The 113,034-nt window shown below is 71.3% G+C and carries 102 protein-coding genes and 2 pseudogenes (2 of these 104 running past the window's edge); 49 read left to right on the top strand and 55 right to left on the bottom strand.

The annotated features are described in order from the left end of the window. On the bottom strand, positions 1–494 hold the beginning of the coding sequence (gene mgrA / locus OG331_RS45025; protein ID WP_406208359.1) for an L-glyceraldehyde 3-phosphate reductase. Its footprint begins 502 nt before the window's first position; 494 of the gene's 996 nt are visible here — the first part of the coding sequence; the start codon lies at positions 492–494; its stop codon lies off the left edge, out of view. A gap of 137 nt (positions 495–631) precedes the next feature. On the opposite strand from mgrA, the gene OG331_RS45020 reads away from it, so the two are divergent. After that, entirely contained in the window at positions 632–1,519 is an 888-nt protein-coding gene (locus OG331_RS45020) for a LysR substrate-binding domain-containing protein (protein ID WP_406208356.1), read from the top strand. A gap of 25 nt (positions 1,520–1,544) precedes the next feature. Further along, the gene (locus OG331_RS45015) at positions 1,545–2,048 is read left to right on the top strand and encodes a DUF664 domain-containing protein (protein ID WP_406208353.1); all 504 of its coding nucleotides are present in this window, start codon (positions 1,545–1,547) and stop codon (positions 2,046–2,048) included. A 7-nt stretch (positions 2,049–2,055) separates the two neighbouring features. Here OG331_RS45015 and OG331_RS45010 read toward each other — a convergent pair whose 3' ends face one another. Next, positions 2,056–3,126, bottom strand: a complete 1,071-nt coding sequence (locus OG331_RS45010; RefSeq protein WP_406208351.1) for an adenosine deaminase — start codon at positions 3,124–3,126, stop codon at positions 2,056–2,058. Between the two features lie 82 nt (positions 3,127–3,208). Next, positions 3,209–3,595 carry a VOC family protein gene (locus OG331_RS45005; RefSeq protein WP_406208348.1) on the bottom strand — a complete coding sequence of 129 codons (387 nt, stop codon included), beginning with the start codon at positions 3,593–3,595 and terminating at the stop codon, positions 3,209–3,211. 134 nt (positions 3,596–3,729) lie between these two features. Between OG331_RS45005 and OG331_RS45000 the strand changes: the two genes are divergently transcribed. Beyond that, positions 3,730–4,188, top strand: coding sequence for a pyridoxamine 5'-phosphate oxidase family protein (locus OG331_RS45000; protein WP_406208345.1), 459 nt, complete (start codon positions 3,730–3,732; stop codon positions 4,186–4,188). A gap of 119 nt (positions 4,189–4,307) precedes the next feature. Further along, positions 4,308–5,294: a sphingomyelin phosphodiesterase gene (gene sph, locus OG331_RS44995; RefSeq protein ID WP_406208343.1), complete on the top strand. Its 987-nt coding sequence runs from the start codon at positions 4,308–4,310 to the stop codon at positions 5,292–5,294. A gap of 22 nt (positions 5,295–5,316) precedes the next feature. Here sph and OG331_RS44990 read toward each other — a convergent pair whose 3' ends face one another. Together OG331_RS44990 and OG331_RS44985 are read right to left on the bottom strand one after the other, a co-directional pair. Continuing rightward, positions 5,317–6,222 (bottom strand): aldo/keto reductase, encoded by a 906-nt coding sequence (locus OG331_RS44990; protein ID WP_406208340.1) that lies wholly within the window; start codon positions 6,220–6,222, stop codon positions 5,317–5,319. Between the two features lie 36 nt (positions 6,223–6,258). Next, positions 6,259–6,969, bottom strand: a complete 711-nt coding sequence (locus OG331_RS44985; protein WP_406208337.1) for a chitinase — start codon at positions 6,967–6,969, stop codon at positions 6,259–6,261. A 269-nt stretch (positions 6,970–7,238) separates the two neighbouring features. On the opposite strand from OG331_RS44985, the gene OG331_RS44980 reads away from it, so the two are divergent. Then, the gene (locus OG331_RS44980; protein WP_406208334.1) at positions 7,239–8,660 is read left to right on the top strand and encodes a cytochrome P450; all 1,422 of its coding nucleotides are present in this window, start codon (positions 7,239–7,241) and stop codon (positions 8,658–8,660) included. Between the two features lie 115 nt (positions 8,661–8,775). On the opposite strand, the gene OG331_RS44975 is transcribed toward OG331_RS44980, so the two are convergent. The 8 genes from OG331_RS44975 to OG331_RS44940 form a co-directional block, all read right to left on the bottom strand. Further along, positions 8,776–11,547: a fumarate reductase/succinate dehydrogenase flavoprotein subunit gene (locus OG331_RS44975; protein ID WP_406208331.1), complete on the bottom strand. Its 2,772-nt coding sequence runs from the start codon at positions 11,545–11,547 to the stop codon at positions 8,776–8,778. 294 nt (positions 11,548–11,841) lie between these two features. Then, positions 11,842–12,696, bottom strand: a complete 855-nt coding sequence (locus OG331_RS44970) for an ABC transporter ATP-binding protein (protein ID WP_406208328.1) — start codon at positions 12,694–12,696, stop codon at positions 11,842–11,844. Beyond that, a complete protein-coding gene (locus OG331_RS44965) occupies positions 12,693–13,553 on the bottom strand; it encodes an ABC transporter permease (protein ID WP_406208325.1) in 861 nt (286 codons plus the stop codon). The genes OG331_RS44970 and OG331_RS44965 overlap by 4 nt, the downstream gene beginning before the upstream one ends. Further along, positions 13,550–14,905, bottom strand: coding sequence for an ABC transporter substrate-binding protein (locus tag OG331_RS44960; RefSeq protein WP_406208322.1), 1,356 nt, complete (start codon positions 14,903–14,905; stop codon positions 13,550–13,552). Before OG331_RS44960 ends, OG331_RS44965 begins: the two co-directional genes overlap by 4 nt. A gap of 14 nt (positions 14,906–14,919) precedes the next feature. Further along, positions 14,920–15,147 carry a ferredoxin family protein gene (locus OG331_RS44955; RefSeq protein ID WP_031480193.1) on the bottom strand — a complete coding sequence of 76 codons (228 nt, stop codon included), beginning with the start codon at positions 15,145–15,147 and terminating at the stop codon, positions 14,920–14,922. Between the two features lie 58 nt (positions 15,148–15,205). After that, complete coding sequence (locus tag OG331_RS44950; protein ID WP_406208319.1) at positions 15,206–15,976, bottom strand: GntR family transcriptional regulator; 771 nt, start codon at positions 15,974–15,976, stop codon at positions 15,206–15,208. Positions 15,977–16,113: 137 nt separating this feature from the next. Beyond that, complete coding sequence (locus OG331_RS44945; RefSeq protein WP_406208316.1) at positions 16,114–17,307, bottom strand: RNA polymerase sigma factor; 1,194 nt, start codon at positions 17,305–17,307, stop codon at positions 16,114–16,116. Then, positions 17,307–17,660, bottom strand: coding sequence for a YciI family protein (locus OG331_RS44940; RefSeq protein WP_363043034.1), 354 nt, complete (start codon positions 17,658–17,660; stop codon positions 17,307–17,309). The genes OG331_RS44945 and OG331_RS44940 overlap by 1 nt, the downstream gene beginning before the upstream one ends. Positions 17,661–17,906: 246 nt before the next feature. On the opposite strand from OG331_RS44940, the gene OG331_RS44935 reads away from it, so the two are divergent. Continuing rightward, on the top strand, positions 17,907–18,347 hold the full coding sequence (locus OG331_RS44935; protein ID WP_406208313.1) for an SPW repeat protein: 441 nt from the start codon (positions 17,907–17,909) through the stop codon (positions 18,345–18,347). Between the two features lie 80 nt (positions 18,348–18,427). Here the strand turns inward: OG331_RS44935 and OG331_RS44930 are convergent, their stop codons facing one another. Beyond that, on the bottom strand, positions 18,428–19,195 hold the full coding sequence (locus OG331_RS44930) for an ArsR/SmtB family transcription factor (RefSeq protein WP_406210725.1): 768 nt from the start codon (positions 19,193–19,195) through the stop codon (positions 18,428–18,430). A gap of 199 nt (positions 19,196–19,394) precedes the next feature. Between OG331_RS44930 and OG331_RS44925 the strand changes: the two genes are divergently transcribed. The 3 genes from OG331_RS44925 (at position 19,395) to OG331_RS44915 (ending at position 20,940) form a co-directional block, all read left to right on the top strand. After that, a complete protein-coding gene (locus OG331_RS44925; RefSeq protein ID WP_406208311.1) occupies positions 19,395–19,988 on the top strand; it encodes a hypothetical protein in 594 nt (197 codons plus the stop codon). 55 nt (positions 19,989–20,043) lie between these two features. Beyond that, positions 20,044–20,607, top strand: coding sequence for a hypothetical protein (locus OG331_RS44920; RefSeq protein ID WP_406208309.1), 564 nt, complete (start codon positions 20,044–20,046; stop codon positions 20,605–20,607). Positions 20,608–20,676: 69 nt separating this feature from the next. Further along, positions 20,677–20,940, top strand: coding sequence for a GlsB/YeaQ/YmgE family stress response membrane protein (locus tag OG331_RS44915; protein ID WP_406208306.1), 264 nt, complete (start codon positions 20,677–20,679; stop codon positions 20,938–20,940). Between the two features lie 94 nt (positions 20,941–21,034). On the opposite strand, the gene OG331_RS44910 is transcribed toward OG331_RS44915, so the two are convergent. Then, entirely contained in the window at positions 21,035–21,811 is a 777-nt protein-coding gene (locus tag OG331_RS44910; RefSeq protein ID WP_406208304.1) for a GNAT family N-acetyltransferase, read from the bottom strand. Positions 21,812–21,940: 129 nt separating this feature from the next. Here OG331_RS44910 and OG331_RS44905 point away from each other — a divergent pair, with 129 nt between their 5' ends. Next, entirely contained in the window at positions 21,941–22,426 is a 486-nt protein-coding gene (locus tag OG331_RS44905; protein ID WP_406208301.1) for a nucleoside deaminase, read from the top strand. Between the two features lie 371 nt (positions 22,427–22,797). On the opposite strand, the gene OG331_RS44900 is transcribed toward OG331_RS44905, so the two are convergent. Next, on the bottom strand, positions 22,798–23,652 hold the full coding sequence (locus OG331_RS44900) for a GNAT family N-acetyltransferase (protein ID WP_406208298.1): 855 nt from the start codon (positions 23,650–23,652) through the stop codon (positions 22,798–22,800). Positions 23,653–23,856: 204 nt separating this feature from the next. Continuing rightward, the gene (locus tag OG331_RS44895; protein WP_406208296.1) at positions 23,857–24,513 is read right to left on the bottom strand and encodes a chaplin; all 657 of its coding nucleotides are present in this window, start codon (positions 24,511–24,513) and stop codon (positions 23,857–23,859) included. A 271-nt stretch (positions 24,514–24,784) separates the two neighbouring features. Between OG331_RS44895 and OG331_RS44890 the strand changes: the two genes are divergently transcribed. Both OG331_RS44890 and OG331_RS44885 read left to right on the top strand, forming a co-directional pair. After that, complete coding sequence (locus OG331_RS44890) at positions 24,785–26,407, top strand: alpha/beta hydrolase (RefSeq protein ID WP_406208294.1); 1,623 nt, start codon at positions 24,785–24,787, stop codon at positions 26,405–26,407. A 65-nt stretch (positions 26,408–26,472) separates the two neighbouring features. Continuing rightward, positions 26,473–27,570, top strand: a complete 1,098-nt coding sequence (locus OG331_RS44885) for a chemotaxis protein (protein ID WP_406208291.1) — start codon at positions 26,473–26,475, stop codon at positions 27,568–27,570. A 71-nt stretch (positions 27,571–27,641) separates the two neighbouring features. Here the strand turns inward: OG331_RS44885 and OG331_RS44880 are convergent, their stop codons facing one another. Then, complete coding sequence (locus tag OG331_RS44880; RefSeq protein WP_406208288.1) at positions 27,642–28,055, bottom strand: SsgA family sporulation/cell division regulator; 414 nt, start codon at positions 28,053–28,055, stop codon at positions 27,642–27,644. Positions 28,056–28,488: 433 nt separating this feature from the next. Here OG331_RS44880 and OG331_RS44875 point away from each other — a divergent pair, with 433 nt between their 5' ends. Further along, positions 28,489–29,919, top strand: a complete 1,431-nt coding sequence (locus tag OG331_RS44875; protein WP_406208285.1) for a PP2C family protein-serine/threonine phosphatase — start codon at positions 28,489–28,491, stop codon at positions 29,917–29,919. A 12-nt stretch (positions 29,920–29,931) separates the two neighbouring features. Here OG331_RS44875 and OG331_RS44870 read toward each other — a convergent pair whose 3' ends face one another. After that, positions 29,932–31,428, bottom strand: coding sequence for a hypothetical protein (locus tag OG331_RS44870; RefSeq protein WP_406208282.1), 1,497 nt, complete (start codon positions 31,426–31,428; stop codon positions 29,932–29,934). Between the two features lie 246 nt (positions 31,429–31,674). Between OG331_RS44870 and OG331_RS44865 the strand changes: the two genes are divergently transcribed. Both OG331_RS44865 and OG331_RS44860 read left to right on the top strand, forming a co-directional pair. Continuing rightward, a complete protein-coding gene (locus tag OG331_RS44865) occupies positions 31,675–32,820 on the top strand; it encodes an aminoglycoside phosphotransferase family protein (protein WP_406208280.1) in 1,146 nt (381 codons plus the stop codon). Between the two features lie 169 nt (positions 32,821–32,989). Continuing rightward, positions 32,990–35,005, top strand: coding sequence for an N-acetylmuramoyl-L-alanine amidase (locus tag OG331_RS44860; protein ID WP_406208277.1), 2,016 nt, complete (start codon positions 32,990–32,992; stop codon positions 35,003–35,005). 11 nt (positions 35,006–35,016) lie between these two features. Here OG331_RS44860 and OG331_RS44855 read toward each other — a convergent pair whose 3' ends face one another. After that, on the bottom strand, positions 35,017–35,514 hold the full coding sequence (locus OG331_RS44855) for a hypothetical protein (RefSeq protein ID WP_328883748.1): 498 nt from the start codon (positions 35,512–35,514) through the stop codon (positions 35,017–35,019). Positions 35,515–35,602: 88 nt separating this feature from the next. Here OG331_RS44855 and OG331_RS44850 point away from each other — a divergent pair, with 88 nt between their 5' ends. After that, positions 35,603–35,845 (top strand): hypothetical protein, encoded by a 243-nt coding sequence (locus OG331_RS44850; RefSeq protein WP_406208274.1) that lies wholly within the window; start codon positions 35,603–35,605, stop codon positions 35,843–35,845. A 13-nt stretch (positions 35,846–35,858) separates the two neighbouring features. Here the strand turns inward: OG331_RS44850 and OG331_RS44845 are convergent, their stop codons facing one another. From OG331_RS44845 to OG331_RS44820, 6 genes are all read right to left on the bottom strand, one after another. Continuing rightward, positions 35,859–36,764 (bottom strand): universal stress protein, encoded by a 906-nt coding sequence (locus OG331_RS44845; RefSeq protein ID WP_406208271.1) that lies wholly within the window; start codon positions 36,762–36,764, stop codon positions 35,859–35,861. A 181-nt stretch (positions 36,765–36,945) separates the two neighbouring features. After that, positions 36,946–37,188, bottom strand: coding sequence for a DUF397 domain-containing protein (locus OG331_RS44840; protein WP_363043009.1), 243 nt, complete (start codon positions 37,186–37,188; stop codon positions 36,946–36,948). An 83-nt stretch (positions 37,189–37,271) separates the two neighbouring features. Then, positions 37,272–38,438, bottom strand: a complete 1,167-nt coding sequence (locus OG331_RS44835; RefSeq protein WP_363043007.1) for a thiolase domain-containing protein — start codon at positions 38,436–38,438, stop codon at positions 37,272–37,274. Then, positions 38,435–39,484: a thiolase domain-containing protein gene (locus tag OG331_RS44830; protein ID WP_406208267.1), complete on the bottom strand. Its 1,050-nt coding sequence runs from the start codon at positions 39,482–39,484 to the stop codon at positions 38,435–38,437. Before OG331_RS44830 ends, OG331_RS44835 begins: the two co-directional genes overlap by 4 nt. Then, positions 39,481–40,452 (bottom strand): Zn-ribbon domain-containing OB-fold protein, encoded by a 972-nt coding sequence (locus OG331_RS44825; protein ID WP_406208264.1) that lies wholly within the window; start codon positions 40,450–40,452, stop codon positions 39,481–39,483. The genes OG331_RS44830 and OG331_RS44825 overlap by 4 nt, the downstream gene beginning before the upstream one ends. 176 nt (positions 40,453–40,628) lie before the next feature. Beyond that, entirely contained in the window at positions 40,629–41,429 is an 801-nt protein-coding gene (locus OG331_RS44820; protein WP_406208261.1) for a crotonase/enoyl-CoA hydratase family protein, read from the bottom strand. Between the two features lie 178 nt (positions 41,430–41,607). Between OG331_RS44820 and OG331_RS44815 the strand changes: the two genes are divergently transcribed. Both OG331_RS44815 and OG331_RS44810 read left to right on the top strand, forming a co-directional pair. Further along, positions 41,608–43,233, top strand: a complete 1,626-nt coding sequence (locus OG331_RS44815; protein WP_406208258.1) for an acyl-CoA synthetase — start codon at positions 41,608–41,610, stop codon at positions 43,231–43,233. A gap of 119 nt (positions 43,234–43,352) precedes the next feature. Next, positions 43,353–45,110 (top strand): sulfatase, encoded by a 1,758-nt coding sequence (locus OG331_RS44810; RefSeq protein WP_406208255.1) that lies wholly within the window; start codon positions 43,353–43,355, stop codon positions 45,108–45,110. Positions 45,111–45,132: 22 nt separating this feature from the next. Here the strand turns inward: OG331_RS44810 and OG331_RS44805 are convergent, their stop codons facing one another. Further along, positions 45,133–46,095, bottom strand: coding sequence for an ion transporter (locus tag OG331_RS44805; protein WP_406208253.1), 963 nt, complete (start codon positions 46,093–46,095; stop codon positions 45,133–45,135). Positions 46,096–46,186: 91 nt separating this feature from the next. Beyond that, positions 46,187–47,050 carry an alpha/beta fold hydrolase gene (locus OG331_RS44800; protein ID WP_406208250.1) on the bottom strand — a complete coding sequence of 288 codons (864 nt, stop codon included), beginning with the start codon at positions 47,048–47,050 and terminating at the stop codon, positions 46,187–46,189. A 166-nt stretch (positions 47,051–47,216) separates the two neighbouring features. Between OG331_RS44800 and paaK the strand changes: the two genes are divergently transcribed. Continuing rightward, positions 47,217–48,512 carry a phenylacetate--CoA ligase PaaK gene (gene paaK, locus OG331_RS44795; RefSeq protein WP_406208247.1) on the top strand — a complete coding sequence of 432 codons (1,296 nt, stop codon included), beginning with the start codon at positions 47,217–47,219 and terminating at the stop codon, positions 48,510–48,512. 27 nt (positions 48,513–48,539) lie between these two features. Here the strand turns inward: paaK and OG331_RS44790 are convergent, their stop codons facing one another. Beyond that, complete coding sequence (locus OG331_RS44790; protein WP_406208244.1) at positions 48,540–50,039, bottom strand: acyl-CoA synthetase; 1,500 nt, start codon at positions 50,037–50,039, stop codon at positions 48,540–48,542. Positions 50,040–50,158: 119 nt separating this feature from the next. On the opposite strand from OG331_RS44790, the gene OG331_RS44785 reads away from it, so the two are divergent. From OG331_RS44785 to OG331_RS44770, 4 genes are all read left to right on the top strand, one after another. After that, complete coding sequence (locus OG331_RS44785) at positions 50,159–52,594, top strand: penicillin acylase family protein (RefSeq protein WP_406208241.1); 2,436 nt, start codon at positions 50,159–50,161, stop codon at positions 52,592–52,594. Positions 52,595–52,928: 334 nt separating this feature from the next. After that, complete coding sequence (locus OG331_RS44780; protein ID WP_406208238.1) at positions 52,929–54,236, top strand: cytochrome P450; 1,308 nt, start codon at positions 52,929–52,931, stop codon at positions 54,234–54,236. Continuing rightward, on the top strand, positions 54,211–55,227 hold the full coding sequence (locus tag OG331_RS44775) for a (-)-alpha-amorphene synthase (protein ID WP_406208235.1): 1,017 nt from the start codon (positions 54,211–54,213) through the stop codon (positions 55,225–55,227). The genes OG331_RS44780 and OG331_RS44775 overlap by 26 nt, the downstream gene beginning before the upstream one ends. 187 nt (positions 55,228–55,414) lie before the next feature. Then, entirely contained in the window at positions 55,415–58,321 is a 2,907-nt protein-coding gene (locus tag OG331_RS44770; protein WP_406208232.1) for an AAA family ATPase, read from the top strand. 2 nt (positions 58,322–58,323) lie between these two features. On the opposite strand, the gene OG331_RS44765 is transcribed toward OG331_RS44770, so the two are convergent. Further along, the gene (locus tag OG331_RS44765) at positions 58,324–59,901 is read right to left on the bottom strand and encodes an acyl-CoA synthetase (RefSeq protein ID WP_406208229.1); all 1,578 of its coding nucleotides are present in this window, start codon (positions 59,899–59,901) and stop codon (positions 58,324–58,326) included. Further along, complete coding sequence (locus OG331_RS44760; RefSeq protein ID WP_406208226.1) at positions 59,898–61,007, bottom strand: NAD(P)H-dependent flavin oxidoreductase; 1,110 nt, start codon at positions 61,005–61,007, stop codon at positions 59,898–59,900. The genes OG331_RS44765 and OG331_RS44760 overlap by 4 nt, the downstream gene beginning before the upstream one ends. Positions 61,008–61,175: 168 nt before the next feature. On the opposite strand from OG331_RS44760, the gene OG331_RS44755 reads away from it, so the two are divergent. Further along, a complete protein-coding gene (locus OG331_RS44755) occupies positions 61,176–62,954 on the top strand; it encodes a serine hydrolase (protein WP_406208223.1) in 1,779 nt (592 codons plus the stop codon). A gap of 4 nt (positions 62,955–62,958) precedes the next feature. On the opposite strand, the gene OG331_RS44750 is transcribed toward OG331_RS44755, so the two are convergent. Next, the gene (locus OG331_RS44750; RefSeq protein WP_406208221.1) at positions 62,959–63,810 is read right to left on the bottom strand and encodes a helix-turn-helix transcriptional regulator; all 852 of its coding nucleotides are present in this window, start codon (positions 63,808–63,810) and stop codon (positions 62,959–62,961) included. Between the two features lie 87 nt (positions 63,811–63,897). Between OG331_RS44750 and OG331_RS44745 the strand changes: the two genes are divergently transcribed. Beyond that, positions 63,898–64,716, top strand: coding sequence for an SDR family NAD(P)-dependent oxidoreductase (locus tag OG331_RS44745; protein ID WP_406208219.1), 819 nt, complete (start codon positions 63,898–63,900; stop codon positions 64,714–64,716). A gap of 69 nt (positions 64,717–64,785) precedes the next feature. On the opposite strand, the gene OG331_RS44740 is transcribed toward OG331_RS44745, so the two are convergent. The 5 genes from OG331_RS44740 to OG331_RS44720 form a co-directional block, all read right to left on the bottom strand. Then, on the bottom strand, positions 64,786–66,363 hold the full coding sequence (locus OG331_RS44740; protein ID WP_406208217.1) for a phytoene desaturase family protein: 1,578 nt from the start codon (positions 66,361–66,363) through the stop codon (positions 64,786–64,788). Positions 66,364–66,436: 73 nt separating this feature from the next. Further along, complete coding sequence (locus tag OG331_RS44735) at positions 66,437–68,677, bottom strand: tetratricopeptide repeat protein (RefSeq protein WP_406208214.1); 2,241 nt, start codon at positions 68,675–68,677, stop codon at positions 66,437–66,439. A gap of 63 nt (positions 68,678–68,740) precedes the next feature. Continuing rightward, entirely contained in the window at positions 68,741–69,583 is an 843-nt protein-coding gene (locus tag OG331_RS44730) for an oxygenase MpaB family protein (protein ID WP_406208211.1), read from the bottom strand. A 9-nt stretch (positions 69,584–69,592) separates the two neighbouring features. Further along, a complete protein-coding gene (locus OG331_RS44725; RefSeq protein ID WP_406208208.1) occupies positions 69,593–70,771 on the bottom strand; it encodes an acyl-CoA dehydrogenase family protein in 1,179 nt (392 codons plus the stop codon). Positions 70,772–70,895: 124 nt separating this feature from the next. Beyond that, positions 70,896–71,279: a ferredoxin gene (locus OG331_RS44720; RefSeq protein WP_362379732.1), complete on the bottom strand. Its 384-nt coding sequence runs from the start codon at positions 71,277–71,279 to the stop codon at positions 70,896–70,898. Positions 71,280–71,418: 139 nt separating this feature from the next. Here OG331_RS44720 and OG331_RS44715 point away from each other — a divergent pair, with 139 nt between their 5' ends. Both OG331_RS44715 and ppk2 read left to right on the top strand, forming a co-directional pair. Then, positions 71,419–71,775: a DUF6479 family protein gene (locus tag OG331_RS44715; protein ID WP_406208205.1), complete on the top strand. Its 357-nt coding sequence runs from the start codon at positions 71,419–71,421 to the stop codon at positions 71,773–71,775. Positions 71,776–71,867: 92 nt separating this feature from the next. Then, positions 71,868–72,671 carry a polyphosphate kinase 2 gene (gene ppk2 / locus OG331_RS44710; protein ID WP_406208202.1) on the top strand — a complete coding sequence of 268 codons (804 nt, stop codon included), beginning with the start codon at positions 71,868–71,870 and terminating at the stop codon, positions 72,669–72,671. A 3-nt stretch (positions 72,672–72,674) separates the two neighbouring features. Here ppk2 and OG331_RS44705 read toward each other — a convergent pair whose 3' ends face one another. The 4 genes from OG331_RS44705 to OG331_RS44690 all read right to left on the bottom strand — a co-directional run bounded on the left by OG331_RS44705 (position 72,675) and on the right by OG331_RS44690 (position 78,264). Then, a complete protein-coding gene (locus OG331_RS44705) occupies positions 72,675–73,556 on the bottom strand; it encodes a universal stress protein (protein ID WP_406208200.1) in 882 nt (293 codons plus the stop codon). A gap of 141 nt (positions 73,557–73,697) precedes the next feature. Then, positions 73,698–76,181, bottom strand: coding sequence for a glycoside hydrolase family 65 protein (locus tag OG331_RS44700; RefSeq protein WP_406210722.1), 2,484 nt, complete (start codon positions 76,179–76,181; stop codon positions 73,698–73,700). Next, positions 76,181–76,954, bottom strand: coding sequence for an HAD family hydrolase (locus tag OG331_RS44695; RefSeq protein ID WP_406208197.1), 774 nt, complete (start codon positions 76,952–76,954; stop codon positions 76,181–76,183). Before OG331_RS44695 ends, OG331_RS44700 begins: the two co-directional genes overlap by 1 nt. 443 nt (positions 76,955–77,397) lie before the next feature. After that, the gene (locus OG331_RS44690; protein ID WP_406208194.1) at positions 77,398–78,264 is read right to left on the bottom strand and encodes a LysR family transcriptional regulator; all 867 of its coding nucleotides are present in this window, start codon (positions 78,262–78,264) and stop codon (positions 77,398–77,400) included. 206 nt (positions 78,265–78,470) lie between these two features. On the opposite strand from OG331_RS44690, the gene OG331_RS44685 reads away from it, so the two are divergent. After that, a complete protein-coding gene (locus OG331_RS44685; RefSeq protein WP_406210720.1) occupies positions 78,471–79,274 on the top strand; it encodes an EamA family transporter in 804 nt (267 codons plus the stop codon). 78 nt (positions 79,275–79,352) lie between these two features. Here the strand turns inward: OG331_RS44685 and OG331_RS44680 are convergent, their stop codons facing one another. Continuing rightward, a complete protein-coding gene (locus tag OG331_RS44680; protein ID WP_406208191.1) occupies positions 79,353–80,018 on the bottom strand; it encodes a GntR family transcriptional regulator in 666 nt (221 codons plus the stop codon). A 94-nt stretch (positions 80,019–80,112) separates the two neighbouring features. Between OG331_RS44680 and glyA the strand changes: the two genes are divergently transcribed. The 5 genes from glyA to OG331_RS44655 are packed head-to-tail and all read left to right on the top strand — an operon-like array spanning position 80,113 to position 86,446. Next, entirely contained in the window at positions 80,113–81,429 is a 1,317-nt protein-coding gene (glyA, locus tag OG331_RS44675) for a serine hydroxymethyltransferase (protein WP_406208188.1), read from the top strand. After that, on the top strand, positions 81,426–82,646 hold the full coding sequence (locus OG331_RS44670; protein WP_406208186.1) for a sarcosine oxidase subunit beta family protein: 1,221 nt from the start codon (positions 81,426–81,428) through the stop codon (positions 82,644–82,646). Before glyA ends, OG331_RS44670 begins: the two co-directional genes overlap by 4 nt. A gap of 23 nt (positions 82,647–82,669) precedes the next feature. After that, the gene (locus OG331_RS44665; RefSeq protein WP_406208184.1) at positions 82,670–82,969 is read left to right on the top strand and encodes a sarcosine oxidase subunit delta; all 300 of its coding nucleotides are present in this window, start codon (positions 82,670–82,672) and stop codon (positions 82,967–82,969) included. After that, complete coding sequence (locus OG331_RS44660) at positions 82,966–85,830, top strand: sarcosine oxidase subunit alpha family protein (protein WP_406208181.1); 2,865 nt, start codon at positions 82,966–82,968, stop codon at positions 85,828–85,830. Before OG331_RS44665 ends, OG331_RS44660 begins: the two co-directional genes overlap by 4 nt. Beyond that, entirely contained in the window at positions 85,823–86,446 is a 624-nt protein-coding gene (locus OG331_RS44655) for a sarcosine oxidase subunit gamma (protein ID WP_406208178.1), read from the top strand. Before OG331_RS44660 ends, OG331_RS44655 begins: the two co-directional genes overlap by 8 nt. 270 nt (positions 86,447–86,716) lie before the next feature. On the opposite strand, the pseudogene OG331_RS44650 reads toward OG331_RS44655, so the two are convergent. After that, a pseudogene (locus OG331_RS44650) lies at positions 86,717–87,048 on the bottom strand (hypothetical protein); the annotation flags it as partial. Positions 87,049–87,199: 151 nt separating this feature from the next. On the opposite strand from OG331_RS44650, the gene dhaK reads away from it, so the two are divergent. From dhaK to OG331_RS44620, 6 genes and pseudogenes are all read left to right on the top strand, one after another. After that, positions 87,200–88,192 carry a dihydroxyacetone kinase subunit DhaK gene (gene dhaK / locus OG331_RS44645; protein ID WP_406208175.1) on the top strand — a complete coding sequence of 331 codons (993 nt, stop codon included), beginning with the start codon at positions 87,200–87,202 and terminating at the stop codon, positions 88,190–88,192. 46 nt (positions 88,193–88,238) lie between these two features. Further along, the gene (gene dhaL / locus OG331_RS44640) at positions 88,239–88,838 is read left to right on the top strand and encodes a dihydroxyacetone kinase subunit DhaL (protein ID WP_406208172.1); all 600 of its coding nucleotides are present in this window, start codon (positions 88,239–88,241) and stop codon (positions 88,836–88,838) included. Beyond that, positions 88,831–89,253 (top strand): PTS-dependent dihydroxyacetone kinase phosphotransferase subunit DhaM, encoded by a 423-nt coding sequence (locus OG331_RS44635; protein ID WP_406208169.1) that lies wholly within the window; start codon positions 88,831–88,833, stop codon positions 89,251–89,253. Before dhaL ends, OG331_RS44635 begins: the two co-directional genes overlap by 8 nt. Before the next feature lie 257 nt (positions 89,254–89,510). Next, a pseudogene (locus OG331_RS44630) lies at positions 89,511–89,831 on the top strand (SDR family oxidoreductase); the annotation flags it as partial. A 315-nt stretch (positions 89,832–90,146) separates the two neighbouring features. Continuing rightward, on the top strand, positions 90,147–91,124 hold the full coding sequence (locus tag OG331_RS44625) for a fibronectin type III domain-containing protein (RefSeq protein WP_406208167.1): 978 nt from the start codon (positions 90,147–90,149) through the stop codon (positions 91,122–91,124). 167 nt (positions 91,125–91,291) lie between these two features. After that, positions 91,292–91,825, top strand: coding sequence for a hypothetical protein (locus OG331_RS44620; protein WP_406208165.1), 534 nt, complete (start codon positions 91,292–91,294; stop codon positions 91,823–91,825). A 33-nt stretch (positions 91,826–91,858) separates the two neighbouring features. Here OG331_RS44620 and OG331_RS44615 read toward each other — a convergent pair whose 3' ends face one another. After that, a complete protein-coding gene (locus OG331_RS44615; RefSeq protein WP_391407476.1) occupies positions 91,859–92,410 on the bottom strand; it encodes a helix-turn-helix transcriptional regulator in 552 nt (183 codons plus the stop codon). Between the two features lie 54 nt (positions 92,411–92,464). Beyond that, the gene (locus OG331_RS44610) at positions 92,465–94,480 is read right to left on the bottom strand and encodes an FAD-dependent oxidoreductase (RefSeq protein WP_406208162.1); all 2,016 of its coding nucleotides are present in this window, start codon (positions 94,478–94,480) and stop codon (positions 92,465–92,467) included. Positions 94,481–94,626: 146 nt separating this feature from the next. Between OG331_RS44610 and OG331_RS44605 the strand changes: the two genes are divergently transcribed. Further along, on the top strand, positions 94,627–95,811 hold the full coding sequence (locus tag OG331_RS44605) for a M20 family metallopeptidase (RefSeq protein WP_406208159.1): 1,185 nt from the start codon (positions 94,627–94,629) through the stop codon (positions 95,809–95,811). Between the two features lie 17 nt (positions 95,812–95,828). Here OG331_RS44605 and OG331_RS44600 read toward each other — a convergent pair whose 3' ends face one another. Continuing rightward, positions 95,829–96,209: a hypothetical protein gene (locus OG331_RS44600; RefSeq protein WP_406208157.1), complete on the bottom strand. Its 381-nt coding sequence runs from the start codon at positions 96,207–96,209 to the stop codon at positions 95,829–95,831. A gap of 154 nt (positions 96,210–96,363) precedes the next feature. Beyond that, complete coding sequence (locus OG331_RS44595) at positions 96,364–97,233, bottom strand: hypothetical protein (protein WP_406208155.1); 870 nt, start codon at positions 97,231–97,233, stop codon at positions 96,364–96,366. 269 nt (positions 97,234–97,502) lie between these two features. Between OG331_RS44595 and OG331_RS44590 the strand changes: the two genes are divergently transcribed. Beyond that, positions 97,503–99,584 (top strand): SpoIIE family protein phosphatase, encoded by a 2,082-nt coding sequence (locus tag OG331_RS44590; protein ID WP_406208152.1) that lies wholly within the window; start codon positions 97,503–97,505, stop codon positions 99,582–99,584. A 20-nt stretch (positions 99,585–99,604) separates the two neighbouring features. On the opposite strand, the gene OG331_RS44585 is transcribed toward OG331_RS44590, so the two are convergent. Beyond that, positions 99,605–100,450 (bottom strand): putative protein N(5)-glutamine methyltransferase, encoded by an 846-nt coding sequence (locus OG331_RS44585; protein ID WP_406208149.1) that lies wholly within the window; start codon positions 100,448–100,450, stop codon positions 99,605–99,607. A 305-nt stretch (positions 100,451–100,755) separates the two neighbouring features. Here OG331_RS44585 and OG331_RS44580 point away from each other — a divergent pair, with 305 nt between their 5' ends. The 3 genes from OG331_RS44580 (at position 100,756) to OG331_RS44570 (ending at position 102,814) form a co-directional block, all read left to right on the top strand. Then, positions 100,756–101,361 (top strand): sulfite oxidase-like oxidoreductase, encoded by a 606-nt coding sequence (locus OG331_RS44580; protein ID WP_406208146.1) that lies wholly within the window; start codon positions 100,756–100,758, stop codon positions 101,359–101,361. 10 nt (positions 101,362–101,371) lie between these two features. After that, positions 101,372–102,154: a ferredoxin reductase gene (locus tag OG331_RS44575; RefSeq protein ID WP_406208143.1), complete on the top strand. Its 783-nt coding sequence runs from the start codon at positions 101,372–101,374 to the stop codon at positions 102,152–102,154. Between the two features lie 75 nt (positions 102,155–102,229). Continuing rightward, the gene (locus OG331_RS44570) at positions 102,230–102,814 is read left to right on the top strand and encodes a hypothetical protein (RefSeq protein ID WP_406208141.1); all 585 of its coding nucleotides are present in this window, start codon (positions 102,230–102,232) and stop codon (positions 102,812–102,814) included. Positions 102,815–102,882: 68 nt separating this feature from the next. On the opposite strand, the gene OG331_RS44565 is transcribed toward OG331_RS44570, so the two are convergent. Next, entirely contained in the window at positions 102,883–104,262 is a 1,380-nt protein-coding gene (locus tag OG331_RS44565; protein ID WP_406208138.1) for an 8-oxoguanine deaminase, read from the bottom strand. A gap of 102 nt (positions 104,263–104,364) precedes the next feature. Here OG331_RS44565 and OG331_RS44560 point away from each other — a divergent pair, with 102 nt between their 5' ends. From OG331_RS44560 to OG331_RS44545, 4 genes are all read left to right on the top strand, one after another. Further along, a complete protein-coding gene (locus tag OG331_RS44560) occupies positions 104,365–105,333 on the top strand; it encodes an acetylxylan esterase (protein ID WP_406208135.1) in 969 nt (322 codons plus the stop codon). A gap of 197 nt (positions 105,334–105,530) precedes the next feature. Next, positions 105,531–105,746, top strand: coding sequence for a hypothetical protein (locus OG331_RS44555; RefSeq protein WP_406208132.1), 216 nt, complete (start codon positions 105,531–105,533; stop codon positions 105,744–105,746). Between the two features lie 125 nt (positions 105,747–105,871). Beyond that, positions 105,872–107,038 carry a serine hydrolase domain-containing protein gene (locus tag OG331_RS44550; RefSeq protein ID WP_406208130.1) on the top strand — a complete coding sequence of 389 codons (1,167 nt, stop codon included), beginning with the start codon at positions 105,872–105,874 and terminating at the stop codon, positions 107,036–107,038. A gap of 130 nt (positions 107,039–107,168) precedes the next feature. After that, positions 107,169–107,927, top strand: coding sequence for a GntR family transcriptional regulator (locus OG331_RS44545; protein ID WP_406208127.1), 759 nt, complete (start codon positions 107,169–107,171; stop codon positions 107,925–107,927). Here the strand turns inward: OG331_RS44545 and OG331_RS44540 are convergent. Together OG331_RS44540 and OG331_RS44535 are read right to left on the bottom strand one after the other, a co-directional pair. Then, positions 107,897–108,658 carry a class I SAM-dependent methyltransferase gene (locus OG331_RS44540; RefSeq protein ID WP_406208124.1) on the bottom strand — a complete coding sequence of 254 codons (762 nt, stop codon included), beginning with the start codon at positions 108,656–108,658 and terminating at the stop codon, positions 107,897–107,899. The genes OG331_RS44545 and OG331_RS44540 overlap by 31 nt on opposite strands. Before the next feature lie 5 nt (positions 108,659–108,663). After that, positions 108,664–109,221, bottom strand: a complete 558-nt coding sequence (locus OG331_RS44535; protein ID WP_406208122.1) for a PadR family transcriptional regulator — start codon at positions 109,219–109,221, stop codon at positions 108,664–108,666. A gap of 70 nt (positions 109,222–109,291) precedes the next feature. Here OG331_RS44535 and OG331_RS44530 point away from each other — a divergent pair, with 70 nt between their 5' ends. Further along, on the top strand, positions 109,292–109,690 hold the full coding sequence (locus OG331_RS44530) for a nuclear transport factor 2 family protein (protein ID WP_406208120.1): 399 nt from the start codon (positions 109,292–109,294) through the stop codon (positions 109,688–109,690). Here OG331_RS44530 and OG331_RS44525 read toward each other — a convergent pair. The 4 genes in view from OG331_RS44525 to OG331_RS44510 are tightly spaced (at most 18 nt apart) and all read right to left on the bottom strand, a layout consistent with a single transcriptional unit that may run on beyond the window. Then, complete coding sequence (locus tag OG331_RS44525; protein ID WP_406208117.1) at positions 109,593–111,155, bottom strand: MFS transporter; 1,563 nt, start codon at positions 111,153–111,155, stop codon at positions 109,593–109,595. The two genes, OG331_RS44530 and OG331_RS44525, sit on opposite strands and share 98 nt — an antisense overlap. Before the next feature lie 18 nt (positions 111,156–111,173). Beyond that, the gene (locus OG331_RS44520; RefSeq protein ID WP_406208115.1) at positions 111,174–112,436 is read right to left on the bottom strand and encodes an RNA polymerase sigma factor; all 1,263 of its coding nucleotides are present in this window, start codon (positions 112,434–112,436) and stop codon (positions 111,174–111,176) included. Next, positions 112,433–112,774: a YciI family protein gene (locus tag OG331_RS44515; protein ID WP_328883685.1), complete on the bottom strand. Its 342-nt coding sequence runs from the start codon at positions 112,772–112,774 to the stop codon at positions 112,433–112,435. The genes OG331_RS44520 and OG331_RS44515 overlap by 4 nt, the downstream gene beginning before the upstream one ends. After that, on the bottom strand, positions 112,771–113,034 hold the 3' portion of the coding sequence (locus OG331_RS44510) for an SgcJ/EcaC family oxidoreductase (protein WP_406208113.1). The gene runs 480 nt beyond the window's last position; 264 of the gene's 744 nt are visible here — the last part of the coding sequence; the start codon falls outside the window, past its right edge — the gene reads right to left on this strand; it ends in the stop codon at positions 112,771–112,773. The genes OG331_RS44515 and OG331_RS44510 overlap by 4 nt, the downstream gene beginning before the upstream one ends.

Below are 113,034 nucleotides of genomic sequence, written 5' to 3'. Positions count from 1 at the left end.
ACGTACAGCGCCTTGCCCTGCTGCACCGCCGAGTGCAGGGCGCCCATCGTCTCCTCCAGCGGAGTGTCCGGGTCGGGGCGGTGCGAGTAGAAGATGTCGACGTAGTCCAGGCCCATCCGCTTCAGGCTCTGGTCGAGCGACGACAGCATGTACTTGCGCGAACCCCACTCGCCGTACGGGCCGGGCCACATCAGATAGCCGGCCTTGGTGGAGATGATCAGCTCGTCCCGGTACGGCGCGAAGTCCGCCTTCAGCGCCTCGCCGAACGCCGACTCGGCGGCGCCGGGCGGCGGGCCGTAGTTGTTGGCCAGGTCGAAGTGGGTGACGCCGAGGTCGAAGGCGCGGCGCAGGATGGCCCGCTGGTGCTCGACCGAGCGGTCCGCCGGGCCGAAGTTGTGCCACAGGCCGAGGGACAGCGCGGGAAGCTTGAGTCCACTGCGGCCGGTGCGCCGGTAGGGCATGTCCGCGTAGCGGTCGGTGTGTGCGGTGTACAACGCGACTCCAGAGGGGTGGGCACGGGGAGGACGGCTCCGAGGAGCCGGTGTTCCAGTCGCCGTCCACTCTGTCTTGACCTGCTGGCAGTGGTCCAACAGGTAAATCAGATGGGATTCAGCGGCTACGCTGCTCAATCATGGAACTGCGCCATCTCCAGCACTTCGTGGCGGTCGCCGAGGACCAGCACTTCACCCGGGCGGCCGAGCGCCTCCTGGTGTCCCAGTCGGGCCTGTCGGCCTCGATCCGCGCCCTGGAACGGGAGTTGCAGACCCCGCTGTTCGTGCGGACGACCCGCCGGGTGACCCTCACCCCGGCGGGCCGGGCGCTGCTGTGCGAGGCGGAACGGATCCTCGCCCAGGTTCGGGCCGCCCACGAGGCGGTGGCGGCGGTGCAGGGCGTGCTGCGCGGGATGCTGGCGCTCGGGTCCGAGCAGTGCATCGCCGGGGTGCATGTGGCAGGGCTGCTGGCAGCTTTCCGGCGGGCACATCCGGACGTGGAGATCTGTCTGCGCCAGGCGGGCTCGGGCGCCCTCGCGGAGGAGGTCGCGGCCGGACGCCTCGATCTGGCCTTCGCCGTCCGGACCGCCCAGGAGGACACCGACCAGCTGCGGGTCGTACCGCTGACCGGCGAGCCGATGACCGTCCTGTGCCATCCGAGCCACCGGCTCGCCACCGGCGGCGCCGCCGTCACTCCGGAGGAGCTGGGCGGCGAGGTCTTCGTCGACTTCCACCCGGACTGGGGGCCGCGCCGCACCACCGACGCCGTCTTCGCAGCCGCGGGCGTACGCCGGACCGTCGCCCTGGAGGTCAACGACGTGCACAGCCTGCTCGACCTGGTGGACGAGGACCTCGGCATCGCCGTCGTGCCGCGCCACTTCCGGGACAAACGGCGCTCACTGACGGCGCTGCCCGTGAAGGGCACCGGCGAGACCGTCTACGAGACGGTCGCCCTGCTGCCGCCCGCACAGGCCACCAGTCCGGCGGCCCGGGCGCTCATGGCGCTGCTGGAAACAGAGGGCGCATGACGGACGGGTGCGCGATGGTGGAGCCATGCATGCGAAGGACATCCTCATCGACGGGTACAACCGCATCCAGGAAGAAGTCCACGCCGCCGTCGAGGGCCTCGACCACGACGGCCTGCACGCCCGCCCCTCCCCCGACGCCAACACGGTCGCCTGGCTGATCTGGCATCTCACCCGGGTCCAGGACGACCACATCGCCGACGCCTTCGGCCTCGACCAGGTGTGGCTGACCCAGGACTTCCAGAAGACCTTCGGACTCGACCTGCCGCGCCACGACACCGGCTACGGCCACACCTCGGCGAAGGTCGCCAAGGTACGGGTCGACTCCGGTGACCTGCTGACCGGCTACTACGACGCCGTGCACGCCCAGACCCTGGGGGCGCTGCGGGAGGTGGCCGCCAAGGATCTGGAGCGCATCGTGGACGAACGCTGGGATCCGCCGGTGACCCTGGGCGCACGGCTGGTCAGCGTCCTGTCCGACGATCTCCAGCACGTCGGACAGGCCGCTTACGTCCGCGGGCTGGTGTCGTAGGGCAGCTTCACAGCTCGGCCTCGTAGCCCGGCAGCACGACGTCCTCGATGAGGGCCTTGCGCTCGTCGAACGGGATGAACGCGCTCTTCAGGGCGTTCACGGTGACGGTGCGCAGGTCCTCGACCGTCCACCCGGCCTGCTCGACCAGCAGGGACATCTCGCGCGTCATCGTCGTACCGGACACCAGACGGTTGTCGGTGTTGAGGGTGACGCGGAAGCCGAGGTCCTTCAGCGTGGTGATCGGGTGCTCGGCTATGGATGTCGCGGCGCCGGTCTGGAGGTTGGAGGTCGGGCACATCTCCAGCGCGACACGGCGGTCGCGCACCCAGCCGGCGAGGCGGCCGAGCTTGCCGTCCACGATGTCGTCGGTGATGCGCACGCCGTGACCGAGGCGCTGGGCGCCGCACACCTGGAGGGCCTGGTGGATGCTGGACAGGCCGTCGGCCTCACCGGCGTGGATGGTGAAGGGCACGCTCTCGCGGCGCAGGTGATCGAACGCGTCGACGTGGTCGGCGGCGGGGAAGCCCGCCTCGGCGCCGGCGATGTCGAAGCCGACGACACCGGCGTCCCGGAAGGCGACGGCCAGGTCGGCCGCCTCGCGCACCCGGTCGAACATCCGCATCCCGCACAGCAGCGTGCCGACACGCACCGGAGTGCCGGCGGCCGCTGCCTTGGCCATGCCCGCGGCGAGGCCCTCCTGGACGGTTTCGACGACCTCGGCGAGGGTCAGCCCGCCGTTGGTGTTGAGCTCGGGGGCGTAGCGCACCTCGCCGTAGACGACGCCGTCCGCGGCCAGGTCCAGTACGTACTCCTCGGCGGTGCGCAGCAGCCCCTCGCGGGACTGCATCACGGCGAGGGTGTGCTCGAAGGTGGCGATGTAGCGGACCAGGTCGCCGGAGTTCGCGGCCTCGAAGTACCAGGCGGCGAGCTCGTCCGGGTCGGTGGTGGGCAGGGTGTGGCCGACCGACTCCGCGAGCTCCACCACGGTGGCGGGGCGCAGGCCGCCGTCGAGGTGGTCGTGCAGTACGGCCTTGGGGAGGCGACGGATGACGTCGGCGTCTACGCGCGTAGCAGTCATGGCGGAGTCTTTCCTTGAGCGGGGCGGTTCGAAGCGGCGGGCGGAGGTCGCCGGCCAGGAGGTGGATCAGCCGGGAGTCGGATCAGCCGGCGGGCTGGAGCAGGTCCCAGCGGTTGCCGTACAGGTCCTGGAAGACGGCGACCGAGCCGTAGGACTCGTGCCGGGGCTCCTCCAGGAAGGCCACGCCCGCGGCGAGCATGCGGGCATGGTCGCGGGTGAAGTCGTCGGTGTGCAGGAAGAACCCGACGCGCCCGCCGGTCTGGTCGCCGACCCGGGCCCGCTGCTCGTCGCCCTTGGCGCGGGCCAGCAGCAGTGCGGTGCCCTGATCGTCCGCCGCCACGACGACCCAGCGCGAGCCGTCCGGGCGCGGGGCGTCCTCGACCAGCCGGAAGCCGAGGGCATCGGTGTAGAAGCGGATCGCCTCGTCGTAGTCGTCGACGACGAGGGTGACCAGGGCGATGTGTCTCATCGGGGCCTTCCTAGAGGTGCGATTGACGGGAGAGGTTATACGTAAAACGTGGACGGCGCCAGTCCCGACCGGGACCGCAGTCCTACGCCCGCCGCCCGAGGTGCGGCAGTCGGCCGGCGACTAGCGTTCCGGGAATGACGATCACGGAGGGGGCGCGCAGCCCCGAGCGCCGCAAGCAGGACGTTCTGGAGCGACTGGAACGGGAGATGGACATCTGGGTGGCGTCGGCGGACGGTGACGGGGTGCCGTGTCTGGTCGCCCTGTGGTTCGTCTGGGACGGCGAGGCGCTCTGGATGGCCACCCGCCCCGGCAACCCCACCGGGCGCAACCTCCGTACCGGCCGTCGGACCCGGCTCGCCTTCGGGGACACCCGGGACGTCGTGCTCATCGACGGCGAGGTGGAGGTCCACGACATCGACGAGGTGCCGGCCGCGGCTGCCGAGGCGTTCCGTGCGAAGACGGGCTGGGATCCACGGAACGACTCCGCGACGTATGCCTACTACCGAGTACGGCCGTGCGCGGTGCAGGCGTGGCACGAGCAGCATGAACTGCCGCAGCGGCATCTCATGCGAAACGGAATGTGGCTTGTCTGAACAAGTTTCGCGCGTACGTCCCTACGCCATCCATTTCCCGCACAGGTGTTACCTGGGAGTAACTCCTGATGGTTTGATGTGCGGCGCCACGCAACCCCCTTCAACCACAGGGAGATCCAGTGACGCTCTCCGCACACCGCCGCGCACAGGGCTCGGTCGTGCTCGCGCTCTCGCTCGCCGGTGCCGGTCTTGCGGGCTCGGCGCCCGTCGCGTCGGCCGCCGAGCAGGCGCCGCCGCTCAAGGTGCTGTCGTACAACGTCTTCCTCTTCAGCAAGACCCTGTACCCGAACTGGGGCCAGGACCACCGGGCCGCCGAGATCGCCGAGGCGCCGTTCGTACAGGGCAACGACGTCGTGGTGTTCCAGGAGATGTTCGACAACTCCTCCTCGGACGCGCTGAAGAGCTCCCTCGCCGGCCGCTACCCGTACCAGACGCCGGTGGTCGGGCGCAGCAAGAGCGGCTGGGACGCGACCGGTGGCGCGTACTCGGCGACCACGCCCGAGGACGGCGGGGTCACGATTCTGAGCAAGTGGCCGGTGCTGCGCAAGGAGCAGTACGTGTACAAGGACGCGTGCGGGTCGGACTGGTGGTCCAACAAGGGCTTCGCGTACGTGGTGCTGAACGTGAACGGCACCAAGGTGCACGTCGTGGGCACGCACGCGCAGTCGACCGACCCGGGCTGCGACGCCGGTGAGGCCGCGGCGATGCGCAGCCGGCAGTTCAAGGCGATCGACGCCTTCCTCGACGCCAAGAACATCCCCGCGAACGAGCAGGTTCTGGTCGCCGGTGACATGAACGTCGACTCGCACACGTCCGAGTACGGCTCGATGCTCGCCGACGGCGGGCTGGTCGGGGCCGACGCGCGGACCGGGCACCCGTACTCCTTCGACACGGCGGACAACTCCATAGCCCGCGACCGCTACCCCGACGACCCGCGCGAGGACCTGGACTACGTCCTGCACCGCGCGGGTCACGCCCGTCCCACCGTCTGGAAGAACGACGTCGTCAAGGAGCAGAGCGCGCCCTGGACCGTGTCGAGCTGGGGCACCGACTACACGTACACGAACCTCTCCGACCACTATCCGGTGACCGGGTTCGCCGGCTGAGCAATGCAGTGCAGGCTTCGGCTCAACCGGTGTGCTGTCGCGCCGTGTTGAGCCGGGCCAGGTCGTCGTCGGTGAGGCGGAGGGCTCCCGCGGCCACGTTCTCGGCGAGGTGGTCGGGGTTGCCGGTGCCGGGGATGGCGAGGACGTGCGGGCCCTGCTGCAGGGTCCAGGCGATACGCACCTGGGCGGGGCTTGCCCCGTGCGCCTGCGCCACGGCGAGCACCTCGTCGTCGTGGGCGCCGGTCGCGCCCCGCTCCCCGGTGTCGCCCGCGACGGCGTAGAACGGCACGAAGGCGATGCCCTGCTCGCCGCACAGGCGCAGGAGTTCGTCGGCCTCGGGGTCCGGCCGGTCGAGCGCGTACCGGTTCTGCACGCTGACCACGGGCGCGACGGACTGCGCCTCGGCGAGGTGCCGTGGCTCCACGGCGGAGATGCCTAGGTGCCTGATCAGGCCCGCCTCGCGCAGTTCGGCCAGCGCGCCGAAGTGCTCGGCGATGGAGTCCTGCCGCATGCGGCGCAGGTATACGACGTCCAGGTGGTCGCGGCCGAGCTGGCGCAGGTTCTCCTCGACGTGACCGCGCAGCTGGTCGGGGCGGGCCGAGGTGCCCCACTCCCCCGTGCAGTCACGGAACGGGCCGACCTTGGTCGCGATGACCAGGTCGTCGGGGTACGGCGCCAGCGCGGTGTTGATGAGTTCGTTGGCAGCGCGCAGGGCGGAGAAGTAGAAGGCGGCCGTGTCGATGTGGTCGACGCCCAGCTCGACCGCCTTGCGCAGTACGGCGATCGAGCGTTGCCGGTCGCTTGGCGTCCCGTGATGGAAGGCGGCGCTGCCCGTCAGCCGCATCGCGCCGAAGCCGACGCGGCTCACGGACAGGTCGCCGAGTTTCCAGGTGCCCGCGGCGCGCGCGGTGATCGTCTGCGAGGTCATCGGCGGAGTCTCGCACACGCCTCGGGCGCCGGGGCGTCAGCAGTAGAGGTTGCCGCCCGGGGTGACGCCGAGGATCGAGGTGAACCGGTTATAGGCGTCCACGCGGCTCTGGACCTGCGCCGGGTTCTTGCCGTCGCACTCCAGGGAGCCGTTGATGCTGCGGATGGTCTGGCCGAAGCCGGCCTGGTTCACCATGGCGTTGTGGGGGGTCATGGTGCCGGGGCCGGACTGGGTGTTCCAGTACCACAGGCCGGTCTTCCAGGCGACGGCCGACTCGTTCTGCACCCGCCAGGGGTTGTTGAGCAGGTCGATGCCGAGCGCGTCACCGGCGGCCTTGTAGTTGAAGTTCCAGCTGAGCTGGATGGGACCGCGGCCGTAGTAGGCGTCCTGGCCCGCGGGACAGCCGTACGGCTGGCTCCGGTCGCAGTAGTGGGGGTAGTTGGCGGTGTTCTGCTCCACGACGTGGACCAGGCCGCCGGTCTCGTGGTTGACGTTGGCGAGGAAGGCGGCGGCCTCCTGCTTCTTCACCGTGTCGCTGCCGGTGTTGGCGAAGCCCGGGTAGGCGCTCAGGGCGGCGGTCAGGCCGCTGTACGTGTAGAACGAATTCCGGTTCGGGAACATCTGGTTGAACTGCGACTCGCTCACGACGAACCCGGCGGCGGACGCACTCGGGGCCGGCTGGAGCAGCAGGGCGGCGCTGCCCAGGGCGAGCGAGGACAGCAGTGCGGCTATGCGGCGCCTCGACACAGGATCAACTCCTTTGCGGAGCACGGCCGCACCCGGACAAGGCAGGGCAAAGCAGAGCCTTGAGCGCACGCGCCGACGGGGTCGGCCACGGCGTGGGGGCGGCCGTGGTGGGGGGTGTGGAGACACACTCAACCGCTTTGGTATGTACCAGTCAAGGGTGTAGACCAAATAAGGTGTAGACCAATCAACCGGCCCGGGAGGCAAGGGAGTCGAGGCGCCCGACAGCTCGTGCGTGGTGCAGGACACGCCGTCCGGGTGATTGTCGGAGGGTGGACGGAGGGAAGTCATTCTGGCGTCTTATCACCGAGAAGGGACGCGTTGTGACGCCAGTTGAGTCTCCCCCCATACCCCGGGCGACGGGATCGCTACCGTTGTTCGGTCACCTCTTCCGGCTCTTCCCGGACCCCCTCCCCTTCATGGCCTCACTCCGCGAGCGATACGGCGCGCTGGTGGAGATCACACTCCAGCCGGGCACCCGCACGCTGGTCGTCCAGGATCCCGCCATGATCCGTGCGATGCTCACCGACCCGATCGCCAGCACTCTCGACAAGGGCCCCTTCTTCGACGAGATGCGGGTGTTGCTGGGCGACTCCGTGGTCACCGTTGCCGGGGAGGAGCACAGCGCCAAACGCCGTCAGATGTACCCGGCCTTCGCACGCCCCGAACTCGGGCGGTACGTCGACATCATGCGCACCTCGACCGAGGCCGAGCTCGCCACCTGGGAGCCGGGTCGGCGCATGGACGTGCGCGAGACGATGATCCGTCTGTCGCTGGAGATGCTCACCCGGACGGTCTTCTCCAACCGCCTCGACGCCTCCACGTTCCGCGAGTTGCGCCAGAACATGGCTTCGGTGATGGACAGTGTCGGCCTGCGCATCATGCTGCCCGCCTGGGTCAAGCGCCTGCCGATTCCGCTCAACCGCCGCTTCGACAGGGCTCGTGCCGCGATTCGGACCACCATCTCCCAGGCGATCGCGGATCTGCGCACCAGCGGCGACGGCCATAACAGCGGCGACATGCTGTCCGTGCTGATGAGTGTCGAGGACGAGAAGACCGGCCGTCCGATGACGGACGAGCAGATCTGCAACGAGGTCCTCACGCTCGCCCTGGCCGGGACGGAGAACACAGCCACCGTACTGGCCTGGGTGCTTTATGAGCTTGCCCGGCATCCCGACATCGAGGCCGACGTGCTGGGCGAACTGGAGCAGGTGCTGGGCGACCGGCCGGTCACGTTCGCGGACGCCGGCCAACTGCCGATCCTGGACCGGGTGATCAAGGAGGTGCTGCGGCTGCACGTCACGGGATGGATCCTGACCCGCCGCACCCTCACCGAGACCAGACTCGGGACGTGGACCCTGCCCGCCGGCACGAACCTCGCCTTTGCCCAGCACGCCCTGCACCGCGATCCCGACCTGTATCCCGAGCCGCTGCGTTTCGATCCCGCCCGATGGCTGGACGGTACGCCGAAGCCCCCGCCGGGAGCCCTTCTGCCGTGGGGGGCGGGCAAGCACCGGTGCATCGGCGACCGGTTCGCCACTATGGAGCTGATCACTGCTTTGGCGACGATCCTGCGGCAGGTGCGGTTCACGCTGGCCCCGGGCCAGACCGTTGATCCGGTGGCCCGGGCCACCGTGCGCCCCGGGAAGATGCTCATGACCGTGGAACCGCGTCGGGCGCGCATCGCCGGCTAGGGCGGGCGCTCCCGTCGTGGCCGGGAGCGCCAGGAGGACGGTGATCCGGCGTACGAGCGGCTCCGGGCCGCGTGACGCCGGACAGCTCAAGGGAGTGGGTGGAAGCGGCGCCGGATCACCGCACCGCTCGGCCCGCGTACGCCCGGACATCGGCGTCGGGGTCGTCCACCGCGGTGGCCAGCGCCGTACGGGCGTCGTCGTGTGCGGCGTGCCGCAGCAGGCTGAGTACCGCGGCCTTGCGCACATCGGCGTCGGTGTCGCGGAGCAGTTCGGCGAGGGCGGGTACGCCGTCCTCCGGCGCCGCCCCGCCGAGAGCCTTCGCGGCGCCCGCGCGGACCTGCCAGGCGGGGTCGGTGAGCGCCGCTGTCACCGTGGCGAGGAGTCCGTCCGGGACGCCGAGGACGCCCAGGGCCTCCAGGGCGGCGGCACGGACGAGGGCGTCGGGGTCGTGGATCAGGCCGTGCAGGGCGGGCGGCGTACCTTGCTGCGCCCGCGCGATGTGCGCGGCCACGGCGGCGAACCCGCGCGCCACGGCGACCCGTACCTCACGCGCGGGGTCGCCGGCCGCCTCCGACAGGGCATCGACCGCGTCCACCGAGACCAGGGCGCGTACGGCGGCCAGGCGCACCTCGGTGTCCGGGTCGGCCAGGTGCCCGCCGAACAGGACCGCGTCGCCCAGGCGCAGGGCACGCAGCACGTCCAGGGCCGCCGCGCGTGCCGTCGGATCCGCTGCGGTGAGTGCGGACACCAACGGGGCCCGCAACTCCGGCTCCGCCGTGAGGACTTCGGCCAGCTCGCGCAGCGACGAGGCGGCCGCGGCGCGCACCTGTCCGTCGCTGTCGGTCAGCGCGGAGCCCAGCGCGGGGCCCGTTCCGGGAGGGGCCGTCTCCGTCAGTGCCTTCACGGCGGCGAGGCGTACGGCCGCGTCCGGGTCCTTCAGATAGGGCTCCAGCGCCGGGAGATCGGGTTCCTCCTCCGAGAGCGCGACGAGTTCGAGGATCCGTTCCCGGTTGGACTCCGAGGCTCCGTGCGTCGGGCCGTCGGACGGCGCGACGGCACCCGGTTCCGCGGTGGCCGCTGCCGGCGCCACCTCGCGGCGTCCCGCCGTCGCCGTGGGGAGCGGGTCCACCTCGCCCAGGTGACGGGAGGCACCGCCGGTGGGGGTGAACTCGTCGACGGGCACGAGGTAGGGGGCGACGGGACGCGCCGTGAACTCCATGGCTCCGGACGGGCCCTTGCGCAGGTCGAGGTGGTGCAGCCACTGCGCGTCGTCCCGCTGAGGGTGATCGAGGCGCTCGTGGTAGAGGCCCCAGCGGGACTCGGTGCGGGCGAGGGACGACCGGGCCGCCATCTCCGCGCAGTCACGGATGAACGAGACCTCGGCGCAGCGCATCAGTTCGTGCGGCGTCCGGGCCCCCATCTCGGCGATCTCGTCCCGCATCCGCTCGAAGTGCTCCAGCGCCAGGGAGAGCCGGGCGCCGCTCTTGGGCGGGGCGACGTAGTCGTTGACGAAGCGGCGCAGCTTGTACTCGACCTGGGGCTGAGCCGGGCCGTCGGGGTTGCGCAGCGGCCCGTAGATCAACTCGTGGGCCTCGGCGAGCTGGTCCTGCGGCAACTCGCCCCGGTACGCCGTGTACTGGGCCGCGTCCTCGCCGGCCAGGTCACCGAAGACGAACGCCCCGATCATGTAGTTGTGCGGGACGCAGGCCAGGTCGCCCGCCGCGTACAGGCCGGGGACCGTGGTGCGGGCGTGGTCGTCGACGCGTACACCCGAGGCGGAGTGCCCGCCGCACAGGCCGATCTCGGAGATGTGCATCTCCACGTCGTGGGTGCGGTAGTCGTGGCCGCGCCCGGAGTGGAAGGTGCCGCGGGTGGGGCGCTCGGTGGAGTGCAGGATGGACTCCAGGGCCGAGATCGACTCCTCCGGCAGATGGCTGAGCTTGAGGTAGACCGGGCCGCGGTCGGAGGCGACCTCGGCGGCGAACTCGGCCATCATCTGCCCGGACCAGTAGTCGGAGTCGACGAACCGCTGCCCGTGCCGGTTCACCTGGTAGCCGCCGAAGGGGTTGGCGACGTAGGCGCAGGCCGGGCCGTTGTAGTCCTTGATGAGCGGGTTGATCTGGAAGCACTCGATGCCGGTGAGCTCAGCGCCCGCGTGGTACGCCATCGCGTAGCCGTCGCCCGCGTTGGTCGGGTTCTCGTACGTGCCGTACAGATAGCCGCTCGCGGGCAGCCCCAGGCGTCCGCAGGCGCCGGTCGCGAGGATCACCGCACCCGCCCGCACGACCACGAAGGCACCGGTGCGGGTGTTGAACGCGACGGCGCCGACCGCCCTGCCCTCGGCGGTCAGGACCCGCACCGGCATCAGCCGGTTCTCGATACGGACCTTCTCACGCACCTCCCGCCTGCGCAGCTGCCGGTAGAGCACCTTCTTGACGTCCTTGCCCTCGGGCATGGGCAGCACGTACGAGCCCGAGCGGTGCACCTGGCGGACCGCGTACTCCCCATGCTCGTCCTTCTCGAACTTCACCCCGTACGACTCCAGGCGCTGCACCATCTCGAAGCCCCGGGTGGCCGTCTGACGGACCGTCGACTGGTCGACGATGCCGTCGTTGGCGCGGGTGATCTCGGCGACGTAGTCGTCCGGTTCGGCACGGCCGGGGATGACGGCGTTGTTGACGCCGTCCATGCCCATGGCCAGCGCTCCGGAGTGCCGTACGTGCGCCTTCTCCATCAGCAGCACGGACGCACCGCGCCCGGCGGCGGTGAGCGCGGCCATGGTGCCGGCGGTGCCACCGCCGATCACCAGGACGTCGCAGCTCAGCTCCTCGGCCGAGTCGAGGGCGGGGATCTCCGTCAGGGTGGCGGTCGCGGTCGCGGGGGTCATGGCAGGGGGTGCCTTTCAGAACGTACGGGGCGCAGCCGAGGGACGCGCGGGAGCCGGGTGCTCGGGACGTGGGGCCGGCCTACTCGAACGCAGGGGGGCGAGGTTGCTTCGGAGGTGCGTGGGCCGCGGGTCACTCGGGACGTGCAGGGGCCGAGGTCACTCAGGACGTGCGGGGCTGAGGGCGCTCGGGATGTGCCGGGCCCGGGGTTGCTCGGAACATGCCGGAGCCGAGGGCGGTCGGGACAGGCCGGAACCGAGGAAACCCAGGGCGTGTACCTGCACATCGGCGCCCGCTCAGGACCCGCGTGAGCCGAGGGACTCGAGGATGTCGTGGCGCAGTGCGACCGTCGCGGGGTCGTCGCGGGCGCCCCGGTCGCGGGGTCGCGGTACCGTCCGGACACCGGTGAGGCCGCCCGCGCCGAGCAGGGCGACCCGGTCGCCGAGGAACAGTGCCTCGTCCACGTCGTGGGTGACGAAGACGACGGTGGCGCCGGTCCCGCGCAGCACCTCCACCAGCAACTGCTGCATGCCCGCCCGGGTCTGGGCGTCCAGGGCGCCGAATGGCTCGTCCATGAGCACGGCCCGCGGCTGCCCGGCGAGCGCGCGGGCGAGCTGCACCCGCTGGCGCTGCCCTCCGGACAGCCGGTGCGGCAACTGCCGCTTCAGGTCGGGCAGGCCGACCCGGTCCAGCCACTCCTCCGCCCTGGCCCTGCGCTCGGCGCCGCCCAGCCCTCTGATGGCCAGCGGCAGTTCGACGTTGGCGCGGGCCGTACGCCACGGCAGCAGCGCGTCCTCCTGGAAGACGAGCGTCCGGTCAGCGCCGGGGCCCGTGACGGGCCGCCCGTCCTGGGCGACCTGTCCGGCGAGCGCGGGCAGCAGCCCGGCCAGCGTCCGCAGCAGGGTCGACTTCCCGCACCCGGACGGGCCGACGAGCGTCAGGATCTCGCCGGGGGTGGCTTCGAGGTCCACGCCGTGCAGTACGACGGCACCGGGTCGCCCGAGGTCCGTCCCGGTGAGGCTGAGCCGTGCGCCGGAGGCGGGGAGTCCGGCCCGCGAGGCCGTAGAAGCCGTAGAAGCCGTGGAGGGTGTATGGATGGCTGTGTCGGTGGCTGCGGTGTCGGTGGCGGCTGTGTCCGATTGCGTGCTCATGACGTGGCGCTCCCTTCGCGTCGCGGCAGCCAGTGGGTGAGGCGGCGTCCCAGGAGCTCCACCACGGTGGACGTCAGCCAGCCGAGCATGCCGATGCTGACGATGCCGGTGAACACGCCCGGGTAGTCGAGGACGGTGTAGTCCTGCCACGTGCGGTATCCGATTCCGTACTCGCCGGAGATCATCTCCGCGGAGATCACGCAGATCCACGAGACGCCGATCCCGACCGACAGTCCGCCGAAGATCCCCGGCAGCGCGCCGGGCAGCACCACGGAGGCGAGCACCCGCCACCGTCCGCCGCCCATGGTGAGCACCGCCTCCTCCCACACCGGGGCCAGTGCCCGCACCGCGTGCCGGGTGGCGACCAGGACCGGGAAAAAGGCGGCGGTGAAGGTGATGAAGACGATGCCCTGTTCGTTGCTGGGGAACAGCAGGATCGCCACGGGTACCAACGCGATCGCCGGGACGGGCCGCAGCACCTCCAGGACCGGTCCGATCAGGTCCGCGGCCCAGCGGGAGCGCCCGACGGCCACGCCCGCGGCGACGCCCAGCACAGCCGCGAGCAGGAACCCGGTGACGATCCTGCGCAGGCTGTCGCTCACGTCCTGCCAGTACGCGCCGTCGGCGAGTCGCTGCCCGAACTCCCGGGCCACGTCGGTGACGGACGGGAACTGGTCGAAACGCAGCCACAGTTGGACGTCCAGCGTGGTGAGCAGCTGCCACACCGCGAGCGCCGCAAGCAGTGACAGCACGCGTACGACCGGTCGGAGGCGGGCCGTGCGCCGAGCGGGGGCCGGCCGCGCGGCAGCCTTGCCCGCTTTCCCCGGTTTCCTCGGCGGGGCGGTCACCGCGGTCATGACGCCTGCTTCAGTGCGGTGGCGTAGGAGACCGTACGGGAGCCCGGGTGCGCCTGGGCGTACGCGCGGGCGGCTGAGCCGGTGACGAACGGCCGCAGCTCCTTGCCGTCCTGGACCCAGACCGCCTTGTCCGCGTACCAGCGGGTGCCGGTGGTGGCGTCCGGTACATAGGCGGCGCGCACGTCGTCCTTGTGCCCGGCGACGAACTTCAGCAGTGCGGCGGGCGAGTCGAAGGGACGGGTGCTGTTCTCGCCCTTGAGCCATACCTCGCTGCGCGAGGCCTCGGAGGTGGCGGCGAGCCGCTCGGCGTACTCCTTGCCGTACACGCGCTTGATCGGGGCGTCGTCGACGAAGGCGTCCACGTCCACGTCGCCGACGAGTTTCGCCGAGCGCAGCACCGACACGTCCTTCTTCAGCGCGGAGACGAGCTGCGGCTTGACGCTCGGGTCGAAGGTGGCGATGCCGCCGCTGCCGTTGTAGAGGTAGACAACCTCCGGGGGCAGATCGGTGGCCTCGGCGACCTTCTCGGTGGCCTGGACGGGGTGTTCGTTCAGGTACCGCGTCGCCTCGATCTGCGCGGCGAGGAAGGCGTCGAGCACCTTGGGCCGCTGCTCTGCGAAGTCCTCACGGACCGTCACCCCGTGGAAGGTGGGCAGGTTCAGTTCCGCACCGTCGTACAGCGCCTTCGCCTTGCCCTGGAAGGCGAGCAGCCCGGGCCAGGCCACGAACTGCGAGAGGGCGTCGGTGCTGCCTGCCTGGAGTGCCGAAGCGCCCACCGACGGCTGCTGGTTGAGCTTGCGGATGTCCTTCTCGGGGTCGAGCCCGGCGCGCTGCAACGCCCGTACGAGGGTCCCGTCGGCCGCGGACCCGATGCTGGTGGATACGTTCTTGCCCCGCAGGTCCTCCAGCGAGGCGAGCTTCGAGTCCGGGGCCGTGACCACGGTGTTGAGGGCGCCGCGCAGGTTGTAGCCGGTGACCGAGACGAGCCGGGTGGGACGGTTCAGCTGTTTGCCGCGGGCGGCGTTGATGAGCAGCGGGAAGTCGCCCATGGATCCGATGTCGATCTTCCCTGCGGTCATCTGCGCGGTGATGGGCGCGCCCGTGGCGTAGTCCTGCCACTTGACCTTGTAGGAGACGCCGTCCCGTTTGCCCTGGGCGGCGAGTTCGCGTTCGAAGTATCCGAGCGAGCGCAGCAGGGTGCCGGCGGTGACGGTGTTGATGGTCTTGGACTGGTAGCCGACGGTGACGGTGACGTGCTTGTCGTCGCCGGCTGCCGCATTGCCGCCGCAGCCCGTGACGAGCGTGCTGACGAGAGCTGCCGCGAGCAGGGCTGCAGGAGTCGTGCGTTTCATCGGGAGTGGGCCTTTCACCGCAGCAGGTAGGGCATGTTGACCGTGACGGCCCCGGTGGGGCAGCGGGCGGCGCAAGGGCCGCAGTACCAGCACTCGTCGACGTGCATGTACGCCTTGCCGCTGTCGGGGTTGATCGCCAGTGAGTCCAGCGGACACATGTCGACACAGAGCGTGCAGCCGTCGATGCACTTCGACTCGTCGACGGTCACGGGCACGTCGGCCCGCTGGGGCACCAAGGGCATGGCTGTCTCCAGTGAGGTACTGCGAGGGGTGAAAGAAACGGTTGGCGGTGGCGCGTCGTCAGAGGGAGCGGCGCAGCAGCCCGCTCATCGCGATCCGGTCCCCGCGGAACCGGATGAACTCCAGGTCCACGGGCCTGCCGTCGCACAGGTGGGTGAGGCGCTCCAGCATCAGCACGGCGGTGCCGCGCGGTGCCTGTAGGACGGTGGCGGAGTGCGCGTCGGCGTTGACGGCCTCCAGGGTGATCTCCGCGTGCCCGAGCGGTTGCCCGGTGATCTGCTCCAGCAACCGGAAGACGTCGGTGTTCTCCAGGTCGGCGCCGATCAGCTCACTGCCGATGTCCAGCGGCAGATAGGTGAGGTCGAGGGAGAGCGGCAGCCCGTTCAGCCTGCGCAGCCGCTCGATGTAGAGGACGTCGGTGCCGGTGGGCAGCCGCAGTCGCTCGGCCACGGGGGCGGGCGCGGCGACCGGACCCATGGTGCGTACCTCGTTGCTGACCTGGCCGTGTTCCCGCAGGGTCTCCGCGAGTCCCATCAGCCGGTCGAGGCCGTGCGAGTACTTCTCGGCGACGACGACGGTGCCCACGCCGGGCAGCCGCTCGACGAGCTGCTCGGCGCGCAGCAGGTCCAGTGCGTGCCGGACGGTGTTCCGTGACACCTGGTAGTCGGTGGCGAGCATGTCCTCGTGCGGCAGCACGCCGCTGGGAAATCCCCCGGTCAGCACCAGGTGCCGCAGCAGATCCGCGAGCTGCCGCGCCCGGTCGGCACGCAGCCGCCGGCGGCGGGCTGCGGCGAGCGGCGCGGTGTGCTCGCGGGTTCGTTCTGCTGGCATGCGGTGACCATACCGACCGTTGCCGCTCAGTGGTGTTACCGAATCATTGCGCCACCTGAGTACCTCTCACCAGGGCGCTGACCTGCGCCTTCCTGGGCTGTCGGCCCGGTTTCGCCACTACGGGCCCGGCTCGGCCGTCAGCTGCGGACCAGTTCTTGACGGCGGCGTTCGAGGTACGCGCGCTCGGCGGGGTTCTCCGCCAGTGCGAGGGCGGACTCGTACTCTCGCACGGCCTCCGTGTGGCGGCCCAGGCGGCGCAGCAGGTCCGCGCGGACGGCGTGGAAGACGTGGTAACCGTCGAGATCCAGCGCGTCCACGAGGTCGAGGGCCGGAGCCGGGCCGTCGATCTCGGCCACGGCGACGGTCCGGTTCAGCGCCACGACGGGGCTGGGAGCGACGGCCAGGAGGTGGTCGTAGAGCTGCCGGATCTGGTACCAGTCCGTGGCCTGCGAGGTCGGCGCGTCGCTGTGCACCGCCTGGATCGCGGCCTGGATCTGGTACGGCCCCGGCCTGCCCAGGCGCAGACACCGGCGGACCAGCGACTGTCCCTCGGCGGTCAGTTCACGGTCCCAGCGGCCACGGTCCTGTTCCGGCAGCGGTACGAGCCCCCCGCGTTCGTCCTGCCGGGCGGGCCGGCGGGACTCGACGAGGAGCATCAGCGCGAGCAGCCCCGTCACCTCGGGCTCGTCCGGCATGAGTTCGGCCAGCAGACGACCGAGGCGTACGGCTTCCGCGCACAGGCCCGCCTCACCCTCGTACCCCTGGTTGAAGACGAGGTAGACGACGGCCAGCACCCCCGCGAGCCGGTCCGGCAGGTCGGCGTCGCGGGGCACGCGGTACGGGATGCCGGCGTTGCGGATCTTCGCCTTGGCCCGCACCAGCCGCTGGGCCATCGTCGGCTCCGGCACCAGGAAGGCGCGCGCGATCTGCGCGGTGCTGAGCCCGCCCAGCAGACGCAGGGTGAGGGCGACTTGCGCCTGGACGGCGAGGGCGGGGTGGCAGCAGGTGAAGATGAGCCGGAGCCGGTCGTCGCGCACGGGGCCCTCCTCGGGAGGTGCGTCGGCGGTGTGCAACAGGGCGGCCTGGGCGTGACGTTCGGTCCTGGTGGACTCGCGGCGCAGCCGGTCGACGGCGCGGTTGCGTGCGGTGGTGATGATCCAGCCGGCGGGGCTCGGCGGCACGCCGGTCTCCGGCCAGCGCCGCAGGGCCGTGGCGAAGGCGTCCTGGACCGCTTCCTCGGCGAGGTCGATGTCGCCGAGGAAGCGGACGAGTACGGCGACCGCGCGGCCGTACTCCGCGCGGAAGACGGCTTCGACGTCCGTGGCCGTCATCAGTCCTCGGCTTCGCCCATGAACGGCCGCACCTCGATCGGCAGTGTGGTCGCCAGCGCCAGCCTGCGGCCCCATTCCAGGGCCGCGTCCAGATCGGGCGCCTTGATGAGGCTGATGCCGCCGAGCATCTCCTTGCCCTCGGCGTACGGTCCGTCGGTGACGAGGACGTCGCCGTCGCGGGGCCGCAGCACGGTGGACGACTCCGGGCCGTGCAGCCCCCCGGCGAACACCCAGGCGCCGGCCTCGCGCAGCTCGCGGTTGAGCGTGTCGAGGTTCTTCTCGATCTCGCCGAGGGCGTCCGGGGCGGGCGGTTCTCCGACGGGCTGCATCACATTGAGCAGGTAGTACTTCATGGCGGTCTCCTCGGACGACGTGGTGGTCTGCCGGTCTCTCACCTCCTACACGAACGGCACCCGCCCGGATCGACATCCTGCACACCGACACCGGCGAGAAGTTTCCGGAGAGCTACTCCGCTGACATCGTCATGAACCCGTCGAGCCCTACACATAAAGAATAAATAAGCGCAGAATGGCATGAGGCGGCGCTTACCGCACACCGCACCGGACGCGGTCAGGCCTGCGAGTCAAAGGAGACGAGTCATGGCCAACGTCTCGCCCAGCAGAGGTGACATAACAGCCCACCCTGATGTATCCGAAATGCGGGACCGCTACGCCCGCATGCTCGGCGGTCGCGATGTGGCGCTCGTGGACGGACCGGTGTTCCTGCTCGGTCTGTACTGCGCGGCATCCCCCTGGATACTCCACTACACGACGAGCCAGCCGGCACTCGTGACCCACAACCTGATCATGGGTATCGCGATCGGCCTCCTGGCCCTCGGATTCACCCGGGCCCCGGAACGCATGTACGGCCTCAGCTGGGCCTTCTGCGCGATGGGCGTCTGGATGATCATCGCGCCGTGGGTGGTCGGGGAGAGCCCGGACGCGGGTGTCATCGTGAACAACATCATCATCGGCGCGCTGGCCGTGATCCTGGGGTTGGTGTGCGCCGGTACAGCGGCGAAGAGCACCCCGAGGCCGTAGCGGCACACCGCGAGCAGGACACGTAGGCCGGTCCGCTCCCGCGGTCCGGCCTACGCACGTCCGCCTCCGGGCACCGCCGCTCAGCGGGTCGGCATCAACCACGGTTCCTGGGGCAGGACATGGCCGGTCTCCAGGAGCGACTTGAGGTTGGACAGCACCGCCGGCCAGCCGGACGCCACGTCGGCACGCGCACTCTCGTCCGGCAGGTCCTCGTGGGTCACGGTGAGTCGGACGATCCCGGCATGCTGCTGGATGTCGAAGGTGACCCGGGAGTACTTGTCGTCCTGCCCCTCCTCGTCGGGTGCCACCCACGTGGTGACAAGGCGGCCGGGTCGCTCGCTCTCCACCACGGTGCCCACCACGTCGGCGACGCCCGACCCGTCCGTACGGACGTGTTCCCAGCGGGAACCGGTCCGCCAGTCCGAGACGTTGCTGTGGCCCCAGTAGGCGGCGGTCAGGTCGGCGTCGGTGAGGGCGTCCCAGACCTTCTCGGCGGTGCTCTCGATGTAGGTGACGTACACGTACGTGGGCTTGTCGGTCATGGCTTCCTCGGCTCGTCGTTTCACGGCCCCGAGCACGCGCAGGCGCGGGCTCTCGAACTTGTCGATCCACCGCTCCTGGATCTCGTGGAGCGGGACCGGATTGAGGTAGTGCAGCTTTTCCCGCCCCCGCCGCACCGTGCTGACCAGGTTCGCGGCCTCCAGGACGGCCAGATGCTGGGTCACGGACTGGCGCGCCATGTCGATCCGCGCGCACAGCTCGCCCAGCGTCTGCCCGTTGTCCTCGTGCAGCCGGTCCAGGAGCCGCCTGCGGGTTCCGTCGCTCAGCGCCTTGAAGACCTGGTCCATCTCGGGGTCGCTCTCTGATCGCACACTCAACGTTATGCAGGCAATTACCTGCATGTCAATCGAGGCAGGTGAGACGCCTTGCCTGTTTCGACCGATAGACGCCGAATGCCTGTTACAGGACATATGGGATCCCTTGACGAAGGATCCGTAGCTTCGGATGCGTCGGTACGAACTAACCCCACCGAAGGACGATTCACTGATGCGTGCTCCCCGCACCCTGCGCACCGCCCTCATCGCCACCGGCGTCACCGCCGCGCTGGGGGTCTCGGCCGCGGGCGCCCTCGCCGCACCCTCCACCCCGACCGCCAGGTCCGTCACCCAGCACCCCACAACCAAGCGCGTGTACGTGAAGACGGAGAAGCTCGCGGACAAGGTCAGCCGAGCAAAGGTCTACAAGACCGGCAAGAACCGTTACGAGGCGGAGCTCTGGGCCAAGGGCTCCCGGTACGGCGCCCTCTACACCCAGGGCAGGCCCGCCTACGCCCAGAACAACGGGCTGCACATCACCCTCCACCCGAACGGCAAGGTCACGTCCTGGGTCCAGGAGGCCAAGCCGAAGCCCAAGCCGGTCACCAAGCGCGTCCTGGTCGCCACACCGACGCTGGCGGACGGCAGTACGAAGGCGAAGCTCTACAAGCTGACGGACAACCACTACGAGGCCGACCTCCACGCAGGCACCACCCACCTCGACACCCTCGTCGCCAACGGCCACGCCGCGCACGGCGAGAACAACGGTCTGCATGTATCCCTGCAACCGGACGGCGAGTTGAGGTCCTGGCTGGACGGCCACTGACCTGCACGAGCAAAACACCTCGCCAAGCGTCCCGGCACCCGGGCACCCTGCCCGCATGGACCATGCGGAAGTACTGCTCATCGGCGGAAGGGCCGGGGTCGGCAAGACGACGGTCGGCTGGGAGGTGTCGGCTCGGCTGCGGGAGGCGCAGGTCGCGCATGCGGTGATCGACGGTGACTTCATGGGGGCAATCCATCCGGCGCCGCCGGGCGACCCGCACCGTGCCGGCATCACGGAGCGGAACCTGGCTGCCGTGTGGGGGAACTACGCCGCCCTCGGACACCGGCGTCTCGTCTACACGAACACCGTGAGCGTGCTCGACGAGGCCGCGCCCATGTTCCGGCGGGCCATGGGTGACGGCGTACGGCTCGTACGGGTCCTGCTCACCGCCACCGACGAGACCGCCGAACAGCGGCTGGCCGGGCGGGAGCTGGGCTCCGAGTTGGAGCACGAGACGAGGAGCAGTGCGCGCAAGGCACGGCTGCTCGAGGAGCGGGCGCCCGAAGGTGTTGTGCGCGTGGTGACGGACGGCCGCTCGGTGATCGACATCGCCGCGGAGCTGGTGACCGTCACCGGCTGGGCCGACTCGGGGGTTGGAGGGGCGCCGGCCACCGGTTGAACCGGCACGGACTGTCCCTCCCCTCAGGGGGAACTCAACCTGTGCGGGGACAGGAGGAAGAGGGGCGAAATGGAGATCTCGGGCATCATCAGTGCCATCGTGATCGGCATCATCATCGGAGTGCTCGGACGGCTCGTGGTTCCGGGCCGTCAGCGCATCGGAGTCCTGTGGACGATCCTCGTCGGCATCGTGGCCGCGCTGATCGGTTCGGCCATCGCGGCCGGCCTCGACGTGGCCGACACCGACGGCGTCGACTGGGTCGAGTGGCTCATCCAGATCGGCCTCGCGGCGCTCGGCGTCGCCGCACTGGACCGGACGAAGGCGCGCCGCTGACGCCGTACCCGGGGACACCCAGGGGCGGCGTACGTTCAGGTGAGTCCCGCGACGGCCCGCAAGGGCGGCGAGGCCGTCGCGGCGAGCCACGCCACTACGGCGTGTACACGTACGGCGTCGTGGTGGTCAGCGGCTCGAAGCCCAGCCGTTCCAGGATGGGACGGCTCGTGCTCATGGCGTCGACCTGGAGGTACCGGTAGCCGCGGTCCGCGGCGGCGCGGGCGCGATGGGCGACGAGTGCGCGGTAAAGACCGCGACCCCGCCGGCCCTCTACGGTCCCGCCGCCCCACAGCCCGGCGAACCGGGTCCCGGGCACGAGCTCCATCCGCGCGGCGCTCACCGGAGTGTCACCGGCCAGCGCGACGACGGCGACCACCGTGTCCGGGGCGGCCGTGAGCCGGCCGAGCAGTTGGTCCCGGAGCCCGGAGCCGTCAGTGCCGAAGGCCTTCTCGTGCACCTCGGCCACCAGGTCGACGCCCGCCCGGTCGGTCACGGGCAGGACCCGGATGCCTTCCGGCAGCTCGGCGTCCAGGGTCAGGTCGGCGACCTCGCCGATCATCAACGTCTCCTCGGGCCGGGAGGTGAAGCCGGCGTCCCGGAGGCGTTGTCCGAGGTCCGCCGGGAGGTCATGGCCGTAGAGCTTCCACTCGAACTCCCGCCCGAGCCCGGAGAAGTGGGCGATCTGTCCGGCGATCGCCTCGTCGACGTTCGCGTCGCCCAGGTCGGACCACACGACGCCGTTCCAGCCGTGTGCGGACGACACCTGGCGCACGACCCCGCCCACGCGCTCGACCAGCGCGTCGGGACCGTCGGGCCGTGCGCCTTCACGCATGTCCCGGTCGAAGAGGGCGAGCACCGCGGCATGATCCATGGGTGAACCCCATCACCGGGCAGCTGCCGGGGCAACACCTTTGTCACCGTGCCCGTCCCTCCCCGCCGTCCGGCCCTGCGTGGGCGAAGCTGGGGGTGCGTAGGGAAACTCAGCTAGGAGGCCCACACAATGGCCGTGAAGAACGCCGAACTGCCGTATCTGCGCCGCTGCGTCGCGCTCGCGACCGAGGCTCTCGAGGCCGGGGACGAGCCGTTCGGCTCGGTGCTGGTGGGGGCGGACGGCGCGGTGCTCGCCGAGGACCACAACCGAGTGGCCTCGGGCGACCGCACCCGGCACCCCGAGTTCGAGCTGGCACGCTGGTCCGCGGCCCATATGACGCCCGAGGACCGGGCGGCCGCGACGGTGTACACCTCGGGCGAGCACTGCCCGATGTGCTCGGCCGCGCACGCCTGGGTCGGCCTGGGACGCATCGTGTACGTCGCCTCGTCCGAGCAACTGACCCGATGGCTGGCCGAGTTGGGCGTGCCCGCCGCGCCGGTCCGGCCGCTTCCGATCCGCGAGATCGCGCCGGGCGTGGCCGTCGAGGGCCCGGTGCCCGAGCTGACGGAGGACATCCGCGCACTGCACGTCCGCTTCCACCGGCCTCAGGGCTGAGCCCGGCGACAGGGCTGAGCGCGGACCGCCCGGGGGGCCGAACGGTCCGCGCCCGTCCGAAGATGAGGTCTCCTCGACGGGGGGAAGGCGCTTGCACATGCCGCCTGCTCGGCGCTTGATGACCGCTTGCGTCACGCCGACCGCGGCCGCCACGACCGTCGACATGACCGTTCCGGCCGCCCTCGCGCCCGTGTGGGCCGTCATCCGTCCGGACGGCGTCGCCACCGTACTGACCGGCACATACCCAGACGTCGCCTCGGAGTCTCGACGCCCCCACCCCCGCGAGCCGGCGGACACCCGCCTCGACACCGACCCGATACCGCCGGACCACGGGGGCCTCGTTTACGGCGGCCGGCGGCGACCCGCACTCGCTAGCCGAGCTCCAGCGTCGTGACGCCGAAGACGCGCTCCTGGGCGTAGGGCCGCAGCGGGCCGGTGTACATGCGGGCGGTCTCGAAGGAGGGCGTGAAGCCTGCCGCCTCGGCGAGAGCGACGCCCGCCGGGTTGGTCTCGGGCACGTCGACGGCGACCTCGCGGCCGGCCGCCTCCGCGGCCAGGGCGGCGAACAGGGCCCGCGCGTCCTCGGGGGTGTCGGCGAAGAGCGGGCCGATGCGCGGGCAGTCGTGGCCGGGGCGGATCACGCCGTAGCCGGTGACGCGGCCACCGGTGCGACGGACGACGGCGTGATGTCCCGGGCCGGTGAGCCACTGCGCGAGGAAGCGGGGGCGGTCGGCGGGGGTGCAGGCGCTGTCGTACGCGGTGATATCCGCCAGGTCCTCGGGCCGTACGGCGCTGACGTCGGCGGGGGCCTCGACGGCGGGTGCCGTTCCGCTGAAGCGGAAGGTGCGGTGGGCGAGCTCGAAGCCGGAGCGGCGGTAGTTGTCCTGCTGGTCGACGACGCCGTCCAGGCCCACCGTGCGGTTCTCCGCGTGCGCCAGCGCGGTCTTCCAGGTGGTGAGGCCGTAGCCCTGGCCGCGGACGTCGGGGCGGACCAGGTACCAGCCCAGGAAGCTGTAGTCGGCTCCGTAATTCACGACGGAGATCGCCGAGACGGGCTCGCCGTCGATCCGGCCGATGAAGAAGCCCTCGGGGTCCTGTGCGAAGAACGCCTCGCTGTCCGCGAGCCCCGGGTTCCAGCCCTCGTCGACGGCCCATCCGCGGACGACCGGCCAGTCGGCGAGGCCGGCCTGCGTGATCACGAGGTCCTGGGGGGCCGGGGACGTCATGGGTGTGCTCCGTTCCGTGCGGGTTCGGGGGATGCGGGCGGGGTGATCGCCCGCGCCCACAGCATCCTCGCGGATCTTCGGGGAGCACGTCACGGCATGATCAAGCCGTTGCCTCGCACAGGGGGCCGTCCGGACGGATGTGCGCATGACGAAGGCCCCACCGCCCGCCGGGTGGGGCCTTCCCTGCCGCGCGCGAGGCGCGGGTCAGCTCACCGCCTGCGGGCGGAAGCGCCGGTACAGCACGGCTCCGCCCACTACGAGGAGCGTGCCGCCCGCCGCTGCCGCGGCGAGGGCCTGGTCCGCGCCCGTGTGGGCGAGGGTGCCCTCGGGCTCCCCCTGCGGGACGGGCGCGGGCGGGGCCGGCCGGGGCTGGTGCGCCCGGGGCGGGGCCGGCTTCGGCGCCGGCTTCGTGGTGTCGGAAGGGCGGTCGCCGGGACCGTTCACCGACTCGTTGTCGATCGCGGCATTGCCGACCCCGACCACGTTCACGCTGTTCCCGCTGACGTTCACCGGGAGGTGAACCGGGAGCTCCACGACGTTGCCGGACGCGATGCCCGGCGAATCCTTTCCGCGGCCTTGGGCCGAAGCCCCGCTGTGCGACGCCGCACGCTTCTTGCCACCACCGTCCTCGTTGACGCAGGTGTTGCCGACGGCCGGATTGAGCAGCCCCACCACGTTCACGGTGTTCCCGCAGACGTTCACCGGCACATGCACCGGCAGCTGAACGGTGTTGCCGGAGAGAAGCCCCGGCGAGTCGGCCGCGGCACCATCCGCCGCGGAGTCGGCATACGCCGGGAACGTCACAGCCATCGCGCCCGAGGCGGCGACGGCGATCACACCGTATCGGGTAACCCGTCTCATAGGTTCCCTGCCTTCCAGACATGGTCGCGGGCACTCACCCGCACCGGATAAAACGCAGGCGAACCATCCGAGTTATGGCTAATCGGCCATTCACCCCATCGAGTGTCAGGGTTGTCGAACTAGCGGTAAAAACTTCCACCGGCAACGAAAAGGGCACAGAGTACGCCCGCACGGGCGGACCCGCACGTCCGGAGGCGTGCATTCCGGGGCCCGCCTATCGTGAGCCAGGACGCCGTTTACCGGTCCGCGACGGGCGTCCCTGGAGGCATCGATGCTTGCCCACCTGTCAACGCGGCCCGTGCTGCGCCGCTGCGCGGTGACCGGCGCGGTCGGACTGGCCCTGCTCGGCACGGGGCTGCCGGCGGCCACGGACAGCCCCGAACCCGACCTCACGCGGTTCTACCGGCAGAAGGTCACCTGGGCGAAGTGTCCGGGCGAGGGGCTGCCGAAGGACATGCAGTGCGGCAAGGTCACCGTCCCTCTCGACTACGCCCGCCCCAAGGCGGGGACGCTCGACCTGGCGCTCGCCCGCTACCGGGCCACGGGCGAGAAGCAGGGCTCGGTGCTGGTGAACTTCGGCGGGCCGGGCGGCGCGGGCATCCCCCAGTTCGCCACCACCGGCGGCAAGGAGTTCATGGAGCTGACGGACGGCTACGACATCGTGACGTTCGATCCGCGCGGCGTCGGCAGGTCCTCGCCGGTCAGCTGCGGGGACGGCGAGGAGAACATCGACATGTCCGAGGACGGCACCGAACTCGGCCGCGATCCGCAGTCCGTCCTCGCCCACTTGAAGAAGGCGGCCGACGCGTGCGCCCGGCACTCCGGCCCCGTCCTCCCCTACATAGGCACGATCAACGCCTCGCGCGACATGGACGTGATGCGCCAGGCCCTCGGCGACAAGAAGCTCAACTACCTGGGCTTCTCCTACGGCACACGGCTCGGCTCGGTGTACGCCGCCCAGTTCCCCGACAAGGTCGGCCGGTTGGTGCTCGACGGCGTGGACACGCTGACCGAGTCGCTGACCGAACAGGGCGTGGCGAGCGCCAGGGGGCAGCAGCAGGCGCTGGACGAGTTCATCAACTGGTGTGTGCAGGACATCGCCTGTCCGTTCGGGCAGGACGCGCGCGAGGCCCGCAAGCAGGTCGTACGCCTCGTCGACTCGATGGACGAGAATCCGGTGCCGTCGGCGTTCGGCGAGCCGTTCACCGGCCAGGACCTGGTCGGTGCCATCGGACAGGCGCTCTACAGCGAGGAGATGTGGCCCTCCCTGGAGCGGGCCCTGGCCTCGCTGGTCGAGGACGGCGACACCCACGCCATCGAGGCCTTCGCGTCCGGCGGTGCCTCGCCCTGGCGGCGCGGGGAGACCGACGACCCCGAGGAGAACGGCACCCCCGAGGAGTCCGAGGAGCCCGACGGCGGCCTGGTCGACGAGGAGGACGTGCCCCTCGACAACCTCCCCGCGGCCCTGATGGCGGTCAACTGCGCGGACGACCCCGACCGCCCCACCGGCAAGCAGATCGTCGACGGTCTCGACGGCCTGCGAGCAAAGTACGAGCAGGCGTCGCCGGTCTTCGGCCCGTACCGGCTCACCGGGGTGCTGATGTGCTACGGCCGCCCCAAGGGCACGGACTTCATACGCGACGACGTGAAGGACGTGCACACGCCGAAGATGCTTCTCGTGGGCACCCGCGGCGACCCGGCGACCCCGTACCGCTGGACCGAGGAGACCGCGAAGCGACTCGGCTCGTCGGCCGTGGTCCTCGACAACAAGGGCAGCGGCCACACCGGATACGCCTCTTCCAAGTGCGTGCACCGCAAGGTCGACGCCTTCCTGCTCTACGGCACGCTGCCGGCGGACGGCAGCTCGTGCGGGGCCGAGGAGCGCCGGGAGTAGATCCCGGGCGGGGGTGATGGATTGCCCCTAATGCCCGATCGGTGAATCGGTCCTATCGTGCTCTTATGGAGCACGCACTCAGTCCCACGACCCTCATCGAGCTGCGGCGCCCGCGCCCCTACCCGGCCGTGTCCGTGCTGACGCCCACGCATCCCCGGGAGCCCTATCGGGCCCAGGACCAGGTCAGGCTGCGCAATGTCGTGGCCAAGGCCAAGAAACAGCTGGAGGCCGATCCTTCGGTCACCCGCGAGCGCCGGGTCGACGTCGAACGGCAGCTCGACCAGGCCCTCTCCGAGATCGATCTGACGTACGCCGAGGACGGCCTGGTGATCTTCGCCGCTCCGGGCGAGCACCAGGTGTGGTCGGTCGCCCGTACCGTGCCCGAGCGCGTGGTGCTCTCGGACACCTTCCTGACCCGCAACCTCGTCTCCGCGCAGGCCGCCGAGCGGCCGTTCTGGGTCCTGTCGGTCTCCACGGACCGCGTCACCCTGTGGCACGGCGCCCTGGACCGCGTCACCGAGGCCCGAGTCGGCGGCTTCCCGCTGACCCGGGACATCCAGAACTTCGACGCGGAGCGCCAGGAACAGATCGGCGACGTGCCGAGCAAGTTCCGCGACGAGGACACCCGCCACTTCCTGAAGGAGGCGGACTCCGCACTGGGCGCGGTCCTCCAGCACAGCCCGGGGCAGCTGTACGTCACCGGCGAGCCGGCCGCGCTGTCCCTGCTGGACGAGATCGGCGGCATCACCAAATCCGCCGTGCACGTCCCCCACGGCGGGCTCGCGCACGGCACCCGCGAGGCGGTGTGGCAGGCGGTCCGGCCGGTCATCGCCGCCGAGAACCTCAGAGGGACCGACGCCGTGGCCCGGGAACTCGAAACCGCCCTCGGCCGCAAGGCGTTCGCCGCCGGTGTCGACGAGGTGTGGCGCAGCGCGCGCGAGGGCCGGGTGCGGCTGCTGGCCGTCGAGGAGAACTACCGCGTGACGGTGCGCGGCGAGGACGGCGACCATCTGATCCCGGCGGAGAGCGGCGACCTCGACGCCCGCGAGGACATCGTGGACGAGATCGTCGAGCAGTGCCTGGAGACCGGCGCCGAGGTCCGCTTCGTGCCGGACGGGACGCTGAGCGAAGCCCAGGGGATCGCGGGCGTGCTGCGGTACTGACGCCGGAGCGTGCGAGGAGGCACAGCGGCGGCCCCGTTCGCCTCCTCGCACGCTGCCGCGCAGCGCTCACCTCATACGCTGCCGAAGAGCGCACTGAGGCCACGCTCCACGACCGCCCCGAGGTCCTCCTCGCCGGACGCGACCACCGCGTACGTCCGCAGCAGGAAGCGGTTGAGGGCCGCGGTGTCGAACTGGAGCAGGGCCATGCCGTAGGGCGAGTGCAGCTCCACGACCGTGCGCTCCTCGCCGCACGGCCAGATGTGCACGTCCCCGTCCCCGGCCGGCCCGCCCAGCCCCGCCTCCAGCAGGCTGCGCGCAAAGGTCCAGGTGGCACCGTGGCCGTCGAGGGAGACGTCGCCCGGGAAGTCGATGTACACCGCCAGCGGGTCCGTGGAGGCGTAGCGCAGCTTGGCGGGCACGGACAGCTCGCGCTCGTCGCCGGTGATCAGACGGGCGTGGGCGGGCTGCTCGAGGGCGATGTCCATGGGCGGTCTCCCCTGCGGGTCGGCGGTCGGGCTCGTTTTTGCCGCTGTCCTCTTACGACCCCGCAAGTGCCCTTCGCATTACGTCCAAGTGGACATCATTTTTGTGACCTGCATCACTACCGATGAGTGCAACCCCGCGCGGGGTACCCGTCGCCGCTCCACCCCTAGAACACGCGACCGTCGAACACTCGAATGACAGCCGTTACAATCACCTACGCAGACCGCCAAGTGGCGTACGCCGCCTACGACTTGACCCATCCGGCGACGTACACCATCCGTATCGGATGAGCCCTCCGTGGAGACTCTGGCATATGCCGGACGCACCACCGAATCGGGTGTTGCCAAATCCCTTACAGGGCGTCGCCGGCTGTGCGACAGTCGTAACGGTCCTTCCGTCATCCTTGGTCGTACCGTCCCCGCATCGGAGTGCGTCATGCCGTCCCATCTCTCTGCGGACCGCCCCGCCGCTCAGCCGCCCGGACGCGGCTCGGTCGACGCGCTGATAACGCAGACGCGGCGGCTCAAGGGCGACGTCGACGCCGTGCGGCGGGACACGCAGAGCGACGGTTCGGATCCGCAGGAGCGGTGGCAGCGGGCGCTGTGCGACCTCGCGCTGCACCACCTGAACGACCTCGACGAGCACCTGGCCCAGCTGCGGGACGGCCCGGCCCTCGCCTCCCCGGCGCCCGAGGCCGCGCCCATGGGCCGGGCCGTGCCGCCGGCTCCCCGGCGCGGCTCGCTGCTCAGCCGGGTCGGCAGCGCGGAGTGGAACCTGCTGACGGACGAGGCCAGTTGGTCCGGCGAGCTCTACGAGATCCTGGGGCGCGACCCCGCCGCTCCGCCCCTCACCCTTGACGAGCTGCCGTCCCTGGTGCTCGACGAGGACCGGTCGAGGCTGACGGCCATGGTCACCGACTGCCTCATCGACGCCAAGCCCATCGACGGGGAGTTCCGGATCGTACGGCCGGACGGCGAGGCCCGGACCGTGCACATGATGGGCGAGCCCGTGCTCGACACTGACGGCAGCACCGCCTCGATGTGGGCCGTGCTGCGGGACGTCAGCGAACTGCGCCGCTGCCGGCGGGCGGTGAGCGAGACCCGTGACTCGCTCCAGCACGACCGGCACCACGCACAGACCGAGCACCGGCTCGCGGTCGAGCTGCAGGAGGCCGTGCTACCGCCGTGGCGTGGCTCCCTGCGGCTCCCGCACCAGGGCCCTCGGACACTGGACCTCGCGGCCCGGCACCTGCCGGCATCGGCAAGCGCGCTGATCGGCGGCGACTGGTACGACGCGCTCGAACTGGCCGACGGCGAAACGCTGTTGAGCGTCGGCGACCTCACCGGGCACGGCGTCGCCGTGGCCTCGGGCATGGCGACCCTGCTGGGGGCCGTACGGGGCATGGCGATGGCCGGCACCCAGCCGGGCCAACTGATGTCCTGGCTCAACCAGTTACTCGACGCCACCGTGCAGCCGGCTCTCGGCAGCGCCGTCTGCTGCCGCTACCGGCCCGAGACCCGCACCCTGGTCTGGGCGCAGGCCGGACACCCCGCCCCGCTGCTGTTCCGCGACGGGACGGGGCGCAGGCTGAACGCGCCGGACGGCGTCCTGCTCGGAGCCACCTCGGGTGCCGTCTACGCGCAGGCCGAAGAGGCCCTGGAGGTGGGCGACGTGCTCCTGTTGCACACCGACGGACTGGTGCCGGGGCACAGCGCAGCGGACTCCGTGAACAGCCTCCTCGGCCTGGGCCCCCGCATCGGCGAGGCAGGCACCGCACAGGACTGCGTACGGCTGGTCATCGAGGAGTTCGGTGAGAGTGAGCGCGAGGACAATGCCTGTGTGCTCGTGGCCAGGGTGACGTCCTAGAACTTCGGCGCCTTACGCCCGCGCGCTGTTCCCGCCGCCCGACTTCTTCACCTTGGGCAGCGCCAACTGGATCTCCTCCCGCAGTTCGTAAATCTTCGGGTAGCTGGAGTACTCGGCGGTGAGTCGGTACATCTGGCGCAGCCGGTCCCAAGTGCGGCCGGACGAGTTGGAGCCCATCGACATCAGGGCCAGTCGTGCGTAACGGTCGGCCTGTTCGGGGTCGTCCGCGATGAAGCAGGCGGACGCCATGGACAGATGGTCGAAGATCTTCGACCGCTCGCGCCCGTCGACGCGCAGGGCCAGGGCCTTCTCCGCGAAGTGCTGCGCGTGGGCAGCCGCGCCCGGCTCGAACTCGGCCAGCGTGCGGTAGGCCAGGGCCTGCATGCCGTACAGATCCTCGTCCTTGAAGGTCTGCATCCAGCTCGGTGGCGGCACGTCGCTCCTGTCGGAGACGAAGAGGTCCTCCGCCTGTCCCAGGGTGCGGCGCATGGCCTGGCCCTTGCCCATCGACGCCTGTGCCCAGGCCTCGATGGTGTGGAACATGGCCCGGGTGCGCGGCAGCACCTCGTCGCCGGAGCCGGACTGGGCGAGTTTCATGAGATCGAGTGCGTCGTCGGGCCGGCCGAGGTGCACCATCTGGCGAGCCGCTCGGGAGAGCGCCTCCCCGGCGCGGGGCCGGTCGCCGCCCTCCCGGGCCGCGTGGGCGGCGATGACGAAGTACTTCTGGGCCGTGGGCTCCAGGCCGACGTCGTGCGACATCCAGCCCGCGAGGACGGCGAGGTTGGCGGCGACGCCCCACAGGCGTCGCTGGAGATGTTCGGGGTGATGGTAGGCGAGCATGCCGCCCACCTCGTTGAGTTGTCCTACGACTGCCTTGCGCTGCAGCCCGCCGCCGCGGGCCGCGTCCCAGGCCCGGAACACCTCGACCGAGCGCTCCAGTTCCTCGATCTCCTGCGACCCGATGGGGGCGGCCTCGTAGCGGTCGAACCCGGCGGGGTCGGCGTGCAGGGGGTCGTCGAACTGGGGAGCGTCGGCCTTGAGGGCCGGGTCGGTGTGCAGCCAGTCGTGCATGGCGCTGCTGAGTGCGGATCCCGCGGCGAGCGCGGCACCCGCGCCCACCAAGCCGCGTCGGTTGAGCATGAGGTCCATTCCCGTGAATTCGGTGAGGACCGCGGCGGTCCGTTCGGGCGCCCACGGCACACCGTCGGGATGCTCGATGCTCCCGCCGTCCGGCCGTTTCCCCGCACGCCCGTGCCGGACCAGACCGAGGTCTTCAATGGTCACGACACGGCCGAGACGCTCGGTGAACAGGGCCGCCAGCACCCGCGGCACCGGATCGCGCGGGATCTCTCCCATGTCGATCCACCGCCGCACCCGCGAGGTGTCGGTCGCCAGCTGGGGGTGGCCCATGGCCGCCGCCTGCCGGTTGACCAGTCTCGCGAGTTCGCCCTTGGACCAGCCGGCCAGGCCGAACAGGTCCGATAGGCGGGTGTTGGGTTCTCCGCTCACGTCAAGCCCCCAGGTTCTCGGCTGAGTTGACAGTAGCCCGGTGAAAGATGCCGGGCGACTATTCGCCAGGGTTCGCCAGGGTGCGCCAGATGGTGTGCCACTGCGCATCGGGTGTCAGGTAGGAACGCGCCACCCCGACCCGGTCGCCCTTTGGAATATGGCTGGTGCATTCCCCAGGGTGCACCCGGGCGGCCGGATCGGGCAGCGCATTGTCGTCGCAGGCACACGAAGGGATCTGTTTCTCCCATGTACGCAGCATCGTCCTCCGTGTCCGCCCCGCCCCGGTCGCTACGTTCCCGCCCGGCGGGCAGCGGCCCCTACCTCGCCCCCGCGCGGCCGGCGACAGCCCCCGTGCTCGGCGCGGGCCGGCCGCCGCGCGCCGCGGGGCTCGGCACCCAACCGCTCAGCGGGAGACTCGACTTGTCCGGCCCCCAGGGCGCCCAGCTGCGCACCGCGATCGCGTCGGTGCACCGGATCTGCCCGGAGTTCGCTCCGGTGCAGGTGCTGCGCCGCAGCGGGCGCTCCGTCCTCCTGGTCGGCACGACCGGGCGCAGCACGGCCGTGGCCAAGTGTTTACTCGACCACTCCCCGGAGTGGTCGGAGCGGATCCGCCACGAAATAGCGGCATACCGCTCGTTCGTCCGGCACCGCCCTCCGGTGCGTGTGCCGAGACTGATCGCAGCGGATCCGGACAACTGCACCCTCGTCATCGAGCGGATGCCGGGCCGGGTGGCGGCACTGCAGCGCCACCCCTTGGAGACGCCGCCGCGTGCGGACATCAGGGCGGCGCTCGGCGCGATCTGCCGGCTCAACGCGTGGCGGCCGCCGGCGGGCACGTTCGACGCACCGCTGGACTACGCGACCAGGATCTCCCGGTTCCACGAGCTGGGCCTGCTCACCGACCGGGACCTGGGGGATCTGCAGAAGCTGCTGCACGGCATCGCGGCGAGCGCGGGCCGGCAGGGCATGGGCCAGTTCTGCCACGGCGACGCACTGCTCTCGAACATCCTGCTCTCACCGGCCGGTCCAGTGCTGGTGGACTGGGAGCACGCGGGCTGGTACCTGCCGGGGTACGACCTGGCGGTGCTGTGGTCGGTGCTCGGGGATGCGCCGGTGGCCCGGCGGCAGATCAGCCAGATCGCCCAGTCGACGGGTCCGGCGTCACGGGACGCGTTCCTGGTGAACCTGATGCTCGTGCTGACCCGTGAGATCCGTACGTATGAGACGGCCGTGCAGCGTTCGATGCACGACGCTCCGACCCCGGCGGCACCGGGAGTGGCCCACCCGGGTGCTGCGCCGTCCGGCGAGGAACAGCGGCTGCTGCTGAGGCGGCTGCACGACGACTGCCAACTGGCCCGACGGGCCGTGCGCGCGGCGGTCGGTACTCGCTGACGGGGACGATGGTCCGCGGTGCGCCCTGGAGACAGCGGCGTACCGCGGGCTTTCGTGTGAACGGCCCCATAGCGGTCCCATTGGGGTACACCACTGACGCCCCGCAGGCCAGGAGACCGCCACGACGAAACTCCCGGGAATCCCGGTTGACAGGGGAATTCGCCTGACCATGGGCATGATTGACGGATCGTCGGACAGCCGGTACCACAGACGCACGCCCGGCCCCCGCACGGCTCATCGCGCCCGACCGTCCCTGGAGGCTCCCTTGCGAGGATCCGTCACCGCCTTGGCAGCTGCGACTCTGTTGTTCCCGTTGCTCGGCGCGGCGCCGTCCGACGCCGGGAGCTCGGAGAAAGGTCTGCAGTCGGCCTTCGCGTCCGCCGCCGCCGAGTACCACGTGCCGCAGAGCGTCCTGCTGGGCGTCTCCTACCTGCAGTCCCGGTGGGACTCCCACCAGGGCGCGCCCAGTGTGACCGGCGGTTACGGCCCGATGCATCTCACCGACGCCCGCACCGCCCTCGCCGAGGCGCCGCCGCACCACAGCGAGGGCTCGGAGGACGCGCGCGGCGACAGCGCCCGCGCGCCCCTGCTCCCCAAGGCGAAGCTGCCGGAGCCGGCCAAGATCCCGGCGCGCCTCAGGACGCTGCCGAAGGCGGCCGAACTGACCGGACTGAGCGCGGAGCGGCTGCGTACGGACCCGGCAGCGAACGTGGCCGGCGGCGCCGCCCTGCTCGCCGCCGCACAGAAGGAGCTGGGCGAACCGCTGAGCTCCGACCCTGCCGAGTGGTACGGCGCGGTGGCCCGCTTCGCCGGCGCCGACGACACCGCGACCGGGGCGGCGTACGCGAACGACGTCTACGACGTGATGCGCACCGGCCAGGAGCGCCACACGGACGCGGGGCAACTGGTCGCCCTGGCCGCCCATCCGGGCCTCTCCCCCGACGCCGGGCAGTTGCGGCGGGCGGGGCTGCGCAAGCCCGGTGCGGCCGAGACCGAGTGCCCGCCCACGGTGTCCTGCGAGTGGATCCCGGCGCCGTACGAGGAGTTCGGCGACAGCGACTACGGCAACCACGACCTGGGAGACCGGCCGGCGTCCCAGAAGATCGAGAACATCGTCATCCATGACACGGAGGGCGCCTGGGAGGGCGTCATCAAGATGGTGCAGGACCCGACCTATGTGTCATGGCAGTACTCACTGCGCTCCACCGACGGCCACATCGCCCAGCATGTGAAGGCCAAGGACGTCGCCTGGCACGCGGGCAACTGGTACATCAACGCCAAGTCCATCGGCCTGGAGCACGAGGGCTTCCTGGCGAAGCCGGACGCCTGGTACACGGAGGCGATGTACCGGTCCTCCGCACGCCTCGTGACGTACCTCGCCAAGAAGTACGGCATCCCGCTGGACCGGCAGCACATCCTCGGTCACGACACCGTGCCGGGTCCGACGTCGTCGACGATCAGTGGCATGCACACCGACCCGGGCCCGTACTGGGACTGGCGGCACTACTTCGAGCTGCTGGGCCGGCCCTTGGTGCCCACCGCGGGCCCGAACGGCGGCCTGGTGACGATCCGCCCCGACTACGCGACCAACCGGCCCGCGTTCACGGGCTGTGTGTCCGCGGGCCGGCCGTGCGCGGACCACGGTTCGAGCGCGGTGCGGCTGTACTCCGGGCCGGGCGTGTCGTATCCCCTGGTCAAGGACATCGGCCTGGGCTCGGCCCCGACCACCGGGGTCAACGACCTGTCGTCACGGGTCTCGACCGGCCAGCAGTACGCGGTCGCCGGTCGTGACGGCGACTGGACGGCGATCTGGTACCTGGGCCAGAAGGCCTGGTTCAAGAACCCGGCGGCGAAGCCGACCGCGGTGCACGCGGCCGGCCTCGTGGTGACGCCCAAGGACGGCGTCAAGAGCGTGCCGGTGTACGGACGCGCCTATCCCGAGGCCTCCGCCTATCCGTCGGAGGTGCCGGCCCAGGCGGTGTCGCCGCTGCCGTACACGCTGCCCGCGGGCCAGAGGTACGTGGTCGGTGCCAAGGTGCCGGGTGAGTACTACTACGCGGTCAGCTTCGACACGGCCTCGCACCGGGTCGTGACCGGCAAGGACATGTACTACGAGATCCAGTTCGGACACCGGGTGGCGTACGTGCGGGCGGCGGACGTGCGGGCGCTGTCCTCGGGCTCGTAGCCGGGGGCGATTCAGCCCTGCTGGAAGAGCTCCGCGGGCAGTGGCTTCAGGAGGGCGTACAGGTCGTCCGTGATGGGGCGGTCCCACGCGGCGATGGTGACCAGGACGTTGTCGCTGCGGTCGAACTGGACGCAGGAGATCCGGCTCTCGGAGAGCTTCAGGCGCCGCACGATCAGGAGGTTGTCGCCCTGCATCACCGGCACGTCCTCGCTGCCGACCACGGTGACCTCTTCGTCGTTCTCCAGTGCCAGCAGCAGCTGCGCGACCTCGAACGGGATCTCGTCCTCGTCGACCTCGCGGGCGGGAGAGCCCTCCGGCAGATTGCCGATGATCATCGCGGGGCCGCGGCCGCCGAAGAGGTCGTAGCGCAGGAAAACGCCCTGGCAGCTGCCGTCGGGGGCGGGCAGCAGCCCGGCGCCCAGGTTGCCGGGCCAGTCGCCCGGGTCCATGGCCAGAACGTCGAAGTCGGGCCCGGCGGGCGTGGCGCTGCGGCGGCGGAGGAACGACATGTCGCCATGGTACGTGGCCGGGCCTGTTGCGTGACGTGCGGGCATGGGTTCGAGGCGTGCTCCCTGGCCCGTCGGCGGGGGGTCCCTGGTGATCCCTCGCGTCGCCGGACACCGCGAAGTTTCCGTTGCCTCCGGCAGCAAGGACCTCAGGGTCCCGATCATGCTGCCCACCGGTGGAAACGGACGCGGACTCCAGCCGCTCCGCGCCGTGGCGAACGATCACGTACAGCGCACCGGGGCGGTGGAGCAGCAGCGCGGGCGCGGGAGTTGGGCACCCCGGATGACCGCGCGCCGCCGGCCCCCGGCCGAGGCCTGGTTCGGCGCGGCGTGACGGGCCCCGGGGCTCACTCCTCCGGTGGCGTGGGCGGTACGACCGCGACCGGGCTCGCGGTGTGCAGGAGGACGGCGTGGGTCACCGAGCCGATCATGGAGGCGGGGGCCAGGACGCGGCGTCGGTGGCGGCCCACGACGACCAGGTCCGCGTCTCTGGACGCCGAGACGAGCCGGCCGGCCGCGTCGCCCGGGGCGATGTGGAGCGCGGCGTGGACCTCGGGGTGGCGCTCGCGGTGCGGGGCGAGGACGCCCTCGGCGAGGGTGCGGGTCTCGGCCTCGACGGCGTCCTGGTCCTCGGACGGCGGCACGATCTGGGCGGTGGCCGCCGTCCAGACATGCAGCGGCCAGTTGTAGGCGGCGATGACCTGGAGCCGGGCGCCGCGCAGGGCGGCCTCGGTGAAGGCGAAAGCCAGGGTGGTGTCGTCCGGGCTGTCGACCTGAAGGCCGACGACGACACGCGGGCCCGGCTCGATCGGCATGTCGTCGTGGACCTCACGTCCCGGCTTGGGTACCACGACCACAGGACATCCGGCATCGCGTGCGGCGGCCATGCCGTTGGAGCCGAGCAGCAGGCTGGCGAAGCCGCCGCGCCCCCGGCTGCCGAGCACCAACAGCTCGGCGGTGGAGCCCAGTTCGGAAAGCAACGCGGCGGGAGCGCCCCCGAGGGCGACGTACTCCGTCGCCGGCTGCTCCGTTCTCCCGTCCAGATACCGGCGTACCCGCTCGAGAACCGGATCGTCCTCCGGATCCGGTCGCCCGGTGGGCAGCGCGACGGGCTGAGCCCAGGTGGCGTACTGCTGCACGTGGACCACCCGCAGCGGCGCCTCGCGCACCAGGGCGGCGTCGAAAGCCCAGTCCAGTGCGACCAGGCTGTCGTCCGAGCCGTCGACCGCCGCGATGACCGGCAGGGTGCTCATGGGTTCCTCACCTCCGGAAATACGACCGTTCCCCCTTCCGGGGCCAGCCTGGCTCAGGCGTCGGCCCGTAAGGCGTTCTCAAGGTCGCGTGTCCGGAAAAACGGGCGGAACACCCCCGGATCGGCCCGAAGGCGGCCGACGTGCGGGGCGACCGCCCGTCGGCTCGCCTGCGTCCACGGTGTCAGGTCAGGTCGAACTCGCCCTCCCTCGCGCCCGACACGAAGGCACCCCACTCGGCGGGTGTGAAGATCAGGGAAGGGCTCTCCGGGCGGCCGCTGTTGCGCATCGCGATGAACCCCTCGACAAAGGCGATCTGGACATCCCCCAGGCCACGGCTGCTCGAGTGCCAATCGGCGTCTGCGAGGTCCAGCTCCGGCTTGTCCCAGCCCGTGATCGGCTGCTGCTGGATGGTGCTCTCGGCCACGTCCGTGCTCCTCCCGATTCGTCGTCCGCGGGCCAGCCTAGCGATCGGTTCCGGGTGCCGACAGGCCACGTGAGGGGGACCTTTCAGGAGGTCGGGGGTTCCGCTCCCACGAGCCACATCGAGAAGAACTGGGACCCGCCGCCGTAGGCGTGACCGAGGACCCTCCTGGCCCGCTCCACCTGGTGTTCTCCGGCCTGCCCGCGCACCTGGAGGGCCGCCTCCGCGAACCGGATCATGCCGGAGGCGCCGATGGGATTGGTGGACAGGACGCCGCCCGACATGTTGACGGGCAGGTCGCCGTCCAGCTCGGTCACGCCGGACTCGGTGAGCTTCCAGCCCTCGCCCTCGGCGGCGAAGCCGAGGTTCTCCAGCCACATGGGCTCGTACCAGGAGAACGGCACGTACATCTCGACGGCGTCGATGTCCCGGCGCGGATCGGCGATCCCCGCCTGCCGGTAGACATCGGCCGCGCAGTCCTTTCCGGCCTGCGGCGACACCGCGTCCTTGCCGGCGAAGAGGGTGGGCTCACTGCGCATCGCGCCGCCGAGCATCCAGGCGGGCGGCCGGGGGGCGCGGGCGGCTCCCGCGCGGTCGGTGAGGATCATCGCGCAGGCGCCGTCGGAGGAGGGGCAGGTCTCCGAGTAGCGGATGGGGTCCCACAGCATGGGCGAGGCCTGGACCTTCTCCAGGGTGATGTCGTGCTCGTGCAGGTGGGCGTAGGGGTTCTTCAGCGCGTTGCGCCGGTCCTTGTACGCCACCAGCGAGCCGACCGTGTCGGGCGCGCCGCTGCGCCGCATGTACGCGCGCACGTGCGGGGCGAAGAAGCCGCCCGCCCCGGCGAGCAGGGGCTGCTGGAAGGGGATCGGCAGGGACAGCCCCCACATGGCGTTCGACTCGGACTGCTTCTCGAACGCGAGCGTCAGTACGGTGCCGTGCACGCGGGCCGCGACCAGGTTGGCGGCGACCAGCGCCGTGGATCCGCCGACCGAGCCGGCCGTGTGCACCCGCAGCATGGGCTTGCCCACCGCACCGAGCGCGTCGGCGAGATACAGCTCCGGCATCATGACGCCCTCGAAGAAGTCGGGCGCCTTGCCGATGACGACGGCGTCGATGTCGGCCCAGGTCAACTCGGCGTCGTCGAGGGCGCTTCGGGCCGCTTCCCGGACGAGCCCGGCGATCGACACGTCCCGGCGTGCCGCGACGTGCTTGGTCTGGCCGATGCCTACGACGGCCACGGGCTCCTTGCTCATCGCGGATCCCCTTCGAGTACGGCGACCAGGTTCTGTTGCAGACAGGGACCGGACGTGGCGTGTGCGAGCGCCCGGTCGGACTCGCCCCGGTGGACGCGGGCGGCGGCCTCTCCGATGCGGATGAGTCCGGCGGCCATCACGGGGTTGGCCGCGAGCGCCCCGCCGGACGGGTTGACCCGCACGCCGTCGTCGAGCTTCAGCGCCTTGCGCAGGACGATCTCCTGGGAGGTGAAGGGCGCGTGCAACTCGGCGGTGTCGACGGGCCGTTCGAACGCGCCGGCCCGCTCGGCGGCGAGGCGGGTCGAGGGCGAGTCGGTCAGGTCCCGGACGCCCAGGCTGTGTGCCTCGATGCGGTGGTCGATGCCGCGGATCCAGGCGGGCCGGTCGCACAGTTCGCGGGCCCGCTCCCCCGCCGCGAGGATCACTGCGGCGGCGCCGTCACCGATGGGCGGGCAGTCGCCGGTACGGAGCGGTCGTACGACGTAATCCCCGTGCGGTACCGAACCCCGCAGCTGGGCATGGGAGTTGGCGGTCGCGTCGGTGCGGCTGCGGGCGGCGACGGCGGCCAGCGCGGGCTCGTCCGTGTCGCCGGCGTCGATGAGGGCCTGGGCCTGGAGGGCGGCCAGGGCGACGGAGTCGGGCCAGAGGGGGGCGACGTAGTAGGGGTCGAGCTGGCGGGTGAGGACGTCGCGGAGCGGGCCCGGTGAGGACTTGCCGTAGGAGTACACGAGTGCTGTGTCGACGTCTCCCGTCAGCAGCTTCGTCCACGCCTCGTACAGTGCCCAGGCGCCGTCCATCTCGACGTGCGACTCGGAGATGGGCGGCCAGGCGCCGACGCCGTCGAGGGCGAGGGTGAAGGAGAAGGCGCGACCGGCGAGGTAGTCGCTGGAGCCGGAGCAGGTGAAGCCGATGTCGGCGGTCTTCAGGCCGGTCTGTGCGAGCACCTCGTGCAGGACGGGCATGAGCATCTCCACCTCGGAGAGCTCCTCGCTGGTGCGCCGGTGGTCGGTCTGCGCGAAGGCGACGACGGCGATCTCGCGGTTCACAGCAGCTCCCTGTAGGTGTCGTAGTCCGCGTCGGGCTCGCCCGTGGGCCGGTAGTGGTCGGGGAAGCGGGAGCCCTGAGTCCACACCGGTTCGACCCGCAGGCCCATCCGCACCTGGTCGTAGGGGATGCCGCCGATACGGGCGTGCAGGGCGAGGTCGGCGCCGTCGAGGGCGATGTGGGCGTAGACGTACGGCACTTCGATGTCGAGGTTCTTCGCCTTGATGTTGACGATGCAGAACGTGGTGACTGTGCCGCTGGGACCCACTTCGACCTGTTCCAGAGTGGCCACGCCACATGTGGGGCACGCACCCCTCGGCGGGACGTACACCTTGCGGCAGGACGGGCAGCGTTCGCCGACGTTGCGTCGTTCGGCCAGGGCGTTGATGTAGGCGGTCTGGGCGCGGCCGGGTGAGTAGGTGTAGTCGAGGCGGGCGGCGGCGACGATGCCGGTGATCGGGTCCTCGAACCGGCCGGTGTGGTGCGCCGGTTCGGCGGAGCTGCCGTCGTCCGGGCCGCTGTCCTTCAGGGCGTCGTCGTACGGCTCGAAGCAGGCGATGTCCGTGATGGCGCCGGTGCGTTCCCCGGCCCAGCGGACGCGGACGCGCATGCCGGTGTGGACGGCGTCCGGGCCGGGGGCGTCGAGGGCGTGCAGGAGGGCGGTGTCGGCGCCGTCGAGTCGGACCAGGGCCCAGGCGAAGGGCGTGTCGAGGGGCTGGTCGCGGCGGGGGGCGTGGTTCCAGGCCCAGGTGGTGACCGTGCCGGTGGGGGCGACTTCGACCAGGTCGCGGATCTCCTCGGCGGTGACGGGGTCGTACTCGACGGGAGGTACGAGCGTGCGGCCGTCGCTGGTCCGCACCCCCAGCACGACGCGTTCGCGCAGGCCGGTGAGGAAGGCGCTCTGGACGGGGCCGACGGAGCGGGTGAATGGAAACTCCACGACGAGGGGAGCTTTGAGGACTTCGGGCATCGAGGGCTTGCCTCCTTCGGGACCGGGGCTTGTGTGGCGGCCGGGCGGTACATGAGCGGCGTCGGCGAGTCGCGCGCAGAAGGGGCGCGGGGCTGTGACGTGTGCGGCTCCGCCGGGTGGGCGCGACCAGCCACAGACGGCACGCAGCCGGTGAACCGGCCCTGGCGGGCGCAGCGCTACTCGCGCTTGTAGACGGGTGGCCGCTTCTCCGCGAAGGCGCGGGCGCCCTCCTTGGCGTCCGCCGTGTCGAAGACCGGCCAGCCGCGCTTGAGTTCGGCGGCGAGACCGTCGGACTCGGTCATTTCGGCCGTCTCGTAGACCGACGCCTTGACGGCCTCGACGGCCAGCGGGCCGCAGGCGTTGATCTGTTCGGCGATCTCCAGGGCCTTGGCGAGTGCCGTGCCGTCGGGGACGACGTGCCCGATCAGGCCGATGCCGGCGGCCTCGCGGGCGCTGTACGGGCGGCCGGTGAGCAGCATCTCCAGGGCGTGGGTGCGCGGGATCTGGCGTTGCAGGCGGACCGTGGAGCCGCCGATCGGGAACAGACCGCGCTTCACCTCGAACAGCCCGAACGTGGCCGACTCGCCCGCGACCCGGATGTCCGTGCCCTGGAGCATCTCGGTGCCGCCCGCCACGCAGTACCCCTCGACCGCCGCGATCACCGGCTTGCGCGGCCGGTGGTGGCGGAGCATCGCCTTCCAGTGCAGGTCGGGATCGGCTTTGAGCCGGTCGCGGTACTGCTCGCCCGCCATGCCGTTCCCGGCCAGGGCCTTGAGATCCATGCCCGCGCAGAAAGTGCCGCCGGCTCCCGTGAACACGATCGAGCGGATCGATTCGTCCGCGTCGGCCTCGGCCCAGCCGTCGTGGAGGCCGACCAGCATCGGCAGCGAGAGCGCGTTCTTCGCCTCGGGCCTGTTGAGCGTGAGCACCAGTGTGGCGCCCTCGCGCCGCACGGCGAGGTGTTCCGTCCCAGCCATGACCAGTCTCCCCTCTGAAAGAACGAGAACAGGTTGCAGTAGGCGCGAAGGCACTTCAAGGGTTTTCTGACAGACAGTCAGATTCTTTTGCGCGGAGGCTTCACAGTTGTGCCGCCCTTTGCTCTGATGACCGGCGAACCGTTGGAGAGCCAGGCCGTGGCCGAGGTCAGGAGGAGCGGTGGAGTACAACATTGCCGACCTGTTCGAGTCGGTCGTCGACGCGGTTCCAGGCCGCGAGGCGCTCGTGCACATCGACCACCCGGGCACGGGCCTGGAGCGCCGGCTGACCTACACGCAGCTGGACGCGGCCGCCAACCGGATCGCGCACCATCTGATCGACAGCGGGATCCGCCCCGGCGAACACCTCGGGCTTCACCTCTACAACGGCATCGAGTATCTGCAGACGGTATTGGGCTGCCTGAAGGCGCGGATCGTTCCGGTCAACGTCAACTACCGCTATGTCGAAGAGGAGTTGGTGTACCTGTACCGGGACGCCGATCTGGTGGCCCTGGTCTTCGAGGCGGAGTTCACGGACCGGGTGGCGGCGGCACTGCCGCGCGTGGACGGGCTGCGGCACCTGGTTCGGGTGGGCAGCGTGAGCCCGGGTGCCGCCCGGGCGCCGGTCGTGCCCGCCGTGTCCTTCACGGAAGCCGAGGCCGCCGGGTCGCCGGAGCGCGGTTTCCCGGCGCGGTCGGGCGACGACCAGTTCATCATCTACACCGGCGGCACCACCGGGATGCCCAAGGGCGTGATGTGGCGCCAGGAGGATCTGTTCTTCTCGGGTCTGGGCGGGGGCGCGCCGACCGGCGAGCCGGTGAAGAAACCGGAGGAAGTCGCCGAGCGCGTGGCGGCCGGCGGCGACGGGATCACCTTCTTCCCGACCGCCCCGCTGATGCACGGGACGTCCACGCTGACCGCGTTCATCGGCTTCAACTTCGGCCAGCGCATCGTGATCCACCGCAAGTTCGTCCCGGAGGAGGTTCTGCGGACGATCGAGAAGGAGAAGGTCACGAGCGTGTCGCTGGTCGGCGACGCGATGCTGCGGCCACTGGTCGACGCGCTGAACGGGCCGATGAAGGGCACGGACTGCTCGTCGATGTTCAGCGTGTCGTCGTCCGGGGCGATCATGTCGGACACGGTGCGCCGGCAGTTCCAGGAGCTGGTCCCGAACGTGATGCTGCTGAACAACTTCGGCTCCTCGGAATCCGGCTTCAACGGTACGGCGACCGAGGACTCCGGCCCCGCGCGCGGCTTCCGCATCCGGGTCAACTCCCGTACGCAGGTGGTCGATCCGGCGACCCACGAGCCGGTCGCCGTGGGCGAGGTGGGCCGGGTCGCGCAGTGCGGTCACGTGCCGCTCGGCTACTACAACGACCCGGGGAAGACCGCCGAGACCTTCTTCGAGAAGGACGGCGAGCGGTGGGTGCTGCTCGGCGACATGGCCACGGTCGACGCGGAGGGCGTCGTCACGGTGCTCGGCCGCGGCTCGCAGTGCATCAACACCGGGGGCGAGAAGGTGTACCCGGAGGAGGTCGAGCAGGCGCTCAAGTCCCACCCCGACGTGTACGACGCCCTGGTGGCCGGGGTGGCGGACCCGAGGTGGGGGCATCATGTGGCGGCCGTCGTGCAGTTGCGGACGGGGGCGGTACGGCCGTCGCTGGCCGACATCCAGACGCACTGCCGCTCCCACCTCGCGGGTTACAAGATCCCCCGCCAGCTGGTGATCGCGGACTCCATCCGGCGCTCGCCCAGCGGCAAGGCGGACTACCGGTGGGCGCGCGAGGTGGCGGCGGCAGCGGACTGATGAATTCCGGGCAGGTCTGATTGAACCTAAGGTGACGTGCGGACGTACTCGTGGTGGCAGGCTCGTTCATCGGGCGCTGTTTGCCATGCCATCGCAAGACCGCACGGGAGGACCTCCGGGTGTCGCAGGAGGCAACAGAGGAAGTAACACGAGAGTCGGCGGACTCGGCTGCGGCCGACCCCGCTGAGGCGAGCAGCCCTGCAGAGCCGCCCGGCTCCTCCTCCCCCGGCTGGTTCGGCTGGCGCCGCCGCTACCCCCGTACGGCACGCGGCGTCACCGTGGGGACGACCGTTCTCGCCGGGGCGCTGCTGCTGTTCGCGCTCCTGGTGCCGAACCGCCTCGAGCGGCTCGGCCCGGAGGCGTTCTTCCGGCTCCCGGCCGAGGGGATCCTGCTGGCGGGGCTGCTGCTGGCGCTGCCGCCCCGGTCACGGCGGCTGATCGCGGTGGTCTCGGGGGCGCTGCTCGGGCTGCTCACGGTCCTGAAGTTCGTCGACATGGGCTTCTACCAGGTGCTGGCCCGCCCCTTCGACCTGGTCCTGGACTGGATCCTGCTCGACGACGCGGCGGAGTTCGTCCGGGAGTCCTTCGGCCGGACCGGGCAGGTGCTGGCGGTGGTCGGCGTGCTCGTCCTGATCGTCGCCGTGCTGGTCCTCATGACGCTCGCCATGGTGCGGGTGACGAACCTCATGGTCGGCAACCGTGCCGTCGCCGCCCGCACGACGCTGATCCTCGGCACCGCGTGGATCACCTGCATGACCCTGGGCATCCAGGTCACCGGCGTGCCGCTCGCCACCAAGGGCAACGCCGAGTTCCTCAACAACCGTGTCGAGCAGGTGCGCGCGGGCCTCCGGGACGGACGGGTCTTCCAGAAGCAGGCGGCCGTGGACGCCTTCGCGAAGACGCCGCCGGACCAGCTGCTCACGGGGTTGCGCGGCAAGGACGTCCTGTTCACGTTCATCGAGAGCTACGGCCGTGTCGCGATCGACGATCCGGCGATGGCGCCGCAGATCGACGCCGTGCTCAAGGAGGGGACGACGTCGCTCAAGGCGGCGGGATTCCAGTCGCGCAGCGCCTGGCTGAAGTCCCCGGTGACGGGTGCGGGCAGCTGGCTGGCCCACTCCACCTTCCTGTCCGGCCTGTGGATCAAGAACCAGCAGCGGTACCGGAGTCTGACGACCAGCGACCGCGCAACGCTCGGCAGCTACTTCCGCAAGACCGGCGCCTGGCGCACGGTCGGAGTCGTGCCCGGTGTGCGTCGGGCATGGCCCGAGGGCAAGTTCTTCGCCCTCGACCACATCTACGACTCCGAGCACCTCGGCTACCAGGGCCCGTACTTCAGCTGGACGCCCGTGCCCGACCAGTTCAGCCTGGAGGCCTTCCAGCGGCTGGAGCACGGCAAGAAGGACCGCGAGCCGATCATGGCGGAGATCATCCTCGCCTCCAGCCACAACCCCTGGTCCCCGATCGCCCGCATGGTCGACTGGGACGACCTCGGCGACGGCTCGGTGTTCCACGGGATCAAGAAGGAGGGCACGGACCCCAAGGAGGTCTGGAAGGACCCCGAGCGCGTCCGCACCGAGTACCGCCGCGCCATCGAGTACTCGATCCACAGCCTCACCGAATGGGTCGAGCGCTACGGCACCGACGACACGGTCCTCGTCTTCCTCGGCGACCACCAGCCCGTGCCGACCGTCACCGCCGGCAGCACCAGCAAGGACGTCCCCGTCACGATCGTCGCCCGCGACCCGAAGGTCCTCGACAAGATCGCCGACTGGAACTGGACGGACGGCCTCAAGCCCGCTCAGAACGCTCCGACATGGGGCATGGACAAGTTCCGGGACCGCTTCATGACGGCGTACGGGCCGCAGGCGAAGTAAGGACCGCGCGGGTCGGGTCGGGTCATGCCGAGCGTCGGGGCGCACTGCCCTCCGTCCCTCGGGGACGGCGCACGGCATGGCCCCGAAGGTTCGCTTCGAGGTCGTCGAGGGCGCGTCGGGCGACGGCGATGCGGGCCCGGATTTCCTGGTCGCGTCCGCTGAGGCCCGCCTGATCGGTCCCGGGCCGGCCGGTCTCGTGCGTGACAGGGCCCCGGTGGCGTTGTTCCCGTTCCTCCTCCAGCTCTCGGGCCTCCTCCAGGGAGCTGATGACGACGCCGATGAGGACGTTGACCAGCACGAAGGACGCGATCAGGACGTAGGAGGCGTAGTAGAGGACGCTCCAGGGCGATATCTCCAGGCCGGCGTGGACCGCTTCGCCCAGGCCGTCGAGCGTCATCAGCAGGAAGAGGGTGAGGACGGCGCGCCCGATCGAGCCGTACTGCTCGGGGTCCTGGAGGCCGAAGAACACCCAGCCCACCATGGCGTAGACGTACAGCAACAGGGCGCCCACCAGCAGAAAGCTGACCGTGCCGGGCAGGCTGCGGGCGACCGCGACCATGACGATGCGCAGTTGGGGCAGAAAGCGGGCGGTGCGCAGGACGCGGGCGAGTCGCAGCAGCCGCAGGACGGTGGCGTTCTCGCGGACGAGCGGCAGGAACGCGCAGACGACGACGGCCAGGTCGAACATGTTCCACGGGTCGCGGAGGAAGTCCCGGGGCCGGTCGGCGTGTGCGCAGGCACGCAGCGCGATCTCGGCGGTGAAGGCGGCGAGGCAGACGTGCTCGGCGTATGTCAGCCAGAGGTGCCAGTCGCCGACCAGACCGCGATACGTCTCCGCGCCCAGCAGTGCCGCGTTGGCCAGGATCACGCCGAGCACGGTGAGGGCGAACCAGCGGGCCTCCGTGACGGCGCGGGCCCATTCCGCCAGCACCAGGCGGGCGGGTCGGGGTGCGTCGGGTGTGCGGTGGTGAAGGTGGTCGGTCATCGTGCTGAATCTGCTCCGGCGGGCGGCCTGGTATGCCCGCCCTGTGCCTCCGGGCCGGCGACCGGGTCCGAACCGTCGGCGCGGGCCGTACTCAGCCTGCGCGCAGGTGCGGGGAACTCGCCTTCTCCAGGAAAGCGACGACACACCGTACGAACCACTCCGCGTCGTCCAGCCACGGGTAGTGCCCGGCACCGGGCTGCACGACGCACTCGGCGTTCGGAAGGACGTCGGCGGTGCGGCGCGCGAGCTCCGGACTCGGGCCTCCGTCCAACGCCCCGGCGAGGACGAGGACCGGGGCGGTGAGTCGGGCGAGCCGGGAGATGGTCGTGGGCGGGTCGTAGGCTCCGTCGGAGCCGTAGATGTCGGCGGCCTCGTCGTTGAACTCGTGATCGCCGCGCGCGTCGTGCTCCTTGGCCGCGTCGTCCCAACGTCCGTAGAAGAAGGGCGCGAACACGGGGTCGAAGTCGCCCGTCCCCGCCAGCCATGCCTCGAACGCCGGGAATGCCTCCGCAAACCACGGCTCGCCCTGCCTCGACCGGGCGGCGACCAGCCGTTCCTCGGCAGCGGCCGGCATCCCCAACGCCCACGGCGTGGCGGTCACCAGCGCCAGCCGCGCCACCCGCTCCGGATGGCGAGCGGCGTACAACATGGCCAGGCTCCCGCCCGCCGAGTGCCCGAGCACGTCCATGTGGTCCAGCCCCATGTGGGCGCGCAACATCTCGACGTCGTCCACCAGGTGGTCGCAGCGGTAGGTTGCCGGATCCACCGGCGCCGCGGAGTCCCCTGTGCCGCGCAGGTCGAGCAGGACCAGCTGCCGATGCGCGGCCAGTCCACCCAGGTCGCCCAGATAGGCGGAGGCCCGCATGGGCCCGCCTGGCAGCACGACGAGCGGTTCGCCCTCTCCTCGCAGGTGGTAGGCGATCTCGGTTCCGTCGGCGGAGGTGAAGGTCGGCATGGCTCTGATCTTGGTCATCGGCTGCCCGCACGGCAACAGGCCCGACGCGCAAAAAGTGCGGCCCGCCCCCTTGCCTGATCAATCCGCGCCTGGATTACTGATCTCAAACACCCAGACCGAATGATCGGTCGCCCGAATTGGCGCGGTTGGCGAGGGAGAAGTCCCCATGGCGGATGCGACGGAGCTGCTGGACTCGGGGGAACGGCTCGCGCCGGAGGAGTTGCGGGCGTTGCAGCTGGAGCGGTTGCGGACCTCGCTGCGGCACGCGTACGACAACGTGCCCTTCTACCGGGACTCCTTCGACAAGGCGGGCGTACGGCCCGACGACTGCCGTTCGCTCGCCGATCTAGCGCACTTCCCGTTCACGACCAAGGCCGACCTGCGCGAGAACTACCCGTACGGGATGTTCGCCGTGCCGCAGGACCGTATCCGCCGCATCCACGCCTCCAGCGGCACGACCGGTCGGCCCACGGTGGTCGGCTACACGGACGGCGACCTTTCCGTGTGGGCCGACATGGTGGCCCGGTCCATCCGGGCGGCGGGCGGCCGGCCCGGGGACAAGGTGCATGTGGCGTACGGCTATGGGCTGTTCACCGGTGGGCTCGGCGCACACTACGGTGCCGAACGGCTGGGCTGTACGGTCATCCCCGCGTCCGGCGGCATGACCGCCCGCCAGGTCCAGCTGATCCAGGACCTCAGGCCCGAGATCATCATGGTGACGCCGTCGTACATGCTCACCCTCCTCGACGAGTTCGAACGGCAGGGCGTCGACCCGCGCGGAACCTCCCTGCGGGTGGGCATCTTCGGGGCCGAACCCTGGACCGAGCAGATGCGCCGCGAGATCGAGGAGCGGTTCGCGATCGACGCCGTGGACATATACGGCCTGTCGGAGGTCATGGGGCCCGGGGTGGCACAGGAGTGCGTGGAGACCAAGGACGGGCTGCATGTGTGGGAGGACCACTTCTACCCCGAGATCGTCGACCCGATCACGGGTGAGGTGCTGCCCGACGGCGAGGAGGGCGAGCTGGTGTTCACCTCCCTCACCAAGGAGGCCATGCCCGTCATCCGGTACCGCACCCGGGACTTGACGCGGTTGCTGCCGGGGACCGCCCGGGTGTTCCGGCGGATGGAGAAGATCACCGGGCGCAGTGACGACATGGTCATCCTGCGCGGGGTGAATCTCTTCCCCACCCAGATCGAGGAGATCGTGCTCCGGACGCCGGGTGTGGCACCCCACTTCCAGCTGCGGCTCACCCGTGAGGGCCGGCTCGACGCCCTGACCGTTCGGGCGGAGGCCCGCCCCGACGCGTCCCCCGAGACCCGGGACGCCGCCGCACAGGCCATCGCGGCCGCCGTGAAGGACGGCATCGGGGTGTCGGTCGCCGTGGAGATCGTCGAACCGGAGTCGCTGGAACGCTCCGTGGGCAAGATCCGGCGCATCCAGGACCTGCGCCCCCGCTAGGGCCTGTTGGGACCGGTCCCGGCGAGGTCAGTCTTCGGCGAACCGGTCCCGCAGCTCCCGCTTGAGGATCTTCCCGCTGGCGTTGCGCGGCAGTCCGTCCACGAACACCACCCGCTTCGGCGCCTTGAAGTGGGCGAGCTTCTCGCGCGCGTGGTCGATCAGTTCGGTGTCGCTCACCTCGCCGCGCGGGACGACGACCGCCGTGACGGCCTCGATCCAACGCTCGTCGGGCAGGCCGATCACGGCGACCTCGGCGACGCCCTCGTGGGTGTACAGGGCGTCCTCGACCTCACGTGAAGCGACCAGTACGCCACCGGAGTTGATGACGTCCTTCACCCGGTCGACGATCGTGAAGTAGCCGTGCGCGTCGCGCACCGCGAGATCCCCGGAGCGGAACCAGCCGTCCCGGAACGCCTCCGCGGTCTCCTCGGGCTTGTCCCAGTAGCCCTCGCACAACTGCGGGGAGCGGTAGACGATCTCGCCGGAGGTGCCGTCGGGCACGTCCGCGCCGTTCTCGTCGACCACCCGGGCGTCCACGAAGAGGACGGTTCGGCCGCAGGAGTCCATCCGGCCCTTGTGTTCGTCGGGGGCCAGCACCGTGGCCAGCGGGCCGATCTCGCTCTGCCCGAAGCAGTTGTAGAAGGCCAGCTTCGGCCATCGTTCACGCAGCCGCTCCAGGACCGGCACGGGCATGATCGACGCGCCGTAGTACGCCTTGCGCAGTCCGTCGAGGTCGCGGGTCGCGAAGTCGGGGCGGCCCGCGAGGCCGATCCACACGGTGGGCGGGGCGAACAGGCTGTCGGCGCGGCCGGCCTCGATCAGGTCGAAGAGCCGGTCGCCGTCGGGCGCCTCCAGAATGATGTTGGTGGCACCGACCGCCAGGTACGGCATGAGGAACACGTGCATCTGCGCCGAGTGGTACAACGGCAGCGAGTGGACGGGACGGTCACCGGGGCTCAGGTCGAGGGCGGTGATCGCGCTCAGGTACTCGTGGACCAGGGCGCGGTGGGTCATCATCGCGCCCTTCGGGAGGGCCGTCGTACCCGAGGTGTAGAGCAGCTGGACCAGGTCCTCGCTGCGCGGCTCCGGGCCGTCGTGGACGGCTGCCGTGGCCTGCCGTGCCAGCAGTGAGTCGTCGGCGTCGCGCAGCGGCATCGTACGGACGCCGTCGGGAAGCCGGCCGGCCAGGCCGGGGTCGGCGAGGACCAGGGCGCTGCCTGACTGACGGACGATGTAGGCGAGGTCGTCGCCGGTGAGGTTCTGGTTGACGGGGACGTGCACGAGGCCGGCGCGGGCGCACGCCAGGAAGGCGATCAGATACGCGCTCGAGTTGTGGCCGTAGGCGGCCACCCGGTCGCCGGGGGTGAGGCCCTGGTCGAGCAGGACGCTCGCCGCGCGGGAGACGGCCTCGTCGAGTTCCTGGTACGTCCACGCACGCTCGCGGTCCTCGACCGCGACGCGGGCCGGGGTGCGTCGGGCGCTGCGGCGCAGCACTCCGTCAACCGTGCTGCCGTGTCCTGGCGTCATGACACATGATCCTCGGTGCGTCGAAGGGACGGGTCAACAAGGATGCCCGACACTGACCGGGGACACATACCCGTTGGTACGCTCAACGGCTCCTTCCCTCAATGACGTTGGGAGGCACCATGCGCACCCGCCCCAGACGGCTCGTCGTCGCGGCCGTCGCCCTGCTCGCCACCGTGGCCGGGCTGCCCGCGGCCGCGGCCGACCGGCAGGACCCGCAGGATCGGCACAACCGGCACGAACAACTCTCGCACGGCGGTCTGTCCGCCGTCGTCCGCTATACCGAGTACGGCATTCCACACATAGTCGCCAAGGACTACAGGTCCATGGGGTTCGGCACCGGTTGGGCGCAGGCCGCAGACCAGGTGTGCACGCTCGCCGACGGGTTCGTGACCGTGCGCGGCGAGCGTTCGCGCTTCTTCGGCCCGGACGCGGCGACCGACCTGTCACTGTCCTCGGCCACCACGAACCTCTCCAGCGACCTGTACTTCCGTGGCGTACGTCAGACCCGCACGGTGGAGAAGCTCCTCGCCGAACCCGCGCCGCGCGGCCCGAGCCGGCAGGTCAGGGACCTCATGCGTGGCTTCGCCGCCGGCTACAACACCTGGCTGAAGCAGAACAGGATCACCGACCCCGCGTGCAAGGGCGCCGCGTGGGTGCGGCCGATCACCCCGCTGGACGTGGCCGCCCGCTCCTACGCCTTCGCGGTGCTCGGCGGCCAGGGCGGCGCCGTGGACGACATCACCTCGGCCCGGCCGCCCGCCGGTCCGGCCGACCGCGCCAAGGGCGTCGGTACGAGCCCGGACGCCGCGGCCCTGATCCGGGCCGTGCGCGAGCGGACCGGCGACGCGGACATGGGGTCGAATGCGGTCGCCTTCCAAGGAGACACCACGGCCGACGGGCGCGGTCTGCTGCTGGGCAACCCGCACTACCCGTGGCACGGCGGGCGCCGCTTCTGGCAGGCGCAGCAGACGATTCCGGGCGAGCTCGACGTCGCCGGCGGGGCGCTGCTCGGGTCGCCGGCGATCTCCATCGGCTACAACTCCCATGTGGCGTGGAGCCACACCGTCGCGACGGGGGTCCCGTTCAATCTGCACAGGCTGACGCTGGATCCGGCCGACCCCACGGTCTACCTCGTGGACGGCAGGGCCGAGCGGATGAAGAAGCGGACCGTGACCGTCGCGGTCAAGGGCGGTGCGCCTGTGAGCCGCGCCCAGTGGTGGACGCGGTACGGCCCGGTGGTCGCGTCCGCCGACGGTGACCTCCCGCTGCCCTGGACGGCGACGACGGCGTACGCGCTCAACGACCCGAACGCGGCCAACATGCGGTTCGCCGACACCTCGCTCGGTTTCAGCAAGGCGCGCAGTACGGCCGACGTGCTGGCGACCCTCGCCCGGCACCAAGGGCTCCCGTGGGTGAACACCATCGCAGCGGACCGCTCGGGGCACTCCCTCTACACCCAGTCGCAGGTGCTGCCCCGTATCACCGACGACTTGGCGGGGCGGTGTTCCACGGACCTCGGCAAGGCCACCTACCCGGCTGCGGGGCTCGCGGTCCTCGACGGCTCCCGCGGCGACTGCGCGCTCGGCAGCGACGCCGACGCCGTCCAGGCCGGGATCTTCGGGCCCGCGCGCATGCCGACGCTGAAGGACGCGCCGTACGCGGAGAACTCCAACGACAGCGCCTGGCTGGCCAACGCCGACCGGCCGCTCACCGGCTACGAGCGGGTCTTCGGCACCATCGGCACGCAGCGCTCGCTGCGCACCCGCGGTGCGGTCGAGGACGTGGCGGCGATGGCGGAGCGGGGCGGTCTGACCGTCCGGGATCTGGAGCGCCAACAGTTCAGGAACCGGGTTCCGGCAGCCGCCCTGGCCGCGACCGACACGGCGAAGGCGTGTGCCGCGCTGCCGGGCGGTACGGCAACGGGCAGCGACGGCAAGGCGGTTGACGTCTCCGAAGCCTGCCCGGTGCTCGCGGCGTGGGACCGCACCATGGACACCGGCAGCCGGGGTGCCCTGCTCTTCGACCGGTTCTGGCGGAAGCTGACGGCGAAGGTGCCGGCCGCCCAGCGATGGAAGGTGCCGTTCTCGCCGGCGGACCCGGTGCGCACCCCGAACACCCTCAACACCGGGGCTCCCGGTTTCGCCACGGCCCTCGCGGACGCGGTAGCCGAAATGCGGTCTGCGGGCATCGCCCTCGACTCCCGCCTCGGAGAGCACCAGTTCGTCGTACGCAACGGTCAGCGCATCCCCGTTCCGGGCGGCACCGAAGGACTCGGTGTGTGGAACAAGATCGAGCCGGTGTGGAACGCTGCGCAGGGCGGCTACACCGAGGTGACGACCGGCTCCAGCCACATCCAGGCGGTGGGCTGGGACAGCAGCCGCTGTCCGGTGGCCCGCACGCTGCTGACGTACGCGCAGTCGTCGAACCCGAACTCGGCCCACTTCCGGGATCAGACGCGGTTGTTCTCGGGTGAGAGGTGGGTGACGGCGCGGTTCTGTGAGAAGGACATCCTGTCGTCGCCCGTCCTGAAGGTTGTCCGCGTGCGCGAACGCTGAGCGACTGTGGTCCCGTCCCGTATGGGGCGGGACCACATTTGAGTGACGGATGAGCACGGCCGTCGATGCACGATCGCAAACGACCATTTCGCCGAGTGCTTCTTTTGCCTCTCCGTGCTCCTGTGCGCCCCTTTGGAGAAAGGTTTCGGGAAACCGAACACCGCTCGGACTGGGCAGGACTTGTCTCAAGTATCAAGTCCGTGGCACGTACTGCGATTTCGCGTGCCGCGTCAGGCAGGAGGTATTCATGAGCCGTGTTGTTCCCGCACAGGAGCGAGTATGGCGAACAGGTACTGCTCCAGGCATATTCCCCGTCCTCGGTCACGGTATCGCGTTGTTCCGCCGACCGCTTGCGTTTCTGAATTCTTTGCCCTCGTACGGGGATCTGGTCGAGATACGGCTGGGCCCCCAGCGTGCCTGGATGGTGTGCCACCCCGAGCTGGTCCACGAGATGCTCAAGGATCCGCACACCTTCGACAAGGGGGGCCCGCTGTACGACAGGCTGGGGAAGCTGATGGGCGACGGCCTCGTCACCTGCCGACAGCCGGCGCATCGGGAAAAGCGCAGGCTGTTGCAGCCCGCCTTCCGCCCTTCCCACGTCGCCGAGTACACGGACCTGGTGACCGAGGAGGCTGACGCGGTGTGCCGCGCATGGCCGGACGGTCAGGACATCCCTGTCACCGAGGCGATGATGGCGCTCACGACACGGGTGACCAGCCGTGTTCTCCTCTCCGACTCCCTGGACGACCGGACGACCGCCGAGGTGCGGGACTGTCTCACCGCGGTCGTCCGCGGCCTCTTCGTCCGCACGGTCGTGCCGATCGACGCTCTGTTCCGCCTCCCCACCCCCGCCAACCGCCGCTATCGGCGTGCGCTCTCGCGCCTGCACGAGATCATCGACGCGGCGATAGCGGAGCGTCGCCGGGGAGCCGACCACGACGACGTGCTGGGCACGCTGCTGAAGGCCGCGAACGGCGACGGACCGACGAGGGCGATCACCGATCAGGAGGTCCACGATCACCTGATCACGCTGCTGCTGACGGGCGTCGAAACCCAGGCGCTCACCCTGGCCGGCGCCTTCAGTCTGCTGGCCCGCAATCCGCAGGCGGAGCGACGTCTGCACGCCGAGCTCGACTCCCTCCTCGCCGAAGGCAGGCGGCCCGGTCCCGAGGATCTGCCACACCTCGTCTACACCCGGTGCGTCGTCTCCGAAACGCTGCGCCACTCGTCGCCCGGTTGGCTGTTCACGCGCGTCGCCACCAAGGAGACGGAACTCGGCGGATGCCGCCTGCCCGAGGGCGCCACCGTCCTGTACAGCCCCCACCTCCTGCACCACGATCCCTCGTCGTTCCCGGAACCCGAGCGTTTCGATCCCGACCGCTGGTTGCCGGGGCAGCCCACCGCCGAACAACGTCGCGCGATGATGCCGTTCTCCGCGGGCAGCCGCAAATGCCTCGGTGACGAGTTCGCGATGGTGGAGGCCACACTCGCGCTCGCGACCATCGCCGGCCGCCGGCGCCTGCGTCATCTGCCGGATCGCGCCGAACGGAAACAGCGCCCCGGGATCACGATGGGACCGCGTTCACTGGTCATGGTCTGCGAGCCCCGAACGGCAGGTGACCACGTTGTCGACAACGCATGAGGAGATCACGCTGGCCGTACCGGACGGAATGCCGGACTCCAATCTCCGGGACCTGATCGACACCAACCTCCACATGCCATTTCCGTTCCGGCGGAACCCTCATGAAACCGAGGCCGCGGCCGGGGTAGACACATGGCTGCGGGTATGGGGGCTGACGGACGAACCGGATGTGGCGGCGATGATCGCCCGCACTCGCCCCGCCGAACTCGCGAGCTACACCAGCCCCACTGTGGATTCCGGCGTCCTTCAGATCGTGGCCCAGCAGATCGCCTATCAGTTCGTCTTCGACGACCTTGCCGAGGACCTCGGCCGAAGCTCTCCGGGCAGGCTGCTGCCCATGCTGTGCGAGAGTGTCGCGATTCTGCGGGACGGGCGACCGCCCAGCACTCGCCTCGGAGCCGCCCTGTCCGATCTCCACCGCCAGGTCCGGGAACAGTGCTCACCCGCGCAGGCCGCGCGATGGGCCTGGCAGTGCTGTGAATACGTGCACGGCCTGTTGTACGAAGCCGTGGCCCAGACCCAGCCCCTTGTCCTGGGCATCGGCGACTGCACCTCCATACGGTCGCTGACCGCGGGCGTCGAGCCGTTCTACCCGCTGTACGAGGGCGCCCGAGCGAGCGAACTGACCGACGCCGAGGTGCATCATCCCGTCGTGCGGCGACTGAGCCGGCTGTCTGCCGACGTGGCGGTGTGGACGGCCGACCTGTTCTCCGCGGTGAAAGAGCAGCACGCGGGCGAAATGATCAACCTGGCCCTGGCCCACCAGCGCGAACGACGGTGCTCCCTGCCGGCCGCCGTGCTCCTGGCCATCGAGGAGATCAACACCGCGATCGAGCAGTTCGAAAGGCTCCATGCCGGAATCAAACCGGCGTTGAGTCCCACGGGCATCGGCTATGTGGAGGGCATGATCGGCTGGATCCGCGGGTGCTACGACTGGGCCCGCACCGTGCCTCGCTACGCGGATGTGACGTCGGTGCCCGCCGTGCCGTAGTCCACCCTGTCGGGCTCCCGCCGGCACCTCACCCGGGAGACGTCCATCCGTGTCCACTACCCAACGGGCGGGCGTTCTCCCACCTACCAATCACGATTCACCCTATGGTGCCCTATTCGTACTGCCACACCTCGGCGAGGCGTACGCTCGGCTCCTCCGAGCCGAACGACAGAAGGCGGTACGGCACATGGCGATGGAGCCTCGGCACCCGATCACGGAACAACGGACGTTGATCGAGCGCCGACGGGAACTTCACGCCCTCGACGCCGCGTTCAAGGAACTGCGACGCACCACGGAGGGTGTGCCGCAAGCCAGGCACAGGGGGCTGCTCGCCTTCAGCGGGCCCGCCGGACTGGGCAAGACAGCACTCATCACGCAAGCACGTGAGCGCGCCATGGCATCGGGATTCACCGTGCTGTCGGGTAGGGGCGGGGAGAAGGAACAGGGGTCGGCGTTCCGCGTGGTGCGCCAGCTCGTGCAGCCCACGCTGGCGAGGATGGACGCAAGGGAACTCCGCGCCTTCCTGGGAAGCTGGTACGACGTCATGGCCGCCGTGCTCGGGCTCGAAGCGAGGGGCCCGGCCCCCGCACCGGATCCGACCGGGGTCCGCGAAGGCCTCGACTGGGTCATGACGTGCCTCACCATCAAGAAGGCACCCGTCGTCCTGCTCCTGGACGACCTGCACTGGGCTGACGTCGAGTCCCTGAGCTGGCTCGATTCCTTCGCCTCACGGGTCGATGACCTCCCCCTGCTGATCGTGGTCGCCTACCGGCCCGACGAACTGCCGTACGAAGCGGGCGAACTCCGTACGCTCGTCGGGCATCACGCAGACCGCCCCCACGACCTCGCATGCCTCACCGCCGACGGCGTGGCACAGATCATCAGGAACCAAGTCGGTGAGAGAGCCGAGGACGTGTTCTGCAAGGAATGCTGGTCGGCCACCGGAGGGAGCCCCTTCGAGACGGTGGAGCTCGCCATCGGCCTCGCCGAGCGGAAACTGCGCGGCAGCGAGCACGACCTGCCCGCGATGCGTGAACTGGCCGCCGCGATCAAGGGACCGGGTCTGATCGAGCGTCTGGAAGGCCTCGACACCGCGACCGTCCGCTTCGCGCACGCCGCTGCCGTGCTGGGGTCGCCCTTCTCACCACAGCTCGCAGCGAGCATCGCGGTACTCGGCGACGAGACCGCCGCCGAGGCGACCCAGAAGCTGCGCGCGGCCCGGATCCTCACCGACGGCCACGGCCCCGAGGGTGAGCTCGAGTTCGTCCACCCGCTGATCACCACGACGATCTACCGGTCCATCCGCTCCGGTTTCCGGGCCGGTCTGCACAACGCGGCCGCGGAGGCCGTCCTGAACGCGGGATACGGCCCCACCGCCGCCGCCAGGCATCTGCTGGAGGTGCCCTGCGAGGGCAACCCCGAGACGGTGGAATGCCTGCGCAAGGCCGCTCGCGAGTACCTCTGCGCCGGGGCGACCGAGGCCGCCCGGCGTATGCTCACCCGTGCGTTGAAGGAGCCACCGATCCCGGAGGACCGCGCCGCGGTCCTGCACGAACTCGCGTGCGCCACGTTCCTGATCGAGCCCACGGCCACGGTGCGGCATCTGCGACAGGCGCTGGCGGAGCCGGACGTCGACCCCGACCTGCGCGCCTCCATCGTCTATCGGCTGACGACGGCGCTCGCGCACACCGATCGGATGGACGAGGCCGCGACCGTAGCCGCCGAGGAGGCCCGGAAGGCCACGAATCCGCGTGTCAAGCTGCGTATGCAGGCCGATCAGTTCGTCTGGAGCACGATGCGCGCCGACGATCCGGACTCACCCGCCCGCTCCCGGACGCTGGCGCGGCTGGCCGAGCAGCTGCCCGGCCGCAGCCTGGAGGAGCGCTACATCCTGGGGCTGCGGGCCTGGGATGCCGTCCTGCGCGGCGAACCGCGCCGGACCGCCCTCACCTATGCGGAGAAGTCCCTGCGCGGCGGCATGAGCTGGACCGATGAGAACCGGGGCTTCGAGGTACCCCTTTCGGTCGCCCTGGTGTTCATGTACGGCGACCAGCCGCGACGGGCCGAGGAGCTGTTCGAGCAGGGGATCGCCGAGTGCGTGGGCAAGGGCTGGCACGGCTCCCACCTGGCCTTCGGCCAGACCATCGCCGCCTATGTCCGCTACCACCGAGGTTGTCTGGCCGAAGCCGAGGACCTGGTCCGGGAAGGCCTGCGCATCGCCGACAAGGTGGACGGCGTCGTGGCCGCCCAGTGGTACGGCGTCAGCGTCCTGATCCAGACGTTGCTGGCCCGTGGTCGGATCACCGAGGCTCGCGCGCTCGCCGACGCCCATCACTTCGGTGAGATGGCTCCGAACGCCGTCATCTATCCGGACCCGCGCACCGTGTACGCGGAACTGCTCCTGGCGGAGGGACGGCACGCGGAAGCGGCGGCGCTGCTGTCCGCGGTGGGGGACTGGCTGGACGGACGGGCATGGCGCAACCCGGCCTGGTGCCCGTGGCAGCTGCGGCTCGCGACCGCGCTCGCCCCCACCGCCCCGGACGAGGCGATCCATCACGCCCAGGACGCGGTCAAGCGTGCCCGGGACTTCGGCGCCGCCTCCACCATCGGGCAGGCGCTGCACACCCTCGCCGAGGTGACCGGCGGGACGGCCGCACTCGACCTGTACGCGGAGGCGATCGACCGCCTGGAGCAGTCCCCCGCCGCGTACGAACTCGCTCGCGCCCAGGTCGGCCACGGCGCCGCGCTGTCCCGCAACGGGCAGCTCAAGGAGGCCGCCGACCGGCTCTACCAGGGTCTGGAAGGCGCCGTCCACTGCCGAGCCGACGGACTCGCCGCCCGCGCGCGGGAGGAACTCTCGACGGCCGGTCTGCGCCCGCTGCCCCTGCGCTACGTGCAGGCGGACACACTGACCGCGCGAGAGCTCCGTACGGCCGAACTGGCCGTCGAGGGAAGCCCGGTGACGGTGATCGCCAAGGAGCTGCACGTGACCGAGCAAGGCGTGCGGCAGTTGCTGTCCAGCGTGTACCGCAAGATCGGCACCGACGCGGCAGGCCTCGCCAGGGCGTTGGAGGCGCCTCGTATGCGTTCTTGATGTCACACGGGGCGCGTGCGCCCCTCCCAGTAGGGTTCCCGCAGCCGCCGCTTGTACAGCTTCCCGTTGGGATCCCGCGGCATCTCGGCGATGAAGTCCACGCTCTTGGGCCGCTTGTACCCGGCGAGTTGTCCGGCACAGTGGTCGAGGATCGCGGCGGCGAGGGCCGGGCCGGGTTCATGGCCGGGAGCCGGTTCGACGACGGCCTTGACCTCCTCGCCCCAGTCGTCGTGCGGGATGCCGAAGGCGGCGGCGTCGGCGACGGCCGGGTGGGCGAGCAGGGCGGACTCGATCTCGGCGGGGTAGATGTTGACCCCGCCGGAGATGATCATGTCGATCTTGCGGTCGCGGAGGAAGAGATAACCGTCCTCGTCGAGGCAGCCGAGGTCGCCCACGGTGAAGAAGTCGCCGATGCGGTTCTTCCGCGTCTTGGCCTCGTCCTTGTGATAGCTGAAGCCGCTGGTGTTCATCTTCAGGTAGACGGTGCCGAGTTCGCCGGGCGCGAGCCGGTTGCCGTCGTCGTCGAAGACCGCGAGTTCGCTGATCGGCCAGGCCTTGCCGACCGTGCCGGGTTTCTTCAGCCAGTCCTCGGCGGTCGCGAAGGCCCCACCGCCCTCGCTGGCGGCGTAGTACTCCTCCACACAGTGGCCCCACCACTCGATCATGGCCCGTTTCACATGGTCGGGGCACGGGGCGGCGCCGTGGATGGCGTGCCGCATGGAGGAGACGTCGTAGCGGCCCCTTACGTCCTGCGGAAGTGCGAGGAGGCGGTGGAACTGGGTCGGGACCATGTGGGTGTGCGTGCACTTGTGGGCGTCGATCAGGCGGAGCATCTCCTCCGGTGTCCACTTGTCCATCAGGACCAGCCCGTGCCCGATGTGCAGGGACGCGCCGGCGAACTGGAGGACCGCGGTGTGGTAGAGCGGCGAGCAGACGAGGTGCACGTTGGCGTCGAACGGTTTGATTCCGAAGATGCCCAGGAAGCCGCCCAGGTAGGACTCCTCGGGCGGTTTGCCGGCCAGCGGGCGGCGGATGCCGCGGGGGCGGCCCGTCGTGCCCGAGGTGTAGTTCATGACCCAGCCGAGCTCGCGTTCCGCGGGTGCCGACTCCGGTTGCCCGTCGACGAGTTCGCCGAACGGCCGGAAGCCCTCGACCTCGCCGACGGCGTACCGGTGGGTGGCCGGGAGGCCGGCTTCGTCGGCGGCCTGGCGGGCCGGGTCGGCGAAACGCTCGTGGGCGATGAGTACCTTGGCGCCGGAGTCGGCGACGATCCAGGCGATCTCGGGGCCGACGAGGTGGTGATTGACGGGGACCAGGTAGAGGCCGGCCTGGGTGGCGGCCAGGTACGCCGTGAAGAACTCGACGCTGTTGGGGAGGACGACCGCGAATGCGTCGCCGCGTCCGAGGCCGGCCGCGCGCAGGCCGTGGACGAGACGGTTGGCGGCGGCGTGCAGACGTCCGGCGGTCCACTGCTCGCCGTCGGGGGCGACGAGGACCGGGCGGTCGGGATCGGCGGCGGCCTGGGCCCAGAAGCCGACCGGCGGGGTGTTCACGGTGGGGGTGGCGGGGGTGCTCGTCACTGGCCGCTCCTTCCGGCGATGCGGTTGATGCGTTGCACGGCCTGTTCGAAGCCGCGGGTGAGGTCGTCGACGACGGCCTGGACACTGCGTTCGCTGTTCATCCGGCCGACGATCTGGCCGACGGGTGTGCCGAGCAGCGGCTCGACCTCGTACTTCTGGATCCGGGAGACGGCCTCGGCCACGAGGAGTCCCTGCAGGGGCATGGGGAGGGTGCCGGGCCCGTCCGGGTCGTCCCAGGCGTCGGTCCACTCGGTGCGCAGCTGGCGTGCGGGCTTGCCTGTCAGGGCGCGGGAGCGGACGGTGTCGCCCGACCCGGCGGCGAGCAGTTTGCGGGTCAGGCCGGGGGAATGCATATCGGCCTCTGTGGTGGTCAGCCACATGGAGCCCAGCCACACACCCTGGGCGCCGAGAGCGAACGCCGCCGCCGCCTGTTGGCCGCTCCCGATGCCTCCGGCCGCCAGTACGGGCAGAGGGCCGACGGCCTCCACCACCTCGGGGGTGAGCACCATGGAGGCGATCTCACCGGTGTGGCCGCCCGCCTCGTAGCCCTGGGCGACGACGATGTCGATCCCGGCCTCGGCGTGTTTGCGGGCGTGCCGGGCGCTGCCCGCGAGTGCGGCGACGAGCACGCCCCGGTCATGGGCGCGTTCCACGACATCCGTGGGCGGTGACCCGAGGGCGTTGGCGAGCAGCTTGATCGGATAGTCGAAGGCGACGTCGAGCTGGGTGCGGGCGACCTGCTCCATCCACCCGGTGATCCGCCAGCCGGACGCCTCCCCCTGGGCCAGTTCGGGCACGCCGTACTTGGCGAGGGTGTCCTGGACGAACTGCCGGTGCCCTTCCGGGATCATCGCCTCGACGTCGGCTTCCGTGACGCCCTCGACCTTCTTCGCGGGCATGACGACGTCCAGCCCGTAGGGCCTGCCGTCGACATGTGCCTCGACCCAGTCGAGGTCGCGTTTGAGGTCGTCGGGGGCGGTGTAGCGGACCGCGCCGAGCACTCCGAAACCGCCGGCCCGGCTGATGGCCGCGGCGACGGCGGGGAACGGCGTGAAGCCGAAAATGGCGTGCTCGACTCCCAGTTTCTTGCTCAGCTCCGTCTGCATGGGCGCAGAATGCCGCAGACCTCCGGACGACGGAAGGCCTTTTCTGATAGACCGTCAGATCTCTTGGGCGACCGTCCCGTTGACACCACTCCCACCTGACACGAAAGTTTCACCACGCAAGGTGATCCCGGAAAGATACTTTCAGCCGGAGTGGCGGGAGGAACCTCGATGACCGACGGCAGAACCGGACTGACCAGGCGTCAACTGGGCAGGGCCGCGATGGCCTTGGGCGGCGCTCTGATCATCGCGCCCTTGCCCGCGGGACCGGCGGCCGCAGCCGCAGCGGCGGCGCGCACCTCAAGCCCCACCCTGCGCCACGGCTCCCCCGAACGCGCCGGCCTCCTCCCCGCCCACCTCCGCCGGCTCGTCACCGACGCGGAGAGGTTCCTGGACCCCTCCCCCAAGCACCCCTGGTACGCCGGTGCCGTGCTGCTCGCCGGCCGCGGCGGCACCGTGGCCCTGCACCAGCCCATCGGGATGGCCGTGCGCTATGAGGCGTACGACGAGAAGACCGACACCGGGGTCGAATTCCCCGCCGCCCAGCAGATCCCGATGGCCGAGGACACCGTCTTCGACCTGGCCTCGGTGTCCAAGCTGTTCACCTCGATCCTCGCCGTACAGCAGATCGAACGGGGTGAGCTCCGGCTGGAGGCCACGGTCACGTCCTACCTCCCGGACTTCGGCCGCGCGGGCAAGCAGGACATCACGATCCGTCAGCTCCTCACCCACACCTCGGGGTTCCGCGCCTGGATCCCGCTCTACAACGCGCCGACGTACGAGGAGAAGCTCCAACTCATCTGGAACGAGGCGCCGCTGAACCCGCCGGGCACCAGGTACCTCTATTCGGACCTGAATCTGATCTCCCTCCAGCTCGTCCTGGAGAAGATCACCGGCCGGAGTCTCGACACGCTTCTCCACGACGAGATCACCGGCCCGCTCGGCATGCGCCGCACCCGCTACAACCCGCCCGCCGCCTGGAAGCCGCGGACCGCGGCGACCGAGGACGCCCGGCTGCCGTGGTCGGGCCTGAACCGTGGGCTCGTATGGGGCGAAGTGCACGACGAGAACGCCTTCAGTCTGGGCGGGGTCGCGGGCCACGCCGGCGTCTTCTCGAACGCGTGGGACCTGGCGGTCCTCGGTCGGACGCTGCTCAACGGCGGCGCCTACGGACGATGCCGCATCCTGGAGCCGGAGTCGGTGGAGCTGATGTTCACCGACTTCAACACCGCCTTCCCCGGTGACGAGCACGGTCTCGGCTTCGAGCTCTACCAGCACTGGTACATGGGCGCCATGGCCACCCCGCGCACCGCGGGGCACACCGGCTTCACCGGCACCTCCCTCGTCCTCGACCCGACGACCGACTCCTTCCTCGTCGTGCTCGGCAACTCGGTCCACCCGGTGCGCAGTTGGCGCTCCGGTTCCGCGCCCCGGGTCGCCGCCGCCGACAACATGGCACGTGCCGTAGCGGTCCGTCCGCGCCACGGCCGTACCGCATGGTTCTCGGGCATGGCGACCGCCACGAGCGCGACGCTCGCGCTCCCCGCCCTCGACACGTCCTCCGGCGAGGCGGAGCTGCATTGCGCCCTGTGGTGGGACACCGAGCCTCAGGCGGACGTCCTCGTCCTGGAGTCCACGACGGACGGCGGCACGACCTGGGCTCCGCTCCCCTTCACGACGAAACGCCCGGGCGAAAGCACGCAGGCCCACCCGACCGGCACGGTCACCGGCTGGTCGGGCCGCGTCTGGCACCGCCTCGTGGCGCAACTCCCCGCGCACCGGCAGCTGGTACTCCGCTGGCGGTACGCCACCGACAAGCTGTACGTGGGCCGCGGCGCGTACGTCGACGGTCTGCACGTCGAGACGGCGCACTCCGTCCTCTTCGACGAGGCCCGGCCTGCGGACGCGGCGCGGATCACGGCAAGCGGGTGGACCGCCTCAGGGAATTGACCGTTCAGCCGGGCACGTCCAGGCGTTGCGTGCCGATGACGGACAGCAGTCGTAGCGCCTCCTCGGACGGCGTGCCCGGGGTGGCGGTGTAGATGACGACCCGCTGGTCGCGGTCGGCGATGTCCAGGACGTCGCAGTTGACGGTGACGGGGCCGACGACGGGGTGGTCGAAGGTCTTGCGGAGCGTGGGTGCGGCGGTCACGTCGTGGGCCGCCCACAGCCGGGTGAACTCCGCGCTGCCGTCCAGGAGTTCGCCGATCAGCGCGGTGAGTTCCGGGTCGTCCGGGTAGCGGGCCGCGGCGGCGCGCAACTGCTGCGTCGAGTTCCGTGCGAACTCGGCCACGTCCGAGACGCCGTAGAGCGTCCGCCCGTCCCGGTGCGGTCCGAGGAAGGCGCGCCGGACGAGGTTGCGGTCCCGGCGGGGCAGCGCGGAGAAGTCCTCCATCAGGGCGGCCGCGAGGTCGTTCCAGGCGAGAATCTCGAACGTGGCCGAGATGACGGTCGCCGCGGCGTGCGGCAGCCGGTGGATCAGGTCGACGATGCTCTGCCGGACCTCGCGCGCCGGTCCCGGCGGCGGTCCGGGCGGGGCCCCGGCGAGATGGTGGAGGTGGGCGCGCTCGGCGTCCGTCAGGCGCAGGGCGCGGGCGAGCTGGGCCAGTACCTCGCGGGACGGGTGCGGCGCGCGGGCCTGTTCGAGGCGGGTGTAGTACTCGGTCGAGATGAACGCCAGCTGCGCCACCTCCTCGCGGCGCAGCCCCGGGGTGCGGCGGCGCGGCCCGGCCGGAAGCCCCACGTCGCCGGGGGCGATGCGCTCGCGCCTGCTGCGCAGGAAGTCCGCCATCTCTCGTCGGTCCACGTCTCCAGTGTGCGCGGGCGAAGGGGCGCCGAGCCAGGTACCACCGGTGCCTGGATGGGCGGCGCTGCCGGTCGCAGGCTCGATGGCATGGACAACAACGCACCCGACAACGCACCCATCGGCATGGACAACCCATCGATCACACCGACAGGCCTGCTGGACGGCAAGGTCGCGTTCGTCACCGGCGCCGGTCGCGGCATCGGCGCGGCCGCCGCTCGGCTGTTCGCCCGGGAAGGCGCCCGCGTGCTGCTCGCGGCTCGCACCGAAGCGCAGCTCAAGGCGGTGACGGAGGACATCAGGGCGACCGGCGGCACCGCCGACCATGTGCGGTGCGACCTGGCCGACGGGGACAGTGTCCGGGCCGCCGTCGAGCGGGCCGTGCAGCTCTACGGCCGGCTGGACGTCGCCTTCAACAACGGTGCGACGATCCAGCCGCCCGGCCCGCTGGACCAGCTGCCGGATGCCGAGTTCGACCGAGTCGCCGCGGTCAACCTCAGGGGGCCGTGGCTGGCCATGAAGGCCGAGATCGCCGCCATCCGCGCCACCGCCGGGCGCGGGGCCATCGTCAACAACTCCAGTGTGGGCAGCCTGGCGGCCAACCCCGAGCTGCCCGTGTACGGCGCCATGAAGCGGGCGGTCAACAGCCTGACCGCGTCGGCCGCCGTCACGTACGGCCGGGAGGGCATCCGCGTCAACGCCGTCGCACCCGGCCTCACCCTCACCGAGATGGTCGACGAGTGGGAGCGGAACTCCACCGGCATCATCGACCGGCTCACCGCACAGAACCCGTTGGGCCGGGCCGCCGACCCCGAGGAGATCGCGCAGGCTGCCGCATGGCTGCTGAGCGACCGCGCGTCCTACGTCACCGGCGTGATCCTGCGGGTGGACGGCGGCGTCCGGGCCTGAGCGGGACCGGCCTAGGGACTGTTGCGCGTGCCGGGCGTCGCGCGGCAGAGGCCACTTTCGCAACAGGCCCTAGTCGCCGTCCGCCTCCAGCACCGCCATCGCCGCGTTGTGCCCCGGCACCCCGCTCACCCCTCCTCCACGCACCGCGCCCGCCCCGCACAGCAGCACGTTCGGGTGGCGGGTCTCCACGCCCCAGCGGCCGGTGTCCTCCTGGGCGTACGGCCAGGCCAGGTCGCGGTGGAAGATGTTGCCGCCGGGAAGGCGCAGGTCGCGCTCCAGGTCCAGCGGGGTCTTCGCCTCGATGCAGGGCTGTCCGTCGGCGTCCGTCGCCAGACAGTCGGCGAGCGGTTCGGCGAGGTGGGCGTCCAGCTGGGCGAGTGTCGACTTCAGCAGTTCGTCGCGTACGGCGTCGTTGTCGCGCTCGAAGAGCCGGGCCGGGGTGTGCAGGCCGAACAGGGTGAGGGTCTGGTAGCCCCGTTCGACGAGGGCGGGGCCGAGGATCGTCGGGTCGGTCAGCGAGTGGCAGTAGATCTCGGACGGCGGGGCGGCGGGGAGTTCGCCGGCGGCGGCCTGGGCGTGGGCGGCGGCCAGCTGGTCGTAGCCCTCGGCGATGTGGAAGGTGCCGGCGAACGCCTCGCGCGGGTCGACGGAGCTGTCGCGCAGCCGGGGCAGGCGCTTGAGCAGCATGTTCACCTTGAGCTGGGCGCCCTCGGCGGCGGCCGGGGTGGTGTCGCCGGTGAGGGCGGCCAGTTCCTGCGGGGAGGCGTTCACCAGGACGTGCCGGGCGGCGGCGACTCCCTCGCCGTCGGACGTGCGATAGCTGACCTCTGCCGTACGGCCGTCCGTGTCGATCCGTACCGCCTCGTGCCCGGTGACGACGACCGCGCCCGCCTCGCGCGCAGCCGTGGCCAGCGCGTCGGTGAGGGCGCCCATGCCGCCGACGGGGACGTCCCAGTCGCCGGTGCCGCCGCCGATCACGTGGTACAGGAAGCAACGGTTCTGCTTGAGCGAGGCGTCATGGGCGTCGGCGAAGGTGCCGATCAGGGCGTCCGTCAGGACCACGCCGCGGATCAGGTCGTCCATGAAGCGGTCCTCGATCGCGACGCCGATCGGCTCCTCGAAGAGGGTCCGCCAGGCCTCCACGTCGTCCACCCGGCGGCGCAGCTCCTCACGGCTGGGCAGGGGCTCGGTGAGTGTCGGGAAGACGCGCTGGGCGACCTCGCCGGTCATGGCGTAGAAGCGCTGCCAGGCCGCGTACTCGCGCTCGCCGCCGGTCAGCCGGGCGAACGCCTCCCGGGTGCGCCGCTCGCCGCCGCCCACGAGCAGCCCGGTCGGCTGTCCGTCCCGGTCCACGGGCGTGTACGAGGAGACGTTGCGGGTGCGGACGCGGAAGTCCAGGCCGAGATCCCGGACGATCTTCTTGGGCAGCAGGCTGACCAGGTACGAGTAGCGGGAGAGCCGTGCGTCGACGCCGGCGAACGGGCGCGTGGAGACCGCGGCGCCCCCGGTCCGGTCCAGCCGCTCAAGGACCAGCACGGACCGTCCGGCCCGGGCCAGGTAGGCGGCGGCGACCAGACCGTTGTGGCCTCCGCCGACGATGACGGCGTCGTACGTACGGTGTCCCGGGTGTCCCTCGTGTGCTGGCATGGTTCTTCGTAACACGTGATGATCTAGGTCGGCCATAGGTGAACGCGCCGCAGTCACGGCCCGCCACCGGGCTTCACCGGGCTCCGGACGCCCGCTGCTGCCGCAGGACCGCCACCCTCCGGTACAGCTCGACCGCCTCCGCGCCCCGCCCGAGCTGCTCCAGGCAGTGGGCCTCGTCGTTCCGGCTGGCGAGGGTGTCGGGGTGGTCGGCGCCGAGGACGTGTTCGCGGGCGGTGGCCACCCTGCGGTACTCCGTGAGCGCGTCCGGCCAGCGGCCCAGCCAGCCGAGGCTCACCGCGACCTCGCGGCGGCTGACCAGGGTGTCGGTGTGGTCGGGTCCCAGCACGCGCTCACGGATCGCGCACACGTCCCGGGACTCGGCGAGGGCCTCCTCCCAGCGTCCGAGGCGGCCGAGGTTCACGCCGAGGCCGTGGCGGGCGCGCAGGGTCTCGGGGTGGGCGGGGCCGTGCACGCGGGTGCGGTCGTCGATCAGGTCGAGGTAGAGCTGGAGCGCCTCCGCGCTGCGTCCGAGGCGGCCGAGGCTGATACCGACCTCGTAGCGGGCGGCGAGTGTGTCGGGGTGGTCGGGGCCGAGGGCCTGGGCGCGGGCGTCGGCGACCTCGCGGTAGGTCTGCAGGGCCTCGGCCCAGCGACCCAACTGACCGAGGGCGTAGGCGACTTCGTAGCGCGTGACCAAGGTTTCGGGGTGGTGCGGGCCGAGGACGCGGGCGCGTGCGACGGCGACCTCCCCGGCCATGCGGTACGAGTCCTCCAGACGGCCGAGTCTGCTCAGGTTGAAGGCCAGGTTGTGACGGCAGCGCAGCGTGTCGGGGTGGTCGGCGCCCATGGCGCGTTCCCTTGCCGTCAGTACGGACGTGTAGACCTGGTGCGCGTCGAAGTGGCGGCCCAACTGGCCGAGCACGTAGGCCATTTCCTGCCGGGCGGCGAGCGTCTCGGCGTGGTCGGGGCCGAGGGAGAGGCTACGGGCGCGGGCGACGTGCTTGTACTCGCGCAGGGCGTCGGCGGCCCGGCCGGTGCGGCTGAGGGTGAAGGCGACCTCGTAGCGGCTGGCGAGGGTGTCCGGGTGGTCGGCGCCGAGGAGGTGCTCACGCTCGGCGGCGACGGCCCGGTGCACCTCGCCCGCCTCGCTCCAGCGGCCCAGTCGGCCGAGGCTGAGACCTGCGTTGTGCCGTCCGGCCAGCGCGGCGAGCGCCGCAGCCGAGGGGGTGGGCGTTTCGTCGGGTACGGCGGCCTCCTCGGGCCGGCCGGTCGTGGGCCGTGGGATCCACTCGCCGGTGAGGCCGGCCCCGGCGTCCGGAGGTGTGGTGCGCAGGCCCGCGCCGGTGGCCTTGTGGCCGGTGGTCATGCCGCGGGTCCAGGACGGCAGGCGGGGCTCGCGGGTCACGGGCGCCGGGGGCCTGAGGTCCGGCTGCGGGGTCACCACGGTCGGCACATACGTCGGTGTCGTACGGCCCAGGCTGATCCGGCGGCCCAACTCGCGTCCGTCGTGCGGGCGTTCCTCGGGGAGTTTGGCCAGCAGGTCGAGGATGACCTGCTCGAAGTACTCGGGCAGCTCGGCGCGGTGGCTGCGCGGCGGCCGGGGCACGGTGTCGCGGTGGCCGACGAGGATCGCCCAGGGGTCGTCCAGGTCGAACGGCGGCACTCCGGTGGCGATCTCGTACAGCACGCACCCCAGCGAGTACAGGTCGCTGCGCTGGTCCACCTCCTCCCCGCCGATCTGCTCCGGCGACATGTAGTGCGGGGTGCCCATCGCGATGCCGGTGCCGGTCAGCCGGGAGGTGAAGCCGATGTCATGGGCGAGGCGCGCTATGCCGAAGTCGCAGATCTTCACCGTGCCGTCGGCGAGCCGCATGATGTTCGCGGGCTTCAGGTCGCGGTGCACGATGCCCTGCTGGTGGGTGTAGGCGAGGGCGGCGGCGACCTGGTCGGCGATGTCGACGACGTCCGGGACGGGCAGCGGATGGTGTTTGTTGTCCTCCAGGAGCTGGCTGAGGTTGCGGCCCTGGAGCAGTTCCATGACCAGGAACAGGACCCCGTCGGACTCGCCGAAGTCGTGGACCACGGTCACCCCGCGGTGCTGGAGCGCCGCGGCCACCCGGGCCTCGCGGCGAAACCGCTCCCGCAGGACACGCGTGAAGGAGTGGTCGTGCTGCGGTCCCAGCGGCTTGAGGCACTTCACGGCGACATGCCGGCCCAGCGACTCGTCGCGCGCACGCCACACCTCGCCCATACCGCCCCGCCCGATCGGATCGAGCAGTCGGTACCGGCCCTGGATCAGCCTGCTGTCCCCCATCGCCCGCGATCGCCCCCCGTCACGGTCAGCCTTGCCCTCCCCCGGCTCGTCCAGTATGGCGAGCTATCGTCCGAGTTTGTACGGTGCCGGGCGCGAGCCGGGGCCGAGTCGTGCCATGGCGCGCAGGATGTGTTTGGGCGGGAGTTGCCAGCGCAGACGTGCGGGAACAGCGCGCAGCAGGGTGCCCGTGGCACGCAACTGACGGGTGACGGTGGCGGGTTTCGGCGCCGGTCTGCCGTACAGCTCGTGGGCGTACGGCGGCAGAGCGGCGTACGCCAGGTGCGCCACGCGCCGCCACAGCACCTCGCGCGCCGGGACGAGCAGGGGATGCGTCGGAGGGCGGAGCAGGAAGTCGTCCACCGCGCGTGCCTCGGGTCCGCAGGCGAGCTCGGGCCGCACCTTCTCGAAGTACGCCGCCAGCTCGGCCCGGTTCGCCGGTACGGCGTCGGGATCCAGGCCCACCAGGCGGGCGCTGACCCGGTGTTCGTCGATGTAGCGGTCGGCCTGCGCGTCGGTGAGGCGGAAGCCGGAGCGCCGCGCGACCTGAAGATACGAGTCGATCTCGGCGCAGTGCACCCACAGCAGCAGCTCGGGTTCGTCGACGCCGTACCGCTCCCCCGTGTCCGGGTCGGTCGCGCCCAGCATGCTGTGGATCCTCCGCACGCGCGTGCCTGCCTTCTCGGCGGCCTCGGTGGTGCCGTACGAGATCGTCCCGACGAAGTTGGCGGTGCGCAGGAGGCGGCCCCAGGCGTCGTGCCGGAAGTCGCTGTTCTGCATGACGCCGCGCACGGCCCGCGGATGGAGGGCCTGGAGGTAGAGCGCGCGGATTCCGGCGACCCACATCATGGGGTCGCCGTGCATCTGCCAGGTCACGGAGCTCGGGGTGAACAACCCGGGATCGCCCATGCCCGCAGGCTAACGCCGCACCCTCGGCATCCCCAGCCCGATCCACGAGATGATCTCCCGCTGGATCTCGTTGTTGCCGCCGCCGAAGGTGAAGATGACGGCCGAGCGGTAGCCGCGCTCCAGCTCACCGTGCAGCACGGACCCCGCCGAGCCCTCCTTCAGCGCACCGGGTGCGGCGACGATCTCCATCAGCCAGGCGTACGCGTCCCGGCGCGCCTCGGAGCCGTAGACCTTCACGGCGGAGGCGTCCTGTGGGGTGAGCGTGCCGTCCTGTACGGCGCTCACCATCTTCCAGTTCAGGAGCTTGAGGGCGTCGAGCTGGGCGTGGGTCTGGGCGAGGCGGCGGCGCACCCAGGGGAGGTCGGCCACCCGGCGGCCGTCGGCGAGCTTGGTCTCCATGGCCCAGCGCTGGACGTCGTGCAGGGCGCGGATGGCCATGGTGCCGTGGGCGGCGAGGGTGACGCGCTCGTGGTTGAGCTGGTTGGTGATCAGGCGCCAGCCCTGGTTCTCGGCGCCGACGCGGCGGGAGACCGGGACACGGATGTTCTCGTAGTAGCTGGCGGTGGTGTCGTGCGAGGCGAGGGTGTTGATGAGGGTGCAGGAGTAGCCGGGGTCGGTGGTCGGGACGAGGAGCATGGTGATGCCCTTGTGCGGCGGGGCGTCCGGGGCGGTGCGGACGGCCAGCCAGACCCAGTCGGCGGTGTCGCCGTTGGTCGTCCAGATCTTCTGGCCGTTGACGACGTACTCGTCGCCGTCACGCACGGCGCGTGTCCGCAGGGCCGCCAGGTCCGTGCCCGCGTCGGGCTCGCTGTAGCCGATCGCGAAGTCGAGCTCGCCGGAGAGGATCTTCGGCAGGAAGTACGCCTTCTGCTCGTCCGTGCCGTACTGCATGATCGTCGGGCCGACGGTGTTGAGTGCCATCAGCGGCAGCGGCACGCCCGCCTGGGCCGCCTCGTCGAAGAAGATGAACTGCTCCATCGCGGTCAGGCCGCGGCCGCCGTACTCCTCGGGCCAGCCCACGCCGAGCCAGCCGTCCGTGCCGAGCCGCCGGATCGTCCTGCGGTAATAGCGCTTCTGGGCGCCCGGGTCGGTGAAGCGGGTCTGCGCGAGGTCCGGCACCAACTTGGCGAAGTAGTCACGCAGTTCGGTGCGCAGCCGCTGCTGCTCGGGCGAGTATTCGAGATGCACGGCGCCTCCAGGCTCCCCAAGGCCGGTCCTGTCGGCGCACACCGTAGAACGTGTTCCAGAAATTGGGAATGGCGAGGAGCGGCGGGATGCGGTCTGCCCCGCTGCGGCGCTGGCGGTGGGAGCGTCAGTCGAGCGTGCTCATGAAGTCCGTGCAGGCCCGCGCGCAGTCCCGGCAGGCCTTCGCGGCGTCCTCGGCGCCCGGGTGCCGGTCGAAGACGTGGGCGCACTCCAGGCACACGGTCCGGGTCCACTCCAGCTGGACGCGGATGGCGGCCTCGGCCCCTTCGTCCATACGGCCCTGCTCCGACAGCACACGGCAGGTCGCGTCGCACACCTCTGCGCACAGGATGCCCTTGCGTCGCACGAGGTCCTGGTCCTCGGCCGCGTCCGGATCGACGAGGCTCGCACGCAGGGCGCAGGTCCGGGCGCACTCGGTGCAGGCCTGTGCGCACGCAAAGCGGTCCTCTAGGAACTGGACGAGCTCTTGCTGGGATGCTGTCGATGTCACAAGGGGCGGGTAGCCGGAGCCGGGGGCACCAAACCCCACTCTCTCGCGTTCCGGCCTGCCCTTCCGGCCGGCCGCGGCAAACGGGTTCATCAGGGATGCCGTACGTGTTCATCGAGGTGCCAGGGGTACCCGCGAGCCCATGGACACCACTTGGATGGACATCGCCGCAGCTCGGGGCGCGCTCGCCGGCGGGTTGCTCGTCGCCGGTGTGGTCGTCGTGGCGCTGCTGATCGGCGCCTTTGTCCTGGGCGCCCGGATCAGGCGCCGGGAACCGCGTCCGCCCCGCCCCGAGGAACAGCCGAGGCTGCCCGCCGAGGGCCCGGTCCACGAGGTCCGGGAGCACCGGGAGCCCGCCGAGGTACCGAAGAGCGACCAGCGGGTCACCCCGCACGACCTCCCCGCCCACGGCAACATTCCCTCCCGCACCAGCCCGTCGCAGGAACGGCCGCGCTGGAGCGAGGGCGGCAGCGGCTCGTTCGGTAGCGGCGGTACGTGAGGCCTTCGGCGCCCGCCCTTCCTGCCGTGGACGTGCAGTGACCGTCGCCGGTCAGTACGGTGCTGTTCTGGCGTTCGAAGCTGGGAGGCGGCATGGCCGGCAACAAGGTGGAGAAGCTGCCGCGCAAGGCGTACGAGAAGGAACTGCTGCGTCTGCAGTTGGAGTTGGCGAAACTGCAGGAGTGGGTGCGGGCCGAGGGCGCCCGGCTGGTCGTGGTCTTCGAGGGGCGGGACGCGGCGGGCAAGGGCGGCACGATCAAGCGGGTCACGGAGCACCTCAATCCCCGGATCGCGCGGATCGCGGCGCTGCCCAAGCCGACCGAGCGCGAGCGCACCCAGTGGTACTTCCAGCGGTACGTCGGGCATCTGCCCGCTGCCGGCGAGATCGTGCTGTTCGACCGCAGCTGGTACAACCGCGCCGGTGTCGAGCACGTCATGGGCTTCTGCAGCAGGGAGGAGTACCAGCTCTTCCTGCGCCAGTGCCCCCTCTTCGAGCGGATGCTGGTGGAGGACGGGATCCTGCTGCGCAAGTACTGGTTCTCGGTGAGCGACGAGGAGCAGCAGGAACGCTTCCGGCGCCGTCTTGAGGATCCCCTGCGGCGCTGGAAGCTGTCCCCGATGGACCTGGAGTCGGTCGCCCGCTGGGAGGAGTACTCGCGGGCGAAGGACGAGATGATGGTGCACACCGACATCACCGAGGCGCCCTGGTATGTCGTCGAGAGCGACGACAAGCGCCGGGCCCGGCTGAACATGATCGCCCACCTGGTGGGTTCCGTGGCGTACCAGGCCGTACACCCGCCCGACCTGGACCTGCCCGAGCGTCCGGAGTCGACCGGATACCGGCGGCCGCCGCGCGATCTGCAGAACTACGTCCCGGACCACGCGGCGAGCCTGTGAGCCTCACTCCCCGCCGGACCGGACGACGGCGACCGGGCACTGCGCGTGGTGCAGCAGGGCCTGACTGACCGAGCCGAGGAGCAGTCCGGCGAATCCGCCCCGGCCGCGTGCCCCGACCACGACGAGCCCGGCATCGGCGCTGGCCTCGACGAGGGTGTGGCGGATCCGGCCGCGCACCAGCCTGCGGCGCACGGCGACGTCGGGATAGCGCTCACGCAGCCCGCCCAGCGCCTCGGCGAGCACGCGCTCCTCCTCGTCGTGCAACCGGCCCTCGTCGTACGTCACGAAGGGCGGGTCGGCGGGGCTTTCGTAGGCGCGCTCGGAGCGGGTGCTCCAGGCGTGCAGCGCCGCCAGGTCGGTGCCGTGCGCGGCCGCCACGGCGAAGGCGAACTCGACGGCTCCGCGGGCCGCGGGCGATCCGTCGACGGCCAGGAGAACGGGCCCGTCCGGGTCCGGTCTGCCGCGCACCACCAGCACGGGGCAGGCGGCGTGGGCGGCCATGTGACCGGCGGTGGAGCCGAGCAGGAGGGCGCCGAAGCGGCTGTGGCCCCGGCTTCCCACCACCGCAAGGGACGCGGTGCGCGACTCGAACTCCAGCACTGTCACCGGTTCTCCCACGACGACGTCACGCGTGATCTCGACGTGCGGCGCCAGTTCGTGGGCGCGCTGCTCGGCCTTGGTGAGCGTGCCGTCGATCAGCTCGCGCATCCCGGCGCTGCTCGGCTCGAAGGGCCGCCCGCCGTGCGGGATGTGCGCGGGCGGCCGGCCGAAGGCGTGCACCAGCCGCAGCCCCACGCCGTGCAGCCCGGCCTCGCGCGCCGCGATCTCCACGGCCGCCATGCTCGACGGCGAGCCGTCCACCCCTACGACAACCGGGCCGTCCATCGCGCTCCCCTTTCCGCGCGGGATCCGCCTTCCGCGCAGGATCCGCGAGGGTTGTCCTCCCAGCGTCTCCCCGTCGGCCGTATCCCGCACCGGGCGGGACGTCACGAGGAGCGAAACCGCCGATGGGCCGGGTCAGTCGGATCAGTCGGGAAGCACCAGCCGCCCTGTGTCCCCCGGCTGCAGCGACACACCGCGACCGGGCAGCCGTACGTCGATCGGTGAGGCGTCGGAGGACGGAACCTCGATCTCCAGCAGCCCGCGCTCCAGGCGCAGCCGTACGCCCCAGTGGCCCTGGTAGCGCAGGGCGAATCCGTAGGAGGACAGTTCGGGCAGCGGCACGGGATCCAGCCACAGGGCGCCGCCGCGGGTCTCCAGGCCGGTCAGTCCGCGCTGGACGAGGTCAAGGGTGCCGGCCATGGCGCCGAGGTGGATGCCCTCGCCGGTGGTGCCGCCCTGGACGTCGGCGATGTCGCCCTGGAGGGCCTCCTGGACGAACGTCCACGCCTCGCTGCGCCGGCACCGGGCCAGGACCCAGCCGTGGACCAGGCCGCTGAGGGTGGAGCCGTGGCTGGTGCGGTGCATGTAGTAGTCGACGGTGCGCTGCCACATGTGCTCGTCCAGCCGGACGCCCAACCGGTGGAACAGACTGCCCAGTTCGGACGGTGCGAAGAGGTAGCCGAGCATCAGGACGTCGGCCTGTTTCGAGGCCTGGTAGCGGTTGACGGTGTCACCCTCGGCCTCCAGGATCCGGTCCAGCCGCCGGATGTCGCCGTACTGGCCGCGGTAGCCGTGCCAGTCGAGCTCGGCCAGGTCGCCGTAGCCCGCGAACTGGCTGATGACGTCGTCGTGGAAGGGGACGTGGAGGGTGCGCGAGACGTCCTCCCACCGTTCGAGCTCGCTGCCGTCCAGGCCGGTGCGCTCGGCGAGTTCGCGCCGGCGGGGCTCGGGCAGGTTCTCCAGCAGTTCGAGTGTGCGGGTCAGCACCCAGGCCGCCGTGACGTTGGTGTAGGCGTTGTCGTCCAGGCCGGGGGCGCCGGCGTCCGGGTACGCCTCGTGGTATTCGTCGGGGCCGACGACGCCCTTGATGCGGTGGCGGCCCAGGCTGCCGTCGTAGACGGCCTTGTCCGCCCAGAAGCGGGCGATCTGCAGCAGCATCTCGGCGCCCTTGGTGTGCAGGAACTCCATGTCGCCGCTCGCCTCGCAGTACTGCCACACGTTGTACGCGATCGCCGAGCCGACGTGATGCTGGAGCCGGGAGTGGTCGGGCAGCCAGCGTCCCGAGCGCGGGTTGAGATGGAGCTGCTGGGTCTCCTCACGGCCGTCGCTGCCGCTCTGCCAGGGGTACATCGCGCCCTTGTGGCCCGCCGCCCTGGCGCTGATGCGGGCCTGTTCGAGGCGTCGGTGGCGGTGGCGGAGCAGGGCGCGGGAGACCTCCGGGAAGTGCATGTTGAGGTAGGGCAGCACGAACAGCTCGTCCCAGAAGACGTGGCCGCGGTAGGCCTCGCCGTGCAGTCCGCGGGCGGGGACGCCCACGTCGAGGTCGGCGGTGTGCGGGGAGAGCGTCTGCAGGACGTGGAAGAGGTGCAGCCGCAGGATGAGGCCCGACTCGCCGGGGACATCGAGTGCGGCGCGGCGCCAGAGCTGGGCCCAGGCCGTGAGGTGCGACCCGACCAGCGCGTCGAAGCCGGGGGCGCTGCCCACCCGGTCGACGGCGGCGTGGAGCGGGTCGCTGATCGCCGGGTCGCGCGAGGTGTGCAGGGCGACGGTCTTGTCGACGGTGACGGTACGCCCGGGGGCCAGGTCGATCGTCAATCGCTGAATGGCGTACGGCCGTTCGTGGCTGATGGTGACCGGAACGTCGGCGTCGGTGGCCAGCCGGGCGGCGATGCCGATCCGGATGTCGGAGGTGCGGGTGCGGCAGCGCAGCCAGACCGTGTCCGGTGCGGAGGTGCCGCTGTGGATGTGGGTCAGATGGCGGCCGTCGAGGTCCCGGTAGCGGGCCACGCCGGAGTTGGTGACGCCCCCGTCCAGGGCTGCCTCCACTTCGAGCGGGCCGGAGAATCCCTCGGCCGTGAACTCGGTGCGCAGCGCGGCCAGATGAGGGTCGCCCATGTGCACCATCCGCTGCTGACGTACCGTCAGCACACCGTCGTCGCCGAGGCCGTACCGCGTGCGGCGCTCCAGCAGCCCCACGGACAGGTGCAGCATCAGGCGGTGGTCGAGCACGTTCGCGGTGTCGGGGAGGATCCAGTCCCCGCCGGGGAGGCGGAAGCGCAGGGGCAGCCAGTTCGGGACGTTGACCATGTCCTCGTTCTCGACCCGGCGGCGCGCCACCTTGGAGGTGAGGCGGTTGTAGATGCCGGCCACATACGTCCCCGGATAGTGGACCTCGTCGGCGGCGCACTCGGGGAGCGCGCCCCGGCTGGCGAAGTAGCCGTTGCCGAGCGTGCACAGGGATTCCCGGAGTCGTTCGTCGCCGGGCTTGTAGCCCGCGTACTCCCAGCTCCAGCCCGTTCCGTCGACCTCCGAGCCGAGATCCGTTCCATCGGCCTTCGAGATCAGCTGCGCTTCTTCGGCCGCCGGGAGCAGGTCGGCTCCCTCGGCGGCCTCCAGACTCCGATCCATCACGTCGGCGCTCCTCCCGCGCAGAGTTCTCCGAGGTCCCGTACGACGATGTCGGCGCCGTGCCGCAGCAGCCGCGCCCCGGTGTCCGCACCCGCGGCCCGGTCCACGCCGACCACCAGGGCGAATCCGCCGCGCCGACCCGCCTCCACGCCCGCCAGGGCGTCCTCGACGACGACGGCCTGACCGGCGGGGGCGCCGAGCCGGCGGACCGCCTCCAGGAAGAGGTCGGGCTCCGGCTTGCCCGCGAGACCCAGGCGGGCCGCCTCACCGCCGTCCACCAGGGCGTCGAACAGGCCGAGCACCCCGGCCCGCTCCAGCAGCTCACCCGCGTGCCGGGACGCGGAGGCCGCCGCGCGGGGCACGCCCGCCGCGCGCAAGGCCTTCACCAGCCGTACGGTCCCCGGGTAGGAATCGACACCGTGCTCGCGCAGCCTCTCGGTGAAGAGGCGCTCCTTGTCCTCGGCGACGGCCCGCACCGTCTCGTCCGACGCGTCGATGCCGCGTGCGGCGAGAAAGGCCGCGGCGCCGTCGAGGCGGGACTTGCCGTCCACGTGGCGCAGATAGTCGTCCCCCGCGTCGAAGGGGCGGCGCTGACCGGGGTCGTCGGGCGGGTGGGCGTGCAGGTAGCCGTCGAAGGCCACCTTCCACGCGGCTGCGTGCACCCGGGCCGAGTCGGTGATCACTCCGTCGGTGTCGAAGACGACGGCGCGCACGTCGCGCAGGGCGGGGGCGAGCGCCTCGCGCGCCCCGTCGGGGGTGAGGGGGGATGTCATCAGTCACCCCCGCCGCGGCAGGTCGGCGGCCGGGCCGTGTGCGGGGCAGCACCGTGCGCATACGGCATCCGGGGGATGTCCGTGTGCACCGGCGTCACAGAACGCGAACCGCACGACGCCCTCACCTCCACTCGACGGCGCTCCCGCGCCCGGCGGGATCCGCTCATGGGTACCCGCCGGGCCCGCGTTGTCACCACCTGGCACCGCTGCCGCCGCCTCCTGCCGCCGAGGTGCGCCGACCGGACCTGGCGCATCGGCCGCGCGCATGGTGTGCTGGAGGTGACGGGAAGGACCCAGACCGGCGCGGGGAAGCGGATGACGGCCGCGCACCGCGCAATCAGGATCCGCGAGAAGTGGATAGGGCCCTTCCCGCCCCCATGTCCTGCTCCGCCCAGTGTCCTGCTCCGTCCCCGTGATGTCGCCCGGGCGCCCCTGAGCGTGCGTCAGTCGCCCCGGTAGAGCGCTGTGAGCAGTTCGATCGCCGCCTGAGCTGCGGGAGGCGGGTCGTCGCGCCACCAGGCCAGCCGTACGGCGATGGGTTCGGCGTCCCTGAGCGGCCGGTAGACGACGCCGGGGCGCGGGTACTGGTGGGCGGTGGCCTCGGCGGTCATGCCGACGCAGCGGCCGGTGGAGATCACCGTGAGCCAGTCGTCGACGTCGTGCGTCTCCTCGGTCGCCGGACGCGAGTCGGGCGGCCACAGATCGGTCGTCGTGGTGCCGGTGCGGCGGTCGACGAGGAGGGTACGGCCGCTGAGGTCGGCCAGCCGGACCGAGCGGCGCCGGGCCAGCGGATCGTCGGCGGCCACGGCGCACAGCCGCCGCTCCAGTCCGACGATGGCGGTCTCGAACCGCCGGTCGTCCACCGGCCTGCGCACGACGGACAGCTCGCAGGCGCCTTCCACGAGCCCTGCGGTGGCCGAGTTGACGCGGACGAGTTGCAGGCCGGTTCCGGGGTTGGCGGCGGCCCAGCGACGCTGGAACGCCGGGGTGTGCCGGCCGAGCGCCGCCCAGGCGTAGCCCATCCGCAGCCGGGCGTGCCCGGAGGCGGCCTCCCGGACCAGGTCGTCCACCTCGCCGAGCACCCGCCGGGCGTGCGCCAGGACCCGCAGTCCGGTGCCCGTCGGCGTCACCTCGCGGGAGGTCCGCCGCAACAGCCTTACGCCCAGGGCGCGTTCGAGCGAGGCCAGCGAGCGGGAGACGGCCGCCTGGGAGACGCCGAGGGCGATCGCGGCGTCGGTGAACGTGCCCTCGTCGACGATCGCGACGAGACAGCGCAGCTGCCGCAGCTCCAGATCCGTGGCTCGATCCATGACTCAAGCGTATAGATGGCTCCGCGGACGCATTTTGCGCAAAGATCGAGCGGTCGCACGATCGGCGTATGCGCACCCGCCCCGCACCCGCGTCCGCCACCGCGCTCGCGCCTGTTCCCGCGTCCACGCCTGCTCCGGTGGCCTCGCCCCCGGTTCCGCTCGACGGCCCCGAGCAGACCGGCGGACGTCTCGCCGGTGTGGCCACGATGATCGGCAGCGGACTGTCCACCCAGACCGGCGCCGCGATCGGCTCCCTGGCCTTCCCCGTCCTCGGCCCGGTCGGTGTCGTCGCCGTGCGCCAGTACGTCGCCGCCGTCGTCCTGCTGGCCGTGAGCAGGCCGAGGCTGCGCTCGTTCACCTGGAGTCAGTGGTGGCCGGTCGCCGCGCTGGCCCTGGTGTTCGGCACCATGAACCTCTCGCTGTACTCGTCGATCGAGCGCGTCGGCCTGGGACTGGCGGTGACGCTGGAGTTCCTCGGCCCGCTCACCATCGCCCTGGCCACGTCGCGCCGCCGCGTGGACGTGTGCTGCGCGCTGATCGCCGCGGCCGGTGTCATCACCCTCATGCGTCCGCAGCCCACGACCGACTACGCCGGGCTGGCGCTGGGCCTGCTGGCCGCGGTCTGCTGGGCGTCGTACATCCTGCTCAACCGCACCGTCGGCCGGCGCATCCCCGGAGCCCAGGGCGCGGCAGCCGCGTCCGGCATCTCCGCCCTGATGTTCCTGCCGGTCGGCGTCGTCATCGCCGTCCAGCACCCGCCCACGGCCGGCGCCCTTGCCTGCGCCGTCGCCGCCGGGCTCCTCTCCTCGGCCGTGCCGTACCTCGCGGACCTGTTCACCCTCCGGCACGTCCCGGCCCGGGCTTTCGGACTGTTCATGAGCGTCAACCCGGTCCTCGCGGCCGTGGTCGGCCTGATCGGTCTGGGTCAGGACCTGGGCGGGCCGGAGTGGGCGAGCATCGGCGCCATCGTCGCCGCCAACGCGCTGAGCATCCTCACGTCACGGGACTGACGCGGAAGCAATTCACCAACTCCCTTAGCGCGAGGGCGAGTTGTCGGCATGGTCGGCACCACCATCGCACCTCGCGCATCAGATCGCGTCTCGGATGGCCCGTTCGAAGCCCTCGACATGGCTGCGGGCGAGCTGCGCCGCCTTGTCGGGGTCCCCGGCGGCGATCGCCTCGACCAGCGGTCCGTGCTCCTCGACATGGCCGGCCATGTCGGACAGCCGGTCGACGAACAGGCACCAGATACGGGTCGCCAGGTTGTCGTGGCGGACGAGGGTGTCCTCCAGGTACGGATTGTGCGTGGCGGCGTAGATGGCGCGGTGGACCTGAAGGTCCAGGTGCATGAGCTCGGCGGCGTCGCGCTGCCGGGGCCCCTCGCTCTCCAGCTCCACCCGCAGGGCCGTCAGTACGGCCCGGTCGGCGGCCGTCGCGCGGCGTGCGGCCTGGGCGGCGGCCAGGGGCTCCAGTTCCAGGCGCACCTCGGAGATGTGGGCCAGGTCGGTGATGTTGACCTCGGTGGCGAAGGTGCCGCGTCGGGGGTAGGTGGTGATGAGCCGCTCGTACTGGAGCCGCTTGAGCGCCTCGCGCACCGGCGTCCGGCCGACTCCGAGCGACTGGGCCAGCTGGTCCTCGTTGATCGGCGCGCCCGGACGGATCTCGAGCATGACGAGCCGGTCGCGAATGGCGCGATAGGCCCGCTCGGCGAGGGACACTTCCTCGCCCCTGGGCGCGGTCGCCACGTTCTGCATGAGGCCCCCTTGACCTGTCCGGCGAGCTCTCATACCGTACCGCAGAGGTTGATATATCAGTTGCTCATTAGTTGGCTCCCAGGATGGTGCACAGATGGCAGCGAACCCGTCGATCACCACGTCCACCTCTCCCCTCTCCCTCCCGCTGCGCGAGCTCGACCCGGATGTCGCCGCCGCCGTCGGCGCGGAGCTCCACCGCCAGCAGTCCACGCTGGAGATGATCGCCTCGGAGAACTTCGCCCCGGCCGCCGTCATGGAGGCCCAGGGCTCGGTGCTGACCAACAAGTACGCCGAGGGCTACCCGGGCCGTCGCTACTACGGCGGCTGCGAACACGTCGACGTCGTCGAGCGGTTGGCCATCGCCCGGGTGAAGGAGCTGTTCGGCGCCCAGGCCGCGAACGTGCAGCCGCACTCGGGCGCCCAGGCCAACGCGGCCGCGATGTTCGCCCTGCTCGACCCGGGCGACACGATCCTCGGCCTCGACCTGGCGCACGGCGGTCACCTGACCCACGGCATGCGCATCAACTACTCCGGCAAGCTGTACAACGTCGTGCCGTACCACGTGCGCGAGTCCGACCTGCGGATCGACATGGACGAGGTCGAGCAGCTCGCGCTCGCGCACCGGCCCAGAATGATCGTCGCCGGCTGGTCGGCCTACCCCCGGCGGCTGGACTTCGCCGCGTTCCGGCGGATCGCCGACGCGGTGGGCGCGTACCTGATGGTGGACATGGCGCACTTCGCCGGCCTGGTGGCCGCGGGCCTGCACCCGAACCCGGTGCCGTACGCCGACGTCGTGACGACCACCACGCACAAGACCCTCGGCGGTCCGCGCGGCGGGGTGATCCTCAGCCGTGCCGACCTGGCCAAGAAGATCAACTCGGCGGTCTTCCCGGGCCAGCAGGGCGGCCCGCTGGAGCATGTCATCGCGGCGAAGGCGGTGGCCTTCAAGGTGGCGGCGGGCGAGGAGTTCAAGGAACGCCAGCAGCGCACCCTCGACGGCGCCCGCGTCCTCGCCGGACGGCTGCTGGCCGACGACGTGGCCGAGGCCGGGATCACCGTCCTGACCGGCGGCACCGAGGTCCACCTGGTCCTCGTCGACCTGCGCCACTCCGCGCTCGACGGGAAGCAGGCCGAGGACCGGCTGCACCGCGTCGGCATCACCGTCAACCGCAACGCGGTGCCGTTCGACCCGCGCCCGCCGATGGTCTCGTCGGGGCTGCGGATCGGCACCCCGGCCCTGGCCACCCGGGGTTTCGGGGCGGCGGAGTTCCGGGAGGTCGCCGACATCATCGCCGAGGCCCTCAAGGACGAGCAGTTCCGCGACGAGCACGCGGGCCTGCTGCGCGAGCGGGTCGAGAAGCTCGCCGGCGCGTTCCCCCTGTACCCCCACCTCGACGGAGCCACGGCATGACCGCCGAACCGCTGCCGGAGCACCCGGACTTCCTCTGGCGCAACCCCGAGCCGCGCTCCTCGTACGACGTCGTCATCGTCGGCGCCGGAGGGCACGGCCTGGCCACCGCGTACTACCTCGCCAAGAACCACGGCATCACCAACGTCGCCGTCCTGGAGAAGGGCTGGCTGGCCGGCGGCAACATGGCGCGCAACACCACGATCATCCGCTCGAACTACCTGTGGGACGAGAGCGCGGCGATCTACGAGTACGCGCTCAAGCTGTGGGAGGGCCTCCCGGCGGAGCTGGACTACGACTTCCTGTTCAGCCAGCGCGGCGTCCTCAACCTCGCGCACACCCTCCAGGACGTCCGCGAGGGCGTGCGGCGCGTCAACGCCAACCGCCTCAACGGAGTCGACGCCCAGTGGCTCGAACCGGACGAGGTCGCCAAGGTCTGCCCCATCCTCAACGTCTCGCCCCGCACCCGCTATCCGGTCCTCGGCGGCACCTTCCAGCCCCGGGCCGGTATCGCCAAGCACGACCACGTCGCCTGGGCGCTGGCCCGCCGAGCCGACGAGATGGGCGTGGACCTGATCCAGGGCTGCGAGGTAACCGGCTTCCTCAAGGACGGCGACCGGGTCGTGGGCGTCGAGACCAACCGGGGCCGCATCCTCGCCGGCCGGGTCGGTCTCGCGTCCGCCGGGCACAGCAGTGTGCTCGCCGAGCGGGCGGGCGTACGGCTGCCGGTGCAGTCCCACCCGTTGCAGGCGCTGGTCTCCGAGCTGCACGAGCCGGTGCACCCGACGGTCGTCATGTCGAACCACGTGCACGTCTACGTGTCTCAAGCCCACAAGGGCGAGCTGGTGATGGGCGCGGGTGTCGACTCGTACAACGGCTACGGGCAGCGCGGCTCCTTCCACGTCATCGAGCAGCAGATGGCCGCCGCCGTCGAGCTGTTCCCCGTCTTCGCCCGGGCGCATGTGCTGCGGACGTGGGGCGGCATCGTCGACGTCACCCCGGACGCCTCCCCGATCATCGGGACCACCCCCGTCGAGAACCTCTACGTCAACTGCGGCTGGGGCACCGGCGGTTTCAAGGCCACCCCGGCCGCCGGCTGGACCTTCGCGCACACGATCGCCACGGGCGAGCCGCATCCGCTGAACGCCCCGTTCGCCCTCGAACGTTTCGCGACGGGCGCGTTGATCGACGAGCACGGCGCCGCAGCCGTCGCCCACTGAAAGCCTGTTGAGAGAAGGACACCGTGCTGCGAATCAGCTGCCCATGGTGCGGCCCCCGCGACGAGACCGAGTACCACTACGGCGGACAGGCCCATGTCCCCTACCCCGAGACCCCCGCCGACCTCACGGACGAGCAGTGGGCCGAGTACGTCTTCTACCGCGACAATCCCAAGGGCCCCTTCGCCGAGCGGTGGATGCACAGCACCGGCTGCCGTCGCTGGTTCAACGTCCTGCGCGACACCGTCACCTACGAGGTGCTGCGCTCCTACCGGCTCGACGAGCCCCGCCCCGAACTGCCCCAGGCCGGAGGGAACAACCGATGACCGACCAGCGATTCCGGCGGCGGCAGGGGGGCCGTATCGACCGTGCCCGCGTTTTGCGGTTCACCGTCGACGGGCGGGAGCTGACCGGTCACCCAGGAGACACCGTCGCCTCTGCGATGCTGGCGAACGGTGTTGTCGAGGTCGCCCCGTCGCTCTACCGCGGCCGCCCGCGCGGCATCGTCGCCGCCGGCGTGGAGGAGCCCAACGCCCTGCTCCAGATCGACGGTTCGTGCTCGGAAGGCATGCTCCCGGCCACGACGGTGGAGCTGTACGACGGGCTGTCCGCCACCACCCTCTCCGGGATGGGCCGGCTGGACCCGACACCCGACCCCGCTGTCTACGACAAGAAGTACGTCCACACCGACGTCCTGGTGGTCGGGGCCGGACCGGCCGGGCTCGCGGCCGCCGCCGCTGCCGCCGGCTCCGGCGCCCGTGTGATCCTCGTCGACGACCAGCCCGAGCCCGGCGGTTCGCTGCTCTCCGGCACGCGGACCGGCCTCGAGTGGGTCGCCGAGGTACGCGCGGCACTCGACGCCGCCCCCGACGTCGTGGTCCTGCAACGCACCACGGCGTTCGGGTCGTACGACGACAACTACGTACTGGCCCTCCAGCGGCGCACCGACCACCTCGGGGCCGACGCCCCCGACCCGTCCGAGGGAGTCTCGCGTCAGCGGCTGTGGCACATCCGGGCCCGCCAGGTCGTCCTGGCGACCGGAGCCCACGAGCGTCCATTGGTGTTCGCCGGCAACGACCTGCCCGGGGTGATGCTCGCGGGGGCCGTGCGTTCGTATCTCAACCGGTATGCGGTGGTGCCGGGTTGGCGGGCTGTGGTCAGCACGACCAACGACAGCGCGTACGACACCGTCGCCGATCTCCACGCCGCCGGCATCGACATCGCCGCCGTCGTGGACGCGCGCCCCGAACTGTCCGGCAGGGCCGCCGAGGTCGCCGGGGCGACCGGGGTGCGGGTGCTGACGGGCAGCGCGGTGGTGTCCGCCGCGGGCGGCGGACGGCTCACCGGCGTCACCGTGCAGGCCCTCGACGAGGACGGCCAACTCACCGGTGCGGCAGAGTCGTTCGACTGCGACCTGCTCGCCGTCTCGGGCGGATGGAGCCCGGTGGTGCACCTGCACAGCCAGCGTCAGGGCCGGCTGCGCTGGGACGAGGAGCTGGTCGCGTTCGTCCCCGACGGAACCGTGCGGGACCAGCAGGTCGTGGGGGCGGCGCGTGGGACGTACGACCTCGACGGCTGTCTGGCCGAAGGGGCACGGGCCGGTGCACGGTCCGCGTCGGACGCCGGGTTCCCGGTCGTCGTACCGGCGCCCGACGATGACCGAGCCGAGCCCGGCCCGGTACGCGCACTGTGGCTGGTCCCTGCCCCCGACGGCGAACCCGCCACCTGGGACACCCATCTCGTCGACCTCCAACGCGACGTCACCGTCGCCGACGTGTGGCGGTCCACCGGTGCCGGCATGCGCGGTGTGGAGCACGTCAAGCGCTACACCTCGCTCGGCACGGCGAACGACCAGGGCAAGACGTCCGGCGTCAACGCGATCGGCGTGATCGCCGAGGCCCTCGGCGGTTCACTGGGCGAGATCGGCACCACGGCCTACCGCGCGCCGTATGCGCCGATCGCTTTCGCCGCGCTGGCCGGGCGTGAGCGGGGCGAGCTGTTCGACCCGGAGCGCACGACGTCCATCCACGCTTGGCATGTCGCTCAAGGGGCGGTGTTCGAGGACGTCGGACAGTGGAAGCGGCCCCAGTACTACCCCGGGCCGGGCGAGGACATGGACACGGCCGTGGCCCGCGAGTGCCGGGCGGCCCGTGAGGGAGTGGCGTTCATGGACGCCTCCACCCTCGGCAAGATCGAGATCTGGGGCGCGGACGCGGGCGAGTTCCTCAACCGCATGTACACGAACGCCTTCAAGAAGCTGAAGCCCGGCATGGCCCGCTACGGCGTCATGTGCAAGCCCGACGGCATGATCTTCGACGACGGCGTGACCCTGCGCCTCGACGACAACCGCTACTTCATGACCACCACGACCGGCGGTGCCGCCGGGGTCCTGGACTGGCTGGAGGAGTGGCTGCAGACGGAGTGGCCCGAACTCGACGTCCACTGCACCTCGGTGACCGAGCAGTGGTCGACGATCGCCGTCGTGGGCCCGCAGTCACGCGAGGTCGTAGGCCATCTCGCCCCCGACGTCGACCTGTCGAACGAAGCGTTCCCCTTCATGGCCTTCCGCGAGACCACCCTCGCCTCCGGCATCCCGGCCCGCATCTGCCGGATCTCCTTCTCCGGTGAACTCGCCTACGAGATCAACGTCTCCGCCTGGTACGGCCTGTCGGTCTGGGAGGAGGTGTACGCGATCGGCCGACCGTACGGCATCACCCCGTACGGCACCGAGACCATGCACGTCCTGCGCGCCGAGAAGGGCTACATCATCGTCGGCCAGGACACCGACGGCACCGTCACCCCGCAGGACGCGGGCATGTCCTGGGTGGTCTCGAAGCAGAAGGACTTCATCGGAAAGCGGTCCTACTCCCGCGCCGACACCTCCCGCACCGACCGCAAGCAACTGGTCGGCCTGCTGCCGGCCGACCGCACGACCCGGCTGCCCGAGGGCGCCCAGCTCGTCGCACCGGACGTCTCCTTGGAGACGGTGCCCGTGCCGATGCTCGGCCACGTCACCTCCAGCTACCACAGCCCGGCCCTCGGCCGCCCCTTCGCCCTGGCGCTCGTCGCCGACGGGCGGGCGAGGATCGGCGAGACCCTGCTCGCCCCCGTGGGCGAGGTCCTGGTTCCCGTCGAGGTGACCGACTTCGTCCTCTACGACCCCGAAGGGACCAAGCGAGATGGCTGAGCCCACGACCGGCACAGGCTCCGGCCCGGTGGCACTGTGCACCAGCCCCCTGGCCCATCTGGAGGACCGGATGCGCGCCGCCACCGTCACCGGGGTCCGGGGCGTCGCGCTGACCGAGCGGCCGTTCCTCACGATGGTGAACCTGCGGGTCGATCCCGCCTCCGAGGCGGCCGACCGCGTGGCGAAGGCCCTGGGGACACCACTCCCCCAACAGTGCGGACACACCACTGCGTCCGGCGCCCACACGATCGTCTGGCTCGGTCCCGACGAATGGCTCGTACTGTCCGAAGGCACCTTTGTGGCCGCCGGGTTGAAGGAGGCACTCGGAGCGGATCCCGGCTCGGTCGTGGACGTCTCGGCCAACCGCACCACACTGGAGCTCGGCGGCCCGGCCGCCCGGCAGGTCCTGGAGAAGGGCTGCCCGCTGGACCTGCATCCCCGGGTCTTCGGCCCCGGCCGGGCGGTGTCCACGACGGTGGGACCCGTAGCGGTACTGCTGTGGCAGGTCGACGACGAGCCGACGTACCGGCTCTTCCCGCGCTCCTCGTTCGCCGACTACCTGGCCCGCTGGCTGATCGACGCGATGAGCGAGTGCCGGGGGCCGGAGGTCCCCTGACGGGCCCGGACTCTCGCGCACACGACCGCCTCCGGCTGATCGGCACCGGCCGAGCCGGAGGCGCCGGGTTTCGGACAACAGGTCGAGAGCTGCCGCAAGTTTCCGCGATCATGTGTCAGCGCCGGGTCGGTGACCGCCGGCCCGCGACGCCGCACGCCGCGTGCGGGGTCGCGGGGTCGCGGGCTCGCGGGCTCGCTGTCGAGCGCCGTGTACGGGGATCCGGCACTGCTGCGCGAGGGCGACATCGGCGATCGCCCCGCCGCCGCACGACGTCACCACGTTGCGGTTGGGGATGCGGGTGGCGGCCCAGGCCCGCGCTCCAGCCGGGTGTACATCCTCTCGATGTGCGCGGCGGACAGCCCGGCGGGGGCCCGCACCTCCTTGACGGCGACATCGCGGTGCGGCGTCTCGTCGCGCGCCCGCCACACCGTTCCCATACCGCCCTCGCCGAGGCGGGACAGCAGCAGGCCCCCTCCTCCCGGTGGATCGGCGCCGAAGCGGGCGGCCGGTGAGGGGCCGCCGTTCCCCCCTTTTGACTGGTCAGCGCCCTGGAGCAGCCGCGCACGTGACCTTCGCTGCCGCAAGGGCGATACTGCCGACATCAGGTCTTCGGCGACGACACGCCGTGCCGCCGGAACCTCCCGAACCCGCCCACGACCGCTACGGACCGCCAAGATCGAAGCCTTGCCCCACGTGCCCTGCCCGGACAAGCTCAGGTCAGGGGGCCGGAGCCAGTCTCACCAGGAGGTACCCATGAAGATGCTGATCAACGTCGCGGAGACCGTGGTCGCGGACGCACTGCGCGGAATGGCTGCCGCTCATCCCGAGCTGGTCGTCGATGTGGAGAATCGGGTGATCGTGCGGCGCGACGCGCCCGTGCAGGGGAAGGTCGCCCTCATTTCCGGTGGCGGGTCGGGGCACGAGCCGCTGCACGGTGGATTCGTCGGCCCGGGGATGCTGTCGGCGGCCTGTCCGGGTGAGGTGTTCACGTCGCCGGTGCCCGACCAGATGGCGCGGGCCGCCGCCGCAGTGGACAGCGGTGCGGGTGTGCTGTTCATCGTGAAGAACTACACGGGCGACGTCCTCAACTTCGACATGGCCGCCGAGCTGGCCGAGGACGAGGGCATCCAGGTAGCGAAGGTGCTCGTCAACGACGACGTGGCGGTCACCGACAGCCTCTACACCGCCGGGCGGCGCGGCACGGGCGCGACCCTGTTCGTGGAGAAGATCGCCGGTGCCGCCGCCGACGAGGGTCAGTCGCTGGAGCGGGTCGAAACCGTCGGGCGGCAGGTCAACGAGAACTCCCGCAGCTTCGGCGTCGCCCTCAGCGCCTGCACCACCCCCGCCAAGGGCAGCCCCACCTTCGATCTGCCGCCCGGCGAGCTGGAGTTGGGCATCGGCATCCACGGCGAGCCCGGCCGGGAACGGCGCGCGATGATGACCTCGGGCGAGATCGCCGACTTCTCGGTGGGCGCGATCCTCGACGACATGACCCCGCGCAATCCCGTGCTCGTCCTGGTCAACGGCATGGGCGCGACACCGCTGTTGGAGCTGTACGGCTTCAACGCCGAGGTACAGCGGGTGCTCGCCCAGCGCGGAGTGACCGTCGCCCACACTCTCGTCGGCAACTACGTCACCTCCCTCGACATGGCCGGCGCCTCGGTCACCCTGTGCCAGGTCGACGAGGAGCTGCTGCGGCTGTGGAACGCGCCGGTGAAGACGCCGGGGTTGCGGTGGGGTATGTGATCCGGAGCCGGACGACCGCAACGCACCTGCCATGCAAGGAGATCCAGTGCTCGACGCCGATTTCTTCCGCCGTTGGATGACGGCGACCGCCGCCTCCGTCGACCGTGAGGCGGAACGGCTCACCTCCCTCGACTCGCCCATCGGGGACGCCGACCACGGCAGCAATCTGCAACGCGGGTTCACCGCCGTCGCGAAGGCGCTGGAGAAGGAGGCCCCGCAGACGCCCGGTGCGATCCTGATGCTCGCCGGGCGGCAGCTGATCTCCACGGTCGGCGGGGCGTCCGGCCCGCTGTACGGGACCCTGCTGCGGCGGACCGGCAAGGCCCTCGGGGACGCCGGCGAGGTGAGCGAGGACCAGTTCGCCCAGGCGCTGCGGGCCGGTATGGACGCGGTCATGACGCTCGGGGGCGCGGCGCCGGGCGACAAGACCATGATCGACGCGTTGGTACCGGCGGTGGACGCCCTCGGCGACGGTTTCGCCGCGGCGCGGGCCGCCGCCGAGGAGGGTGCCCTGGCGACGACGCCGTTGCAGGCCCGCAAGGGGCGGGCGAGTTATCTCGGCGAGCGCAGCATCGGGCACCAGGATCCCGGCGCCACGTCGTCGGCGCTGTTGATCGCGGCCCTGGCGGAGGCGAACGATGAGTGACGCGGCCAAGGGCGAGGGGCTCGTAGGCGTCGTTCTGGTGTCGCACAGCGCCCAGGTCGCCGCGTCGGTCGCCGAACTGGCCCAGGGGCTCGCGGGCGGCTCGACGACCGTGCCGGTGGCCCCGGCGGGCGGCACCGAGGGCGGTGAACTCGGCACCAGTTCCGAACTGATCGCCGCCGCTGCCGCCTCCGTCGACCGCGGCGCCGGCGTCGCGGTCCTCACCGACCTGGGCAGCGCGGTCCTCACCGTGAAGGCCCTGCTCGCGGAGGGCGACGAACTCCCCGACAACACACGCCTGGTGGACGCCCCGTTCGTCGAGGGCGCGGTGGCCGCGGTCGTCACGGCAGCGGCGGGCGGCGACCTGGCGGCGGTGGAGGCGGCGGCTGCGGAGGCGTACACGTACCGGAAGGTGTGAGGCGGCCTACGGCAACCATCGCGGCGAGGGCGCCGCGGCAGTGTTCCCGCTCCTGGGAGACGCGCCGCGGGCCCTCCCCACCGGTGCCGCTCTGCGGGCGGTGGCCGGCTCCCTGGGGCTCTGGCGGCCGACGCACGAGGTCTCGCTCCCATGACGGCGGCCGGTGCCCACAGCGCCCACCTGTCGGCCACCCGCCAGGGCCCCTCGGCCGCACTGCACGCGCTTTCCGGCCGTCCGGGCGGTGGCCGGGCCCCGGCCTGCGCGGCAGCGCGGCAGGCGCCGCGTACACGGCGTCGAAGCACGGCGTGGTGGGGCTGACGAAGTCCCTGGCCGTGATGTACCGCAAGCAGGGGATCCGCGCGAACGCCATCGCCCCGGGCGGCACGCAGACCGGCATCGTCGTGGATGCGGCGCAGGACGCGCACGGGCCGGCCGCCCTCGGTCCGCACTTCGTCAACCTCGGCCGGCTGGCCCAGCCCGAGGAGCAGGCTGCCGCCATCGTCTTCCTGGCCTCGGACGCGGCGAGCCACATCAACGGCGTGATCCTGCCGGTCGACGACGGCTGGTCGGCGGTCTGACGGCCCCTCGCCCGGCGACACGACACGACCACCGTCCCCGAACTTCCGCCAGGGGCCGGGGGCCTGAGTCCGCGTCAGGACCCGGCCGCCCGGCCACCCGCGTCCGGCGCGGGGTCAGCGACGACAGCGGGCCCGCGCAGGCGGCTTGAACTCCCCTGTCCTCAGGGTGAGTTCAGCCGTGAGGAGCTTCAGCATACGTAACTCCCCGGACGGCCGACCAACGGCCACCCACGACCGCCCTCTTGATGTGATCGCGTCAGTCGCGTCATATTGGTCCGGACCATTACCGCGAGGCCGCCCCCGGGAGGCAGAGTCGTGCGACGCGTTCTGGCACTTGTTTCCGCCCTCTGCGCGGCGCTCGCGCTGCTCTCGTCCTGTACGTGGGGCGGCGCGGACGGGGACGGGGCCCGGCCGCCGGGGGCGCCCTCCGGTGTCACGGCCGCCGCGGGCAGCGCGACGAGCGTGCATGTCATGTGGACCGCGGTCTCCACGGAACCCGGGATCCGTGTCTACGAGGTATATCGGGGCCCCACGAAGGTCAAGGAAGTGCCGGGTTCCGCACACATGGTGGATGTCACCATGCTGAAGCCCGCCACCACCTATGCGTTCACCGTCCGGGCCCGTGACAAGGACGGGCGTCTCGGGCCGCCGAGCAAGGAGGTCCGGGCGACGACTCCCAGGGCCGTGGCCGCGGACCGCGCGGCTCCGACGCGGCCGGGGAAGATCGCCGGCCGGGCGGTCGGCAGCCGCGCGGTTCAGCTGTCGTGGGCGGCGGCCACGGACGACCGAGACGTGGTGTCGTACGACATCCATCAGGGCGGCACAAAGATCCACAGTGTGGGCGGCAACCAGACGGCGACCGTGGTCACCGGCCTCAGGCCGGGCACCCGCTACTCCTTCACCGTCCGGGCCCGCGACGCGGCCGACAACCTGTCACCGGCCACGGCTCCCGTCCGCATCAGCACACCCGGCACGGACGACGGGCGCGGCACCGCGCCGACCGCCTTCCGGGCGACGACGCATCGCGCGGACGGGGCGTACCACCTCGACCTGAGCTGGGTGCCGCCGCGCACGGACGGAGTCGTCGCGGAGTACCAGATCCAGCTCGACGGGAGGGCGGCCACCTCGCTGGTGTACGGCGGAAACCCGCCGCGCGACAAGGCCACGTACAGCTTCTACCTGGGCCCCGAGTCCGGGGCCGGTCACCGGGTGCGGATCCGGGGCAGGCTACCGGACGGCACCTGGGGCGGCTTCTCGGCGGAGCGGACGGTGACGACCGGCGCGCGGGGCTGACAGCCGCTCGGGCATCCCCCGGATGCAGCAAGGCGTCACCTGACCGGGGGCGGCCCGCATGCGGTGCGGACCCGGGGCGCGTTGGCTGCCCCTGAGGCAGCACGGGCGTTCCCGACCCCAGGCGGCGCAAGGGATGTACCGCCAACCGTGCCGCCGGAGGGCATTCCATGCGCAATTCATCGCTCTTCCTCCGCTCGGGCCTGACCGTGGCAGCCGCCTCACTCCCCTTCGTCGTGGCCGCCGGTTCGGCCGCCGCGCAATCGGGGATCTCCGTGAGCACCACCGGGTCAACGGTCTCCGTCACGACCAGTGCGTGCACCAATGTCAACGGCAGCTGGGGCACCGCCTCGCTGCTCACCAGCAGCCAGGCCAACTTCTCGCAGGGGCGCCAGGTCTCCCTGTCCGGCACGGACCGGCTCCAGTCGGCGGCGTGGTCGAGCGTGAACCCGGGCACGTACACCGTCATCGTCATGTGCTCCAACGGCTCGACGGCGGGCACCCAGTCGGTCATCGTCTCGACCAGCCCGACCCGCACACCCACCCCCAGGACCTCGCCCTCGCGCGGCGTGATGGGCGGCGTGGGCGGTTCATCGACGGACTTCGGCACCCTCACGCTGGTGGGCGGCGGCGTCCTGGTGGGCGCAGGCGGCCTGGCCGCGGCCTGGTATCTGCGCCGCAAGGCCAAGCCGTACCGGCTCTGAGGGCCGTATCCCCCGCACAGCTGCCGGGCCGGCTCACGCAGGCTCCCGCCCCGGCAGCTCGGCGAATTCCTCCAGCGCGTGCGTGAGCCACTGCGTCCAGAAGGTCTCCAGATCGATGCCGGCGCGCAGCACCAGGTGCCGCAACCGGTCCTGGGAGCTGTCCTTGCCGGGCGGGAAGTCGCGCTGCTCGATCTGCTCGTACTCGGCCAACTGCCGCTGGTGCAGATCGAGATGGCGCCGCAGATCGGCCTCGATGCCCTCGGTCCCCACGACGGCCGCGGCACGCATCCGCAGCAGCAGGGTGTCGCGGTGGGGCTTCGGGTCCTGGGACGCGGCCGTCCAGCGGGCCAGTTCGGCGCGGCCCGCGGGCAGGACGTCGTAGCTCTTCTTCTGCCCGCGGGCCGGCTGTTCGCTCGGCAGGGTGCGGATGAACCCCTCGGCCTCCAGTTTTCCCAGCTCGCGATAGATCTGCTGATGCGTCGCCGACCAGAAGTAGCCGATCGACTTGTCGAAGCGACGGGTCAGCTCCAGCCCCGAGGACGGCTTTTCGAGCAGGGCGGTGAGGATCGCGTGCGGGAGTGACATGGAGCTCATCCTAGGGACGCGAGGAGGTCATCCTACGAACACGACCACTCGCCGCTACAGGCTCGCCGCCAGCTCCGTGCCCTGCTTGATGGCCCGCTTGGCGTCCAGCTCGGCGGCCACGTCGGCGCCGCCGATGAGGTGCGCGCTGCGGCCCGCGGCGATGAGTGCCTCGTACAGGTCGCGACGCGGGTCCTGCCCGGTGCACAGCACGATCGTGTCGACCTCGAGGACCGTGCTCTCCTCGCCGACGGTGACATGGAGTCCGGCGTCGTCGATACGGTCGTAGCGCACGCCCGGGACCATGGTGACGCCCCGGTGCTTGAGCTCGGCGCGGTGGATCCAGCCGGTGGTCTTGCCGAGGCCGGCGCCGACCTTGCTGGTCTTGCGCTGGAGCAGGTGGACGGTGCGCGGCGGGGCGGGGCGCTCGGGGGCGGCGAGGCCGCCGGGGCCCGTGTAGTCCATGTCGACGCCCCAGAGGCGGAAGTACGTCTCGGGGTCCTCGCTCGCCTTGTCGCCGCCGTCGGTGAGGAACTCGGCGACGTCGAAGCCGATGCCGCCCGCGCCGAGGACGGCGACGCGCTCGCCGACGTGGGCCTCGTCGCGCAGGACGTCGAGGTAGCCCACGACGCTCGGGTGGTCGACGCCGGGGATGTCCGGGGTGCGCGGGCTGACGCCGGTGGCGACCACGACCTCGTCGTAGCCGGCGAGGTCGTCGGCCGCCACGCGGGTGTTCAGCCGTACGTCCACGTCCTGCCAGTCGAGCTGGTGGCGGAAGTAGCGCAGGGTCTCGTCGAACTCCTGCTTGCCGGGGACCTTGCGGGCGACGTTCAGCTGGCCGCCGATCTCGCTCGCGGCGTCGAACAGCGTGACCTCGTGGCCGCGTTCCGCCGCGCTCACGGCGCAGGAGAGGCCGGCGGGTCCGGCGCCCACGACGGCGACCCGCTTGCGCAGTCGCGTCGGGGACAGCGTCAGCTCGGTCTCGTGGCAGGCGCGCGGGTTGACCAGGCAGGACGTGATCTTGCCGCTGAAGGTGTGGTCGAGGCAGGCCTGGTTGCAGCCGATGCAGGTGTTGATGGCCTCCGGTTTCCCGGCGGCGGCCTTGGCGACGAAGTCGGGGTCGGCGAGCATCGGGCGGGCCATCGACACCATGTCCGCGCAGCCGTCGGCCAGCAACTCCTCGGCCAGTTCGGGGGTGTTGATGCGGTTGGTGGTGACGAGCGGCACCGACACCTCGCCCATCAGCCGCTTCGTGACCCAGGTGTACGCGCCGCGGGGGACCGAGGTGGCGATGGTCGGGATGCGGGCCTCGTGCCAGCCGATGCCGGTGTTGATGATCGTCGCTCCGGCGGCCTCGACGGCCTTCGCGAGCTTGATCACCTCGTCGAGGGTCGATCCGCCGGGAACGAGGTCCAGCATGGACAGCCGGTAGACGATGATGAAGTCCTCGCCTACCGCCTCGCGCACCCGCCGCACGATCTCGACCGGGAAGCGCATGCGGTTCTCGTACGAACCACCCCAGCGGTCGGTGCGGCGGTTGGTCTGCCGGGCGATGAACTCGTTGATGAGGTAGCCCTCGGAGCCCATGATCTCCACGCCGTCGTAGCCGGCCTGCCGGGCGAGGCGGGCGGCGCGGGCGTAGTCGTCGATGGTCCGCTCGACCTCGGCGTCGGCGAGCTCACGGGGCTGGAAGGGGCTGATCGGCGCCTGGAGCGGGCTGGGGGCGACGAGGTCCTGGTGGTAGGCGTACCGGCCGAAGTGCAGGATCTGCATGGCGATCCGCCCGCCCTCGCGGTGCACGGCGTCGGTGATGACCCGGTGCTCCGCGGCCTCGTCCTCGGTGGTGAGTTTGGCACCGCCCTCGTAGGGCCGCCCCGCGTCGTTGGGGGCGATGCCACCGGTGACGATGAGCCCCACTCCCCCGCGCGCCCGCTCGGCGTAGAACGCAGCCATGCGCTCGAAGCCGCGCTCTGCCTCCTCCAGTCCCACGTGCATGGAGCCCATGAGGACGCGGTTGGGCAGCGTGGTGAAGCCCAGGTCGAGCGGGCTCAGCAGGTGCGGGTAACGGCTCATGAGGACCCTCCGTGGGCGGTGTCGTGCCTGACGTAGTTGTAGAGGACCGCACCGGGTTTATGCAACTAGTTGCACAACCAGGGAGGGGTGACGCCGACCACTGCCGCCCGCCCCCGGCACCGACCGCGCTCGGGCACAGTGGCGCCATGACCGCACACGGTGGCCCCGTGACCGCCCCCGCCGACGTGATCGACCTCGCCCAGCGTCTGATCCGCTGTCCCAGCCGCGCCGGGATCGACGGCTACGGGCCCGTCCTCGGCGTCCTGGAGGACTGGCTCGCCGGGCGTGGGCTGCCGTATCGCCGCCTCCACGGCGACTCAGGCGACACCGTCGGCCTGCTGGTCGAAGTCGCGGGTGGCCGGCCCGGCCCCTGGTGGGCGCTGGATGCCTGCGTCGACACCGCCCCCTACGGCGACGAGGCCGCCTGGTCGTTCGCGCCCGACTCCGGCGAGGTCGTCGACGGCTGGCTGCGCGGCAGGGGCGCCGCCGACTCCAAGCTCGCCGCGGCGATGTTCTGCGGCATCGCGGCCGAGCTGCACGGGCGGGCCGGCGCCCTGCACGGAGGGCTCGCGGTACTCCTCGACGTCGACGAGCACACGGGCGGCTTCGGGGGCGCCCGCGCCTACCTCGCCGACCGGCGGGCGGCCCGCCCGGCCGGGGTGATGATCGGCTACCCGGGGTTCGACGAGGTCGTGGTCGGCGGGCGGGGTCTGTGGCGGGCCTCGATCGCGGTGCACGCGGCCTCGGGCCACTCGGGATCACGCCGCTCCACACCCGGCGCGGTCTCCCGCGCTGCGCATCTCGTCCGGCTCCTGGAGGAAGCCGACCTCCCGGGCGCCGACGGCGAGTTCCCCCTGCCGCCGAAGCTGACGGTGACCTCGTGCCATGGCGGCCAGGGCTTCTCCGTGGTGCCCGACGTGTGCGAGCTGGGCGTCGACATCCGCACCACCCCGGCCTTCGACGCCCGCGCCGCCGAGCAACTGGTCCGCGAGGCGGTGGCCGAGCTGGACGCGAAGGTGTCAGTACCGCGGCCGGCCACGATCACGCCGGTGGCGTCCTGGCCGCCGTATCGACTGGGCACGGACCGGCAGCCCGCCGCGGCGCTGCTGGATGCCGCCGCCGTGGAGGGCCTGATCGTGCGGCCGAAGACCGCCGGGCCGTCGAACATCGGCAACCTGCTCGCGGGCGAGGGCATCCCGGCCACGGCGGGCTTCGGCGTCCGGTACGAGGGGCTGCACGGCGTGGACGAGCGGGCCTGTCTGGAGGACCTGCCCGCCGTCCACGCCGTCTACCGGCGTGCCGTGCTCAGCCTGCTCGGCCGGTCGTCATGAGGAGCCGGACGGGCACCTCATGACACGCCGGACCGGCTCTCCAGCACCACGTGCAGTTCCCTCTCCTGGTCGCCCGAGGCCGAGGTCAGGTCGTGCACCGTGAACAGCGAGTCGAGCGTCGTACGGAGCCGTTCGATGGCCCAGTAGCCGCCCTGTGCATCGGCCTCGACGGACGCCGAGAGCCGGGCGGGTACCGGGCACTCCTGGGCGTCCGTCACCTCGAACGTGCCGAGCCACACCATGGGGCGCGTCTCATGGAGCTGCTGCGGCACGTCCTCGGGGGTCCGGTCGGACTCGAAGCACGCATTCAGCGCGTCGAACACGATCCGGGCGTCTTCCTTGCTGCATCCGCTGATCTCGACGGAGACGGGTTCCTCGTGCAGTCGTTCACGGACCATCGTGATCGCTCCTCTCGTGGCCGCACCGCGGTGCCACGGGTTGCCCGCGGAACCGGACCCCAATCCCAAGAAAAGCACCACGTTCGGCCCGGCACTACCGGCGGAACCGCACCGTCCGCGCCCAGGACGGGCCCGGCCGCGGTCGACCGGCAGGTCAGCGCGTGAACCGGTACGTCTTGCTGTCCGTCAGCACGCAGAAGCCCGGCGAGATGACGATCACGCGCAGGGTGCCGGAACGGCGGTCGTAGTCGATGCCCTCCGTCTCGAACTCGCCCGAGCAGGAGCTGCGCAGCGGGAGCTGGCGCAGGGCCGTGACATGTCCGGTCACGTCGGACGAGCCGGGCTCGGCGGAGAGGTCGATCCGGAGCAGCGGCTTGGTCATGCCGAAGAGGGTGCCCGCCGGGTCGTCGGAGGCGCACAGCAGGGCCGTGGCACTGAGGAAGTCGCAGCCCTGGATGTCGCGCACGGCGTGGTCCAGCCGGATGCTGGACGTCCAGGGGAGGTTCGCCGACGGCGACGTACCGGAGTTGACGCCGGGGGTCGGGTGGACCAGCAGACGGGTCATGGTGCCCCACTCGCCCGAGACCATCCACTGGCCGCCGGGGGTGATGGCGACGAAGGAGTTGTTCAGCGCCTCGCCGGACCCCAGCGCGTGGACGTACTCGGACCAGGTCCCGTTCGGCGCCTGTACCCGGAACATCTTCGCGCTGCCGGAGTCCGCCTGGTACGGCTCGATGTAGTAGCCGTTGTAGGAGGCGTCCGGGTCGCCCACGTGGTTCCAGCCGCGGCTGCTGACCGAGGCGGGGATGGTGCCGATGCCCGTGTAACGGTTCGCGCTGTTCGCCGGGACCTCTACGGAGGTCAGCCCCTGGCTCTCGGTCAGCGGGTCGGCGCGGTCGGAGCCCACCTCCGTCCAGGTGTCGGCGGCCTGTGCGGGTGTCGCGGTGGACAGCACGGCGGCTGAGGCGAGGGCGACGAGGCAGGTGAGAGCGGTTTGACAACGTTGCCGGGCGCGCAGGGCCATGGGACCGACTCCTTGGGGGGTGGGTGCGGGTCGGCGGACAGTCTGGCGGGCCCGTATGGTCATGTACAGACCAAGCGAGCGAACATGCGCTGTCTGATCGGCCACAGTCACGTGCCCCGGTGATGACTTCGGCGGACGCCCGCCATCGTGTTGAGGGATGGTGGAGGTGAACGACCGAGTGGGCCCGGAGACGGTTGAACGCGGTAGAACAAGGGGAGTCGGCATGGGGGAATGGCGTGCCGCGAGGAGGATGGGCGAAGGCGGTGCGGATGTCAGCAGCCGAACGTCCCGTGGCCGAGGGCGATGAGCCGACGCGCGGGCCGGTAGGGCCGAGCGGGTTGCTCGATGTGCTCGGCGTGGCCTCGGTCGTGCTGGACATCGAGGGCCGCATCGTGCTGTGGAGCCCTCAGGCCGAGGAGTTGTTCGGCTATCCCGCGCAGGAGGCACTGGGCGAGTACGCCGCCCGGATCATGGTCCACGAGCAGTACGTGGACCTGGTCGTCAAGTTGTTCGCCGACGTCATGGAGACCGGTGAGGGCTGGGCCGGGGCATTCCCGATCCGGCGCAAGGACGGCAGCACTCGGCTGGTGGAGTTCCGCAACATGCGGCTGCTGGACGACCAGGGGGAGGTCTACGCACTGGGCCTGTGCGCCGACCAGACGACGGTCCGCCAGGTGGAGCGGGACGTCGCCCTGTCGACCCGGACGATCGCCCAGGCTCCCATCGGGCTGGCCGTCATGGACACCGAGCTGCGCTACGTCTCGGTCAACCCGGCGCTGGCACAGCTCAACGGCATCCCGGCCGACGAGCACCTCGGCCGCACACCACGTGAGCTGCTGCCCGACCCCGACGCCGCCGAGGCCATCGAAGCGGCTCTGCGCGAGGTGCTGCGGACCGGCGACGCGCTCATCAACCAGCGCATCATGGGCCGGACCCTGGCCGACCCGGACGTGCAGCACTTCTGGTCCATGTCCCTGTACCGGCTGGAGGACTCCGCCGGGACGGTGCTCGGTGTGGCCGGCATGGCAGTGGACATCACCGAGCAGCACCAGGCCGCTGTCGAGGCCGAGACGGCGCGGCGGCGTCTGGCCCTGATCGCCGACGCCTCCGCGCGCATCGGCACCACGCTGGAGCTGGACCGCACGGCGCACGAGCTGGCCGAGGTCGCCGTGCCGGAGCTGGCCGACGTGGCGGCCGTGGATCTGCTGGAAGCCGTGGTGGAGGGCAGACGCAGCAGCCTCGGGCCCGCGGAGTCGGCGGTGATCCGCGCGCTCGCCGTCAAGGCGGGGCACGACACGGTGGCCCTCGACGCCGCCGACCAGCCCGGCCAGGTCGCCCGTTACGGTCCCGACCGCCTGGTCACCGAGTGTGTGCGCACCGCCGGCCCGATCATGGTTGCGCACGTCGAGGAGAAGGACCTGCCGCGCATCGCCCGTTCACCCGAGGCCGCCGTCCAACTGGGCCGCGCCGGCGTGCACTCCTATCTGGCGGTGCCGCTGATCGCGCGCGGCGAGGTGCTCGGCGCCCTCGACCTCAAGCGCACCCGCAATCCGCTGCCGTTCAGCGAGGACGACCTGCTGCTCGCCCGCGAGTTGGCGTCCCGCGCGGCGGTGCAGATCGACAACGCCCGCTGGTACCAGAACGCCCGCGACACCGCCCTCACCCTGCAGCGCAGCCTGCTGCCCAGCCATCCTCCGGTGACCGGCGGCCTGGAGGTCGCCTCCCGCTACCAGCCCGCGGGCGCCACCGCGGAGGTCGGCGGCGACTGGTTCGACGTGATTCCCCTGGAGGGCGGCAAGACCGCGCTCGTCGTCGGCGACGTGATGGGCAGCGGCATCGCCGCCGCGACGACCATGGGCCGGCTGCGCACCGCGACGCACACGCTGGCCTCCCTCGACCTCGAACCGGCCCGGCTCCTCGAACACCTCGACAAGATCACCGAGGGCCTCGACCACTCGATCGCCACCTGCGTCTACGTCGTCCACGACCCGCAGCAGCGCCAGTGCCTGATCGCCAACGCCGGGCACCTGCCGCCGGCCCGCCTCCGCCCCGGCCGGAACCCGCAGTTCCTCGAACTGCCCACCGGGGTACCGCTGGGCGTCGGCGGAGTCGCGTTCTCCACGACGACCGTCGACCTCGAACCCGGTGACCGCCTGGTCCTCTACACCGACGGCCTCGTCGAGACCCGCCAGCACCCCCTCGACGAACGCCTGGCCGCCCTCCTGGACCTCCTCGACGGCCCCGACCGCCCGCTGGAGGAGGTCTGCGACCTCCTGCTGCGCACCCTCCACCAGCCCGAGAACTCCGACGACGTGGCACTGCTCATCGCCCGTGTTCTGCCGCCTGATTGATCGGCGGCGCCCCAATCGGCCTAGCGGTCCGCAGGGTTGAGGCCGACAACGACAGCCACGTACGGCTCCTGCGAGACGATCAGACGCGACGACAGCCCACTGCGAGTGAAAGCCGCCAGGGCTGTCGGCGCCTGGCGTTCGCTCGTCTCGATCAGCAGGCAGCCGCCGGGGGCCAGCCATCGGGGAGCCTCGGCGGCGACCCGGCGCAGGACGTCGAGTCCGTCCGGGCCGCCGTCGAGAGCGACGTGCGGCTCGTGGTCGCGGGCCTCCGCGGGCAGGAGTCCGACTTCGTCGGTGGGTACGTACGGCACGTTCGCCGCGAGTATCCCGATCCGGCGGCGCAGGGTGCCGGGAAGCGCCTCGAACAGGTCGCCGGTGTGCACCCGACCGCCGAAGGGGGCCACGTTACGGCGGGCGCAGCGCACCGCCGCCGGGTCGATGTCGGCGGCGTGCAGCTCGACGGGGCCGAGTGCCGCGGCCAGCGCCGCGCCGACCGCGCCCGAGCCGCAGCACAGGTCCACGACGACGAACGCGTCCCGGGCGTGGGCGAGGGCCTGCTCGACCAGGAACTCGGTACGGCGGCGGGGCACGAAGACGCCGGGTTCCACGGCGATGCGCAGCCCGCGGAACTCGGCCCAGCCCAGGACGAGTTCGAGGGGCAGGCCGGTGACACGTCGGTCCACCATGGCGGCCAGCTCGTCCGGGGTGCCGGCTGCGGCGAGGATCAGCCGGGCCTCGTCCTCGGCGAAGACGCAGCCGGCGGCGCGGAGTGCGGTCACGACAGCGTCGCGAGCGGGCGGCGAGGGGGCAGAAGGCAAGGAGGAAGAGGGCGACGGCGAAGACGACGGGGAGGAGAGAGAAGGCATGGAAGCCGAGAGCCTTTCGGAAGCCGAAGGATGCTCTCGCGGTCGCCTACCGGCGGTGATCCGCGCCGATTCGAGGTGAGAGCACCCGACCTGACACAGCGGTAATGGGTCTCACCTCCTGGGCTCCATGCGGCGGGGACTGTCCCGGCCGGAGGGCAACCCTACCCCAACGATCACGAACGCTCCCGTGCACCGACGAAGGCGGGCCACCGGAACGCGTACGGTTGAATGAGCAAGAATGAGCAAGTCCTGATCAGGCTCGACCCGCGGGCCGCCGCCGACGGCGGCCTGGAGGCACCACCCGTATGAACGTCACCCGAGGCTTCACCGGACGCCCACGCGTCCACAACGCGTCACTGCCGCCCGGCCAGTACGACGCGGGCGACGACTGGCCCGTCCTGTCCGCCGAGGTCACGCCCGAGCTGACGCCCGCCGAGTGGACCTTCCGCATCGACGGTCTGGTCGAGGAGCCACGGAGCTGGAACTGGGAGCAGGCGCACGAGCTGCCGGCGTCCGGGTACGCGGGCGACATCCACTGCGTGACGAGCTGGTCGAAGTTCGGCGTGCGGTTCGGGGGCGTCTCGCTGGACGCCTTCCTTGCTGTGGTCCGGCCCCATGTGTCCGCCACACATGCCGTCGCCTATTCCCACACCGGGTACTCCACCAGCCTTCCGCTCGCCGACCTGACCGGCTCACGGGCCTGGATCGCCTGGGAGTACGACGGCAGGCCGCTCGCCCCGGAGCACGGTGGCCCGGCACGGCTGCTGGTGCCGCACCTGTACTTCTGGAAGAGCGCCAAGTGGATCGCCGGCCTGCGGATCCTCGACCACGACGAGCCGGGCTTCTGGGAGCAGAACGGCTACCACGCCCGCGGCAACCCGTGGGAAGAGCAGCGGTACTCGGGTGACTGAGGCGATGGACGTGACTGAAGCAACCGTGGCAGCCGAGGCAGCCGTGGCGTTCACTCCCCCGACCCGTTTCGCGGTGCCCGGGCGGATCGCCGTCGGCGAGCAGGCCGCAGCGATGTGGCAGACCGCCACGATCACCGAGATCCGCCCCGAGACCCCGCACGCCACCACGTTCCGACTCGCGGTGCCGTCCTGGGTGGGCCATCTGCCCGGCCAGCACCTGATGCTGCGCCTGACGGCAGAGGACGGCTATGTCGCCCAACGCCACTACTCGATCGCGTCCGCACCGGACGACTCGGGCCACATCGAGCTCACCCTGGACCATGTCGAGGACGGTGAGGTGTCCGGCTGGTTCCACACGGTGGCCGAGCCCGGTGACACGGTCGAGGTGCGCGGCCCGGTCAGCGGCTTCTTCGCCTGGCCCGGCGACCGGCCCGCGCTGCTGGTCGGCGCCGGCTCCGGCGTCGTACCGCTGATGTCGATGGTGCGGCACCACCGGGCACGGGGCCTGGACGTGCCGCTGCGACTGCTGGTGTCGGCGCGCAGCCCCGAGGAGCTGATCTACGCCCGGGAGTACGGCGCGGAGACGACGCCTGTGTTCACGCGCGGTGCGCCGGAGGGTGTGCCCGTGGGACGTATGGCCGCCGCACATGTCGCGCCCCTCCTGGCCGAGCGGCCTCCCGGTGGGTGGGAGGCCTATGTGTGCGGCTCCAATGGATTCGCCGAGCACGCCTCACGGCTGCTCGTGGCGGCAGGTCAGCCCGTGGACCGCATCCGGATCGAACGCTTCGGCTGAACCGCGGCGGCACGGGGACACATTTCGTCCGGGATCGTCAGGAACCATGTCCGGCGTACGGGGTACCTGGACGCCATGCGATATCGGGTGCGTGGCTGGCGCTGGCGGCGCAGTCCATTGCGGCGCCGGTCGGATGTCGTCGAGGCGTGGACGGTGCTCACCGTGGCCCTCTTGCTGCTCGTGGTCGCACCCCTGGTCGGGGTGGTCGCCGCATGGTGGGCCCATGACGGCGCCCGGGGCGTGGCCCGGGAGCAGCGGGCCGATCGCCGGCATGTACGGGCCGAGGTCATCGGCAAGTCCGCCGGCACGGTTCCGATGGCACAGGGCGGGCGGCAGCCGTCAGCCAGAACGACTGTGCGCTGGACCGAGCCGGAAGGCGGTCCGCGTACGGCCACGGCGCGCGTTCCGGCCGGCACGCGGGCCGGCGACACGGTCGACGTGTGGCTGGACTCCCGGGGCCGGAGCACGGCCCCGCCTGCGAGCGGCATGGCCGTCTGGCAGCACACCGTCACCATCGGCGTCTGTGCCGCGGGCGGCGCGGTCGCCGTGATTCTGCTCGGCCACGCCGTCGTGCGCCACAGCGCGATGCGTCGGCGGCTGGCCGAGTGGGAGCAGGAGTGGGCCCAGACGGAGCCGGACTGGACGGACCGGAGGGCGTGACCGCGGCGCCTGCCCAGCGCGCCGCCTGCCCACCCACTGCCGCCTGCCCACCCACTGCCGCCATCCGCCTAAGCACTCTTCTGCATACGCCGTGCGATCCGTTCGTGCCCGCGCAGCGCGTCCGCCAGCGCGGCCAGCCGGGGCTCGCCCCGGTCCACCAGGATCCGGCCGCCGACCACCGTGGTCCAGGCCCGGGCGGGCCCGCAGCGCAGCCAGGCCTCCACGGGGTCGCTGAGCGCGCCGGCGAGGGCGACCTCGTGCAGGTCCCAGACGACCAGGTCGGCGCAGGCCCCGGGCCGCAGGTGGCCCAGCTCGTCGTCCCGGCCCAGGCAGCGCGCCGAGCCACGGGTGGCGATGTCGAGGGCGTCGCGTGCCGTCATCGCGCCGGGTCCGCCGCGGTAGCGCCCCAGCAGCAGGGCCGCCCGGGTCTCCATCCAGAGCGAGGCGTGGTCCGTGGAGGCGGAGCCGTCGCAGCCGATGCCGACGGGCAGGCCGAGTTCCCGCATCTCCTTCACGCGCGCGGTGCCGCCACCGATGAGCATGTTGGAGCTGGGGCAGTGCGAAACGCCGACACCGGCGGCAGCGAGGCGGCGCAGCTCGTCGCCGGTCGGGTAGATGCAGTGCGCGACCCAGCTGCGGTCGCTCATCCACCCCGTCTGCTCGAAGTACTCGACGGGGCGGCAGCCATACGTCTCCAGGCAGTAGGTGTCCTCGTCGTGGTCCTCGGCGAGGTGCGTGTGCAGCCGCACGTCGTGGCGCTCGGCGAGTTCGGCGGTCGCCGTCATCAGTGACTTGGTCACCGAGAAGGGTGAGCAGGGCGCGAGCGCGACCCGCACCAGCGCGCCCGGTTCGGGGTCGTGGTACGTCGTGATCAGGCGCTCGCTGTCGGCCAGCACCTCGTCCTCGGTCTGGGTGACGCTCCTCGGCGGCAGGCCTCCGTCGTCGACGGAGCGGGTCATCGAGCCACGGGTGGCGTGGAAGCGGAAGCCGATGTCGCGGGCGGCGCGGATCTCGGCGTCGACCAGGCGCGGGCGGGGATGGACGTAGAGGTGGTCGGAGGACGTGGTGCAGCCGCCCATGAGCAGTTCGGCCATGCCGACGTACGCCGACACGTACGCGGCCTCCTCGTCGAGGTCCGCCCAGAGGGGGTAGAGGGTGGTCAGCCAGTCGAACAGGGAGCCGTTCACGGCGGGCGCGTAGGAGCGGGTGAGGTTCTGGTAGATGTGATGGTGCGTGTTGACCAGGCCCGGAGTGACGAGGCGACCGGCCGCCGAGACGGTGGTGCGGGCCTCGGGCTCGCTCCCGGCGGTGCCGACGCCGGTGACCCGACCACCGGTGACGGCCAGCCAGCCGCCCGGGATCTCCCGGTCTCCGTCCACGACGAGCAGTTCGGCGTCCTTGACCAGCAGTTCCGCGGCCCTGACCGGGGGTTCGACGGCAGACGTCATGGCGCCATCGTAGGCACACGGCACGGAAAGTTCTGGCGAGTCGTCCGATCATCCGCGTACGGTGTGATCATCCGCAGTCACTCTTGGCAAAGGCGGTCCTCCATGGCCCTGTTCGACCTTCCGCTCGACGAACTGCGCGAGTACCGCAGCAAGTCCGTCGAACCCGAGGACTTCGACTCGTTCTGGTCCAAGACCCTTGAGGAAGCGCGCGGACACGATCTGGACGCCCGCTTCGAGCCGGTCGACACGGGGCTGGCCACGGTGCAGGTGTACGACGTGACGTTCGCCGGATTCGGCGGTCACCCGGTGAAGGGCTGGCTGCGGCTGCCCGCCGGGGCCACCGAGCCGGTGCCGCTGGTGGTGGAGTTCCTCGGGTACGGCGGCGGGCGCGGCCTGCCGCACGAGAACCTGCTGTGGGCCTCCTCGGGCCGGGCGCACTTCATGATGGACACGCGCGGCCAGGGCAGCGCATGGGGCGCCGGCGGTGGCACACCGGACCCGGTGGGGGCGGGGCCCGCGTACCCCGGGTTCATGACGCGCGGCGTCGACGCGCCCGAGAACTACTACTACCGCCGGGTGTTCACGGATGCGGTCCGTGCCGTCGAGGCGGCCCGTTCCCACCCGCTGACGGACGCCTCACGCACGGTCGCGCTGGGCTCGAGCCAGGGCGGCGGCATCACGATCGCGGTCGGCGGCCTGGTCCCGGACCTGACGGCGGTCGCGCCGGACGTACCGTTCCTGTGCGACTACCCGCGCGCGGCGACCCTGACGGACCGCCACCCGTACCGCGAGATCGCCCTCTACCTCAAGACGCACCGGGGCCGCACCGAGGACGTCCTGCGCACCCTGTCGTACTTCGACGGCGTCCACTTCGCGGCCCGCGGCCGGGCTCCCGCCCTGTTCTCGGCGGCCCTGGAGGACCAGACCTGCCCGCCGTCCACCGTCTTCGCGGCCTTCAACTCCTGGGCCCACGACGACAAGGCCATCGAGGTGTACGACTTCAACGACCACGAGGGCGGCGGCCCGTTCCACGAGGCGGCCAAGCTGGACTGGCTGCGCGCGCACGCCTGAGAGGTCCGGCATGGAGACGCGTGAGGCCGCGGACCGGTTCGTCCGGGTCGGCAGTCGGCCTGGACGGCACACTACGCGGACGCCCTGCTGGAGCAGTACGCCGAGGACTGCGTCCACCGCTCGATGCCGTTCCGCGAGCCGCACCGCGGGCGGGCGGCGCCGGCCGAGTATCTGCGCTGGTGTTCGCCGGTGAGCGGGTGACCGACGTGCGCTTCTGCGCGCCGGTCGTCGGCGTGGACGGTGTGGCCGTGGCCGAGTTCCGGGTCCTGGCCGAGGAGGACGGCGCGCCGTCGACGCTCGCCGGGTGTGTCTTCGTGCGGTTCGACGCCGCCGGGCTCGCCGTCGAGACCCGCGACTACCGGCACACCGTCGAGGGTCGTCGGGAGCCGGAAGGTGCGCTGTTCTTCGGGTGAGCTCGGTGCGTTCGGCCTGTTCGACGCCTTCCGTCCAGTCCGACCAGTCGGTACGTTCAGGGAGCCCGGTCGCACGGTCGCGGTCCGGGTTTCCGGCGGACGTCTGCGGACGACTAGGGGTGGGCATGACGGAGCACGAGGCACAGGTGCACGGGCACTGCGATCCGCGGTTCGCGGCGGTGCGGACGGCGTTCGAGGCGAACTTCCGGGAGCGCGGGGAGCTGGGCGCCGCGGTCGCCGTCAGGGTCGGCGGCGAGACCGTGGTGGACCTGTGGGGCGGCTGGGCCGACGCAGCACACGGCCGCCCCTGGGAGCGCGACACGCTGGTCAACGTGTGGTCGACGTCCAAGGGACCGACGGCGCTGTGCGCGCACATTCTCGCCGACCGGGGGCTGCTCGACCTGGACGCGCCGGTGGCCGCGTACTGGCCTGAGTTCGCCGCCGCGGGCAAGGAGCAGATCCTCGTACGGCATCTCCTGTCGCATCGCGCCGGTCTGTCCGGGCTGCGGGAGCCGCACTCGCTTCAGCAGCTCTGCGACTGGGAGCTGACGACCCAGCGGCTCGCGGCGATGGAGCCGTGGTGGGCGCCGGGGACGCAGTCCGGATATCACGCGCTCACGTACGGATTCCTGGTCGGGGAGGTCGTGCGGCGGGTCTCGGGGCTGCTGCCCGGGGCCTTCCTGGAGCGGGAGGTGACCGGGCCGCTCGGCATCGACTTCGCGATCGGGTTGCCGAAGAAGGAGTACGGACGGGCGGCCGAGCTGGTGCATGCGCCGGTCGCGTCGAGCAGTGAACAGGCGGCGATCTTCAGCCAGTTGGCGCCCGCCGCCATTGCCGCGCTGGCCAACCCGGCCGTGAGGGCGGCTCAGGCCAACTCGGTCGAATGGCGGGCTGCCGAGGTTCCCGCCGCGAACGGGCACGGCACGGCTCGGGCGGTCGCCGCGCTGTACGGCATCTTCGCGGGGCGCGGGTCGTACGACGGCCGGCGCGTCCTCTCCCCCGAGGCGGCCGAGCGGGTGCGTGAGGGGCAGGGCGCCTGCCGGGATCTGGTGCTCGGGGCCGGGTTCGAGAGCGAGACGGAGGTCGGGCTCGGCCTGTGGCTGAGCGGGGCCAACGGGTCGTACGGGCCCAACCCGCGCGCTTTCGGACACGACGGCTTCGGCGGCTCCTGCGGTCTGGCCGACCCGGAGGCCGGGGTGTCACTGGGCTATGTGATGAACCGGATGGGCCCTCATATCGCCGACGACCCGCGGAAGATGGCGCTGATCGACGCCCTGTACGGCACCCTGTGACGGCCTGTCCGCGCGGACCGTTTCGGCCGAAGTGACAGACCACCCTTCCGCCGTGGTTTAGACCAATGCTTAGATCTGGTGGCGCAACGAACCCGCACGGCTACAACACGTCACCAACAGGAGGCGCGGCATGGCCCGCACCACCCCGCACGACCGCCCCCTCACCGAAGCGCAGCCGCTGTACTGGAGAATCGCCACCCGGTTGCTCGACGAACTGAGCGACGGAACCGTCCCACCCGGTGAACGGCTGCCGTCGGAGCGGCAGTTGGCGCTGCACTACAGGGTCAGCCGGGAGACCGTACGGCAGGCGCTGGAGGTGCTGCGCCACCGCGGCCTGGTCGCCACCGACCGGCGGGGCAGCCATGCCACCCTGTCCGGTCCGCCGGTCGAGACCCCGTCGACCCTCACCTTCCCGGTCGGTGCCCGGACGGCCGGCCCGGGCGCCGTGGACCGGGCGACGGTCGCCTGGGAGACTCCCCCGCCGGAGCACGCCGCCGCCCTGGGGCTGGCCACGCACCGGCCGACCCTGGTGCACCACTACGAGTCCGCGGGCGCCGACGGTCGTGGCCGGCGTACGGCAGTGACGTCCTTCTCGGCGGTGGCCCTCGCCGAGGTGGCGGAGCTCGCCCGCTGCCGTGACCGCGCCGACGGCGACCACACCGAGGGCACCGCGTCCGCCCAACTGCGCCGCGCCTACGACTGGATGCGCAAGGCGGGCCTCACCCTCCACCACCGGGACACCATCACGCGGCTCCCGGGCGCACCCTCGGTGCGGGTCACCCGGCGGGTGCACGACCAGTACGCCCGCCCGCTGGAGATCACGGATCTCGTGATGGACGCCCAACAGGACGCTCTGGTCTACGAGTTCACGCTGCCCTCGGCTGTCTGACCCGCCCGGTCCGGGCGCCGGGCCACCAGCATCCGCACACGGGGGCTCCCGTCCCGCCGCTGTCCGAACTCGGGCAGGGCCTGCGACTCCACCTCGAAGCCGGCGCGGGCCAGTTCGTCGCGTACCTCCGCAAGCCGGAAGGCCCGGTAGTACATGACGAACTGCGGCCGCCACACGGCGTTGCGCACCCGCATCACCGTGTCGAAGCCCAGCAGCATCCAGTAGCCGAGGGACGCGGGGCGGGGCGGGGCCACCACCGGGAAGGCGAAGCACCCGCCGGGCCGCAGGACGGAGTGGACCTGGGCGAACAGGCCCGGCAGTTCGCGGGGAAGGAAGTGCCCGAACGCCCCGAAGCTCACCACGAGGTCGAAGGCCGGGGCGAACGGCAGGGCGCGGGCGTCGGCACGAACCCAGCCGACGCGCCGCTCCCCGACCCGCACCCGTCGCCGGGCGACGTCGAGCATGCCGGCGCTGAAGTCGACGCCGGTGACGCTGCGCCGGCACACCTCCGCCAGCACCTCGACACCCGCGCCCGTGCCGCAGCACAGGTCGAGGCCGTCGTCGTACGGGCCCGTGCGGCCGAGCGCCGACGTGACCGCGCGGAGCACGGAATCCGGCGTGCGGAACGGCGTGTGGTCGAACTTCGGGGCGAGCAGGTCGTATCCGCGCTCGACGGACGACAGGGCCTGGACGGCGAGTTCGCGCAGGGAAGGGCCTTCGGGGCTGAACATCCGCGTCACCCCGTGGCCACTCGGTGCTGCAGGACGGTGGCAACGCGCTCGCACCAGCGCAGATTCTCCTGCTCGAAGGAGATTCCGGCGAGCAGCGTCAGATACGGCCCGATGCGGTCCGACTCACGCAGGTACTCGTCCTCGGTCCGCCCGTCGAGGAGGCGGTCACGGACGCGTTCGTAGCGGTCGAGCTTGCCGCGCGACCACGTCATGCGCTCCTCGATCAGGGCGCGGGCGGCCTCGGGGTCCTCCATGGCCTGGATTTTGATCAGGAGTTCGTCGCGGATGGCGGTGGGCCGCCGGGGCGGCTCGGCGGCGAAGGCCCGCAGGTCCTGGCGTCCGGCCTCGGTGAGCGTGAACATCCGCTTGTTCGGCCGTCGTTCCTGCTGCACGAACCGGGCCTGGACGAGACCGTCCTGTGCCAGCCGCTCCAGCTCCCGGTAGAGCTGCTGCGGGGTCGCGGGCCAGAAGTTGGCGAACGAGACGTCGAAGACCTTCGACAGCTCGTAACCCGAGGCCTCGCCCTCCAGCAGGGCGGCGAGGACGGCGTACTTGAGGGACATGTGGACACGTTAACAGCAGGTGATTATTCTCATCGGCACCTACTCAACTATTTGACTATGAGGTGATCCGATGCGCGCGTTCCGCGAGGCGGTGGAAGCAGGCGACGCCGAAGCCGTCGAGGCCCTGTTGGCGGAGAACGTCGTCTTCACCAGCCCGGCCGTGTTCAAGCCGTACGCCGGCAAGGCGATCACGGCGGCGATCCTGCGCGCTGTGGTGCGGGTCTTCGAGGACTTCCGCTATGTGCGCGAGATCAACGACCCGGGCGGCCGCGATCACGCCCTGGTCTTCACCGCGCGCGTGGGCGACCGGGAGATCACCGGGTGCGACTTCCTGCACGTCAACGAGGACGGGCTGATCGACGACTTCATGGTCATGGTCCGTCCGCTGTCGGGCTTGCAGGCGCTGGCCGAGGCGATGGGCGCGCAGTTCGACCGGATCGCGAAGGAGGCGCAGGCGCAGTCGGCGTGACGGCCGTCTCCGGCCGCTCGGGACGTCGGCGCCGGGGCCCGCGCAGCAACACCAGCGCGCAGGCCAGCCCTGCCGCCGCGAGCACGGCGCAGGCCGTGAACGCGGCCCGGTGGCCGGCCGTCAGTGCCGCGAGCGGCTCCGGGCCGGTGGCGTAGGACACGGCGACGGAGGTGACGACCGCGACCCCGAAGGCCCCGCCTATCTGGAACGCCGCGGTGTTGATGCCGGAGGCCACGCCCGACTCCCGCTCCCCCACTCCGGTGAGCGCGGCGATGGCCCCGGCGACCGCGCAGGCGCCGAGTCCCGGCCCGAAAAGGATCAGCCCGGGCAACAGGTCACGGACGAAGCCGCCGTCCACCGGCACCCCGGCCAGCAGCAGACTGCCGGCGCCGACCAGCGCCAGCCCGCCCATCGCCACCGGACGGGCGCCCACGCGGGTGACCAGGGCCTGACCGGCGTACGACCCGACGACCGCGCCGGCCGGCATCACGACGTTGGCGAGCCCGAACACCAGCGGCGAATACCCGAGCACGGCCTGCCCGTACTGGGAGAGCGTGTACGACATCCCGAAGGCGCAGGCGCCGAGCAGGATCACCACCAGGTTGCCGCCGATCAGGGACCGCGAGCGCATCAGCCGCAGCGGCACGAGGGGCGCCACGGACCGCGCCTCGATGCGGACGAAGAGCAGCGCCAGCAGGACGGCGCCGGCCAGCAGGCCGAGCGTCCGGGCCGACAGCCATCCGGCGCCGGGCGCCTCGACGACGGCGTACACGCAGGCCACGAGGGCGGCCGTGATGGTGAGGGCGCCGACCGGGTCGTAGGAGCGGGCCCGGGTCCGGGTGCGGCTCTCGCGCAGCAGCACCGGGCTCAGGGCCAGCAGGAGCAGTGCGACGGGCACGTTGAGGAAGAACACCCACTGCCAGCCGAGCCCGTCCGTGAGGGGGCCGCCGACCAGCAGGGCAGCGGTGGCGCCGAAGCCGCCGCTGCCGGACCAGATGGCGAGGGCCTTGTTGCGCTCGGGCCCCTCGTCGAAGGTGTTCAGCAGGATGGAGAGCGCGCTCGGCGCCATCACAGCGGCCGAGACGCCCTGTACGGCGCGCGCCGCCACCAGCACGCCGGCCGCCCAGGCGAACCCGCACAGCAGCGAGGACAGCCCGAACAGCAGGGTGCCGGTGACGAACACGCGACGGCGGCCCAGCAGGTCGGCGATCCGGCCGCCGAGGAGCAGCAGGCCGCCGAAGCTCAGCAGATAGGCGCTTATCACCCACTGGGCGCCGCTCGCGGAGAAGCCGAGGTCGGATGCGATCGACGGCAGCGCGAGGACGACGATCTGCGCGTCCAGGATCACCATGAACCCGGCCAGACACAGCAGGGCGAGGGCGTACCAGCGGCGGGCGTCGGAGGCGGTCATCGGGAACTCCAGTGTCGTACGGGTGTTGTCGGCGCCGCTGAAGGGCGCTTTCACCCCACCGACGAACGGCCCTCACCCGGATCGACACTCCGCGAGCCGCTCTTCGAGGAACCTCCGTTCCGCGTCGTTCTCCACCAGCTCCAGCGCGCTGCGGTACGCCTGCGCCGCCTCGTCCGAACGGCCGCTGCGGCGCAGCAGATCGGCGCGGGTGGCCGGCAGCAGGTGGTACCCGGCCAGGTCGCCCTCGTCCTCCAGCTCCGCGACCAGGGCGAGGCCCGCGTCCGTGCCGTCGGCCATGCCGACGGCCACCGCACGGTTCAGGCGGACCACGGCGGAGGGCACCAGGCGCGCCAACTCGCCGTACAGGGCGGCGATGTCGGCCCAGTCGGTGTCCTCGGCACTGGGCGCGGTGGTGTGGCAGGCGGCGATGGCGGCCTGGATCTGGTACGGCCCGGGGCGACCGCGCCGCAGCGCGGTCTCCAGCAAAGCGGCGCCCTCGTCGGCCTCGGCGCGGTCCCAGGCCGTACGGTCCTGGTCCTCCAGGGTCACCAGGTCGCCGGCGGCGTCCACGCGTGTGTGCCGGCGGGCGTCGTGCAGCAGCAGGAGCGCGAGCAGGCCGAGCACCTCGGGCTCGTCGGGCATGAGCCGGGCCAGCACGCGGGCCAGGCGGATCGCCTCGGCGCAGAGGTTCGTACGGACGAGATCGGCGCCGGCGGTGGCCGCGTATCCCTCGTTGAACAGCAGGTAGATCACACCGAGCACGCCCGTCGTGCGCTCGGGCAGGAGGTGCGCGGGCGGGATCCGGTACGGGATTCCGGCGTTGCGGATCTTCCGCTTGGCACGCACCAGGCGCTGCGCCATGGTCGCCTCGGGGACAAGGAAGGCGCGCGCGATCTCCGGTGTGGTCAGTCCCGCGAGCGTGCGCAGTGTCAGCGCGACTCTGGCCTCGATGGGCAGCGCGGGGTGACAGCAGGTGAAGATCAGCCGCAGCCGGTCGTCCTGCACCCCGCTGCCGTCACCGCTGTCGTTCTCGGGTCCGTACGGCGGTTCGTCGCGGGCCAGCACCGCCACCTCCCGGAGTTTCGCCGCCCCCACCGCCTCCCGGCGCAGTACGTCCAAGGCGCGGTTGCGGGCGGTCGTGGTCAGCCAGGCGCCGGGGCGGCGCGGCACTCCGTCGCGCCGCCACCGGTCGAGGGCCTGCGTGAAGGCGTCCTGGGCGCACTCCTCGGCTAGGTCCCAGTCGCCGGTCACCCGGATCAGGGTGGCGACGACCTGGCCCCATTCCTCGCGGAAGGCCTCGGCGACGGCCTTCTCGACGTCGTTCGCGGCGCTCACTCCCAAACCGGCCGCACTTCGACGGAGCCGCCGCCGAGGGCCGCCGGATGCCGGGACGCCAGCGAGATGGCCTCGTCCAGGTCGGCGACCTCGATGATGTCGATGCCGGCGACGTACTCCTTGGACTCCACGAAGGGCCCGTCGCTGAGGAGCACTTCGTCGCCGTGGACGCGGACGGTCGTGGCGTCGGTGTGCGGCCGCAGACGGGCCCCGCCCTTGACGACGTCACGGCTGCGGACCTCGTCGATGTACGAGGTGAAGCGGGGGTCCTCGGCGATCTCCTCGGGGCTGAGTTCCTCGCCGCCGACCGGTGTGCAGATGAACAGGACGTACTTCATGACCGCTCCTCCGTTCCGTGAATGACGTGCTCGTGAGAGATGTGCTCGTGAGAGACGTGCTCGAGCGCGATCAGCCAGCGCAGACCGGCATCGCGGTAGCCGGTGGTGACGCGCATCAGGTCGTCGAGCGGCGCGCCGTCAGTGCGGGTGCCGCGCAGGCGGACGAGGGCGTGGCCGAAGGCGATGCTCTCGTCGACGTGGACGCGGAAGTCCAGCACCTCGCGGGTGACGGGGCCGGTGACGTTCCGGAGCCCTTCCTC

Source organism: Streptomyces sp. NBC_01017 (genome assembly GCF_045162795.1).
Taxonomy (GTDB): Bacteria; Actinomycetota; Actinomycetes; order Streptomycetales; family Streptomycetaceae; genus Streptomyces; species Streptomyces machairae.
Note: the sequence above shows the minus strand (reverse complement) of the source record. Positions and strands in the feature narration are given on the sequence as shown.

Excerpts from the sequence above, each read along its gene's own strand:
- OG331_RS44945 (WP_406208316.1), bottom strand. The coding sequence starts at position 17,307 with ATGACGGCCACGGACGTCGAAGCCGTCTTCCGCGCGGAGTACGGCCGC.
- OG331_RS44670 (WP_406208186.1), top strand. The coding sequence starts at position 81,426 with ATGACCGCCGAACCGCTGCCGGAGCACCCGGACTTCCTCTGGCGCAAC.
- OG331_RS44560 (WP_406208135.1), top strand. The coding sequence starts at position 104,365 with ATGGCCCTGTTCGACCTTCCGCTCGACGAACTGCGCGAGTACCGCAGC.
- OG331_RS44695 (WP_406208197.1), bottom strand. The coding sequence starts at position 76,954 with ATGACATCCCCCCTCACCCCCGACGGGGCGCGCGAGGCGCTCGCCCCC.
- OG331_RS44955 (WP_031480193.1), bottom strand. The coding sequence starts at position 15,147 with ATGCCCTTGGTGCCCCAGCGGGCCGACGTGCCCGTGACCGTCGACGAG.
- OG331_RS45005 (WP_406208348.1), bottom strand. The coding sequence starts at position 3,595 with ATGAGACACATCGCCCTGGTCACCCTCGTCGTCGACGACTACGACGAG.
- OG331_RS44785 (WP_406208241.1), top strand. The coding sequence starts at position 50,159 with ATGCGCACCCGCCCCAGACGGCTCGTCGTCGCGGCCGTCGCCCTGCTC.
- OG331_RS44530 (WP_406208120.1), top strand. The coding sequence starts at position 109,292 with ATGCGCGCGTTCCGCGAGGCGGTGGAAGCAGGCGACGCCGAAGCCGTC.
- OG331_RS44845 (WP_406208271.1), bottom strand. The coding sequence starts at position 36,764 with ATGAGCACCCTGCCGGTCATCGCGGCGGTCGACGGCTCGGACGACAGC.
- OG331_RS44800 (WP_406208250.1), bottom strand. The coding sequence starts at position 47,050 with ATGCCGACCTTCACCTCCGCCGACGGAACCGAGATCGCCTACCACCTG.
- glyA (WP_406208188.1), top strand. The coding sequence starts at position 80,113 with ATGGCAGCGAACCCGTCGATCACCACGTCCACCTCTCCCCTCTCCCTC.
- OG331_RS44635 (WP_406208169.1), top strand. The coding sequence starts at position 88,831 with ATGAGTGACGCGGCCAAGGGCGAGGGGCTCGTAGGCGTCGTTCTGGTG.
- OG331_RS44770 (WP_406208232.1), top strand. The coding sequence starts at position 55,415 with ATGGCGATGGAGCCTCGGCACCCGATCACGGAACAACGGACGTTGATC.
- OG331_RS44940 (WP_363043034.1), bottom strand. The coding sequence starts at position 17,660 with ATGAAGTACTACCTGCTCAATGTGATGCAGCCCGTCGGAGAACCGCCC.
- OG331_RS44875 (WP_406208285.1), top strand. The coding sequence starts at position 28,489 with ATGCCGTCCCATCTCTCTGCGGACCGCCCCGCCGCTCAGCCGCCCGGA.
- OG331_RS44735 (WP_406208214.1), bottom strand. The coding sequence starts at position 68,677 with ATGGGGGACAGCAGGCTGATCCAGGGCCGGTACCGACTGCTCGATCCG.
- OG331_RS44605 (WP_406208159.1), top strand. The coding sequence starts at position 94,627 with ATGACCGCACACGGTGGCCCCGTGACCGCCCCCGCCGACGTGATCGAC.
- OG331_RS44935 (WP_406208313.1), top strand. The coding sequence starts at position 17,907 with ATGGCCAACGTCTCGCCCAGCAGAGGTGACATAACAGCCCACCCTGAT.
- OG331_RS44515 (WP_328883685.1), bottom strand. The coding sequence starts at position 112,774 with ATGAAGTACGTCCTGTTCATCTGCACACCGGTCGGCGGCGAGGAACTC.
- OG331_RS44700 (WP_406210722.1), bottom strand. The coding sequence starts at position 76,181 with ATGGATCGGAGTCTGGAGGCCGCCGAGGGAGCCGACCTGCTCCCGGCG.
- OG331_RS44730 (WP_406208211.1), bottom strand. The coding sequence starts at position 69,583 with ATGGGCGATCCCGGGTTGTTCACCCCGAGCTCCGTGACCTGGCAGATG.
- OG331_RS44685 (WP_406210720.1), top strand. The coding sequence starts at position 78,471 with ATGATCGGCAGCGGACTGTCCACCCAGACCGGCGCCGCGATCGGCTCC.
- OG331_RS44820 (WP_406208261.1), bottom strand. The coding sequence starts at position 41,429 with ATGGCTGGGACGGAACACCTCGCCGTGCGGCGCGAGGGCGCCACACTG.
- OG331_RS44585 (WP_406208149.1), bottom strand. The coding sequence starts at position 100,450 with ATGCCTTCTCTCTCCTCCCCGTCGTCTTCGCCGTCGCCCTCTTCCTCC.
- OG331_RS44620 (WP_406208165.1), top strand. The coding sequence starts at position 91,292 with ATGCGCAATTCATCGCTCTTCCTCCGCTCGGGCCTGACCGTGGCAGCC.
- OG331_RS44915 (WP_406208306.1), top strand. The coding sequence starts at position 20,677 with ATGGAGATCTCGGGCATCATCAGTGCCATCGTGATCGGCATCATCATC.
- OG331_RS44705 (WP_406208200.1), bottom strand. The coding sequence starts at position 73,556 with ATGGACGGCCCGGTTGTCGTAGGGGTGGACGGCTCGCCGTCGAGCATG.
- OG331_RS44550 (WP_406208130.1), top strand. The coding sequence starts at position 105,872 with ATGACGGAGCACGAGGCACAGGTGCACGGGCACTGCGATCCGCGGTTC.
- OG331_RS44740 (WP_406208217.1), bottom strand. The coding sequence starts at position 66,363 with ATGCCAGCACACGAGGGACACCCGGGACACCGTACGTACGACGCCGTC.
- OG331_RS44655 (WP_406208178.1), top strand. The coding sequence starts at position 85,823 with ATGGCTGAGCCCACGACCGGCACAGGCTCCGGCCCGGTGGCACTGTGC.
- OG331_RS44890 (WP_406208294.1), top strand. The coding sequence starts at position 24,785 with ATGCTTGCCCACCTGTCAACGCGGCCCGTGCTGCGCCGCTGCGCGGTG.
- OG331_RS44535 (WP_406208122.1), bottom strand. The coding sequence starts at position 109,221 with ATGTCCCTCAAGTACGCCGTCCTCGCCGCCCTGCTGGAGGGCGAGGCC.
- OG331_RS45020 (WP_406208356.1), top strand. The coding sequence starts at position 632 with ATGGAACTGCGCCATCTCCAGCACTTCGTGGCGGTCGCCGAGGACCAG.
- OG331_RS44580 (WP_406208146.1), top strand. The coding sequence starts at position 100,756 with ATGAACGTCACCCGAGGCTTCACCGGACGCCCACGCGTCCACAACGCG.
- OG331_RS44690 (WP_406208194.1), bottom strand. The coding sequence starts at position 78,264 with ATGGATCGAGCCACGGATCTGGAGCTGCGGCAGCTGCGCTGTCTCGTC.
- dhaK (WP_406208175.1), top strand. The coding sequence starts at position 87,200 with ATGAAGATGCTGATCAACGTCGCGGAGACCGTGGTCGCGGACGCACTG.
- OG331_RS44860 (WP_406208277.1), top strand. The coding sequence starts at position 32,990 with ATGGGCATGATTGACGGATCGTCGGACAGCCGGTACCACAGACGCACG.
- OG331_RS44610 (WP_406208162.1), bottom strand. The coding sequence starts at position 94,480 with ATGAGCCGTTACCCGCACCTGCTGAGCCCGCTCGACCTGGGCTTCACC.
- OG331_RS44930 (WP_406210725.1), bottom strand. The coding sequence starts at position 19,195 with ATGGACCAGGTCTTCAAGGCGCTGAGCGACGGAACCCGCAGGCGGCTC.
- OG331_RS44865 (WP_406208280.1), top strand. The coding sequence starts at position 31,675 with ATGTACGCAGCATCGTCCTCCGTGTCCGCCCCGCCCCGGTCGCTACGT.
- OG331_RS44615 (WP_391407476.1), bottom strand. The coding sequence starts at position 92,410 with ATGTCACTCCCGCACGCGATCCTCACCGCCCTGCTCGAAAAGCCGTCC.
- OG331_RS44960 (WP_406208322.1), bottom strand. The coding sequence starts at position 14,905 with ATGAAACGCACGACTCCTGCAGCCCTGCTCGCGGCAGCTCTCGTCAGC.
- OG331_RS44950 (WP_406208319.1), bottom strand. The coding sequence starts at position 15,976 with ATGCCAGCAGAACGAACCCGCGAGCACACCGCGCCGCTCGCCGCAGCC.
- OG331_RS44880 (WP_406208288.1), bottom strand. The coding sequence starts at position 28,055 with ATGGACATCGCCCTCGAGCAGCCCGCCCACGCCCGTCTGATCACCGGC.
- OG331_RS44760 (WP_406208226.1), bottom strand. The coding sequence starts at position 61,007 with ATGCAGACGGAGCTGAGCAAGAAACTGGGAGTCGAGCACGCCATTTTC.
- OG331_RS44755 (WP_406208223.1), top strand. The coding sequence starts at position 61,176 with ATGACCGACGGCAGAACCGGACTGACCAGGCGTCAACTGGGCAGGGCC.
- OG331_RS44590 (WP_406208152.1), top strand. The coding sequence starts at position 97,503 with ATGTCAGCAGCCGAACGTCCCGTGGCCGAGGGCGATGAGCCGACGCGC.
- OG331_RS44970 (WP_406208328.1), bottom strand. The coding sequence starts at position 12,696 with ATGAGCACGCAATCGGACACAGCCGCCACCGACACCGCAGCCACCGAC.
- OG331_RS44855 (WP_328883748.1), bottom strand. The coding sequence starts at position 35,514 with ATGTCGTTCCTCCGCCGCCGCAGCGCCACGCCCGCCGGGCCCGACTTC.
- OG331_RS44600 (WP_406208157.1), bottom strand. The coding sequence starts at position 96,209 with ATGGTCCGTGAACGACTGCACGAGGAACCCGTCTCCGTCGAGATCAGC.
- OG331_RS44570 (WP_406208141.1), top strand. The coding sequence starts at position 102,230 with ATGCGATATCGGGTGCGTGGCTGGCGCTGGCGGCGCAGTCCATTGCGG.
- ppk2 (WP_406208202.1), top strand. The coding sequence starts at position 71,868 with ATGGCCGGCAACAAGGTGGAGAAGCTGCCGCGCAAGGCGTACGAGAAG.
- OG331_RS44565 (WP_406208138.1), bottom strand. The coding sequence starts at position 104,262 with ATGACGTCTGCCGTCGAACCCCCGGTCAGGGCCGCGGAACTGCTGGTC.
- OG331_RS44925 (WP_406208311.1), top strand. The coding sequence starts at position 19,395 with ATGCGTGCTCCCCGCACCCTGCGCACCGCCCTCATCGCCACCGGCGTC.
- OG331_RS44540 (WP_406208124.1), bottom strand. The coding sequence starts at position 108,658 with ATGTTCAGCCCCGAAGGCCCTTCCCTGCGCGAACTCGCCGTCCAGGCC.
- OG331_RS45015 (WP_406208353.1), top strand. The coding sequence starts at position 1,545 with ATGCATGCGAAGGACATCCTCATCGACGGGTACAACCGCATCCAGGAA.
- OG331_RS44895 (WP_406208296.1), bottom strand. The coding sequence starts at position 24,513 with ATGAGACGGGTTACCCGATACGGTGTGATCGCCGTCGCCGCCTCGGGC.
- OG331_RS44975 (WP_406208331.1), bottom strand. The coding sequence starts at position 11,547 with ATGACCCCCGCGACCGCGACCGCCACCCTGACGGAGATCCCCGCCCTC.
- OG331_RS44680 (WP_406208191.1), bottom strand. The coding sequence starts at position 80,018 with ATGCAGAACGTGGCGACCGCGCCCAGGGGCGAGGAAGTGTCCCTCGCC.
- OG331_RS44545 (WP_406208127.1), top strand. The coding sequence starts at position 107,169 with ATGGCCCGCACCACCCCGCACGACCGCCCCCTCACCGAAGCGCAGCCG.
- OG331_RS44595 (WP_406208155.1), bottom strand. The coding sequence starts at position 97,233 with ATGGCCCTGCGCGCCCGGCAACGTTGTCAAACCGCTCTCACCTGCCTC.
- OG331_RS44920 (WP_406208309.1), top strand. The coding sequence starts at position 20,044 with ATGGACCATGCGGAAGTACTGCTCATCGGCGGAAGGGCCGGGGTCGGC.
- OG331_RS44825 (WP_406208264.1), bottom strand. The coding sequence starts at position 40,452 with ATGCCCGAAGTCCTCAAAGCTCCCCTCGTCGTGGAGTTTCCATTCACC.
- OG331_RS44885 (WP_406208291.1), top strand. The coding sequence starts at position 26,473 with ATGGAGCACGCACTCAGTCCCACGACCCTCATCGAGCTGCGGCGCCCG.
- OG331_RS45010 (WP_406208351.1), bottom strand. The coding sequence starts at position 3,126 with ATGACTGCTACGCGCGTAGACGCCGACGTCATCCGTCGCCTCCCCAAG.
- paaK (WP_406208247.1), top strand. The coding sequence starts at position 47,217 with ATGGCGGATGCGACGGAGCTGCTGGACTCGGGGGAACGGCTCGCGCCG.
- OG331_RS44715 (WP_406208205.1), top strand. The coding sequence starts at position 71,419 with ATGGACACCACTTGGATGGACATCGCCGCAGCTCGGGGCGCGCTCGCC.
- OG331_RS44745 (WP_406208219.1), top strand. The coding sequence starts at position 63,898 with ATGGACAACAACGCACCCGACAACGCACCCATCGGCATGGACAACCCA.
- OG331_RS44910 (WP_406208304.1), bottom strand. The coding sequence starts at position 21,811 with ATGGATCATGCCGCGGTGCTCGCCCTCTTCGACCGGGACATGCGTGAA.
- OG331_RS44805 (WP_406208253.1), bottom strand. The coding sequence starts at position 46,095 with ATGACCGACCACCTTCACCACCGCACACCCGACGCACCCCGACCCGCC.
- OG331_RS45000 (WP_406208345.1), top strand. The coding sequence starts at position 3,730 with ATGACGATCACGGAGGGGGCGCGCAGCCCCGAGCGCCGCAAGCAGGAC.
- OG331_RS44900 (WP_406208298.1), bottom strand. The coding sequence starts at position 23,652 with ATGACGTCCCCGGCCCCCCAGGACCTCGTGATCACGCAGGCCGGCCTC.
- OG331_RS44790 (WP_406208244.1), bottom strand. The coding sequence starts at position 50,039 with ATGACGCCAGGACACGGCAGCACGGTTGACGGAGTGCTGCGCCGCAGC.
- OG331_RS44965 (WP_406208325.1), bottom strand. The coding sequence starts at position 13,553 with ATGACCGCGGTGACCGCCCCGCCGAGGAAACCGGGGAAAGCGGGCAAG.
- OG331_RS44905 (WP_406208301.1), top strand. The coding sequence starts at position 21,941 with ATGGCCGTGAAGAACGCCGAACTGCCGTATCTGCGCCGCTGCGTCGCG.
- OG331_RS44835 (WP_363043007.1), bottom strand. The coding sequence starts at position 38,438 with ATGAGCAAGGAGCCCGTGGCCGTCGTAGGCATCGGCCAGACCAAGCAC.
- OG331_RS44990 (WP_406208340.1), bottom strand. The coding sequence starts at position 6,222 with ATGACCTCGCAGACGATCACCGCGCGCGCCGCGGGCACCTGGAAACTC.
- OG331_RS44660 (WP_406208181.1), top strand. The coding sequence starts at position 82,966 with ATGACCGACCAGCGATTCCGGCGGCGGCAGGGGGGCCGTATCGACCGT.